70 protein-coding genes, 3 tRNA genes and 1 pseudogene are annotated in these 86,634 nt (G+C 65.0%); 52 read left to right on the top strand and 22 right to left on the bottom strand.

The features are described 5' to 3' along the window. Positions 1–88 precede the first annotated feature (88 nt). From surE to rlmD, 5 genes are all read left to right on the top strand, one after another. On the top strand, positions 89–826 hold the full coding sequence (gene surE, locus PO883_RS20685; RefSeq protein WP_289311416.1) for a 5'/3'-nucleotidase SurE: 738 nt from the start codon (positions 89–91) through the stop codon (positions 824–826). Further along, the gene (locus tag PO883_RS20680) at positions 823–1,731 is read left to right on the top strand and encodes a protein-L-isoaspartate(D-aspartate) O-methyltransferase (protein WP_289311415.1); all 909 of its coding nucleotides are present in this window, start codon (positions 823–825) and stop codon (positions 1,729–1,731) included. Before surE ends, PO883_RS20680 begins: the two co-directional genes overlap by 4 nt. A gap of 69 nt (positions 1,732–1,800) precedes the next feature. Beyond that, positions 1,801–2,751 carry a peptidoglycan DD-metalloendopeptidase family protein gene (locus PO883_RS20675; RefSeq protein WP_289311414.1) on the top strand — a complete coding sequence of 317 codons (951 nt, stop codon included), beginning with the start codon at positions 1,801–1,803 and terminating at the stop codon, positions 2,749–2,751. Between the two features lie 34 nt (positions 2,752–2,785). Next, on the top strand, positions 2,786–3,823 hold the full coding sequence (gene rpoS / locus PO883_RS20670) for an RNA polymerase sigma factor RpoS (protein ID WP_289311413.1): 1,038 nt from the start codon (positions 2,786–2,788) through the stop codon (positions 3,821–3,823). Between the two features lie 83 nt (positions 3,824–3,906). Beyond that, positions 3,907–5,247 carry a 23S rRNA (uracil(1939)-C(5))-methyltransferase RlmD gene (rlmD, locus tag PO883_RS20665; protein WP_289311412.1) on the top strand — a complete coding sequence of 447 codons (1,341 nt, stop codon included), beginning with the start codon at positions 3,907–3,909 and terminating at the stop codon, positions 5,245–5,247. A 60-nt stretch (positions 5,248–5,307) separates the two neighbouring features. On the opposite strand, the gene PO883_RS20660 is transcribed toward rlmD, so the two are convergent. Beyond that, positions 5,308–5,985, bottom strand: coding sequence for a Bax inhibitor-1/YccA family protein (locus PO883_RS20660; protein WP_289311411.1), 678 nt, complete (start codon positions 5,983–5,985; stop codon positions 5,308–5,310). A gap of 227 nt (positions 5,986–6,212) precedes the next feature. On the opposite strand from PO883_RS20660, the gene ndk reads away from it, so the two are divergent. From ndk to PO883_RS20575, 17 genes are all read left to right on the top strand, one after another. Then, a complete protein-coding gene (ndk, locus tag PO883_RS20655; protein ID WP_167089422.1) occupies positions 6,213–6,638 on the top strand; it encodes a nucleoside-diphosphate kinase in 426 nt (141 codons plus the stop codon). Positions 6,639–6,744: 106 nt separating this feature from the next. Continuing rightward, on the top strand, positions 6,745–7,914 hold the full coding sequence (gene rlmN / locus PO883_RS20650) for a 23S rRNA (adenine(2503)-C(2))-methyltransferase RlmN (RefSeq protein ID WP_167089420.1): 1,170 nt from the start codon (positions 6,745–6,747) through the stop codon (positions 7,912–7,914). Continuing rightward, entirely contained in the window at positions 7,911–8,771 is an 861-nt protein-coding gene (gene pilW, locus PO883_RS20645) for a type IV pilus biogenesis/stability protein PilW (protein WP_289311410.1), read from the top strand. Before rlmN ends, pilW begins: the two co-directional genes overlap by 4 nt. A gap of 13 nt (positions 8,772–8,784) precedes the next feature. Next, the gene (locus PO883_RS20640; RefSeq protein WP_289311409.1) at positions 8,785–9,828 is read left to right on the top strand and encodes a helix-turn-helix domain-containing protein; all 1,044 of its coding nucleotides are present in this window, start codon (positions 8,785–8,787) and stop codon (positions 9,826–9,828) included. A gap of 13 nt (positions 9,829–9,841) precedes the next feature. Further along, positions 9,842–11,182: a flavodoxin-dependent (E)-4-hydroxy-3-methylbut-2-enyl-diphosphate synthase gene (gene ispG / locus PO883_RS20635; protein WP_289311408.1), complete on the top strand. Its 1,341-nt coding sequence runs from the start codon at positions 9,842–9,844 to the stop codon at positions 11,180–11,182. Between the two features lie 20 nt (positions 11,183–11,202). Next, positions 11,203–12,558, top strand: coding sequence for a histidine--tRNA ligase (gene hisS, locus PO883_RS20630; protein WP_289311407.1), 1,356 nt, complete (start codon positions 11,203–11,205; stop codon positions 12,556–12,558). A 56-nt stretch (positions 12,559–12,614) separates the two neighbouring features. Further along, complete coding sequence (locus tag PO883_RS20625; protein ID WP_289311406.1) at positions 12,615–13,268, top strand: tetratricopeptide repeat protein; 654 nt, start codon at positions 12,615–12,617, stop codon at positions 13,266–13,268. A 50-nt stretch (positions 13,269–13,318) separates the two neighbouring features. Then, positions 13,319–14,473: an outer membrane protein assembly factor BamB gene (bamB, locus tag PO883_RS20620; protein ID WP_289311419.1), complete on the top strand. Its 1,155-nt coding sequence runs from the start codon at positions 13,319–13,321 to the stop codon at positions 14,471–14,473. A gap of 7 nt (positions 14,474–14,480) precedes the next feature. Further along, entirely contained in the window at positions 14,481–15,824 is a 1,344-nt protein-coding gene (gene der, locus PO883_RS20615) for a ribosome biogenesis GTPase Der (RefSeq protein WP_289311405.1), read from the top strand. 142 nt (positions 15,825–15,966) lie between these two features. Further along, a complete protein-coding gene (hfq, locus tag PO883_RS20610) occupies positions 15,967–16,203 on the top strand; it encodes an RNA chaperone Hfq (RefSeq protein WP_026354376.1) in 237 nt (78 codons plus the stop codon). Between the two features lie 48 nt (positions 16,204–16,251). Beyond that, positions 16,252–17,496, top strand: a complete 1,245-nt coding sequence (gene hflX / locus PO883_RS20605; RefSeq protein ID WP_289311404.1) for a GTPase HflX — start codon at positions 16,252–16,254, stop codon at positions 17,494–17,496. Between the two features lies 1 nt (position 17,497). After that, positions 17,498–18,745, top strand: a complete 1,248-nt coding sequence (hflK, locus tag PO883_RS20600) for an FtsH protease activity modulator HflK (RefSeq protein WP_289311403.1) — start codon at positions 17,498–17,500, stop codon at positions 18,743–18,745. Continuing rightward, the gene (gene hflC / locus PO883_RS20595; RefSeq protein WP_289311402.1) at positions 18,745–19,641 is read left to right on the top strand and encodes a protease modulator HflC; all 897 of its coding nucleotides are present in this window, start codon (positions 18,745–18,747) and stop codon (positions 19,639–19,641) included. Before hflK ends, hflC begins: the two co-directional genes overlap by 1 nt. A 212-nt stretch (positions 19,642–19,853) precedes the next feature. Further along, complete coding sequence (locus PO883_RS20590; protein WP_289311401.1) at positions 19,854–21,014, top strand: ATP phosphoribosyltransferase regulatory subunit; 1,161 nt, start codon at positions 19,854–19,856, stop codon at positions 21,012–21,014. 5 nt (positions 21,015–21,019) lie between these two features. Beyond that, positions 21,020–22,333 carry an adenylosuccinate synthase gene (locus PO883_RS20585; RefSeq protein ID WP_167089400.1) on the top strand — a complete coding sequence of 438 codons (1,314 nt, stop codon included), beginning with the start codon at positions 21,020–21,022 and terminating at the stop codon, positions 22,331–22,333. 24 nt (positions 22,334–22,357) lie between these two features. Continuing rightward, positions 22,358–22,903: a phosphoribosyltransferase gene (locus tag PO883_RS20580; RefSeq protein WP_054263762.1), complete on the top strand. Its 546-nt coding sequence runs from the start codon at positions 22,358–22,360 to the stop codon at positions 22,901–22,903. A 238-nt stretch (positions 22,904–23,141) separates the two neighbouring features. Further along, positions 23,142–24,326 carry a hypothetical protein gene (locus tag PO883_RS20575; protein WP_289311400.1) on the top strand — a complete coding sequence of 395 codons (1,185 nt, stop codon included), beginning with the start codon at positions 23,142–23,144 and terminating at the stop codon, positions 24,324–24,326. A 112-nt stretch (positions 24,327–24,438) separates the two neighbouring features. Here the strand turns inward: PO883_RS20575 and PO883_RS20570 are convergent, their stop codons facing one another. After that, the gene (locus tag PO883_RS20570; protein WP_289311399.1) at positions 24,439–26,781 is read right to left on the bottom strand and encodes a hypothetical protein; all 2,343 of its coding nucleotides are present in this window, start codon (positions 26,779–26,781) and stop codon (positions 24,439–24,441) included. A 248-nt stretch (positions 26,782–27,029) separates the two neighbouring features. Between PO883_RS20570 and PO883_RS20565 the strand changes: the two genes are divergently transcribed. Continuing rightward, positions 27,030–27,629 carry a MarC family protein gene (locus PO883_RS20565; RefSeq protein WP_289311398.1) on the top strand — a complete coding sequence of 200 codons (600 nt, stop codon included), beginning with the start codon at positions 27,030–27,032 and terminating at the stop codon, positions 27,627–27,629. Positions 27,630–27,727: 98 nt separating this feature from the next. Here the strand turns inward: PO883_RS20565 and uvrB are convergent, their stop codons facing one another. Beyond that, positions 27,728–29,815: an excinuclease ABC subunit UvrB gene (gene uvrB, locus PO883_RS20560; RefSeq protein ID WP_289311397.1), complete on the bottom strand. Its 2,088-nt coding sequence runs from the start codon at positions 29,813–29,815 to the stop codon at positions 27,728–27,730. Positions 29,816–29,922: 107 nt separating this feature from the next. Here uvrB and PO883_RS20555 point away from each other — a divergent pair, with 107 nt between their 5' ends. Together PO883_RS20555 and PO883_RS20550 are read left to right on the top strand one after the other, a co-directional pair. Then, positions 29,923–31,137, top strand: a complete 1,215-nt coding sequence (locus PO883_RS20555; RefSeq protein WP_289311396.1) for an amino acid aminotransferase — start codon at positions 29,923–29,925, stop codon at positions 31,135–31,137. Positions 31,138–31,252: 115 nt separating this feature from the next. Further along, positions 31,253–31,328 (top strand) — tRNA-Asn (locus PO883_RS20550). Positions 31,329–31,383: 55 nt separating this feature from the next. On the opposite strand, the gene PO883_RS20545 is transcribed toward PO883_RS20550, so the two are convergent. The 8 genes from PO883_RS20545 to PO883_RS20510 form a co-directional block, all read right to left on the bottom strand. Next, positions 31,384–33,075, bottom strand: a complete 1,692-nt coding sequence (locus PO883_RS20545) for a ShlB/FhaC/HecB family hemolysin secretion/activation protein (protein ID WP_289311395.1) — start codon at positions 33,073–33,075, stop codon at positions 31,384–31,386. A gap of 71 nt (positions 33,076–33,146) precedes the next feature. Then, positions 33,147–38,591 carry a YDG domain-containing protein gene (locus PO883_RS20540; RefSeq protein WP_289311394.1) on the bottom strand — a complete coding sequence of 1,815 codons (5,445 nt, stop codon included), beginning with the start codon at positions 38,589–38,591 and terminating at the stop codon, positions 33,147–33,149. 13 nt (positions 38,592–38,604) lie between these two features. Continuing rightward, positions 38,605–38,928 (bottom strand): hypothetical protein, encoded by a 324-nt coding sequence (locus tag PO883_RS20535; protein ID WP_289311393.1) that lies wholly within the window; start codon positions 38,926–38,928, stop codon positions 38,605–38,607. A gap of 99 nt (positions 38,929–39,027) precedes the next feature. Continuing rightward, positions 39,028–39,306 carry a CopG family ribbon-helix-helix protein gene (locus tag PO883_RS20530; protein ID WP_289311392.1) on the bottom strand — a complete coding sequence of 93 codons (279 nt, stop codon included), beginning with the start codon at positions 39,304–39,306 and terminating at the stop codon, positions 39,028–39,030. Between the two features lie 222 nt (positions 39,307–39,528). Then, positions 39,529–42,765 (bottom strand): hypothetical protein, encoded by a 3,237-nt coding sequence (locus PO883_RS20525; protein ID WP_289311391.1) that lies wholly within the window; start codon positions 42,763–42,765, stop codon positions 39,529–39,531. Further along, complete coding sequence (locus tag PO883_RS20520) at positions 42,755–49,876, bottom strand: cadherin-like beta sandwich domain-containing protein (RefSeq protein WP_289311390.1); 7,122 nt, start codon at positions 49,874–49,876, stop codon at positions 42,755–42,757. The genes PO883_RS20525 and PO883_RS20520 overlap by 11 nt, the downstream gene beginning before the upstream one ends. Positions 49,877–50,165: 289 nt before the next feature. Next, complete coding sequence (locus PO883_RS20515) at positions 50,166–51,797, bottom strand: aspartyl/asparaginyl beta-hydroxylase domain-containing protein (RefSeq protein ID WP_289311389.1); 1,632 nt, start codon at positions 51,795–51,797, stop codon at positions 50,166–50,168. Beyond that, positions 51,794–52,297: a GNAT family N-acetyltransferase gene (locus tag PO883_RS20510; protein ID WP_289311388.1), complete on the bottom strand. Its 504-nt coding sequence runs from the start codon at positions 52,295–52,297 to the stop codon at positions 51,794–51,796. Before PO883_RS20510 ends, PO883_RS20515 begins: the two co-directional genes overlap by 4 nt. 58 nt (positions 52,298–52,355) lie before the next feature. On the opposite strand from PO883_RS20510, the gene PO883_RS20505 reads away from it, so the two are divergent. Then, on the top strand, positions 52,356–52,670 hold the full coding sequence (locus tag PO883_RS20505; RefSeq protein WP_289311387.1) for a hypothetical protein: 315 nt from the start codon (positions 52,356–52,358) through the stop codon (positions 52,668–52,670). A gap of 17 nt (positions 52,671–52,687) precedes the next feature. Here PO883_RS20505 and PO883_RS20500 read toward each other — a convergent pair whose 3' ends face one another. Beyond that, positions 52,688–53,365, bottom strand: a complete 678-nt coding sequence (locus PO883_RS20500) for a phage tail protein (RefSeq protein WP_289311386.1) — start codon at positions 53,363–53,365, stop codon at positions 52,688–52,690. A 223-nt stretch (positions 53,366–53,588) separates the two neighbouring features. On the opposite strand from PO883_RS20500, the gene PO883_RS20495 reads away from it, so the two are divergent. The 6 genes from PO883_RS20495 to PO883_RS20470 all read left to right on the top strand — a co-directional run bounded on the left by PO883_RS20495 (position 53,589) and on the right by PO883_RS20470 (position 58,288). Continuing rightward, positions 53,589–53,664 (top strand) — tRNA-Asn (locus PO883_RS20495). A 189-nt stretch (positions 53,665–53,853) separates the two neighbouring features. Further along, the gene (locus tag PO883_RS20490; RefSeq protein ID WP_289311385.1) at positions 53,854–54,462 is read left to right on the top strand and encodes a hypothetical protein; all 609 of its coding nucleotides are present in this window, start codon (positions 53,854–53,856) and stop codon (positions 54,460–54,462) included. Between the two features lie 34 nt (positions 54,463–54,496). Further along, positions 54,497–54,572: transfer RNA gene (locus PO883_RS20485), tRNA-Asn, on the top strand. Between the two features lie 207 nt (positions 54,573–54,779). Next, positions 54,780–55,661 (top strand): hypothetical protein, encoded by an 882-nt coding sequence (locus PO883_RS20480; protein WP_289311384.1) that lies wholly within the window; start codon positions 54,780–54,782, stop codon positions 55,659–55,661. Between the two features lie 70 nt (positions 55,662–55,731). After that, complete coding sequence (locus PO883_RS20475) at positions 55,732–56,580, top strand: endonuclease/exonuclease/phosphatase family protein (RefSeq protein WP_289311383.1); 849 nt, start codon at positions 55,732–55,734, stop codon at positions 56,578–56,580. An 88-nt stretch (positions 56,581–56,668) separates the two neighbouring features. Beyond that, positions 56,669–58,288, top strand: a complete 1,620-nt coding sequence (locus PO883_RS20470) for a response regulator (RefSeq protein ID WP_289311382.1) — start codon at positions 56,669–56,671, stop codon at positions 58,286–58,288. Between the two features lie 226 nt (positions 58,289–58,514). Here PO883_RS20470 and PO883_RS20465 read toward each other — a convergent pair whose 3' ends face one another. Both PO883_RS20465 and PO883_RS20460 read right to left on the bottom strand, forming a co-directional pair. Continuing rightward, entirely contained in the window at positions 58,515–58,970 is a 456-nt protein-coding gene (locus PO883_RS20465) for a response regulator (protein ID WP_289311381.1), read from the bottom strand. Between the two features lie 12 nt (positions 58,971–58,982). Next, entirely contained in the window at positions 58,983–61,226 is a 2,244-nt protein-coding gene (locus PO883_RS20460) for an ATP-binding protein (RefSeq protein ID WP_289311380.1), read from the bottom strand. 267 nt (positions 61,227–61,493) lie between these two features. Here PO883_RS20460 and PO883_RS20455 point away from each other — a divergent pair. Continuing rightward, positions 61,494–62,399 (top strand): annotated as a pseudogene (locus PO883_RS20455) (cryptochrome/photolyase family protein); the annotation flags it as partial. Between the two features lie 36 nt (positions 62,400–62,435). Further along, positions 62,436–63,362: a pyridoxal-phosphate dependent enzyme gene (locus PO883_RS20450; RefSeq protein WP_289311379.1), complete on the top strand. Its 927-nt coding sequence runs from the start codon at positions 62,436–62,438 to the stop codon at positions 63,360–63,362. On the opposite strand, the gene PO883_RS20445 is transcribed toward PO883_RS20450, so the two are convergent. After that, complete coding sequence (locus tag PO883_RS20445; RefSeq protein WP_289311378.1) at positions 63,357–64,691, bottom strand: triacylglycerol lipase; 1,335 nt, start codon at positions 64,689–64,691, stop codon at positions 63,357–63,359. The genes PO883_RS20450 and PO883_RS20445 overlap by 6 nt on opposite strands. A gap of 99 nt (positions 64,692–64,790) precedes the next feature. Beyond that, entirely contained in the window at positions 64,791–65,945 is a 1,155-nt protein-coding gene (locus PO883_RS20440) for a CocE/NonD family hydrolase (RefSeq protein WP_289311377.1), read from the bottom strand. A gap of 403 nt (positions 65,946–66,348) precedes the next feature. Here PO883_RS20440 and PO883_RS20435 point away from each other — a divergent pair, with 403 nt between their 5' ends. Both PO883_RS20435 and PO883_RS20430 read left to right on the top strand, forming a co-directional pair. Continuing rightward, a complete protein-coding gene (locus PO883_RS20435) occupies positions 66,349–66,993 on the top strand; it encodes a tRNA-uridine aminocarboxypropyltransferase (RefSeq protein ID WP_289311376.1) in 645 nt (214 codons plus the stop codon). A gap of 105 nt (positions 66,994–67,098) precedes the next feature. Then, on the top strand, positions 67,099–68,232 hold the full coding sequence (locus tag PO883_RS20430; RefSeq protein WP_289311418.1) for a PA0069 family radical SAM protein: 1,134 nt from the start codon (positions 67,099–67,101) through the stop codon (positions 68,230–68,232). A 42-nt stretch (positions 68,233–68,274) separates the two neighbouring features. Here the strand turns inward: PO883_RS20430 and PO883_RS20425 are convergent, their stop codons facing one another. Both PO883_RS20425 and PO883_RS20420 read right to left on the bottom strand, forming a co-directional pair. Further along, positions 68,275–68,841, bottom strand: coding sequence for a gamma-glutamylcyclotransferase (locus tag PO883_RS20425; RefSeq protein WP_289311417.1), 567 nt, complete (start codon positions 68,839–68,841; stop codon positions 68,275–68,277). 364 nt (positions 68,842–69,205) lie between these two features. Further along, a complete protein-coding gene (locus PO883_RS20420; protein ID WP_289311375.1) occupies positions 69,206–70,144 on the bottom strand; it encodes a LysR family transcriptional regulator in 939 nt (312 codons plus the stop codon). 88 nt (positions 70,145–70,232) lie between these two features. On the opposite strand from PO883_RS20420, the gene PO883_RS20415 reads away from it, so the two are divergent. From PO883_RS20415 to maiA, 3 genes are read left to right on the top strand one after another with little or no spacing between them, the layout of a single operon-like run. Beyond that, positions 70,233–70,775 (top strand): VOC family protein, encoded by a 543-nt coding sequence (locus PO883_RS20415; RefSeq protein ID WP_167085180.1) that lies wholly within the window; start codon positions 70,233–70,235, stop codon positions 70,773–70,775. A gap of 7 nt (positions 70,776–70,782) precedes the next feature. Beyond that, a complete protein-coding gene (locus PO883_RS20410) occupies positions 70,783–71,808 on the top strand; it encodes a fumarylacetoacetate hydrolase family protein (protein ID WP_289311374.1) in 1,026 nt (341 codons plus the stop codon). Beyond that, the gene (gene maiA / locus PO883_RS20405; protein WP_289311373.1) at positions 71,805–72,449 is read left to right on the top strand and encodes a maleylacetoacetate isomerase; all 645 of its coding nucleotides are present in this window, start codon (positions 71,805–71,807) and stop codon (positions 72,447–72,449) included. Before PO883_RS20410 ends, maiA begins: the two co-directional genes overlap by 4 nt. A gap of 80 nt (positions 72,450–72,529) precedes the next feature. Here maiA and PO883_RS20400 read toward each other — a convergent pair whose 3' ends face one another. Then, positions 72,530–72,751: a DUF2970 domain-containing protein gene (locus PO883_RS20400; RefSeq protein WP_289311372.1), complete on the bottom strand. Its 222-nt coding sequence runs from the start codon at positions 72,749–72,751 to the stop codon at positions 72,530–72,532. A gap of 216 nt (positions 72,752–72,967) precedes the next feature. Between PO883_RS20400 and PO883_RS20395 the strand changes: the two genes are divergently transcribed. Further along, the gene (locus PO883_RS20395; RefSeq protein ID WP_289311371.1) at positions 72,968–73,555 is read left to right on the top strand and encodes an NAD(P)H-dependent oxidoreductase; all 588 of its coding nucleotides are present in this window, start codon (positions 72,968–72,970) and stop codon (positions 73,553–73,555) included. Between the two features lie 154 nt (positions 73,556–73,709). On the opposite strand, the gene PO883_RS20390 is transcribed toward PO883_RS20395, so the two are convergent. Further along, complete coding sequence (locus PO883_RS20390) at positions 73,710–74,150, bottom strand: CBS domain-containing protein (RefSeq protein ID WP_289311370.1); 441 nt, start codon at positions 74,148–74,150, stop codon at positions 73,710–73,712. 170 nt (positions 74,151–74,320) lie between these two features. On the opposite strand from PO883_RS20390, the gene PO883_RS20385 reads away from it, so the two are divergent. The 12 genes from PO883_RS20385 (at position 74,321) to PO883_RS20330 (ending at position 83,886) form a co-directional block, all read left to right on the top strand. After that, entirely contained in the window at positions 74,321–75,097 is a 777-nt protein-coding gene (locus PO883_RS20385; RefSeq protein WP_289311369.1) for a uracil-DNA glycosylase, read from the top strand. Positions 75,098–75,566: 469 nt separating this feature from the next. Then, positions 75,567–76,049, top strand: a complete 483-nt coding sequence (gene iscR / locus PO883_RS20380; protein WP_166876672.1) for a Fe-S cluster assembly transcriptional regulator IscR — start codon at positions 75,567–75,569, stop codon at positions 76,047–76,049. Between the two features lie 19 nt (positions 76,050–76,068). Further along, complete coding sequence (locus PO883_RS20375; protein WP_289311368.1) at positions 76,069–77,325, top strand: IscS subfamily cysteine desulfurase; 1,257 nt, start codon at positions 76,069–76,071, stop codon at positions 77,323–77,325. A 27-nt stretch (positions 77,326–77,352) separates the two neighbouring features. Further along, the gene (gene iscU, locus PO883_RS20370; protein ID WP_099876445.1) at positions 77,353–77,742 is read left to right on the top strand and encodes a Fe-S cluster assembly scaffold IscU; all 390 of its coding nucleotides are present in this window, start codon (positions 77,353–77,355) and stop codon (positions 77,740–77,742) included. Positions 77,743–77,767: 25 nt separating this feature from the next. Next, complete coding sequence (gene iscA / locus PO883_RS20365) at positions 77,768–78,091, top strand: iron-sulfur cluster assembly protein IscA (protein ID WP_166876663.1); 324 nt, start codon at positions 77,768–77,770, stop codon at positions 78,089–78,091. A gap of 22 nt (positions 78,092–78,113) precedes the next feature. Continuing rightward, positions 78,114–78,629, top strand: coding sequence for a Fe-S protein assembly co-chaperone HscB (gene hscB / locus PO883_RS20360; protein ID WP_289311367.1), 516 nt, complete (start codon positions 78,114–78,116; stop codon positions 78,627–78,629). A 143-nt stretch (positions 78,630–78,772) separates the two neighbouring features. Further along, on the top strand, positions 78,773–80,662 hold the full coding sequence (hscA, locus tag PO883_RS20355) for a Fe-S protein assembly chaperone HscA (RefSeq protein ID WP_289311366.1): 1,890 nt from the start codon (positions 78,773–78,775) through the stop codon (positions 80,660–80,662). A gap of 23 nt (positions 80,663–80,685) precedes the next feature. Continuing rightward, entirely contained in the window at positions 80,686–81,027 is a 342-nt protein-coding gene (gene fdx, locus PO883_RS20350; RefSeq protein WP_054263701.1) for an ISC system 2Fe-2S type ferredoxin, read from the top strand. A 13-nt stretch (positions 81,028–81,040) separates the two neighbouring features. After that, entirely contained in the window at positions 81,041–81,235 is a 195-nt protein-coding gene (gene iscX / locus PO883_RS20345; RefSeq protein ID WP_289311365.1) for a Fe-S cluster assembly protein IscX, read from the top strand. Beyond that, positions 81,222–82,118, top strand: a complete 897-nt coding sequence (locus PO883_RS20340) for an SAM-dependent methyltransferase (protein ID WP_289311364.1) — start codon at positions 81,222–81,224, stop codon at positions 82,116–82,118. The genes iscX and PO883_RS20340 overlap by 14 nt, the downstream gene beginning before the upstream one ends. After that, a complete protein-coding gene (ltaE, locus tag PO883_RS20335; protein ID WP_289311363.1) occupies positions 82,115–83,155 on the top strand; it encodes a low-specificity L-threonine aldolase in 1,041 nt (346 codons plus the stop codon). Before PO883_RS20340 ends, ltaE begins: the two co-directional genes overlap by 4 nt. Further along, entirely contained in the window at positions 83,152–83,886 is a 735-nt protein-coding gene (locus PO883_RS20330) for an rRNA pseudouridine synthase (protein ID WP_289311362.1), read from the top strand. Before ltaE ends, PO883_RS20330 begins: the two co-directional genes overlap by 4 nt. A gap of 16 nt (positions 83,887–83,902) precedes the next feature. Here the strand turns inward: PO883_RS20330 and PO883_RS20325 are convergent, their stop codons facing one another. Continuing rightward, a complete protein-coding gene (locus tag PO883_RS20325; protein WP_289311361.1) occupies positions 83,903–84,934 on the bottom strand; it encodes a hypothetical protein in 1,032 nt (343 codons plus the stop codon). Next, complete coding sequence (locus PO883_RS20320) at positions 84,874–86,493, bottom strand: RING finger family 4 domain-containing protein (protein ID WP_289311360.1); 1,620 nt, start codon at positions 86,491–86,493, stop codon at positions 84,874–84,876. Before PO883_RS20320 ends, PO883_RS20325 begins: the two co-directional genes overlap by 61 nt. Between the last annotated feature and the right edge of the window lie 141 nt (positions 86,494–86,634).

Genomic DNA, 86,634 nt, shown 5'->3' with positions numbered 1-86,634 from the left:
CGCGTCGCATAGCGCGTCGCGTAGCGCGCCGCATAATTTGTTGGGCGCGGGCCAGCGTGGCGCTCATTGCATCGGGTAAAATCGGTGCATGAGAATTCTTATCAGCAATGACGACGGCTACCTCGCTCCCGGCATCCAGGCCCTGGCCGAGGCGCTCGCCCAGGTGGCCGAGATCGTCGTCGTGGCGCCCGACAGCAACCGCTCGGGCGCCTCCAATTCGCTGTCGCTGGACCGCCCGCTGTCAGTGCAACAGGCGGCCAACGGCTTTTACTTCGTCAACGGTACCCCGACCGACTGCGTCCACATCGCCCTGACCGGCATGCTCGACTACCGCCCCGACCTGGTGGTGTCCGGCATCAACAATGGCCAGAACATGGGCGACGACACCCTGTATTCCGGCACGGTGGCGGCCGCGACCGAGGGTTATCTGTTCGGCATACCGGCGATCGCCTTTTCCCAGGTGGCGCACGGCTGGGAGCATATCGATGGCGCCGCCCGCCTGGCGCGCGACATCGTGCTGCGCCGCTTCGACGCGCTGCCATCGCCGTACTTGCTCAACGTGAACATTCCGAACCTGCCCTACGCAGCCCTGGGCACGGTGCGCGCGACCCGGCTGGGGCGGCGTCACCAGGCCGAGCCGGTGATCCGCGGGCGCGACCCGCGCGGGCGCGAAATTTTCTGGATCGGCCCGCCGGGCGCCACGCGTGATGCCGGCGAGGGCACCGATTTCCATGCCACCGCCCAGGGCGAGGTCTCGATCACCCCGCTCCAGGTCGACCTGACCCATCGCGACCAGCTGGCGCTGCTGTCGGGCGCACTGGCATGAGCGACAAGCCGGACAAACGCAGCACTTTCCCCTTGCCGCTATCGTCGGTGACGGGCAATGCGCGCAAGAGTCCGGCGTTTGCACCCGCCAGGGTTGCTACGCCGCAAGTGGCGACGCCCCAGACCGCAACCCGGAATGCCGCCGGCAACGGCGTGCAGCCGAACGGCGCGCAGGCCTATGTGCCGCGGGTGGCGGCTTCGCCCTCGAAGTCGCACAGCGACGCCTTGCTGCGGGCCCAGCCGCTGCCGCTGGTGGCGCCACGGCCCGACATGGGCGTGTCGGATGCGATCCGGCGCGCCATGGTGGCGCGCGTGGCGCGCCAGGGCGTCAAGGATACGGTGGTGCTGGGCGCGCTGGAAACCGTGCAGCGCCACCGCTTCATCGAGCCGGCCCTGTCGGCCCAGGCGTATATCGATGCCTCCTTGCCGATCGGCCACAACCAGACCATTTCGCGTCCCTACATCGTGGCGCGCATGCTCGAAGTGCTGCGCAACGGCGCTTCCCTGAACCGGGTGCTGGAGATCGGCACCGGCTGCGGCTACCAGGCGGCGGTGCTCTCGTGCATCGCCAAAGAGGTGTATTCGGTCGAGCGGATTCGTCAATTGCACGAGCTGGCCAAGACCAATCTGCGCCACCTGCGCATCGTGAATCTGCGCTTGCACTACGGAGATGGTATGCTAGGCTTGCCCCAAGCCGCCCCATTCGACGGTATCATCCTGGCTGCGGCCGGTCTGGAAGTGCCGCAGGCACTGCTGGAGCAGCTCAACGTGGGCGGCCGCCTGGTCGCCCCGGTGGGTGCGCAGGTCCAGCACCTGCAATTGATCACCCGCACCGGCAAGGCCGAATGGATGAGCGAAACCCTGGAAGGCTGCCACTTCGTGCCCTTGCGCCCGGGCACCGTTTAAGCGTTCGCCCGGCCTGCGCCCCATGGTGCGCGCCTTAGCTTAAAAGAATACGACACACATAACATGAGAATGAAATACACAAGCCATCTTCCCCTGCTGTTCCTCACTCTCGGCCTGCTCAGCGCCTGTACCACCGCTCCCCGCCGCGCCGCGCCGGTTGTCGACCGCCTGCCGGCCGCCGACAACCGGGTGCCGCGCACGGTCGATGAATCCAAGGATGAACGTGGCATGTACACGGTCAAAAAGGGCGATACCCTGATCCGTATCGCGCTCGACCACGGCCAGAATTACCGCGACCTGGTGGTCTGGAACAACCTGGCCAATCCGAACGATATCAAGGTTGACCAGGTGCTGCGCGTGATTGCACCGGACAACGTCGTGATCAGCAAGATCGACATGCCGCCGCCGTCGGAACCGAAAAAGCCGACACCGCCGCCGGCGCCGGACGTGGTCAGGAAGAGCTCGCCGCGCGCCGACAAGCGTCCGTACAGCGATGCCGCGCTGGCCGAACTGCAAAAAGGCGAGGGCGGCACCAGCAAGCCGGAGCCGAAGCCGGCCGACAAGCCCGAGCGCGAAGCGCATCCGCCGGCCGTGGCGGTGGCGCCGCCGCCGGTGGTCGCGCCCGGCACCACCGTGAGCGCCACCGACGACGATAAACTGAGCTGGATGTGGCCGTCGGACGGCAAGATCGTCGCCACCTTTGACGAAGGCAAGAACAAGGGCATCGATATCGCCGGCAAGGCTGGCCAGCAAGTGATGGCGGCCGGCGCCGGAAAAGTCATGTATGCGGGCAGTGGCATCCGCGGTTATGGTAATCTGGTGATTGTGAAGCACAGCAACAGCCTGCTGTCCGCCTATGCCCATAACCGCAGCATCGTGGTCAAGGAAGGGCAGAGTGTCAACAAGGGCCAGATCATTGCCGAAATGGGCGATTCGGACGCCGATACGGTCAAGCTGCACTTCGAGATCCGCCAGCAGGGCAAGCCGGTCGATCCTTCGCGCTTCCTGCCTAACCGCTGAGAACGTTTTACTGAGAACGGCCCGTGGACCCTTCATGACGCATTCGAGCTACCAGCAAGGCGACGATCCGGGTCCGGATGAATTTTCGGACGACCCGGCCGACGTCGACCCCGACATCGACCCGGATGCGCCATCCGGCCCCGATGGCGAGGTCGACGCCGATGCCGATCCGGTGCCGGTGGCCGGGGCCGTGCTCGAAAGCGTCGATGAACTGAAAAAAGTGTTGGCGGCCGAGCTTTCGACCGATACCACCCAGCACTACCTGAACCAGATCGGCACGCGTCCCCTGCTGACCGCGCCCCAGGAAGTGCATTTCGCCACCCTGGCCAAGGCCGGCGACTTTTCCGCGCGCCAGACCATGATCGAGCACAATCTGCGGCTGGTGGTGTCGATCGCCAAGCATTACATCAACCGCGGCGTGGTGCTGCTCGACATGATCGAGGAAGGCAATATCGGCCTGATGCGCGCCATCGACAAGTTCGAGCCGGAGCGCGGCTTCCGCTTTTCCACCTATGCCACCTGGTGGATCCGCCAGAGCATCGAGCGCGCCATCATGAACCAGGCACGCACGGTGCGCCTGCCGGTGCACATGGTGCGCGAGCTGAACCAGATCCTGCGCGCCAAGTACCACCTCGAAGCCCAGCACCGCAACGGCAAGGATGCCAGCGCCGAAGACATCGCCCACCTGGTCGGGCGTCCGGTCGAGGAAGTGCAGGATATCCTGGCCCTGTCCGAACACGCTACTTCGCTCGACGCCCCGCTCGACAACGATCCGCAGTCGAGCCTGATGGACATGCTGCCCGGCGACGCCGAGGATAGCCCCGACGCCCGCGCCGAACACCACGAAATGACGGTGCTGGTGCGCGACTGGCTCACGCGCTTGCCGGACAAGCAGCGCATCGTGATCATGCGCCGTTTCGGCCTGGACAACGACGATCCGGCCACCCTGGAAACCCTGGCCGAAGAGATGGGCGTCACGCGCGAGCGGGTGCGCCAGATCCAGCAGGAAGCCTTGATCAAACTGAAACGGGCGATGGCCGCCCGTGGCGTGGTACGCGATTCCTTGCTATGATGCGCGCGGGCTGACACGGCTGCGCGCCTCCTCCTTTTCCCCTTAATCCTCTTTCCGCACACGCCACGCGCGTGTTTTTCGCCATGCAAGACACCATTCTCGACATCAAATCCCTGGACATGGACGCCCGCGGCGTCGGCCACCTCGCCAACGAGGACGGTTCGCCGGGCAAGGTCATCTTCGTCGAGGGCGCCTTGCCGGGCGAAAAAGTCAGCTTTCATACCTTCAAGAAGAAGAAAAACTGGGAAGCGGCGCGCATGACGGTGCTGCACAAGCCCTCGTCGATGCGGGTCGACCCGAAATGCCCGCATTTCGACAATTGCGGCGGCTGCTCGATGCAGCACCTGGAGCCGTCGGCCCAGGTGGCGATGAAGCAGCGCGTGCTGGAAGATAATCTGTGGCATATCGGCAAGGTCAAGCCGGAAAACGTGATGCGCCCGATGTATGGCCCGACCTGGGGCTACCGCTACCGCGCGCGCCTGTCGGTGCGCCATGTTGCCAAAAAAGATACGGTGCTGGTGGGCTTCCACGAAAAGCGCTCGGCCTTCGTGGCCGACATGAGCGACTGCAAGATCCTGCCGCCGCACGTGGCCGCCATGCTGCTGCCGCTGCGCGCGCTGGTGGGCGCCCTGTCGATCTTCGACCAGATGCCGCAGATCGAAATCGCGGTTGGCGAGGAAACCACGGCCATGGTGCTGCGCATCATGGCGCCCCTGACGGGTGCCGATCAAATCTTGCTCAAAAGCTTCGCCGACCAGTGGCAGATCCAGTGGTGGCTGCAAACCAAGGGCCCGGAAACGGCCGCGCCCTTCTATCCGCTCGACAAGGAACTGTATTACACCCTGCCCGAGTTCGGCGTGAAGATGCCGTTCAAGCCGGTCGACTTTACCCAGGTCAACCACCATATCAACCGGGTGCTGGTCGGCAAGGCGCTCAATTTGCTGGACGTGCAGCCGAGCGACCGCGTGGCCGACCTGTTCTGTGGCCTGGGCAACTTCACTTTGCCGCTGGCCACGCAGGGCAGGGAAGTGGTCGGGATCGAAGGCAGCACCGCCCTGACCGAGCGCGCCCTGTCGAATGCGCGCGCGAATGGCTTGTCGGAGAAAACCAGCTTTTCGACGCGCAACCTGTTCGAGGTGACGGCGGAAGACCTGGTCGAGCTCGGCAAATTCGACCGCATGCTGATCGATCCGCCGCGCGATGGCGCCATGGCGCTGGCGCAAGCCCTGGCCGCCCTGCGTTTGAGTCATCCGGAGATGTTGCCAAAACGCATAGTGTATGTGTCGTGCAGCCCGTCCACCCTGGCGCGCGATGCCGCCATCCTGACCCATGAAGCGGGCTACCAGTTGAAAAAGGCGGGCGTGGTGAATATGTTCCCGCACACCTCGCACGTGGAATCGATGGCCGTGTTCGACCTGGCCTGATTCTCGCAGGCATGAAAAAAGCCGACCCGCGGGTCGGCTTTTTTCATGGGGAGGAAACGCTTAGTCGCGTTCGCCGCCCATGCCCAGCAGCGACAGCAGGTGCTGGAAGATGATGTACACGTCCAGGTACAGGCTCAGGGTGGCGCTGATGTAGTTGGTTTCGCCGCCGTTGACGATGCGCTGCACGTCATACAGGATGTAGGCCGAGAAAATCGCGATCGCGATCACCGAGATCGCCAGCCACAGGGCAGGCATCTGGAAGAAGTAGTTGGCCAGCGTTGCCACGATCAGTACCATGACGCCGGCGAACAGCCACTTGCCCATCACCGAGAAATCGCGCTTGCTCACGGTGGCGATGCTGGCCAGTACCGCGAAGATGCTGGCGGTGCCGCCGAAGGCCAGCATGATCAGGGTGCCGCCGTTGGAAAAGCCCAGGGTGCGCGTGAGCAGCGGCGTGAGCCAGATACCCATGAAGAAGGTAAAGCCCAGCAGGACGACGACGCCCATGGCCGTTTCCTTGGTTTTTTCGATGGCCCAGATGAAGCCGTAGGACAAGGCCAGGAACAGGACAAATCCCATGATGCCGCGTGGTACCGGCAGATGGAACATCACGCCCAGGGCGGCGCCGAGTACCGTCGGGATCATCGACAGGGCCAGTAGCCAGTAAGTATTGCGCAGTACGCGATGACGTACTTCCTGGCTTCCCGCCAGGGTGTAGTCTTGCAAGCTGATGGACATAGTGCCTCCGGTTGATAAAAAAGTAATGCTCACTAAAAGAATAGCACGGCGGGAGAAAAGCGCGCAAAATCGCGCTTGCGCCCGCGTGTATTTGCTGGCGCCACTCTAACACTTCTGCGGGCGGCCGTGCAATATCCCTCAAAAAGGGGTGTTGTATGGTAAAATCGAAGGTTGATTGGGTCTCATCACCTGACATTAAACCTTTCTTTTTATTGGAGTTTTTACAAATGGCAATCGAACGCACCCTGTCGATCATCAAACCAGACGCAGTTGCAAAAAACGTCATCGGTCAAATCTACAGCCGCTTTGAAGGCGCTGGCCTGAAAGTGGTTGCTGCCCGCATGATGCATCTGTCGCGCGCTGAAGCAGAAGGCTTCTACGCCGTGCACGCCGCACGTCCATTCTTCAAGGACCTGGTCGAATTCATGATCTCGGGTCCTGTCATGGTGCAAGCGCTCGAAGGCGAAAACGCCATCGCGACCCACCGTGACCTGATGGGCGCAACCGATCCGAAGAAAGCAGAAAAAGGCACGATCCGCGCCGATTTCGCCGATTCGATCGATGCCAACGCGGTTCACGGCTCCGACGCCGCTGAAACCGCTGCTGTGGAAATCGCTTACTACTTCCCAGCACTGAACGTGTACTCCCGTTAATCAGTCTCTTGGCTGCTTGACAATGTATGACGCCACCTGCCCGGCACCCCGGGCAGGTGGCATGTTTTCCCGACTGAACCCAGTCCTGACTGAATAAAGAATGCTTATGACGACTCTCACCAACCTGCTGGACTTCGATCCCGCGCAACTCGTCGCTTACTGCGCCGACTTGGGTGAGAAGCCGTTCCGTGCCAAACAGCTGCAGCGCTGGATACACCAGTTCGGCGCCAGCGAGTTCGACACCATGACCGACCTGGCCAAGTCGCTGCGCGACAAGCTGGCCACGCGCGCCGAAATCCGCGCGCCGGCCACGATCAGCGACCACACCTCGCTTGATGGCACGCGCAAGTGGCTGGTCGACGTAGGCAATGGCAACGCGGTCGAAACCGTGTTCATCCCGGAAGAAAACCGCGGCACCCTGTGCATTTCCACCCAGGCCGGCTGCGCCGTCAATTGCCGTTTCTGTTCCACCGGTAAGCAGGGCTTCAACCGCAACCTGACCGTGGCCGAAATCATCGGCCAGCTGTGGATGGCCGAATTCGAGCTGCGCCGCACCAAGGGCATTGAACCCGGTCCCAAGGGCGAGCGCCAGATCACCAACGTGGTCATGATGGGCATGGGCGAGCCCCTGCTCAATTTCGAGCCGACCGTGACCGCCCTCAAGCTCATGCTCGACGATAACGCCTACGGCCTGTCGCGCCGCCGCGTGACCCTGTCGACCTCGGGCGTGGTGCCGATGATGGACAAGCTGTCGCAGGAAGTGCCGGTGGCGCTGGCCGTCTCCCTGCACGCGTCAAACGATGCGCTGCGCGATGGCTTGATTCCGCTGAACAAAAAATACCCGCTGCGCGAGCTGATGGCGGCTTGCCGCCGCTACCTCGAATTCGCCCCGCGCGACTTCATCACCTTCGAATACTGCATGCTCGACGGCGTCAACGACAGCGACGAGCACGCGCGCGAGCTGGTGGCGCTGGTGCTGGACCCGGTGCTCGGCGTGTCGTGCAAATTTAACCTGATTCCGTTCAATCCTTTCCCTGAGTCCGGCTTGTTGCGCTCGAAGAATCCGCGCATCAAGGCCTTCGCCCAGGTACTGATGGATGCCGGCATCGTGACCACGATTCGAAAAACGCGCGGCGACGATATCGATGCCGCCTGCGGCCAGCTGGCCGGCGAAGTGCAAGACCGTACCCGCGTACAGGAGCGCATGGAAAAAATGGCTGAATACCAGAAGAAGTTCGGCGCCGATTTCGGGCGCATCGTGGAGATTCCTTCTTGAGCGCGCGCCTGTCGCGGCCATCGTCCCGTCCTTGGCGCCCGCTGCTGGCGCTGTGCGCCGCCGGCCTGGCGCTGTCGGCTTGCGTGAGCACCAGCAGCACCCGCAACGACACTGCCAATGCCATCGGCCTGCAGGGCAGCAAGACGGAGCTGAAAACCAGCTCCGACCAGACCAACAAGGACAAGCGTGCGTCGATTCGCATGCAGCTGGCCATCGGTTACTACCAGGAAGGCAATTACACGGTTGCCCTGGACGAGATCAAGCAAGCCATCGCCATCGATCCCGAGATCGCCGACGCCTACAGCGTGCGCGCCCTGATCTACACCAGCATGGGCGAGATGGTGCTGGCGGAAGAGAATTACCAGCGCGCGATGCGGCTGGCGCCGCTCAATCCCGACCTGAACAACAATTATGGTTCCTTCCTGTGCCAGACCGAGCGCTACCCGGCGGCGATGGCCCAGTTCGAGGTTGCCCTGAAAAATCCGCGCTACCAGTCGCCGGTCAAGGCCATGGTCAATGCCGGTGGATGCGCCATCAAGCATAAAAGTTTCGACGCGGCCGAGCGCTACCTGCTCGACGCCATGCGTTTCGAGCCCGACCTGATGCCGGTCAATGCCGGTTTGGCGCGGGTCTACTACGAGCGGCGCGACTACGTGCGCGCCGGTAATTATATCAACCGCGTGAAAGCGGTCGCGAAACCGGAAGTCTTGCCCGCCGATGTGCTGTGGCTGGCGATCCGCGTCGAACGCAAGCTGGGCAACAAGGATTCGGAGACGAGCCTGGTGACCCAGTTGCGCCGGCGCCATCCCGGCTCGACCGAATTCGCAGCCTTCCAGCGCGGTGCATTTGATGAGTGAGACAGGATCGACGATGAGTTCAGAGTGGGCAGAACAACCGGCAGCGGGCACGAACGCGGGGGCAAACGCCGCGGGTAACCACGGTTTGCCGGGCAAGACCCTGGCCGCCCAGCGTGAAGCGATGGGCTGGACGGTGGAACAGGTCGCCGACCAGCTGAAAATGGCCGTGCGCCAGGTCACCGCGCTGGAAGCGGGCGACTACGCCAATTTGCCGGGACCGGCCGTGGTGCGCGGTTTCGTGCGCGCCTACGCCAAGGTCGTCAAGCTCGACGCGGCGCCGCTGGTGGCCATGATTTCGCTGGAATCCCCCGAACTGGCCGAGTCCGGCAACGGCCGGACCGTGCGGCGCGACAAGCCCGCCACCTTTTCCGAAGTCCGTTTTCCGACCAATGGCAAGCGCTCGCGCCTGCCGCTGGGCCTGATCGGCGCGGCCGTGCTGGTGGTGGCCGCCGCTGCCGGCGCCTGGCATTTCGGGCTGGTGCCGTCGGCGCTGCTCTCTGGCAGCGCGTCGGCTACCGCGCCGGCTACCGCGCCGGCTACCGCGTCGGCTACCGCCCCGGCCGGCGCGCCGGCTACCGCGTCGGCTACCGCGTCGGCTACCGCCTCCGGTTCGCAAGCGAGCGTCACGGTACTGCCGGCGCCGGTCGTTGCCGACAAGCCGCTTGTGGCACCGCTGGAAACGACCCTGGTCAAGCCGGACGAGCGCAAACCGGTCATCGCAGCGGCACCGCCGCTGGTGTCGGTACTGCCCCCGCCGACCGCGTCGGTTGCCACCGCTGCCGCTCGCGCCCCAGCGCTTGCCACGCCGGCCGCGCCGCCCGGATCGAATACCCTGGTGCTGAACGTGCGCGCCGATTCCTGGGTCGAAGTGCGGCGTGCCAAGGGTGCGCCTTTGCTGTCGCGCCTGCTCAAGGCCGGCACCGTCGAAACGGTCGAAGTGGGCGAGCCGGTCACCCTGATCGTCGGCAAGCCCGATGGCGTGAGCGCCACCCTGCGCGGCGATACGGTGGCCTTGCCGTCGAATAACGGCCGCGTTTCCAGAGTCAACCTCAAGTAATAGGTCTTTGTTCATGTCTTCTTCGAATCTGGCGATCCCCTCCGGGCCCCTCGTGCGGCGCAGCAGCCGGCGCGTGCTGGTGTCGCATGGCGAACGCAAAATCTGGGTCGGCGGCGACGCGCCCGTGGTGGTGCAGTCGATGACCAACACCGATACGGCCGACGTGATCGGCACCGCGATCCAGGTCAAGGAACTGGCCCGCGCCGGCTCCGAAATGGTACGCATCACGGTCGACAAGCCGGAGGCCGCGGCCGCCGTGCCGCTGATCCGCGAACAGCTCGACAAGATGGAAATCGACGTCCCGCTGGTGGGCGACTTCCATTACAACGGCCATACCTTGCTGCGCGACTTCCCCGAGTGCGCGCGCGCGCTGTCGAAGTACCGCATCAATCCGGGCAATGTGGGGCAGGGCGCCAAGCGCGACAGCCAGTTCGCCCAGATGATCGAAACGGCCATCATGTACAACAAGCCGGTGCGCATCGGCGTGAACTGGGGCAGCCTGGACCAGTCGCTGCTGGCGCGCATCATGGATGAAAACGCCCAGCGCGCCGAGCCCTGGAGCGCGCAGGCGGTGATGTACGAGGCGCTGATCACCTCGGCCATCGACAACGCCCTGCGCGCCGAGGAAATCGGCCTCGGACGCGACCAGATCATCCTCTCGTGCAAGGTCTCGGGCGTGCAGGATTTGATCGCGGTGTACCGCGAACTGGCGCGCCGCTGCGACTATCCGCTGCACCTGGGCCTGACCGAAGCGGGCATGGGCAGCAAGGGCATCGTTGCCTCGACCGCCGCGCTGTCGGTGCTGCTGCAGGAAGGCATCGGCGACACGATCCGCATTTCGCTTACGCCGGAACCGGGCGGCGACCGCACGCGCGAAGTCATCGTGGCGCAAGAAATCCTGCAAACCATGGGTTTACGCAAGTTCGCGCCGATGGTGATCGCCTGCCCGGGTTGCGGGCGCACCACCTCGACCACCTTCCAGGAATTGGCCGACAACATCCAGACTTACCTGCGCGAGCAGATGCCGGAATGGAAAAAGGCGTATCCGGGCGTGGAAGGCATGAATGTGGCCGTGATGGGTTGCATCGTCAACGGTCCGGGCGAATCGAAGCACGCCAACATCGGCATCAGCCTGCCGGGCACCGGCGAATCGCCGGCCGCGCCGGTGTTCGTCGATGGCAAGAAAACTGTCACCCTGCGCGGCGACAAGATCGTTGAAGAATTCCAGGCGATTGTCCTGAATTACGTACAAACCACTTACGGTAAGCAACTTACAAATGGCGGAGGCGGGGTTGCAAGCGGCATGCCGCTTGCCGCCGCAGCGGTCCCCGGCTTGCAAGCCGGGACGCCTTAACATACAAAGAGTTTTAAAATATGTCAGATAACAAAAAAGAAAAAGCAACGAAGATCACTGCCGTCAAGGGCATGAACGATATCCTGCCGGCCGACGCGCCGCTGTGGGAGCTGTTTGAAAACACGGTGCATTCGGTCCTGAAAAGCTACGGCTACCAAAAGATCGTCACCCCGATCGTCGAAGATACGGCGCTGTTCAAGCGCGCCATCGGCGCGGTGACCGATATCGTCGAAAAAGAAATGTACTCGTTCAAGGATTCGATGAACGACGATGAGCTGACCCTGCGCCCCGAAGGCACGGCCGGCGTGGTGCGCGCCGTCATCGAACACAACCTGGTGTACGACGGCCCGCGCCGCGTCTGGTACTCGGGACCGATGTTCCGCCACGAGCGTCCGCAGCGCGGCCGCTATCGCCAGTTCTTCCAGGTGGGCGCCGAAGCGGTCGGCTTTGCCGGTCCGGATATCGACGCCGAGCTGATCATGCTGTGCCGCCGCCTGTGGGACGACCTGGGCCTGGAAGACATCCGCCTCGAAATCAATTCGATCGGCGACGCCGCCGAGCGCCAGCGCCACCGCGCCGACCTGATCACCTATTTCGAAGCCAACGCCGACCTGCTCGACGACGAAGCCAAGCGCCGCCTGCACGCCAATCCGCTGCGCATCCTCGACACCAAGAACCCTGCCATGCAAGAGCTGGTGAACAAGGCGCCCAAGCTGCTCGACTACCTGGAAGGCGAATCGGTGCTGCACTTCGAAGGCTTGAAACGCATCCTGGACCACAATAATATCCAGTACACCGTCAACCCGCGCCTGGTGCGCGGGCTCGATTACTACAACCGCAGCGTGTTCGAGTGGGTCACCGACAAGCTCGGCTCGCAAGGCACTGTGTGTGCGGGCGGCCGCTACGATCCGCTGATCGAAAGCTTCGGCGGCAAGCCGACCCCGGCGGTCGGTTTCGCCATGGGCATCGAGCGCCTGGTGGAGCTGATGAAAGAGGCGGGAGAACCGAACGATCCGTCCGAATGCGATGTCTATATGGTGCACCAGGGCGAGCAAGCGCGCATGCAAGCCTTCGTGCTGGCCGAGCGCATCCGTGATGCCGGCCTGGATGTTGTGTTACATTGCGCCGCTGCGAGCGGTCCCGGCAGCTTCAAGAGCCAGATGAAAAAAGCCGATGGCAGCGGCGCGGCTTTTGCCGTGATCCTGGGCGACGATGAAATCGCCAGGCGCACGGCGGCGGTCAAGTCGATGCGCGGCGCCGAGGGCGAGCAGCAGGCCAGCGTGCCGTTCGACGACGTGGTCGACTACCTGGTCAACCAGATCGTGGGCGCCCACGAGCACGACCACGATCACGAGCACGTGCACTACCATCACTAGGCGCAAGGCGGCACCCCGATTCCGATTAATCAGTAGTTAACTACGTTGAGAATGACATGGCATACGATCTCGAAGAACAAGAACAACTGGCCGCAATGCAGGCCTTCTGGAGCAAGTACGGCACCATGCTGATGGTGTTGCTGATCGTCGCCGCCGGTTCCTACTCCGGCTATACCTGGTGGAAGCGCCAGGAGCGCGTCAACGCGGCGGAAGCCTCTGGCCTGTACACGCAGATGCAAACCGCGGTCGCCGCCAAGGACAACACCAAGGTGCAGCGCATCGCCGGCGACGTGCGCACCAAGTACGCCAAGAGCGCCTACGCCTCCATGACGGCGCTGATGGCCGCCAAGAGCGCGTTCGACGCCAGCGACCTGAAAGCGGCCAAGGTCCATCTGCAATGGGTGATCGACAACGGCAACGACGAGTACAAGTCGATCGCCAAGCTGCGCCTGTCCGGCGTGCTGCTCGACGAGAAAGCCTACGATGAAGGCCTGAAACTGCTGGCCACCAGCTTCCTGCCGCAGTTCACTGGCGCCGTGGCCGACCGCAAGGGCGACATCCTGGTCGCGCAGAACAAGATCGCCGAAGCGCGCAGCGCCTACCTGGCCGCGCTGGCCACGATGGACGAGCAGCATCCGGGCCGCGCCGTGGTCATGCTCAAGCTCGAAGCCATCGGTGGCAGCGTGCCCGAGACCAAAGCGGCCGCCTGAGCGGTCGCCAGGTCCGCATCAACAAGTTACCCAGAACAAGGTCCATGACTATGCGTATTACCCAGAAACTTATCGGTGTGAGTGTGCTGGCCCTGATGGCCGGCTGCTCCACCCTGAGTTCGCTTAATCCTTTCGCCTCCAAATCCAAGGGCAACGAGCCCGCGCCGCTGGTCGAGCTCAAGGGCTCGATGGCGGTGCGCACCGCCTGGAAGCTCGATATCGGCAAGGCCCAGGATTACGTCTTCACGCCGGCGCTGGTCAACCAGTCGCTGGTTGTGGCCGGCGCCGATGGCGCCATCGCGCGGGTCGACGCGGCCAGCGGCAAGCAGCTGTGGCGCATCAAGGCCGACACCGGCCTGACCGCCGGCGTCGGCACCGATGGCAGCATGCTGGTCTTTGGCGGCGCCAAGGGTGGCGTGCTGGCCTACGATCTCGAAGGCAAGCTGCTGTGGAAGGCCCAGGCCTCCAGCGAAGTGCTGTCCAGTCCGGTCGTGGGCGATGGCGTGGTGGTGGTGCGCTCGGTCGACAACCGCATCGTCGGCCTCGACGCCAAGACGGGCGAGAAAAAATGGACCGTGCAGCGCGTTTCGCCGCCACTGACCTTGCGCAATGCGCCGGGCATGGTGGTGATCGGCAAAGACGTCGTCATCGCCCAGCCGGGCGGTAAACTCTTGTCGCTGAACCTGGCCACCGGCGCGGCGCGCTGGGAAGTGGCGGTCGGCGAAGCGCGCGGTGCGACCGAACTCGAACGCGTCACCGATATCGGCGGCACCCCGGTCGTGATCGACCAGGAAGTGTGCGCCGCGTCCTACCAGGGCCGCGTGGGCTGCTTCGACATCGCCACCGGCGCCGCGCGCTGGACCAAGGAGCTGTCGTCGGATGTCGGCGTGGCGGTCGACCAGCGCTTCGTGTTCGCCGCCGACGACAAGGGCGCCGTCTCGGCCTTTAACCGCGAAGGCGGCGTGAGCGCCTGGAAAAACGACAAATTAAGTTATCGCCGCCTGTCCACCCCCGTGTCGTATTCGCGCACGGTGGCGGTCGGCGATTACCAGGGTTTCATCCACTTCCTGTCACGGGAAGATGGTTCCTTTCTGGCGCGCGCCGCCACCGACGGGAGCGCCATCACGGCGCCCCCGATGGTGGCCGGTTCGAACCTGATCTTTCAAACACAATCTGGGACAGTGACCGCTATCGCGGTCGAATAAAAACACCATGAAGCCGGTAATCGCATTAGTTGGTCGCCCCAACGTCGGGAAATCGACACTCTTCAATCGCCTCACCCGCTCGCGCGACGCGCTCGTGGCCGACTTGCCTGGCCTGACGCGCGATCGTCACTACGGCGAAGGCCGGGTCGGTGAACGCCCCTTCCTCGTCATCGACACGGGCGGCTTCGAGCCGGTCGCCAAGGAAGGCATCATGTTCCAGATGGCCCTGCAAACCAAGCAGGCCGTCGCCGAAGCGGACGTGGTCGTGTTCATCGTCGATGGCCGCCAGGGCTTGACGCCGCACGACAAGACCATCACCGACTTCCTGCGCAAGTCGGGCCGCAAGGTGATGTTGGTCGTCAACAAAGGCGAGGGCATGAAGTACAGCTCCGTCGTGGCCGATTTCTACGAACTCGGCATGGGCGACCCGTACGTCATTTCGGCCGCCCACGGCGACGGCGTGACCGACCTGGTCGAGGAAGCCTTGAACGAAGCCTTCGCCCAGCGTCCGGACGACCAGGAAGAACTGGAACCGGCCGCGCGCGGCATCAAGATCGCCATCGTCGGCCGTCCGAACGTGGGCAAGTCGACCCTGGTCAACACCCTGATCGGCGAAGAGCGCGTGATCGCCTTCGACATGCCGGGCACCACGCGCGACTCGATCGAAGTGCCGTTCGAGCGCGAAGGCAAGAATTACACCCTGATCGACACGGCCGGTATCCGCCGCCGCGGCAAGGTATTCGAAGCGATCGAGAAGTTTTCGGTCGTCAAAACCCTGCAGTCGATTTCGGAAGCCCACGTCGTGATCCTGCTGCTCGACGCCCAGCAAGATATTTCGGAACAGGACGCGCACATCGCCGGCTTCATCCTGGAATCGGGCCGCGCGCTGGTGGTGGCCGTCAACAAGTGGGATGGCCTGCGCACCGACGAGCGCGACGAAATCAAGATCGACATCGACCGCAAGCTCGATTTCCTCTCGTTCGCCAAGACCCACTTCATTTCGGCCCTGAAGTCGCAAGGCATCGCGCCGATGATGAAGTCGGTCGACGCGGCCTATGCCGCCGCCACCGCCGACCTGTCCACGCCGCGCCTGACGCGCGCGCTGATCGAAGCGGTCGAGAAGCAGGAACCGCGCCGCAAGGGCTCGATCCGTCCCAAAATGCGCTATGCGCACCAGGGCGGGCAAAATCCACCGATCATCGTCATTCACGGCAACTCGCTCGACGCCATTGGCGAGCCGTACAAGCGCTATCTCGAGAAGCATTTCCGCGACACCTTCAATCTGGTAGGTACGCCGCTGCGGATCGAGCTGCGCGTGGGTAAAAACCCGTTTGCGCGCACGTCCAAGTAGGCGCGGACGTCCGACAGACAATTGCAAAACAGGTTACAGTAACCCAGGGACATCATTCGCCTCACAACAATGATGGTCCCGGCACTTGAAAAACCAGCGAGTCGCCTCCAATTCTTTACTACAACAACATCACGGAGCTGTTATGAGCAACAAAGGGCAACTGTTACAAGACCCATTCCTCAATGCCTTGCGCAAAGAGCACGTTCCCGTCTCGATCTACCTGGTCAACGGGATCAAACTTCAGGGCCACATCGAGTCCTTCGACCAGTACGTGGTCTTGCTGCGTAACACGGTGACCCAGATGGTCTACAAGCATGCGATCTCCACCGTTGTTCCGGCACGCGCGGTTAATCTCAATCTTGATTCCGAAGCTGAGTAAGGCCATGGGCGTCGCCACCCCGGGTCGCCTGGCCCTGCAGGGAGGCCTATGCGCGCAGCACTAGTCGGCATCGATTTCGGCGCTGGCGACTTCAACGCGAGCGTGGAAGAGCTGTCCTTGCTCGCCCGTTCGGCAGGCGCCGACCCGATCACCACCATCACCGCCAAGCGTTCCAGTCCGGACGCTGCCTACTTTGTCGGCAGCGGCAAGGCCGACGAAATCGGCCTGGCCTGCGTGGACCAGAACATCGAGATCGTGATTTTCAATCACGCCTTGTCTCCGGCCCAGCAGCGCAATCTGGAAAAACGCCTGAATATCCGCGTCCTCGACCGCACCAGCCTGATCCTCGACATCTTCGCGCAGCGCGCCAAGAGTCACGAGGGCAAGCTGCAGGTCGAACTGGCGCAGCTGCAGCATCTGGCCACGCGCCTGATCCGCGGCTGGACTCACCTCGAACGGCAAAAGGGCGGTATCGGCCTGCGCGGTCCGGGTGAAACCCAGCTCGAGACCGACCGCCGCCTGATCGGCGAGCGCGTCAAGGCCTTGCGCGCGCGTCTGGCCAAGCTGCGCAAGCAGCATGAAACCCAGCGCCGTTCGCGCGGGCGCAGCCATACCTTTTCGGTCTCGCTGGTCGGCTACACCAATGCCGGCAAGTCGACCCTGTTCAACGCGCTCACCAAGGCCGGCGTGTACGTCGCCAACCAGTTGTTCGCCACGCTCGACACGACCTCGCGCCGCGTCTACCTGGGCGAAGAAGTGGGCAACGTGGTCATGTCCGACACGGTCGGTTTCGTGCGCGAACTGCCGCACCAGCTGGTGGCGGCATTCCGCGCCACCCTGGAAGAAACCATCCACGCCGACTTGCTGCTGCACGTCGTCGACGGTGCCAGCCCGGTGCGCATGGAACAGATCGAACAGGTCAACCTGGTGCTCAAGGAAATCGGCGCCGATCATATTCCGCAAATCCTGGTGTGGAACAAGATCGATGCCGCCGGCCTCGAGCCAGCGGTCGAGCGCGATGAAGCGGGCAATATTTCGCGCGTATTCATCAGCGCCCACACCGGCGCCGGCCTCGACATGCTGCGCGAAGCCGTGGTCGAAGCGGCCAGGGCCGCGCCAGCGCGCAGCCATCTTTTTGAAGAGCAGGACGATGCCGAACCGGATGACGCGCCCGATGGCGACGACGCAGACCATGCGTCCGGCCACGATGCTGACGACGCAGACGATGCGGACGATGCACGGGACGCGCAACCGGCCGAAATTCCAACCTCCACCATTGTCGGACCTCGATAGCATGCTTGCTTCATTACTCAAACGCGTCGGCATCCGGCCGCCGCCCACTGTCCTGCTGCAGGACAGCAAACGTCCCGGCGAGGGCCCGCCCGATCTCGACCAGATGTGGCGCGACTTCAACCAGCGCCTGAACCGCCTGTTCGGTCCCAAGGGACCGGGCGGCGGCGACACGGGCGGTGGCCCCTACCGTCCCGACATGAAGGGCGCCAGCGCCACGGTCGGCGCGGCGGCGGCGGTGGTCGCCTTTATCTGGCTTGCCAGCGGCGTGTTCAGCGTGCTGGAAGGCCAGGTCGGGATCGTTTCGACCTTCGGCAAATACGCGCGCACCACCGGCCCTGGCTTGAACTGGCGCATGCCGTATCCGTTCCAGACCCACGAAAAAGTCAACGTCTCGAACCTGCGCACCGTCGAAATCGGTACCAGCGGTACCGCGCGCGCCAAGAATCCGCAAGAAGCGCTGATGCTCACCGATGACGAAAACATCATCGAGATCCAGTTCGCGGTGCAGTACACGCTCAAGGATCCGAAGGCCTGGCTGTTCAACAACTACGATACCGACGACACCGTGCGCATGGTCGCCGAAACGGCGATGCGCGAAATCGTCGGCAAGAGCAAGATGGACTTCGTGCTGTACGAGGGCCGCGAAAAGGTGGCCATCGATACCCAGCTGCTGATGCAGAAGATCGTCGACCGCTATGCCCTGGGCGCGCAGATCAACAACGTCACCATGCAGGTGGTGCAGCCGCCGGAGCAGGTGCAGGGCGCTTTTGATGATGCCGTCAAGGCCGGCCAGGACCGCGAACGGGCCAAGAACGAAGGCCAGGCGTATGCCAACGACGTGGTGCCGCGCGCGCGCGGTAACGCGTTCCGCCTGATGCAGGAAGCCGAAGCCTACCGCTCGATGGTCACCGAAAACGCCACCGGTAACGCGGCCCGCTTCACGCAAGTGATGACCGAGTACCAGAAGGCGCCGGCCGTCACGCGCGACCGCATGTACCTCGACACCATGCAGCAGATTTTCACCAGTGCCAGCAAGGTCATGGTGGACGCCAAGTCCGGCAGCAACCTGCTGTACCTGCCGCTCGACAAACTGATTGCGCAGACTGCCGCCAACGACGCCGCCATCGGCGCCAAGTCCGGGCCGGTGCAAGCCGCGCCGCTGCCGGCCGAGGTGCTGCAGCCGCTCGAACAGGTGCGCCAGCGCGACAACCGCAGCCGCGAATCCTCACGTGATCGGGAGATCCGCTAATGAACCGTTTAGTATCCATTCTGGTCGCCGGCTTCCTCGCGCTGATGCTGCTGTCCTCGACCGTGTTCGTGGTCGACCAGCGCACCTTTGCCGTGGTGTTCGCGTTCGGCGAAATCAAGGAAGTGATCAGCGAGCCTGGTTTGCACTTCAAGCTGCCGCCGCCGCTGCAAAACGTGATCTACCTCGACAAGCGCGTGCTCACGCTCGATACGCCCAATGCCGACCGCTTCATCACGTCGGAGAAGAAAAACATCCTGGTCGATACCTTCGTCAAATGGCGCATCATCGATCCGCGCCTGTACTACATCAGTTTCAGCGGCAGCGAGAAAAGCGCGCGCGGCCGCATGGACCAGATCGTCAAGGCGGCCCTGAACGATGAAATCACCAAGCGCACGGTGCGCGATGTGATTTCCGGTCAGCGCGGCAGCGTGATGGAAGCGATCCATCGCAAGGTCGAAGCCGAGGCCAAGCAGATCGGCGTGCAGATCGTCGACGTGCGCCTGAAGCGCGTGGACTATGTGGAGCAGATCAATGCGTCGGTGTACGACCGCATGAAGGCTGAGCGCCTGCGCGTGGCCAACGAATTGCGTTCGACCGGTTCGGCCGAATCGGAAAAGATCCGTGCCGATGCCGACCGCCAGCGCACCGTGATGCTGGCCGAAGCGTTCCGCGACGCCGAGAAGATCAAGGGTGACGGCGACGCCAAGGCATCGCAGATTTACGCCGAAGCGTTTGGCAAGAATCCGGAGTTCTACAAGTTCTATCGCTCGCTGGAAGCCTACCGCGCAACCTTCAAGAGCCATGGCGACGTGATGGTGCTCGATTCGAATTCGGAGTTCTTCAAGTATTTCCGTAGTCCGGGCGGGGCTGCGGCACCTGCCGCCGCCAAGAAGTAAGCACCGGCGGTCGGATCAAAAATGGGCGGGTCTGCGTTGCAGGCCCGCCCATTTGCTTTTGAGCGGAGGCCAAGCGTAACCAGCCCACAACTCCCTCCCGCACATTTGTTGGCTCCCTTAAACCATTTTCCTGTAAAATCGCTGATTCGGCGCTACATTTAGCACGACCGTGCGCGCCATATTGTCCGATTTTTAACTATCTCCCGTTGCCCATGCCGAACTGGCTCCTGCCTGAAAATATCGCCGACGTCCTGCCGTCCGAAGCGCGCAAGACCGAAGAGCTGCGCCGCCTGATGCTCGATAACTTCCGTTCCTACGGTTACGAGCTGGTCATGCCGCCGCTGCTCGAATACGTCGAGTCGCTGCTGGCCGGCGCCGGCCAGGACACTGAACTGCGCAGCTTCAAGCTGGTCGACCCGATGTCGGGCCGCATGCTCGGCCTGCGCGCCGACATGACCACCCAGGTCGCGCGCATCGATGCCCACCTGCTCAACCGCGATTCGGTCACCCGCCTGTGCTACGCCGGCAGCGTGCTGCATACCCGCCCGAGCGGCTTGCACGCCACCCGCGAACCGCTGCAGATCGGCGCCGAAATCTATGGCCACGCCGGCCTGGAAGCGGATGCCGAAGTGCAGGAACTGGCGCTCGCCTCGCTGGCCCTGGCCGGTTTCGGCTTTGATCAGGTGCGCCTCGACCTGTCGCACGCCGGCTTGCTGCGCGCGCTGCTGGCCGACGACGCCGCCGCCAAAAAAGATGAAGCGGCCCTGTACACGCTGCTGCGCGCCAAGGATACCCCCGGCCTGGACGCGATCAGCGCAGCGTACGCGCCGGCCACCCGCGCCGCGCTGCTGGCCTTGCCCGGCCTGTACGGCGACATCGACGTGCTGGCGCGTGCGCGCGAGCTCTTGCCGGCGCTGCCCGGCATCACGCGCGCGCTGGCCGAACTGGCCGCGCTGGCCGGATCGGCCCTGGGCCGCGCCGACGTGGCGATCGACCTGGCCGACCTGCGCGGCTACCAATACGAAAGCGGCGCGATGTTCGCGCTGTACGTGCCCGGCCTGCCGAATGCGGTGGTGCGCGGCGGACGTTACGACCATGTGGGCGAAGCATTCGGCCGGGCCCGTCCCGCGACCGGCTTTTCGCTCGATTTGCGCGAACTGGCGCGGCTCTTGCCGACCGCCGAGCGCAAACATTCGATCCGGGCTCCGTGGGGCAATGCCCCCGAGCTGCGTGAAAAAATCGCTCAACTGCGCAAAGCAGGCGAGGTTGTGATCCAGAGTTTGCCGGGTCACGACAATGAGCAGGACGAGTTCGAGTGCGATCGCGTACTCGTCCTCGAAAACAGTAACTGGATTCTCAAAAACTTAGGCTAAGTGTGATGTCAAAGAAAAACGTGGCAAAGAATGTCGTTGTCATCGGCACCCAGTGGGGCGATGAAGGCAAGGGCAAGATCGTCGATTGGCTGACCGATAACGCGCAGGGCGTGGTTCGCTTCCAGGGTGGCCATAATGCCGGCCATACCCTGGTCATCAAAGGTCAGAAGACCGCCTTGCAGCTGATCCCGTCGGGCATCATGCGCGAAGGCGTGGCCTGCTATATCGGCAATGGCGTGGTGGTGTCGGTTCCCGACGTCATGCGCGAAATCGACAAGCTCCAGGCGATCGGCGTGGAAGTGGTGTCGCGCCTGAAGATTTCCGAGGCGTGTCCCGCGATCCTGCCGTACCACGTCGCCATCGACGTGGCCCGTGAAGTGGCGCGCGGCGTCAACAAGATCGGCACCACCGGCAAGGGCATCGGCCCGGCCTACGAAGATAAAGTGGCACGCCGCGCGATCCGTATCGCCGACATGCTCAACGAAGAGCGCTTCGCCGAAAAACTGCGCGAAAACCTCGACTACCATAACTTCGTGCTGACCAATTACCTGAAAGCCGACGCGGTCGACTTCCAGAAGACCTTCGACGATGCGATGGCCCTGGTGCCACGCCTCAAACCAATGGTCGGCGACGTGTCGTCGCAGCTGTACGCGGCGCACAAGGCCGGCGGCAACCTGCTGTTCGAAGGCGCCCAGGGCTCGCTGCTCGACGTCGACCACGGCACCTATCCGTACGTGACCTCGTCGAACTGCGTGGCCGGCAATGCCGCCGCCGGCGCCGGCGTCGGTCCCAACATGCTGCACTACATCCTGGGCATCACCAAGGCCTACACCACGCGCGTCGGCTCCGGCCCGTTCCCGTCGGAGTTGCCGACGGATGCAGGCGTGGGCCACCACCTGTCGTCGGTGGGCCATGAATTCGGTACCGTCACCGGCCGTGCGCGCCGCTGCGGCTGGTTCGATGCCGCGCTGCTGCGCCGCTCGGTCCAGATCAATGGCGTGTCGGGCATGTGCCTGACCAAGCTCGACGTGCTCGACGGCCTGGAAACGCTCAAGCTGTGCACCGGCTACAAGGTCGATGGCCGCGATGTCGACATCTTCCCGGTTGGCGCGGAAGACGCGGCGCGCTGCGTACCTGTGTATGAAGAGATGCCGGGCTGGAAAGAAAGCACCGTCGGCGCCAAGTCGCTGGCCGAGCTGCCTGCCACCGCGCGCGCCTACATCAAGCGCATCGAAGAACTGGTCGGCGTGCCGGTCGATATGGTGTCCACCGGTCCCGACCGCGTTGAAACCATCGTCCTGCGCCATCCGTTCGAATAATCAGAATAAGAGTAAGGAATCATCATGACCACCCCTCCATCGACCGACAACGACCTCTGGGTGTCCTGGGACGAGTACAACCGCCTGATCGAGCGCCTGGCGCTCAAGGTCTACGAATCGGGCTGGAAATTCGACCAGGTATTGTGCCTGGCGCGCGGCGGCGTACGTCCGGGCGACGTGTTCTCGCGCATTTTCGATGTGCCGCTGGCGATCCTGTCGACCAGCTCGTACCGCGAAGAAGCGGGCACGGTGCGCGGCGACCTCGATATCGCCAAGTACATGACGATGACCAAGGGTCCGCTGGCCGGCAAGATCTTGCTGGTCGACGACCTGGCCGATTCGGGCGTCACGCTCGATAAGGTCACGCGTCACCTGAGCGAGAATTTCACCGGCGTGACCGAAGTCAAGTCGGCGGTGATCTGGGTCAAGGGCACGTCCTCGATCCGTCCGGATTACTTCCTGGAAGACTTGCCGCACAACCCGTGGATCCATCAGCCGTTCGAGGATTACGACGGCCTGCGTCCGCACCAATTGTCGGCATGGATGAAGAAGTTCGACAAGCCGGCATAAGACTGTTGCTGACGCTTGCCAACGGCGGGATGGATCACACGATCCTCCCGCCGTTTTTTCGTTGCGGCCACACTTTGTGCCGGAAATCTTGCGCCTGGTACTTTTAAGTGTCCGGATTGATCGCGCATTCGCGTGCGCGCATGATGGGAGACAAGCGCTAGCGACTTCCTGGTAGGCGGGCCGGCTGAACATCCCTACAGTGGAAGCCGATGCCCCCCTTCACACACAGGAGCCGACGATGACCACCATGACCGGAACGCTGGACCTTGGCCGGATCCCGGACGAACAGTTCGATCCGCATGTCCACTTGCGCGTTGCGGTCGTGTTCTACGACCAGGTGCTGGGGTCGGCTATCTTGAAGCCCGTCAGCCGTACGGTGCCCCTCGCGTTTTCCGTTCCATTCAGTCCGGCGCAGTTTGGCTTTCGGCGCTTGCCGGCGGCGCTGACCGTGGTGGTCGGCGCCGACGCCGCCGCGATCGATCTGCTCGGTACCGATACCCTGCGGCACGAGGTAGCGCTGGCGGGCTTGCTCAATGCGCCCATGGAGGCCTTGGCGATTCCGGTGGGCACGCTCAGGCCGGGCATTGCGCAGTACGGCCGCTGGCTGGTCGGCAGCGGATTTTTCCCGGTACCGGGTGGCGTGGCCTGCACCCCGCCTGACGAGGGCGCCCTGGACGCCGAGATCGCCGAACTCGGCAGCGAGGACGCCAGACGCAACGACTACACCATCGAAAGCGAAGACGACAACCCGGGCCGCCTGGTCGGAACGGCGCTGTCCGTTGACGAGGAACGCGCCCTCGACGTGATGGAGATCAGCACCGACGCCGCCGACGATCGCGGTGCCAGGGAGGTGCGGGTAGCGGGTAGTTGCAGCAGCCGGCCCTGGCATGTCGCGCCTTCCCTGCTGCGCTTGCGTGCCGAGATCAACCTGCGCTGGCCGGATCGGGACAAGCGCTCCGACGGCACCATCGGCGACCAGAGTCACTGCGAGCGCCCCAGCGACCACAATCCCAACGAGCGCAGCTCGGTCAATGCGGTCGATATCGACAAGGACGGTATCGCGCCGATGGAGGTGGTGCGCGCGGCACTGCTGCATCCCTCCACCAATTACGTCATTTTCAACAAGACCATCTGGTCGCGCCAATATGGCTTCCGTGCGCGCCAGTACACCGGCGCCAATCCTCACACGGCGCACGTGCACGTCAGCATCCTTCCGAGTGCGGCTGCCGAGCAAGACAGTCGTGGATGGCGCATCTGGCCGGTCGCGGCGCCCAAGGCCGTCACTGGCGCGGCGGCCTTGTCCGTGGATGGACTGCGCGCCGATGGCGCGCCGGCATTCGATGTCGGGCGGACCTATGAGGTGCTGCTGACGCTGGACGGCAAGCAGTTCGAGGTGGCGCTCACGGTGCTGCGCGCGCATTGAGGCGGCACCCGCGGGTGCGCCGTGGAAGAGGGCATGGACTGCCAGGCGCCGGGGCGTGCCCGGCGTCTGGCGCATCGTGTATCAGTCCGGGGCCGGTTGCCGGCCCCAAACATCAGCGCGGCACGATCGCGAATTGCGGCCGCTGGCTGTAGTCCGGCTTGATCGTCCGCTTCGCGAACACGTCCCACGCCGCGCGCGCATTCGGGATGCCGGTGCTGGCCGCCATCGCTACCGCCGGCTGCATATTGGCCGGGAAGCCTTCTTGCGAGCTTGCATAGCCCGTCATCTCACCTGCCAGCCATGGCGTGCGACCCGAGCGCTTGTCGATTTCGACCTGGGTGCGCCAGTTGGCCTGCAACTGGCTGCCGCACGGCTGGTCCACATACCGTTGGCCGGTGCTATTGACCAGGTCGGTGTTGTCCGCCGCGCGGAAAGTCGCCTGCCAGGCTTGGGCGAAGGTCGTGAAGTAGGGCGCCGTCTCGGTGGCGCGCACCGACAGGGCGTACACCGCACCATCCACCCAGCAATAGCCTGGCGCCGTCAGGCGGCCGACCGGGAAGCGGGCTTTCCAGTCGAGCAGGGTCTTGGACTTGGTGTAGCCGAGTTCGTACGCCTGGCCGATGCTGGAGGTGAAGAAATCATCCTGCCATGGCGACATGCCGGTCTTCGGGCCGCCCGGACCGGTGTAGGCTACCGCCGCAAAACCGCTGTTATCGATGAAGCCCAGCTGGTTGCTGTTGGCGGTCACGAAGGTGGCGGTGTACCAGTTCAGGTTATTGTCGATAATCTTGTTGAAGTACGCCTTCATTGGATGATCGTCCGGCGCGATGTAGGCCGCCTGCGTCAGCGAGCGCAAGGCCCACGCTTGTCCACGCACCTGGTGGCTCTTGACCAGGCCGGTGGCATGCTGGCGGTAGCCCGGGTTCTGGTTGATCAGGTTCCAGTTGGCCCAAAAGTTGAGCTCGTCCAGGTGATAGGTGTCGCCGGTGACCAGGTAAGGCAGGTAGGAGAACGATGGGTGGTGCGAGGTCTCCGGGGTGTATGGCGTCTTGCACTCGATGGCGGGAGTGCACTGCGGCATGTCTTCCCAGCGGTTGAGCGCCCGGTTGAAGCTGTCGCTACTGATGCGAATGTCGCGTATGAACGGGTAGTCGACGATGGACACCGGCTGGCCGGTGACGCGGTCGCGGTAGTGCATCGGCCAGCTACCGCTCAGGTCGCTCAAGCCCACGGTGACTTCCTTGGCGCGCTCATCCATGCTGAGCAGATACATCGCACCCCACGCATGGTTCAGGCCGATATCCGGGCGGCCACCCGTCGCAGGCATGTATTTGTCGACCATGGCCATGCCCATCGGGCCCGGCTTGGCCGCATCCCAGGTGGTTTTCATGGTGCTGAGCGCGGTCGGCGACATGGTCAGGCTCTGGTCGTAGTTCGGCACTGCCTTCGATGCGATCAGGTAGGCCGTGTTGTGCTTGATGTGGACCGACGGTTCGAGCTCGGGCCAGAACACCTTGCGCCAGCGCGCATGGTGATAGTGCTGCAGGGCCGCGATGTTGTAGATGCTTTTGCCGTTGATCAGCACTTCGGCGTTGTAGGTGAAGGTTTTCGGCGCTGGTTCATACGCCCAGTTGTTTTCGACGGTGACGTCGACCCGGACCTTGCCCCGCACCCCGTTGCCGCCAGTGTAAGAGCGGATCGCGAAGCGTGCGCTCAGGTGCGGATGGTTGACGCCGGCAGCGGACTTGAAGGGCGCCGACACCTGCCACTCGTTGACCATCGGGCCGGACAGCCAGGTCTGGTACGCGGTGCTTTGCAGCAATTGCGCCGCCGAAGCTGTGTACAGCTGGCCGGCCAGGGTCAGCTTGACGGTCGAGTCGAAGCCGCTGGCCAGCAAGGAGCCCGGCCCGGTGGCGGTGGCCGGCGCCGGCGCGGCGGCCGCGTTCAGGGCCAGCGTGCCGTTCTGGCCCGCAGCCATCTGCGGCAGGATCGCGGTGATGACCGCGTGGCGCACCGATCCGTCCGCGTGCCTGGCCTTGATGTTGACCTGCAAGGGCAGCTGGGCACCGGCATACACACCCACCAGGCCGCTTGCCGCAGGGAATGCGCCAGGCGCAAAGACTTGCCCGAACGTCAGCGGGACGTTGTATTGCTGGTAGATGGATTTGTTAATCAGCTGTAAAGTCGTCAGGGTGGTGCCGACCGGCGCCGGCAGCCCCAGCGGCGGGGCCGGGGTCAGCGGATTGCTCGGCTTGAGCGAGAGCAGGGCGCTGCTTTCCGCCTGCGTGCCAACGCCATCGGCGAGCGCGGCAGGCGGCGCGGAGACCGGTGCGGCCGGGGCCGACGCGGAAACTTGGTCCGGTGCGTTGCCACCGCCGCCGCAAGCGGCGAGCAGCACTGCACCAAGGCTGGCCAGGCCCAGTGAGGTACAAGCGCGGTAGTGAATAATTGACAAGGTGAATCTCCTTTAAATGTTTTATTGAAGGCAACATTATGCTGCTATGTTGTAATTGTCAACACGAAACAATGCGGAGGTGGTGGCGGGTAGGTGATGGCTGGAGGCAATGTTAGCGCGCACATTTCATGCGTTTCATGGGGAGCATGTTCAATATCATGGCGCTCGACATGGTGGTTTAATTGTCTGATTTTTGCCACGAATTCAGCACAATGGTACAGGTGCTGTGCGGCAAGTTATCATGTCGGATGACCCAAACTTTTATTCAAACCTTCATCCTGCTGATCCTGGTCACCGACCCGTTCGGCAACGTACCGCTGTTTGTCAGCGCCATGGCCAATGTGCCGGTCGAGCGGCGCTGGAAAGTCGTGGTGCGCGAGTGCCTGATCGCTTTCATGGTGCTGCTGCTGTTCATGTTCTTCGGGCGCCACCTGCTGGCCGCCATGCAGCTGTCCGAAATCTCGCTGCGCATCGGCGGCAGCGTGATCCTGTTCCTGATCGCCATGCGCATGGTCTTTCCCCAGCCGGGCGGCATGTTCGGCGATGCGGAAAAGGGCGGCGAGCCGTTCATCGTGCCGCTGGCCATTCCCGCGATTGCGGGGCCGTCGGCGCTGGCCACGGTGCTGCTGTTTTCGTCGGATACGACGGTCGAAGTCGTCGTTCACGTGGGCGCGCTGGTGGCGGTGGCGCTGGTGTGGCTGGCGGTTTTTCTCAGCGCCGAGCGCTTGCAGGAAAAGCTCGGCCCGCAAGTGATGACCGCTTTTGAACGTTTGATGGGCTTGATCCTGAGCGCGATGGCCGTCGAGATGTTCCTCGCTGGCATACGCGAGTTCATCAAGTCGCTGTGAGGCAGGGGGAGCGTCGCTGGCGTGAACGTGGCCAGCGACGCTGGTGGGGCGGCGCAAGGGGCGCTTGGCGTCGTCGCGCCGCCGCCCCGGTCCGCGATTTACTTGCCAAGGATTGACACCACATTGTCGGTGCCTGGTGCGCCAAATGCTTGCTGCTTGAGGACATGCAGCTGGTCGCGCACCTGCGCGGCCTTCTCGAATTCGAGATTTTTCGCGTGGTCGACCATCAGCTTTTCGAGACGCTTGATCTCCTTGCCGATCTGCTTTTCGCTCATCGATTCGACCTTGGCGGTTTCCTTGGCCGCGTCCAGGGTCTCGCGCGCCTGCTGCGGGCTGTAGACGCCGTCGATCAGCTCCTTGATCTGCTTCTTGATGCCGACCGCGGTGATGCCATGCTCGATGTTGTAGGCGATCTGCTTGGCGCGCCGGCGCTCGGTCTCGCCGATCGCCTTTGCCATCGAATCGGTGATGCGGTCGGCGTACAGGATCGCCACGCCGTTCAGGTTACGCGCCGCGCGCCCGATGGTTTGAATCAGGCTGCGCTCGGAGCGCAGGAAGCCTTCCTTGTCGGCGTCCAGGATCGCCACCAGCGACACTTCCGGCAAATCGAGGCCCTCGCGCAGCAGGTTGATCCCGACCAGCACATCGAAGGTGCCCAGGCGCAGGTCGCGCAAGATCTCGACCCGTTCCACGGTCTCGATATCGCTGTGCAGGTAGCGCACCTTGATGCCATGGTCGCTCAGGTACTCGGTCAGCTGCTCCGACATGCGCTTGGTGAGCGTGGTCACCAAGACCCGTTCATCCTTCTTCACGCGGTCCTGTATTTCGGACATCAGGTCGTCGACCTGCGACAGCGCCGGCTTGACGATCACCAGCGGGTCCACCAGCCCGGTCGGACGCACCACCTGTTCGACCACGTTGTCGGAATGCGTTTTCTCGTAGTCGGCCGGCGTGGCCGACACAAAAATCGTCTGGCGCAGCTTGCCCTCGAATTCCTCGAACTTGAGCGGGCGGTTGTCGAGCGCCGACGGCAGGCGGAAACCATAGTCGACCAGGTTGCTCTTGCGCGAACGGTCGCCGTTGAACATGGCGTTGAGCTGCCCGACCAGCACGTGCGACTCGTCGAGGAACATCAGCGCGTCTTTCGGCAGGTAGTCGACCAGGGTCGGCGGCGGATCGCCCGGCATCGCGCCCGACAGGTGGCGCGAATAGTTCTCGATGCCCTTGGTGAAGCCGATTTCTGCCATCATTTCCAGGTCGAAGCGGGTGCGCTGTTCGAGGCGCTGCTCTTCGATCAGCTTGTTCTCCTTGCGGAAGTAATCCAGCCGCTCGCGCAGTTCGAGCTTGATCGTTTCGATCGCGCGCAGCACCGTGGAGCGCGGCGTGACGTAATGCGAACCCGGATAGACGGTAAAGCGCGGGATCTTTTGGCGGATGCGCCCGGTGAGCGGGTCGAACAGTTGCAGCGATTCGATTTCGTCGTCGAACATCTCGACCCGGATCGCCAGTTCGGCATGCTCGGCGGGGAAGATGTCGATGGTGTCGCCGCGCACGCGGAAGGTGCCGCGCCCGAAGTCGATTTCGTTGCGCGTGTACTGCATCTGGATCAGGCGCGCGATGACGTCGCGCTGCGCCAGCTTGTCCTTGGCGCGCAGGGTCAGGATCATCTGGTGGTATTCGCTCGGGTTGCCGATACCGTAGATGGCCGACACGGTCGCCACGATGACCACGTCGCGCCGCTCCATCAGCGACTTGGTGCACGACAGGCGCATCTGCTCGATATGCTCGTTGATCGACGAGTCTTTTTCGATGAACAGGTCGCGCTGCGGCACGTAGGCTTCCGGCTGGTAGTAATCGTAGTAACTCACAAAATATTCGACCGCGTTTTGCGGGAAGAATTCGCGGAACTCCGAGTACAGCTGCGCGGCCAGGGTTTTGTTCGGAGCGAACACGATCGCCGGCCGGCCGGCGCGCGCGATCACATTGGCCATGGTGTAGGTTTTACCCGAGCCGGTCACGCCGAGCAGGGTCTGGAACGAGAGCCCGTCGTTGATGCCTTCGATCAGCCCTTCGATCGCGGTCGGCTGGTCGCCGGCCGGGGGGAACGGCTGGTGCAGCTTGAACGGGGAATCGGGGAAGGTGACGACAGTCGGCGACGGGTCGTGTGCAACGGATAATTCAGCCATACGATCAGACCTTTGTTAGAATGGTGTCCCGCTTGCGGCCCAGGAAACACCCAATCAGTATATGGGTCGCTGTCTATACAACCCAGCCGACACTCAAGTTTACCACGATGACTTCAACAGCTTCCGCCACCATCTTCAGCGCCATCGACATGGCCCCGCGCGACCCGATCCTGGGCATCACCGAGGCATTCAATGCGGACACCAATCCCGCCAAAATCAATTTGGGCGTGGGTGTCTATTATGACGACAATGGCAAAGTGCCGCTGCTGGCGTGCGTACGCAAAGCCGAGGAGCTGCTGATGGAGCAACTGGCGCCGCGCACCTACCTGCCGATCGAAGGCCTGGCCGCCTACGACGCCGCCGTGCAAGAGCTGGTATTTGGTGCCGGCAGCGCGATTATTCAAGAGAAGCGCGCGGTCACCGTGCAAGCCATCGGCGGCACCGGCGCGCTGAAAATCGGCGCCGACTTCCTGCAGCGCTTCGCGCCGGGATCAAGTGTGTATATCAGCGATCCAAGCTGGGAAAATCACCGCGCCCTGTTCGAGAGCGCCGGTTTCACCGTCAACACCTACCGCTACTACGATGCGGCCACGCGCGGCGTCGATGTCGACGGCATGCTGGCCGACCTGAAAGCGATGCCGAAGGGTGCCATCGTGCTGCTGCACGCCTGCTGCCACAACCCGACCGGCGCCGATATCACGCCCGCCCAGTGGGATGAGGTGATCGCGGCGATGAGCGCCGGCGGCCTGATTCCTTTCCTCGACATGGCTTACCAGGGCTTCGGCTCGGGCATCGCCGAAGACGGCGCCGTGGTCGGCAAGTTTGCCGCCGCCGGCGGACCGCTCTTGATCTCGAATTCGTTCTCGAAGTCGTTCTCGCTGTACGGCGAGCGCGTGGGCGCCCTGAGTGTGGTCGGCGCCAGCGCCGAAGAAGCGGCGCGCCTGCTCTCGCAGCTCAAGCGCGTGGTACGCACCAACTACTCGAACCCGCCGGTCCACGGCGGCAAGGTGGTCGCCACCGCGCTGACCACGCCGGAACTGCGCCAGCTGTGGGAAGAAGAACTGGCCGGCATGCGCGTGCGCATCAAGGAAATGCGCAACACCTTCGTGCAGAAGCTCAAGGAAAAAGCCCCGGCGCACGATTTCGAATTCGTGCGCGAGCAGGTCGGCATGTTTTCGTACTCGGGCCTGAGCAAGCAGCAGGTCGAGCGCCTGCGCCTTGAGCATTCGATCTACGCCGTCGACACCGGCCGCATCTGCGTGGCGGCCCTGAATTCGAAAAATATCGACCGGGTGATTGACGCCATCGCCAAAGTCCTTTAAGATCTTGCTTCTTCGAATTGAACGAAAGATTGGTTCGAAGAAGAGCATGGTGCTGCAGCGATTACTGCCAACAACTTGATGGTCTGATCATTACAGCATATAATGTTTCTTTTATTCCCTGATAGCTCAGTTGGTAGAGCGACGGACTGTTAATCCGCAGGTCCCTGGTTCGAGTCCAGGTCGGGGAGCCAGAATTGAGAAAAAAGCCACGCGTTTGCGTGGCTTTTTTCGTTGGTGCCGCGTTTGTCACATCACCCAGCCCGCCTGGAACAGCAGCCGCGTGCGCGACACCGGTTCGCTCAGGGCGGCGGCGCCGCTGATGCGGTGCGCCAATTGCAGCTTGAGCAGCAGGCCGCCGCGCAGCGTGCTCAGGCCCAGGCCGACGTCGCCCAGGCTGCGCGTGGCATCGATCCCGGCCGCCGCGTTGACCGACTTGGCCCAGCCGTAATCGGCGAACACGCTGGCGCTCACTTGCGCCGGCAGGGCGCGCGCCAGTTCGGCGCGCAGCAGCACCGCATGGTCGCCGCTCAGTTCGCCCGTCGGATAGGCCGCCACCGCGCTGCCGCCCGCCACGCTCATGCGTTCAACCCCGTCCAGTTTCTGATTGCCCAGCGCGGCCTGGGCCTTGATGCCGGTACTGAGCGTGAAATGGGCCGGCAGCGCGCTGGTGCGCAGCGCCGCCAGATTCAGTTTGGCGTAACTGCCCTGGGTCGCGTCGCCGGCGGCGTCGAGTGCCTCGGCCAGCGCATCCTTGAAGTCGAGCTTGCCGATGGTCAGGCTGGCGCTGCATTGGCTTTGCCCGTTTACGCCGAGCAGCATCCCTTCGCCGCGGCGCGCCACGCTGGCCGTCAGGCTGGCCAGGCGCTTGCCGACCGCGGTGCCGACCGAGCCGATCTCGTCCTTCAAATCCTTGTAGGCCAGGCTCAGGCCGGCATCGATGCTGTCCTTGCGGGTGCGCTTGAGCGGCTTGTTCAGGCTGAGCTCGGCGCCGCTGGCGGTGCCGGTGGCGTCCAGCGCCTGGTAAACGTCGCCCAGCTCGTAGGTGGTGCGGCTGACCGCCAGTTCGGCGCGGGTGCCGTCGTTGGCGACCAGCATCGAGTAGCCGAGCTGGCCGTTGAGCAAGCCGCCGTGGCGGGTGGCCATGCCGCTGGCGGCCAGGCGGTCGCCGCGACCGCTCGGCGAGCGCCACTCGGCGCTGAAGCTCAGGCGCTGCTTGCCGGTGTAGACCGAGCCGTGGTTGTCCAGCAGGACGTAGCCGGCCACGGCCGGCGTGGCGTCGGTGGCGATCGCGAAATCGGAGGTGCCGACCTGTTCGCCCGGCATCACATCGGCCTGGACCACGCGTGCGCCGGGGGTGTCGTTGATGATCAGCATGGCGCGTTCGAGGGTGTCGAGGGAAACGATGTCGCGTCCCTTGATGTCGTCCAGCAAGCCCTGGACCACGGCGTCGTTGACGCGCGAGCGGTTGTTGAGGATGAAGCGGCCGTAGTTGCCTTCGACCACGCGGATGGTCAGGGTGCCGCCGCTCAGTTCCTGCGCGGGAATGTAGGCGCGCGCCACGAAGTAGCCATGGCTGCGGTAGTGGCGGGTGATGCGGGTGGCCAGTTCGTCGAGCTGGGCCAGGGTCAGGGTCTTGCCCTGCTCCGGCAGCAGCAGGGCCAGCAGGGTGGCGCTGCCGATCACGCGGTTGCCTTCCAGCGCGAACTGGCGCACCACAATGGCGGGGCCGCCCCCCGGCAAGGCTTGCAGGGCGGCCGGTGCGGCGCCGCCGGGGACGGGCAGGGGTGGGGCTGGCCGCGCCAGCGGTGGCGGCAGCGGCTGCGCCTGGCGCACGGCGTCGCCGATGGTCGGCGGCTGCTGGGCCTGTGCGTGGACGGCGGCGGCGCCGAGGAGCAGGCCGAGGGCCAGCGAGAGGGTGGACGGTGGCAGTGTATTCAAGGAAAAAAATCCTTCGCGGTGACGGTGGGGCGCGCTGGCGCGCACGCGGGTGGGGGCGGGCCGGCAGCGCATCAGGGCGCTTTCGCGACGAACAGCAGCTGGTCCACGCCGGGCGGCAGGCGTACCCCGCCGTCGACGATCTCGGCCAGGCCGTTGCGGCTGACCGGCACCCGTACCTGGCCGGCCTTGCCGCTGCCACTGCCGCTGCGCAGCAGGCGGCGCGCCTGCTCCAGGGTCAGGGTGTCGCTGGCTTCGCCTTCTTCCGGGCTGGACTGGACGACCAGGGGCACCCCGTTGCCGAAGCGTACGCCCAGCCGGGGCAGGCTGGCGCCGGCGTCGGCCAGCAGCGGCGCGCTGCGGGCGCTGTCGAGGGCGCGCAGGAAATTGGATTGCGCCAGCACGCTGGCCCGGTCCGGCACCGTCACGCGCTGAGCATCGGCAATATTGTCGATCTGGCTGATCTGGACCGTGCCGCCGGTGCTGGCGCCGGCCAGAGTGTAGTTGCCGTTCGACAGGGTCAGGCCATCCAGGCCGGTGATGGTGGTGCGCCCGACGATGCCCGACAAGCCGGCGCTGCCGCCCAGGGCCACGCTGTCGCCGGCCAGCACGCCATCCAGGCGCAGCAGGTCGGCGCTGGCGCGCGCGCCGCCGTCGAACAGACGGCGCGTGCCGTCCGGCGCGACGATGGCGAGCGGGCGCGCGCTGACGGCCACGCTGCCGCGCGGCGCGCTGCCGGCCAGGGTGTAGTTGCTGTTGCTGAGGGTCAGGCCGGCCAGGCTGGCCACCGCCTGGGTGCCGGCATCCTTGCCGGCCAGCTGGGCGCTGCCGCCCAGGCCGGCCGTGTCGCCGGCCAGCACGCCTTGCAGTTGCAGCAGGTTCGGCGCCAGCACGCTGCTGCCGTCGTAGACGCGGCTGGCACCAGCGACCGGGCTCACCTCCAGGGTGCGCGCGGTGATGCCGACCGTGCCGCCCGGAACGCCGGCCAGCACGTAGTTGGGATTGTCGAGCGCCAGTCCGGCCAGCCCGGCCACGGCGTGCTGGCCGACATCCTTGCCGGCCAGGCTGAGCTGGCCGCGCAGGCTGACCTGCTCGCCTTCCAGCGCGCCGTCCAGGCGCAACAGGGCGGGGTCGAGCGCGCTGCTGCCGTCGTAGACGCGGCTGGCGTTGGCGGCCAGTTCCAGGCTGAGCGGACGGGGCGTGATCGCCACGCTGCCGCCGCTGGTCGACGCGACCCGGTAGTTGCCATTGTTGAGGGTCAGGCCGGACCAGTCGAGAATGGCCTGGTTGCCGGCATCCTTGCCGGCCAGGCGCGCGCTGCCGCCGAGGATGGCCGATTCGCCGGCCAGCAGGCCGTTCACCGTCATCAGGCTGGCGGGCGCGCTGGCGTTGCCGTCGTAGCGCTTGCTCGCTCCCGGCAGCGGCGCCACCTGTAGCGCCAGCGGGGTCACCCGCACGGTGCCGCTCGGGAGCGCGCCGCTCAGGATGTAGTTACTGTTTTTTACCGACAGATCGCCCAGCCCGGTGACGGCCTGGCTACCGGCGTCCTTGCCCGCCAGGATCGCCTTGCCGCTCAGGCTGAGCTGTTCGCCGGGCAGGGCGTTGCTCATCTGTAGCAGGCTGGCGTCGGCCACCAGGCTGCCGTCGTAGGGGCGGCTTGCCTGCGGGCGCACGCTCAGGGCCACCGGCAGGGCCGTCACGCGCACGCTGCCGGCCGGGATGGCGCCGTCGAGGCTGTAGTTCAGGTTGGCCAGGCTGAGCGTGCCCAGGCCGGTAATGGCGCGCTCGCCCGCATCCTTGCCCGCCAGCTGCGCGGCGCCGCTCAGGGCGGCGCTGTCGTCGCCTAGCACCCCGCTGAGCGCCAGCAGGCCCGGTCCGGCCGTGGCGGTACCGTCGTAGGGACGGGTGGCGCCTTCGATGGCATGCAGGCTGACCGGCCGCGGGGTGATCAGGACCGTGCCGGAGGGCGCGGCTCCCGTCAGCGCATAGTTGCTGTTACTTAGGGCCAGGCCGGAAAAACCGATCAGCGGCTGGCTGCCGGCATTGGCCGAGGCCAGCACGCCGCTGCCGCTCAGGGTCACGCTGTCGCCGCTCAGCACATTGCCGACCTGGAGCAGGCTGGCGTCCACGCTGGCGCTGCCATCGTAGGGCCGGGAACCGGCGCTGCTGATGCTCACCGGGCGCGGGCTGATGGTCGCCGCCAGGCTCAGCGCGGTTGGCGTAATAAACTGGTAATTGCTGAGCTGTCCAGCGTTCGGTCCGCTGCCGGTGCCGAGCACCAGCGTGGCCTGGACGGTCCGCGCGCCGGCGTTGGGGCTGTCGAAAACGCCGCTGGCGGAGAGCGCCAGGGTTTCGCCGTTGACCAGCCCGACCAGGGTGCCCGGATTGACGCTGGCCGCCGTCGTCTGGTCGTACACCTTGCCGGCAGCGCTGGCGCCGCTCACGCTGAGCATGGCCGGGATGACCGTCAGCGCACCCGGCGCGATGGTGATCTCGTAGTCGCTCAGCTTGCCGTAGCCGGCGCCCAGGGTCGGCACCAGCGTGTTGGCGTCGGTATAGCTGTAACTGCCGACCGCGCTGCTCGGGCCCACGGCCGCGCCCCAGTTCAGCGCGCCGATGCAGGCGAGGTTGTCGTCGCAGCCGCTCACGCTCCAGGCGCCCGCGCCCAGCGCCGGATTGGCCGCGCCATAGGTCTTGCTCAGGGCCGGGTCGGTCAGGGTGATCTGGATCGCATCGACATAGCCGAAGGTGCGCAGCACCGGATAGCCGTCGTTGAGCGTATCCTTGCGTCCCCATACCCCGCTGTGGAAGGTGAAGTCCCAGTTGCTGCCGGTGAAGGTGGCGCTGTCCTTCATTTGCGCGCTGGTGCGGCCGGTGCCGTCGCCGCTGGAGTTTTGCCCGCTGGTCTGGGTGTCCCAGAAACTGTTGGAGACGCCGCCGATGCTCACCCCCATCAGGCCGCCGACCCCGACCCCGCCGCTGGTGACCGCCCCGGTCGAGTAAGTCTTGTCGGCGGTACCCAGGTTGTTGCCGATCAGGCCGCCGACATAATTGCCGTTGCTGTTGACCGCGCCCCTGGCGTAGGCGTTGAGCACGTGGTTGCCGAAGTTCCTGCCGATCAGTCCGCCGACATTATCGCCGGTGGCGCTGGCCGACCCGGTGGCGTAGCTGGTATTGATCTCATTGTCCGGCGTGGGGACGCCGCCGCTTGCGCTGCTCAGGCCGATCAAGCCGCCGACCGTGCTGGTGCCGTCGACGGCGCCGCTGGCATGGCTGCGCGTGACCTTGCCGTTATTATTGTTGCCGACCAGCCCGCCCACATTGGTGGTGCCGGTCACGCTGCCGGTGGCGTAGCTGCCGCTGACCATGCCGCTATTGTTATTGCCGGCCAGGCCACCGACGTCGCCCTTGCCGATCACGGTGCCGCTGGCATGGCTGTCGATGATGCGCCCGTAATCGTTCTGCCCGACCAGGCCGCCGGTCCAGACGCCGCTGGAATTGGTGACGCTGTTGCTGGCGGAGCTGTTCGACAGGTTGATCTGGTAGGCCAGGTAGCCGGTCAGGCCGCCTACATTGTTGCCCGCCGAGGTCACGCTGCCGGACAGGTGCAGGTTGTTGTTCGTGCCATCGAAGATCGCCCCGATCAGGCCGCCGACATAGCCGCCCGGTCCGTTCACGGTGGCCGACGCGTAGCTGTTGTACACGCTGCCCATGTTCAACCCGATCAGCGCGCCCACGCCCTGGTTGGCGGTAATATTGGCATTGGCCAGCGCCAGATTGCGCACGGTGCCGTTGTTGGTGCCGAACAGGCCGACATAGCTGCCGGCCGGCTGGTTGATATGCAGGCCGCTGACGGTGTGGCCCAGGCCGTCGAAGGTGCCGGAGAACGCCAGCGGCCCGAAACCGGCGCCGCTGTTCCAGGCGCTGGTGGTACTGGCGTCGATCGGTGCGGCCAGGGCGTAGCGCCCGCTGCCGTTGCCGTTGATACCTTGCAGATCGACACTGGTGACGCTGCTGGGGGCGCCAAGTGCGTTGATCAGGGTGTAGCCGAGGTTGTTGATCGCCAGGATGCCGGTGCCGGCGCGGTCGATATCGATGCTGCCCTTGAACACGCCGGCGCCATCGATTCCTACCAGTACATTTTTGCTGGTATTGAAGGCGGGGGCGCCGGGATTGAAGTTGTAGCCGGTCTTCAGGTCCAGGGTCGAGCTGCCGCTCGCGCCGAGCACGGCATTGACATTGATGTTGCCGTGCGCTTCCAGGGTCAGCTTGTTGGCGTTCCAGGCCAGCGGCGCGTTGAGATGGATGTCGCCGGCGTCGGCGCCGGCGGCCTGGGTCTGGATCGTCACGTTGCCGGCTGCCAGCGCCGCCTCCAGGGTGGCGGCGCCCATTCCGCTCGCGCTCTGGCTGGCGGCGCCGGCGTCGACGGTAAAATCGGTGGGGTCGATCAGCCAGGTGCCGTTGCTGCCGCTGGCGGCGCGGGTGCCGACCGTGGTGCCGGCCGCGACGTTCAGGCGCGGGCCCGAGGTCTCGATGAAGCCGCCGTTGCCGCCCTCGGGCGCGCTGGCGTCCAGCCGGCCGCCGACCTCGACCGCGCCGCCCTCGCCGAGCAGGAAGATCTTCCCGTCGCGCTCGGCAATGGTGCGCGCGCGCACTTCGCCGCTGTTGTTGACCACGGTATTGAGCAAGCCTTCGGCGCTGTTGGCGGACAGGATCACCAGCCCGCCGTCGGCCCGGATGGCGCTGCCGTTGCTCACCAGCGCCGCCAGAGCGGCCTGGTCGACGACCACTCCGGCCAGCGCCTGTTCGCTGAACTTGAGGCTGATCTTGTCGCCGGCGGCCAGCGCCACCGTGCCCAGGCGGGCGCCGATCACGCCCTCGTTATGCACTTGCGCGCCGAGCAGGGCCACATAGCCGCCCTCGGCCGCGTTGATGGCGCCGGCATTGCGCACCACGCCGCCCTGGCCGCTGAAGCTGGTCCTGCCAGCCATGAAATCCGCATCGCTCAAGCCGAGCGTGCTGGCCACCAGGGCGCCGGTATCGACCCGCGCGCCCTTGCCGAACAGGACGCCGTTGGGATTGAGCAGGAACACCTGGCCGTTGGCCTTGAGCGCGCCGTCGATCACCGAACCTTCGTGGCCGGTGACCCGGTTCAGGGCCACGGAAGCGGCGTTGGGCTGCACGAAGGTGAGCGTTGCGTCCTTGCCGATGGAAAAATTGCGCCATTCGATGGCGGTCCTGGCGCTGGTCTGGGTGACCGTCATGGCCGCGCCATCCTGGCCAACCTGGGCCGTGCCGGCCGTCACCTGCGCGCCGGTGGGCAACTGGGCGGGGGCGGGCGGGGCCGCCGCCTGCACGCTGCCGCCCAGCAGTACGCCGCTCAATACGCTGGCCAGCAGGACGCCGCACCGGCCGCCGCACCGGCCGCCGGCGCGGCCGCCCCCGCCGTTGACTGTTTCCGCCGCGACCATGAAGCAGTTGCGGTGGCGATTCCATACAAGGCGATGGGTGCGGTTCATTGACTGCTCCGGTTCAGGTGGGGGCATGCTGGATGAGCACGGTCTTTGAACCCAGTATGCGGAACTTCCGTCGCCCTGCGCGCAGTTTCTTAACGAAAACGCGGTTGTTGTCTGTCTGGTACAACAGGCATGATTGTGATGTGATGTGATGTGATGTGATGCGATTCGATGCGAATACGCAGCTCGCTGCTGAGCTGATAAAAAATGGCGTTGATCGTTCGCCGCCATGTCTGATCGAACCGGTGTCGCGCACGCGGCTGCCGTTCCAGGCGGGCTGGGTGATGTGACAAGCGCAGGCCCAATGAAAAAAGCCACACAAACGCGTGGCTTTTTTCATTGGACTTCACCGGGCGCGCCGCCGGTTTATTCACGACCGCAAGGAATTCATGACGCCGGACCAGATCAGCGAGCGCCTTGCTGGTCCATTCCAGCTGCGTCAGGGAAGCATGGGCACTGGAAGCGGACTATCGGTATCGAGGCTGTCGGCCCAGTCCTCGATGGTTTGGTGAGCATGGACGCGTCCCGCATCCACGTCAGCCATCGCCTCGCGCGTCAGCCGGCTGCGCGCCTCTTCCTGATCGACCCAATCACTGAGCGCCTGCTTGATAACCCATCCCTGCGAACGCTCAAGGCGGGCGGCCAGCTCGTCCACCTTGTCCGCCAAGGATAGCGGAACGTGTGCAGTAAGCACGTTGGTTTCAGCTTGAGCCATCATGAGGTCCTTTCAATCCGAGTTTCTGCCGCTACTTGACTGCTCTCGAACTTGTTGCATTTTGGGAGTTGTAGTGATCATCAATCGTGTGCGCGATTATACCGCCGTTGAGAAAAGCAGCACGCGAGGATGCACAGCGCCTTGCTCCGTATGGCTGGCCGCGCCGGCAAAAAAATGGCGGCGAAAATTCGCCGCCATTGCCATGGGTTCGCGTTCGCGTTCGGCTTACATTCCGCCCGTCTTGAAGGTCTTCTCGTCGAACTTGAAGCGCAGCCGCAGGAAGGTGCCGTGCGCGGTGTAGTCGGCGCCGCTCAGCTCCTTGTCGGTAAAGCCGGACAGGTTATGCCCGACCGACAGATACAGATTGCGCGCCAGCTGATAGCCCACCTCGGCGCCATACGCATACTGGCGGCTCTTGCCCTGCGGGCTGTACAGCACCGACGCCAGCACGCCCACATCCCACTTCGGTGCCACGTCCAGCACCGCGCGCCCGCCGGCCAGCCAGGCGTTGTACTTCTGCTGCCCGGCGGGCAGGGTGCGGTCGGTATTGAGCTTGCCCGCCAGGCGCGAGGTCATCCACCAGGCGCGGCTCGGATGGTAGTCGACGTGGGTGGAAACGATATGCGCCCGGTAATCCTCGCCATCGAGGCGTGTGTGGTCACGTACCGTCTTGTACTCGTAGCGCGCCAGCGCATTGATGTCGTTGCGCTCGCGCGGACGCCAGGCGAATCCCAGCTGTGCGCGGTCCTGCAGCGTGTTGCCGAGCGGAGCGCCGAGGGCGTCGTCGCGGTTGCGCTGGTACAGCAGGTAATTGCGCGCCAGCACGGTCCAGTCGTCGCCCATCTTGCGCGCCACCGACAAGGTGCTGAGCCACTGGTCCTGGCCTTGCTCGCCCATCACGTCGGCGCGGTCGAACAGCTTGCGCAGCCCCAGCTTGGCCGAGGCGCTCCACAGTGGGTCGATGCGGTAGTCGATCGCGCCGGTGAGCGCCATCGCTTCCTGTTCGCTGCCGTTCAACACCTTCAGATATTCGATGCCGGTGCTGGCCGTTACGCCCGGACGCAGCTGCCAGGTATTGCGCACGCCCGACGCCAGTTGCGCGTTGCGTTCGTCGGCAAACCCCAGGTCGGCGCTGTCGCGCAGCCGGTATTCGCTAAACACCGTGCCACCCGCCATGTACGAGGTGTCGACCCCGGCCACCACGCTGGCGCTGCGCTCGGCCGGGTTAATCGAGTACGACGAGGCCAGCCCGGTCTGCGTTTCGGCGCGCGCATACAGGCGTCCGTGCGATTCGGTCGCATACTGCACACCGACGCCGAAGCGCTGCTGCTGTTCGCCGTCGATGCTGTGCTCGGCGTCGGCGCCGATGGTGAGCTTGTCGCTCGCCTTGAACTGCACGCCGATGCGCGCGGTGCTCGCCTCGACGCCGCGGTACGGCGCGCGGGTGGTGCTGCGGGTAGTCATCGGCAAGCCGGTCGTGGTATCGAGTCCGGCTGCTTCCTGGCTGCCGAAAAAGCCGCCGCCCGCATATTGCGGGCCGCCCGGCGGCGCCGTGTTGGGCGCGATCGAGGCGTTCGGCGCGAGCTGGCCGCTTTCCTCCACATGGCGCAGCGAGACGTCCACGCTGACCCGGTCGCTGAGCGCATACAGCACCCCGGCGCGCTGCCCTTCGCGCGAGGCGTCGCCGAAGCTGGTGCCGCTGTCGCTCTCGCTGCGCACCGCTTCCGCATAGACGCGGGTGCGCCCGTTCATGCGCCATTTGGCGCTGGCGCCGGCGTCGCGCTGTCCGGCCGCCAGGCCGGCGGCGGTATTGTTGAAGTGGCGCCCGGCCTGCTGCCACCAGGCGCGCGCGTCGACCTGCTCGCCCGTGTGGCGCAGTTCGATGCGCCCGGCGCTGCCGTCATGCTCGGCCATCTGTTCGCCGGCCTGGCGCGTCGGCGTGACCGATACCGTCTGGCCGACCGTGTAGGTGGTCGAACTGCTGCGCGCCACTTCGGCCACCAGCTCGGTGTGCGCGCCGAAGGCGACTTGCCCGGCCACGCTTTGCAGCTGGTAGGGCGCGTCGGGATTGCGGTCCTCGACAATCGCCGCGCCCAGCTTGACGCGCTCGCCCAGGGCGACGCTGGCGTCGGCCCCGGCCACCCAGAATTTGTCGCCGCCCTGGTCGACCTCGTAGGTGATGCGCACCGATTGCGGGTCGCCGTCCGGGGTGAGGGTGGCGATGGCCTGGTTGAACAGGATGCGCCCGCTGAACGGCTCGAAGCTGTAGTCCACGTAGCGCTGCAGCGGGATCACCTGCTTGACCAGGTTGGCCTGGTTCTTGTCGCGCACCAGCAGTTCGACCTTGTCCGAATTCTGGATCGCGCTGTTGCTGCGCACCGCGAACGGGCCGGAGGTGCCGTTGGCCTGGTACTCCTCGATCACCTGGCGCAGGCTGTCATGCACGGCGAAGGCATTGGCGCTGACATTGCCTTGCTCGTAGTGGCCGCGCAGGCCGGTGGCGCTGCGGTTGTACTGGCCCAGCTTGTGCAGCACGCTGTCGCCGCCGCCGGCGGTGCCGGCGAACTGGCCCAGGCCGGTGCCGGTCACGAAATCGCCGTACAGCAGGTAGCTCTTGTCCTGGTCCATGCGCAGGTACAGGCGCTCGCTGGAACGGGCGTCGAAGGCGCTCACCGAGTCGTCGCCATAGACCGGATAGAAGCGGTTCGGATCGAGGTCGCGCAGCAGGCGGCTGTTGGCGGCCTTGTCGGAGTCGTAGGCGGCCGTCAGCGCGCGCCCGCCGCCGATATCGCCCTTGGCGAAGAACGCCAGGCGCGCCGCCACGTCATCCTTGCCGCCGTTGAACTGGCGGCTCCAGTGGCGCAGCGACTGCTCGAAGCCATCGTTGAAGCGCTCCGGACCCGTGGACGAGCCCTGGCGCCGCCCGATCACGCCCTCGGCCACGCCGGCCGCGAACAGGGGACGGCGTTCGGTTACGAAGGTCAGCTGGCCCTTCGCTTGCAGCGCGCCGCTGGCCACCGACAGGGTGACGTCCTGGGCGTGCGGCGGGGCGATCAGGGTGAAGCGCGCCACCCCGTCGTCGACCTTGATGCGGGTGCCGCGCAGCAGGCGGTCGAGCGGGCGGCCCAGGCGCATGGCCGCGGCCACGCTCGGGTCGACGATGCGTCCGCCATCGCTGTCGGCGCTGATCCAGGTGCTGCCGCGCAGCGGCTGGCCGGCGGCGTCGAGCAGGCGCACCGTGACGTTGACGCGCGAGCGCCCGTCGCCGGGCAGCAGGTTGGCGTCGGTCTCGACCACGATGTCAACCAAGGCCGGGTCGCTGCGCAAGCTGACCTGGCCGGGTCCGGCCGGCCGGGCCAGCGTTTGCGCCTGCAGCGGATAGGCGGCGGCAATGGCCAGGGCGCCCATCAGCAGGCGGGTGCGCGCATGCGCGGGCAGGGGACGCAGGAGCTTAGTGCGCATGGTGTTCCCCTTGTTTCGTCGCATTGTTCACCTTGCTTTTTACCTTACTCGAGAATGTGATGCCGGGACTGCCGGCCGCTGGCGGCGCTAGCCCCGACGGTGGCGACCCCGGTCGCTTGATGCGCTCCAGGACGGGCGCCGCGCACGAGGTTTCGGCGAAGTCGGCGCGAATCAGCTCGCCGTTCCTGACGTCCAGCAGCAGGCTGTCGGGATCGCCCAGGTTGCGGTTGCTGGTTTCGCCCAGCACGCTGCCAGAGGGCAGGGTGAGCGGATCGACCTTGATCACGTGCGAGGTCGGCGACAGGCCGCAGTAGCTGTACTTGCCGTCGGCGTCGGTGGTGATATTGGTGCCGTCTTCCAGATACAGGCGCAGCGCCGGGATGCCCGCTTCGCCGGCGTCCTGGATGCCGTTGCGGTTGCAGTCGGCGAATACCTTGCCGGCCACGCAGGCGTCATTGGTGAACACGCCGCCGCTGACCTTGACCTTGAAGCTCGCTTCGTTCGAGGCGACGCTGCCGGCGCGTGCCGTCAGGGCCGCATCGAGGCAGCCGTCGGCGCTGTTGCAGGCATAGGCGCGGGCGCGGTTGACGCCATCGCCCTGCATGCTGCCCACGCCGACCCGCACGCGGTAGACCAGCACCAGTTCGCGCCCGCCGGCGGCGGCGCCCAGCTTGAAGCCGAGCAGCGCGCCGGCCGACTGCACCGGATCGGCGGCGCGTACGCCGTTGAGCGTGACGCTGCCAGGAATGAAGCGAAAGCCCGCCGGCAGCACGTCGCGCACGCTGGCCTGGCGGATCACCGAGCCGGCGCCCTGGCGCAGCACGATGGTGTAGCGCACCGTGTCGCCCAGTTCGGCCGTCTGGCGGTCGCCGCTCTTGCTCAGCGACAGGCCCGCCGCCACCGCTGCGTCGAGCGGGATGTGGTTGTTCAGGATCGGTGCCGAGACGCCGTTGCTGATCTGCAGCTTGAGGTAGTACTGGGTGCTGGCCGCGCCGCCCTGTACCAGGCCGCTACAGGCCGCCGCATCGTGGCGTGCCACGCTGGCGCCCGGTGCCGCGTCGCTGGACTGGACAAAGGCCGGATTCGGTGAGGCGCCCACGTCCAGGGTCCCGGCGCAGGCCGGCAACAGGGCCGACTCGGTGCTGTAGCCGGCCGGCGCCCTGGTCACCGTCAGGGTGTAGGTGCCGCTCGGGAAGCCGTTTTGCAGCAGATACTGGTAGGCGCCGTCGTTGCCGGTCAGCTGGCTCTGGGCAGCCGCGCCGCCCGCCAGGTGGGTGGCCGGGTCGAACCCGGCCGGACCGGAGACCGACACCGAGGCGCCGGCCAGCGGCTGGCGCGATAGCGCGTCATACACCACGCCGGCCGGGTCGAGCGCCAGGTTTTGCTGGGTGATCTCGTCGCTGGCCGAGAGGCGCAGGTTGCGGATCGAGCGGAACGCGCCGCTGCCGGCGTTGCCGCCCGAGTCGGCCGTGCCGCCCAGGGTGCTGCCGGCCTTGCTGAACTGCAGGGCGAAGCCGTCGCCGGTCGGCAAGCCGCGTTCCTCGTAGCCCGGACACACCAGGTTATTGAGCGTGTACTGGCCCTGCCCATTGCTGAGCACGCTGCAGATCGATTGGCCGTTCTGCGACAGGTTGACGTTCCAGCCATCGAGCAAGCCGGCACCGCTGTGGCCCGGGGTCGGTTTGCTGCTCAGCATGATGGTGCCGCTGACGATTGGCAGCTTGAGGCCGGCCACCCCGCGTTGGCGCAGGCCGAACAGGTAGCCGTCCAGCTTGCCCGAGGCGATGGCGGCGCCATCGATGCCGATGGCACTGATGCTGACCTGGTACGCCTGGGTGCCGAAGCTGCTGTCGTTGACCGTGCCGCCGGCCGCGCCCGCGTGTTCGCGTCCGTCCGCGTAGCGGGCGCCATCGAGGTCGCCCGGATTGCGGCTCAGTGCATAGCTGCCGGCGCTGATGCCGGGGAAGGCGAAGCTGCCGTCGGCGCCGCTGGTGGCCACCGCGCTGGCGCTGCCGGAGAGGGTGATGCGCACGCCGGCCAGCCCGGTTTCGCCATTGTCTTTCACGCCATTGTCATTGGCGTCGACATACACGAAGCCTTGCAGGGTGCCGATGTTCTGTTCGCCGAACAGGTAGCCGCTGCCCACGGCGCCGGGCGCGACCACGATATGGGCGATCCGGTTGCGCGCGGCGCTGTCGTCGAAGCCGCTGTTGTCGACCGTGCCGCCGAGGTTGCCGGCGGTTTCCTTGCCGTCGCGCTTGCCGGATGGCTGCACTTCGCTCAGGGTGTAGGTGCCGCCTTTCAGGGTCTCGAAGGCGAACCGGCCATCGGCGCCGCTGACGGTGCTCAGGTCGACCTTGACGCCATCGAGGTCGGTGCCGCCGAGCTTGACGGTGACCCCGGCCAGGCCGGACTCGTTGCCATCCTTGACGCCATCGTGGTTGCTATCGTTGTACACCAGGCCGGCCAGCGAGGCGCTCGGCGGCGCCGCCCGCGTGACCGTGATGGTGGTGCTGATCTTGCTGCCATCCTGGGCGGTGGTGACGATGGTGATGGTGTTGCTGCCCACCGCCAGGGCAAGCGGCGCCGAGGCGCTGGCGCTGGCCACGGCCACGCCGTTGATGCTGACGCTGGCGCTGGCATCGAGCACGGTCGGGGTGATGGTCAGCGATGCGCTGGCGTTCGGCACGGCCACCGTGTAGGCCCGGGTGGCGGCGCTGAAGGCGGGACTGAGCTCGCCGGCGGACAGCACCAGCTTGCTGAGCGTCGCGTCGGCCGAGGCCGCACGGGTCACGCTGACTGTGTAGGTTTTCACCGTGCCGTTCTGGGCGGTCACGCTGACTTGCACGGCATTGGCACCGACCGCCAGGGCGATCGGGGCCGAACTGGCGCCGCTGGCCACGGCCACGCCGTTGACGCCGATGCTGGCGTTGCTGTCGGCCGCAGTCGGGATCAGGGCGATGCTGGCGCTGGCATTCGGCACGGCCAGGCTGTAGCTGGTGATGCCCGGCGCGAAGGCCGGCGTGAACGTCAGGCCCGGCGCGGCCAGGGCCGCCAGGTCGGCATTGCCGGCACCGGCGCGGTTGACGGTGATGCTGTAGGTCTTGCTGCTCAAGCCATCCGGCGCGGTGACCACCACGCTGACGGCGTTGGCGCCGACCGCGAGGACGATCGGGGCCGAGGCGTTGCCGCTGGCCGTGGCCAGGCCGTTGACGGTGATGCTGCCGGCCGCCGCGCTTGGCGTGACGGTGACCGCCGTGACGGCGTTGCCGACGCTGGCGCCGTAGGCCAGGGTGGCCGGGCTGAAGGCGGGCGTGAGGACCGCGTTCGAGACGGCCAGGCCGCTCAATTCCGCCACCGGCGAGACGGCGCGCGTCAGGTTGACGGTGTAGGTGTTGGTGGTGACGCCATCTTGCGCGGTGACCACGATGGTGATGACGTTGTTGCCGACGTTCAGGGCCAGCGGCGCCGAGGCGCTGCCGCTGGCGGTGGCCACGCCATTGACCATGATGATGGCGGAGGTGGCGGTCGGCGTGACCGTCAGCGAGGTGGTGCTGTTGGGCACCGTGGCCGTGTAGCTGGTGGTGGCGCCGGAAAACACCGGGTTCAGGGTACCGGCGGAAATGGTCAGCGCCGCCAGGTCGGCGTTGGAGGAGGCATTGCGCGTGACGGTGATGAGGTAGCTGCGCGGCGAGCCATCCTGCGCCGTCACGACCACGGTGATCAGGTTGGCGCCGGTGTTCAGGGCAATCGCACCCGAGGCCGCGCCGCTGGTGACCGCGACGCCATTGACGGTGACGGCGGCACTGCTGTCGGCCACGGTCGGGGTGACCGTGATCGAGGCCGTGGCATTGGGCACGGTGGCGCTGTAGCTTTGCTGGGCCGGGCTGAAGACCGGGTTCAGGGTGCCGTTCGACAGCGCCAGCGCGGCCAGCTCGTTGTTGGTCGAGATCGCGCGCGTCACGGTGACGGTGTAGGTCTTGGTGCTGCTGTTTTGCGCCGTGACCACGACCGTGACGGTATTGCTGCCGGTGTTCATGGCAATCGGGGCGGACGCATTGCCGCTGGCCACCGCCACGCCGTTCACTGTGACCGTGGCGTTCGCTTCATTCACGGTCGGGGTGACCGTGATGCTGCTGGTCGCCGCCGCAATCGCCATCGTGTAGCTGGTGGTGGACGGCGCGAACGCCGGGCTCAGGCTGCCACCCGACAGGACCAGCGCCGACAGATTGGCGTCGCCGGAGCCGGCGCGCGTGACCGTGACGGTGTAGGTCTTGGTGCTGCTGCCATCCTGCGCCGTGACGATGGTGGTGATGGTATTGGCGCCGACCGCCAGGGCAATGGCGCCCGAGGCGTTGCCGCTGGTGGTGGCCACGCCGTTGACGGTGACGCTGGCGGTGGCATCCTGCACCGTCGGGGTGACCGTCAGCGAGCTGGTGGCGTTGGCGACGCTGGCCGTGTAGCCGGTGGTGGCGGAGGCGAAGGCCGGACTCAGGGTGCCGCTCGAGAGCGACAGCGCCGACAGGTCGGCATTGGTCGAGGGCAGGGCGCGCGTGATGGTCACGGTATAGCTCTTGGTCGCGCTGTTCTGGGCGGTGACGACCACCGTGACCGTGTTATTGCCCGGATTCATCGCAATGGCGCCCGAGGCGGCGCCGCTGGTCACCGCCACGCCATTGACGGTGACGCTGGCGGTGGCGTCGGCCACGGTGGGGGTGACGGTGATGCTGCTTACACCGGCACTGATCGAGGCGGCATAGCTGGTGGCGGCGGGATTGAAGGCTGGACTCAGGGTCCCGCTGGACAGGCTCAGCGCGGACAAATCGTTGTTGCTGGACGCGGCGCGGGTCACCGTCACCGTGTAGGTCTTGGTGGTGCTGCCATCCTGCGCCGTGACGATGGTGGTGATGGTGTTGGCGCCGACGGCCAGGGCGATGGCGCCCGAGGCGTTGCCGCTGGTGGTGGCCACGCCGTTGACCGTGACGCTGGCGTTGGCATCCTGCACTGTCGGGGTGAGCGTCAGCGAGGTGGTGGCGTTGCCGACGCTGGCCGTGTAGCTGGTGGTGGCGGACGCAAATGCCGGGCTCAGGGTGCCGCTCGAGAGTGACAGCGCGGACAGGTCGGCATTGGCCGAAGCGGCGCGGGTGGCGGTGATGGTGTAGCTGAGAGGCGTGCCGTTTTGCGCGGTGACGGTGACGGTGATGGTGTTGCTGCCAATGGCCAGGGCGATCGCGCCCGAGGCGTTGCCGCTGGTAGTGGCCACGCCGTTGACGGTGATACTGGCGGTGGCGTCGGCCACCGTCGGGGTGACGGTCAGCGAGGTGGTGGCGTTGCCGACGCTGGCCGTGTAGCTGGTGGTGCCGGAAGCGAACACCGGCGCCAGGGTGCCGCTCGACAGGCTCAGCGCGCTGAGCTGGTTGTCGCCGGACGCCGCCGCGCGCGTGACGGTGGTGGTGTAGGTCTTGGTGGAGCTATCCGCAGCGGTGACGATGGTGGTGATGGTGTTGGCGCCCACGTTCAGGGCGAGCGCGCCCGAGGCGCTGCCGCTGATCACCGTCACGCCATTGACGGTGATGGTGGCGCCGGCGTCGGACCTGGTCGGGGTCACGGTCATCGAGGTGGTGGTGAACGGCACGCCGGCGGTGTAGCTGGTGGTGCCGGCTGCAAAGACGGGAGTCAGGGTGCCGGTCGACAAGACCAGGTTGCTCAGGTTGGCGTCGCTGGACGGCGGCGCGGCGCGCGTGATGTTGATGGTATAGGTCGCGGTAGTGCTGCCGTCGAGCGCCGTGACGATGGTGGTGATGGCGTTGGCGCCCACGTTCAGGGCGATGCTGCCGGAAGCGGCACCGCTGGCGACGGTGGCACCGTTGACGGTGACGGTGGTGCCCGGGGTATCGACCGTGGGCGTGACGGTGGTGCTGGCGGTCGCATTGCCGACCGACATATTATAGGTGGTGGTGGTCGAGGCGAATACCGGCGACAGGGCCGCCGCCGTGGTGCTCAGCGCGGTCAGGCTGGCGTTGGCGGTCGGTTCGGTAAACACGAAGCTGTTGAAGCCCTCCTGGTACAGCTTGGCGCCGACCCCGCCGGTGCCGCCATTGCTGGTGATGCGCAATTCGTCGACGTTGGTAAATTGCGCCGGGGGCAAGATCGTGACCGGGTTGGTGCTGCCGCCCACGTTGAAGGTCCAGCCCGCCACGGTCAGCACGCCGTTGCGGTAACCGGTGAGGGTGTAGGTGGAGGCGATGGCTTGCGCATCCTGGATGCGGAAGCTCGACAGGCCGAAGGAGCGGTCCGACTGCGCTTTGACGATCAGGGAGCCGACCGCGCCGTATTGGCCGGCGTTGTAGAACAAAAACATGGAGCCGGTGCCGCCGGTCAGGTCGAGATTCCTGACCTGGCCGACGCCGGTATTGCCGGTGTCGGCGAAATAGAATTCGTAGACGACGTTGGGGATATTCGTCGATCCGGTACCGGCCTGGCCATCGACGATGGAGGCACTCGAGAACGCGGTATCGGCCTGGCCGAAGGGGATTTGCATGGTCCCGGCGACCGAGGGCAGCACGTGGCGGTAGCCGGGGAAGGCCAGCGCCGCGCTGCGCAGGGGCGCGGTACGGCTTTCCAGCAGCCAGTCGCCGCCCTGGGCGCGGTCGCCGGTCAGGTTGGTCGAGGCGGCCACGCGGGCGCCGGTGCGGCTGGCCAGCTCGCCGATGAAGGCCTGGCCGTCCTTGCCTTCGGCTACGTTACAGCCGTACAGCAGGATGTCGGCATCCGGGCGCAGGGCGGCCCGGATCCGGTCCAGGTCGGCGCTGCGTTCGTGTAACTGCAGGCGCCCGAGCTGCAGCGAACCGAGCTGCAATGCGGCCGGTCTGCCGTGGGAAACCAGGTGCAGGGCGCCGATGTCGCGCCGGCTGTCGAGCGCTTGGGCGATCTGGCGCAAGCCATCCTGGCGGCCGTCGAGCACGATGACGTCCATATCGGCGGCGGCCAGTTGGCGATAATCGGCGATATTATCTTCGACAAACAGGATTTGCCTGGCGCCGCCCGATGCCAGTGCGTCCGACGCCCAGGACGGCGCGGGAAACAGCAGGTTGGCGCATATGCATGCCATTAAAAACAGACGCCACCATGTGGGCGCAGCTAAGGATGTTGGCAGGGCATATTTGCTCATTTTTCCTCTTTCATTGGGAATCAAGCCAGAATGCGCGCGTTGCGGCATGGCCGCGGCATCGGCTGTTGACTTCTTATCGATCGTGGTACGGGGCTGACTGGCCCGTGATCCTGCGTCTTTGGGGAACCTGATGCGACGCGGGGGGACGTGGTGCTGCCCCTTGAATCAGGGGGGTGAAACGTTTTGTTAAAGATAATTATCCTGAGAAGTCGCAAATCCACCTAGCTATTTACATGGTTTTGTTGCCTAAATGGACATTTTTTACTGAAAAGCTACACTGCAGATTGGACGCCGTGCGCCGGCGATGCATTTCCAATATCTGATACAGGCGGGAAAGCTGGTCATCGGCCGCAGCGGCGCCGGCCGGGTCGCCGCCGAAGGGCGCGCCCGCATGTTTCGAATGGAAACCGGCACGTTGCCGCAGCTGTTCGCCCTGTTGCGCCGTGCAGGCGATGCCGAAGCGCGCCAGCAAGGTGTCCGCCACCAGCGCCGGCAGGTCGGCGTAGTTGAGCAATTCCAGGGCGCCGGCCTGCACGGCGGCGGCGGCGGCCTCGAAAAAGCCCGCCAACACCTGTGCTGCGTAGCCGTCCAGGTCGCCCGGCGCCAGGGAAGCTGGCGCCGGCGGCAGCAGGGCCGGGTGCAGCAGGCCGGGCACCATTTGCGGTCCGCGCTGGCGCCGGTGCGAGGCCAGCACGGCGCCCGGTTCGCGGTACAGGAACAGGCAGGGCGTGTCCGGAAAGGCGAGCCGGACCAGCGCCAGGCTGTGGATATGCCAGCAGTCGAGCTTGACGAAAAAATGCGCTTCGCCGGCAAAACGGTGCTGGCCCAGGGCCAGCACCACCTGGCGCAGCAGGGCCGCCGTGTCGTGCGCGGCGGCCGCTTCGTCATGGTGGCGGCGCAGCAGCGCATCGATGACGGGCGGTTCGGACATGACCACGCACTGCGGCAGCGCGGCCAGCAACTGGGTCAGCAAGGTCGAGCCGCAACGCGAGACGTGAAAGATGAAGGCGTCCGGCGCCAGCGTCGGGCCGACCGCGCCGAGCGCCGCCGCCGGCGTGTCGCAACGCTGGCGCTGCTGGGGAACTTGTCGGGCCAGCGTGTTGTCGAAGAAGGGATCGGTAAAACGCTGGCCGGCCGCGTGGCGCCAGGCCAGTTGCGGCGGGGTGCCGGCGATGGTGACGGGGAACCAGTGCCGCATCGGCATGCCGGCGTGCCAGGCGACGGCCTCGGCCCGCAGCAGCAGGCGTTCGCGCGCGCTCAAGGCATTGTTGCGGCTCAGCGATGGGGCCGCCCTGGGGATGAAGCCGGCCTCCTTGAACAGCTGCGCCAGCCAGTCGTTGCTGACGCAATCGATCATCAGATGCACGCGCGGCAGGGCGCTGGCGTTATGCACGGCATGGCGGCAGCTGGCGTCCAGGTACCAGGCGTGGCCGGCGCTGAAGTGCACGCTTTCGCCATCGATGGTAAACAAGACCTCGGGCGAGGTCTGGATCGGCACGTGCAGGCGGGTCAGGCCGTCCTGCAGGGCGGTGCCGGGGTCGCGGTGTTCCCGGATCATGGCGCCGGGGGCGAGCGCCATCAGCCGCACCGACAGCTTGTCGCAGGCGAAACTGTCGATGACCTGGCGCAGGCGGGGGCAGCGCTGCAGGATGGCGGTGTCGCGGTAGGGTTCGCCATCGACCGGCATGATGTGGCGCGCGTTGCCGCCGGCCGAGCGCAGGGGCACGCACGACCAGCCGTTGTCGTAGGCGCCGGTGTTGAAGTGGGCGATCCACGCGTCGGCGCCGATGGCGTCGAGTTCGGCCTGCATGCGTGCCGTGTCGAAGCGCAAGGGCAGGCGCAGGTGGGTGCTCGGCGTCATGGCGCCTCCGCCTGCCACTGCATGCGCTGCTGCAGCGCGTCGCTGGCGACGATGCAAAAGCCGAGCCGCGCATACAGGCGCGCGGCGGCCGCGTTGGCGTGGCTGACGCTCAGGCGTAGCGGCAAGCCCTGGCCCGCCGCCCAGGCTTGCAGTGCGCGCAGCACGGCGCTGCCGTGGCCGCGCGCGCGGGCGGCCGGCAGCAGCGCCAGGTCGACCAGGTGCACGCGCTCGCGGTCGGTGTCGGTCACCAGGCGTCCGAGCGGCTGGCCGCCGCATTCCACGATGGCATGCTCGGCCTGCGGGAAAGCATGGCGAAAGCCCTGGCTTTGCACGTGTTGCTGCATCGCGATGAGCTGGGCCACAAAGGCGGGTTCGGCCGCCATCAAGGCCAGGTCGTCGCGCGTGCCGGCGTACAGGGCCGACAGGAAAGCGTGGTCGGGTTCGCCGATGGCGCGCAGGGCAAGCGGGGCGGGCAGGGTCAACACGGGTTTCTCCGTCATCGATTCCATTTGTTTGGCTGGTTTGCTATGCTCACTACACCACTTTGGGGGATCTTGAATGACCGTCTCACTCGAACAACTGTCCGGCGCGCTCGACAGCGCTTTCATTGCCCACACCGCCGCCGGCGCCATCGCGCTGACCCTGGTCGAGGCTGCGGAATTGCCGCGGCGCGGCTTGCCCGCGCAATTTCGTACCCCCATGACCCTGATTTTCTCGGGGCCGCCCACGCCGGTGCTGTACGACGATCACTATGTGCTCGACCATCCGGTGCTCGGACGCCATCAGTGGTTCATGTCGCCCATTTCTTCGCTCGCTTCGCTGCCCGGCAATGGCGCGCCGAGCGGGCAGCGCTATCAGGTGGTGTTCGCCTGACAGCGGGTCCGCGCTGCTTAGTTCCGGCTAGGGAAAAGTCCTTCGACACAAATAATGTACTGCACGCCGACGAATGGCGGCACGGTGGGCACCTGTCCGCTGACGCTCACGGTCACCGGCGCTTGCAGGGCGGTGCCGGAACCGGTGTTGTTGACCGTGACCGTGCCGCCGCCCGCGCCGCCCGTGATCGAGGCCGCGTTCAGCGCCGCCGTGCCGCTGCCGGCGTCGGCGCGGTACATCAATGGCTGGTTGGCGCCGCCCGCCTTGCCGGTGGCCAGATAGCCGCCGGTCGCTGCCTGTGAGGCGGTGGCGACGTCAGTGCTGACGTTCAGGGTGGCTGCCGCGCCGCCAGTGGCGGCGAAGGTCGCGCCATGGGTGTGGGCCGGCAGGTTGGCCACGGTCAGGGTGACCGCCGCGACGCCCTGTCCATTGAGCACGGCGGTGAACGCCGGGCTGCCGGCCACGGTCCCCATGTCGGCATTGATGCGTCCGCTCGCGCCTTGGGCGGCGCCCACGGCAACGCGGCCGCGCAGGTCGGGCAGGGCGAAGGTGCTCTGGCCGTCGCCGCCGTAGGTGGTTCCGAGCAGGGAGAACAGGGCGCTGTTCTGGGCAATGCTGAGCAGCTGGCCGGCGCAGGTCATGAAGCCGCGCGGGGCGAAGGGGAATGCGACGGGTACGATAGTGCCTAAAAACATCTCCATCATTCTTCCTTTCAACGTGGTGAAACGATCGGTATGCGATGCATCGGGTATATCTCAAGTCGTGCAAGACTTGCAAAATGATAGTAAATCATATTTTGCCACTAAGACACAATTGCTCTCCGGTGCGGCCTTGGCGTTGCTCGCATCCATCGCTGGCAAGGTTCGTGCGTATCCAACTGGACAAGTGGAAAATGGCCCGATATAATGCGGCCTCTTTTCCCTGATAGCTCAGTTGGTAGAGCGACGGACTGTTAATCCGCAGGTCCCTGGTTCGAGTCCAGGTCGGGGAGCCAGAATTGCAAAAGGCCACGTTGAATAACGTGGCCTTTTTTGTAAGTTGTTTGGATTTATACTGTTTGTTACCTGCAAGCAACGCTTTCCAGACATCTTCCTTGCCTATTTGCAATCTCGGCAAGTATCATACTGCCTGGTAAATACGCAGCACTCCCGCGCGTTATCCGCTACTTACATCTAAAAACACCATGAAAAAAATTGCATTCGTGATCGCTCTGGCGATCGCCTCCCTGAGCTCGGCCCAGGCACAAAACGGTCCAGCACCAGGCAAACAACTGCGTTTCGTTGTCGGCATGGGCTTGACCGGTGGTGGCGACAAGCTCGCTACCGCTGAATACAAGCACGGCGGTTCGGTCGACGTGCGCGCCGGCGGCCTGATCGCCTTCCTGGGCGGCGTCGACTACCGCTTCAGCCAACAGTTTTCGATGCAGGGCACCGTGGGTTTCCACGTTGACCAGGCCAGCGCCAAGAACGGCGACGTGACCTTCAAGCGGTTCCCGATCGAACTGCTGGGCTACTTCCACCCGACCAGCAACATGCGTATCGGCGGCGGCGTGCGTTATGTGTCCAGCCCTAAGCTGAGCGGTAGCGGCTTCGGCTCCGGCATCGACAGGGATTTCGACAGCACCGTCGGCGCCATCGTCGAAGGCGAGTACTTCTTCGGCCCGAGCGTTGGCCTCAAAGTGCGTCTCGTGAAAGAAACCTACGATTATACGTACCGTGATCGCCGTTACGTCGAGCGCAGCGGCGAGACCAAAGGCGACCATATCGGCATTTTCGGTAATTTCTACTTCTAAAATTCGCCCGGGGCCTATATAATACGGCCTCTTTTCCCTGATAGCTCAGTTGGTAGAGCGACGGACTGTTAATCCGCAGGTCCCTGGTTCGAGTCCAGGTCGGGGAGCCAGAATTTGAAAGGGCCTGCAAGCAATTGCAGGCCCTTTTTTTCATGGTGTCGCGTTTTTGCACGGACGCCTCCCGTATTAGCCAGCCTCAAACCTTGCGCAAGTACGCCGCGCATCATCGGCCTTCAAGCGGATGCGGGAGCGGGAACATGGATGTGGCGCGCAATCTCCATAGCGGTGAGCTGGTCGAGGCGGAAGAATGATGGAACATGGACGTCGTCGATAAAGACGCCTATGTCTGCCGCGGCTGCGCCACCAAGGTATGGCCGGCATCGTACGACGCGGCGCTCAACAAGCGCCACCCGTATTTCGCGCTCGGCAAAGGCGAACACCACGCGCCGGGCTGCGATGTCGATGGCGACCACACGCTTGTCAGCCGTGGCCAACGCGAGCGGGTCGGCGCCAGCGATGGCTTTCCGATGCCCTTTCCCAGCAGGCTGAGCCTGAGCGACGGGCAAGCGCCTGGCCCCGCCGCCGCGGCTGCCGTCGCCGCATTCGGGTCGGCCACGCTGGCCGCCGTGCATGCCGCCGCGCGTGCCGCCGCCAAGCGCCAGTACCATGGCCACACCGTCAAGACCATCCGCCCGCTGTGCCGCACCTGCATCAACTTTCCCAACGACCGCGCGTTCCTGCCGCTCGAGATCCCCGGCGTCTGGGGCAGCACCTACGCCCAGCTGTTCTGGCTCATTCCCAACAAGAAGCCGGCCTTCTTCAAGAATCCGCGTCACCTGTTTTATGCGCCGCTGCGCTGGAAGGACCTGCCTGTCATCAGCGAGACGCACTGCGAGCTGACCCTGGGCGCCGGCCAATGGGACAGCGCCGCACGCGGTTACCTGAGCCTGTGCAGGCTGCGGGTCGACTGGTCCGGCTGGTCCGACCTGCGCCGCCGCACCTTGCAGCACGAAATCCATGCCGCGCGCACCGAAGCGCTGGAACTGGCCCGGCGCGACAGCGGTATGAAAGGCTGGATCTTTTTCGTCGGTACCCAGGACCGGCTCGACCCCGGCCTGTTCCACGTCGACGATGCGCGCTTCATTTGCTGCCTGGCGGCCCGCATGGCGTGGCCGGATCGCCAACTGGCGCCCGCCTGACTTGCATCATCCCCGCACGGCGCGAGCGGGCTAGCCTGAGCACTTGTTGACAGTGTGGAGGCGAACCGGCATGAACCTGATCACATGGAATATCCAGCGCGGCCGTACCCCGCGCGGCGACTGCGACATGGCGCATACCGCGGCAAGCCTGCGCGCCGTGGCCGATGCCGATGTTATTTGCTTGCAGGAAGTGTCGTCCGGCTATACCGACATGCCCGGCTGCGACGGTGCCAACCAGTTTGCGCTGCTGGCCCACCATTTTCCCGGCTATGTGCCGGTGGTCGGGCTGGCCTGCGACAGCGCGGGGGAGGGCGTCGCGCGCTGCCTGTTCGGCAATATGATCCTGTCGCGCTACCCGGTGCTGCAAGTGATCCGCCACGCCTTGCCGTGGCCGCCCGATCCGGGCGTGATGAGCATGCAGCGCATCGCGCTCGAAGCGACGCTCGCTACGCCGCTCGGCCCGCTGCGCGTCACCACCACCCATCTGGAATATTTTTCGCGCGCGCAGCGCAGCGCCCAGGTGCAGCGCCTGCGCGACGTGCAGCGCGAAGCGGCCGCGCACGCCGCCCATCCCCGTGCCGGCGCCGCCGCCGGACCGTTTGGCGCCATGCCGCGCGGCGGTGCCGCCCTGCTTGCGGGCGATGGCAATTTCCTGCCCGGCTCCTGGGAATACCATTGCCTGCAAGCACCGTTCGACGATGGCACGCCCGCTTATGCCGATGCCTGGCGCCTGCGTCATCCGGGCCAGGCGCACGCGCCCACCGTGTGCCTGCACGACCATCCCGGCCGTCCGGCCGATCCGTTCACCTGCGATTTCGTTTTCCTCAGCGCCGACCTGGCGCCGCGCCTGGCCGAGGTGCGCGTGGCGCCTGACGAGTTCGGCCCCGACCACCAGCCGCTGGCAATCCGCCTGGCATGAGCGTGGCGCGCACGGTTGATCTTCTGTTGCATTCGAAATAGCATGTCCTCATGTAAAATATAATGAAATTTATGTTATGGCAATACATATGCTCGACGACGAATCCACTCCCTGTTCGGTACTGCTGATTGATGATGAACCCTTCGCCGAGGACTTCATCGCGCATTGCCTGGAGGGTTGTTCCGACGTCGTCCTGCGCTATGCATCGCAGTCCGAACGTGTCGTCGAGCTGGCCATCGAAACCGATGCCAGCGTGGTGCTGGTCGATCTGCGCATGCCTGGCGCCGACGGTTTCGACGTGATCCGCCTGCTGCGCCAGCATCGCGACACCGAGCATGTGCCGGTCATTTTGCTGTCCTCCGAAGAAGACCCGGAGATCAAGGCCAGGGCCTTTGCCGCGGGCGCCAACGATTACCTGGTCAAGTGGCCCGACGGGCGCGAACTGGCGGCGCGCGTGCGCTATCACAGCGGCGCCTACATCGCGCGCAAGCAGCGCGACGAAGCGTTCGTGTCGCTGCGGCGCAGCCAGGAAGAGCTGGCCGCAAGCCAGTCGGCCCTGCACCAGGCCCAGAAAATGGAAGCGATCGGCCAGCTGACTGGCGGCGTGGCGCACGACTTCAATAATGTGTTGCAGATCATCGGCGGCAACCTGCAGTTGCTCAAGCTGCTAGGCGGCGTGAGCGACAGCGCGCGCACCCGCATCGATATCGCGCTGGCCGGGGTCGAACGCGGCGCCAAGCTGTCGGCCCATCTGCTGGCTTTCGCCCGGCGCCAGCCGCTGCAAGCGGTGGTGGTCAATCCCGGCGTGGTCTTGCGCGACATGGATGAAATGATGCGCCGCGTGCTCGGCCCGCGCGCCATCATCGTCACCGAGATCGAAGCGCAGCTGTGGAGCACCACGGTCGATCCGGGCCAGTTGAACAACGTGATCCTGAACCTGGCCATCAACGCGCGCGACGCCATGAGCGGCGGCGGCACCCTCACCATCCGCGCGGCCAATGTGCCGGTCGGCTCGCCCATGCTGTCGGAACTGGCCAGCGGCGACTACGTGATGGTGGAAGTGGCCGATACCGGCTGCGGCATGCCGCAAGCGGTGTTGCAGCGCGCCTTCGAACCCTTCTTCACCACCAAGCCGACCGGGCAGGGCGCGGGGCTGGGGCTGTCGATGGCGTATGGTTTCGTGAAGCAGTCGGGCGGCGAAATCGAGCTCAAGAGCGAACCGGGCGCCGGCACCAGCGTGAAGATTTTCCTGCAGCGCAGCGCCAGCGAACCGGAACATGCCGAGGACCACGTGCAGGCGCCCCTGTTCGGCGGCCCGGAAACGATCCTGGTGGTGGAAGATGAAGAGGATGTGCGCGCCAGCACCGTGGAACTGCTGTCCGCGCTCGGCTACCAGGTGTTCGAGGCCGAAGACGCGGCCCACGCGGTGGAACTGATCGACTCGGGCGCCCGGATCGACCTGGTGTTTTCGGATGTGATCATGCCGGGGAAACTGAGCAGCCTGGAATTGAGTGAAGTGGTGCGCACCAGGCTGCCGGCGGCGCAGCTGCTGTTTACGTCCGGCTACGCCGAGGGTGTGCTGGCGCATGAGGGCAAGCTCGATGCCAAGGTCAACCTGCTGCAAAAACCGTACAACGCCGATGTACTCAGCGCGCGCATCCGCCATTTGCTCAGGCGCCGCAAGCCGGCCGGCGCCACCTCGCACTGAACGCGGCTGGGTCATGTGACCTCGCCGCAAAATCGCTCACCGTCAATCCGTCAAACGTCGCATCCGCGCAGGCGGGTGCCCAAGTTCGCTGCGTAGCCGGCGGCTGAACAAAGAACTTGGACCCCCGCCTGCGCGGGGGCGACGGCTCCCCGATCGGCCTTCAACGCGTCGCCCCGTCGCCCTGCCGCCCGCCGCACCGTCGCCCGCCGCACGCGGGCCACGCTTCTTATTGCGGCTTGACGTAGCGGTGCGAACCCGGCGGCGGCTCGTTGAGCACCGCCCAGAAAATCCCCAAATCGGCAATCGCCCGCACGAATTCCTCGAAGTCGACCGGCTTGACCACATACGCATTGACCCCCAGCTCATAGCTGCGCAGCAGGTCCTGTTCTTCCTTCGATGACGTGAGCATTACCACCGGAATGCTTTTCAGGTGCGGCGTGCTGCGGATTTCCTTGAGCACTTCCAGGCCATCGATTTTCGGCAGCTTCAGGTCGAGCAGCACCACGGTCGGATTGCCGGCCTGGCGCGCCGCGTGCTCGCCGCGGCAGAAAAGGTAATCGAGCGCCTCGGCGCCGTCGCGGGCGATGATGACTTCATTGGCCAGCTGGCTCTTTTCGAGCGCGATCAGCGTCAGTTCCAGGTCGTGCGGATTATCTTCGACCAGAAGGATGGGCTTTAACATGTCTTGCGTACCTTAAATATGGAGTTCTTTGGGGATGCTGAAGTAAAACGTGGCGCCTTCGCCCGGCACCCCGGTGGCCCACACCCGCCCGCCGTGGCGCTCGATGATGCGGCGCACATTGGCCAGGCCGATGCCGGTGCCCTGGAAGTCTTCCATGCGGTGCAGACGCTGGAACACGCCGAACAGCTTGTGCACGTAATCCATGTTGAAACCGGCGCCATTGTCGGCGATCGAGAGCACCCATTCGGGGCCGTCGCCGCTGGCGCGGATGGTGATCACGGCGCGTTCTTTCCGGCTGGTGAACTTGAGCGCGTTCGACAGCAGGTTGTACAGTGCCAGCTGCACGAAGGTGGGGTCGGCGCGCATTGCCGGCAGCGGGCCGATGTCCCACTCGACCTGGCGCTGGCCGACGTCGAGCGAGAGCTTGTCGATGCAGGAGCGTACCAGCTCGCCCATCTGGACCAGGGTCGGACGCAGGGCGGCGCGCCCCATCTGCGAAAAACTGAGCAGGTCGTCGACCAGCTTGCCGGCCAGGCGCGCCGAATCCTTGATGTTGCGCAGGAAGCGCTGGCGCTTTTCCAGGTTGTCGCTGGCCGAGGGTTCGAGCAGCAGGTCGGAAAAGCCGACGATGTGGCGCAGCGGCGCGCGCAGGTCGTGCGAGACCGAATACGAAAACGCTTCGAGTTCCTTGTTGGCGCGGCCCAGTTCTTCGGCCAGTTGGGCCATCTGTTCGGCGCGTTCGAGCGCGATGCCCAGCAGCGCCGTGCGAAATTCGACGGCCAGTTCGATCTCGCCGCCATGCCATGGCGCGCTGGTGCCGGTGATGGTTTCGCTCCAGGTGGCAAAACTCGTGCGCGGCGAGAGCTGCGCCATGGGCGCGGCGCCGGCCTTGGCGTGCGGATTGCCGGCCCAGTCGACCGTGCGCACCACCTCGGGCCGGAACCATAGCAGGTAATGCTTGTGGATGCGCGAGACCGGCATGGCCAGCAGGCCCGCCGCGTTGCCGCTGAATGCCGCCGCCGGCGGGTAGTGCGCCGCCAGGTGGTCGGTGTGGAACACGTCGCCGTGGCAGTGCAGGTCGAGCCAGCCCACCAGCTCGCGGATCGCTGCGTCGCCGGGGGTGTCGCCGTAGGTCAGCAGGCGGTCGTCGAACAGGATGGCGGCGCCGCCGGCGCGCGCGAACTGCAGCAGGGCCGGAAACACGCTGGAGAGGTTATCGATGAAGTCGGAACTCTGGGTCAGCCCGGCCAGCATCGACACCATGACGCGGCGCACATCGAGGCGGAACTGCAGTTCGTTGGCGTCTTCGCGCGACTCGACGCACATGGCCAGGATCTGGCCCAGCTGCTCGCAGGCGGTGCGCTTGTCGAAAGCGAGCGCGCAGGGCGTCGTGTGGTGGCAGGAGACCAGTCCCCACAGCCGGCCCTTGACCATCAGCGAGACCGACATCGACGCCAGGGTGCCCATGTCGCGCATGTATTGCAGATGGATCGGCGAGACGCTGCGCAAGGCCGCGAACGAGAGGTCGTTGGCGGCCCCGCTGACGGGATTGAGCGGCGGGACCAGGCGCGCCGGCGTGTAGTTGGCATCCTGGATCAGGCGGATGCGGTTGAGCATGTACAGCTCGCGCGCCTGGCGCGGAATGTCGGAGGCCGGAAAGCGCTGCCCCAGGTAGGATGGATACGCCTCGTCGCGGCATTCGGCCATCACGTGGCCGTGGCCTTCCTCGTCGAAGCGGTACACCATGACCCGGCCGAAGCCGGTGACGCGGCGGATTTCCTGGGCCGCCAGTTCGCACATGGCTTGCGCCGTGGCGCTGTCGCTCACCTTGAGCAGGAAGTCGCCGACCTGGCGGTGCAGGTGGCGGAAGTCGGCCGCCGAGGCGCGTTGCACCGCCTCGAATTCGAGGATCAGCAAGCCGTCGTAGCAGTGCGCCAGCACGTCGAAATGGCGCGCCGGCCCGATTCCCAGGGTGCACAGGTAGAGCGGGCGCTGGCCGATCTCGGCGGCGTCGATTTCGGGCCGCAGCTGCAGGCTGGCCTGCTCGCCGATCACCTGTTCGAGCGGCTGGCCGATGGCGCGCGCGGCACCGGTTCCGATCATCGCTTCCAGGTTGTCGCTCGCTTGCAGTACCTCCAGCGCGGGCGAGAGCGCCAGCAGGAAGCCGTGCGGCTGGATGCTGCCGGGGGTGCGGATCGGTTCCTTGTCACAGCTCGACAAGTCCAGCGGGGAAGGTTCGGGATTGGCCTGGCTCATGGAAGTGTTCCTGGGCACGGGACGTGGCGCCACATTTCAAAAGTATAATTTTACTGCATACATTATGTCGTGCCACGCACGTTAGCTGTGCCGGCCCTGCGCCGGCGCCACGTGATAAACTGGCGGCCTCCGATTGGACTTGTGCGCCTCCTATGCCGCTATCGACGACGACGCTGCGCCTGATTCTTGGCGACCAGCTCAATGCGCCGCACGGCTGGTTTTCCGATGTGCGCGCCGAGGTCGTATACATGCTGATGGAAGTGCGCCAGCATCCAGGCGGCCGGGGTGGACAGCTTCGGCCGGCCCGACGCCGCACGCATCGTCTGGCCGCTGGACCGCGCCGAAGCGCTCACCCACCTCGACGCCTTTATCCAGCACGGCTTGCCGCACTTCGGCCACTACCAGGATGCGATGCACACGACGGCTGCGCGCCGGTTCCATTCGATGCTCTCGTTCGCCCTCAATACCAAGATGCTGCACCCGCGCGACGTGATCGCCGGGGCCGAGGACGCCTGGCGCGCCGGCCACGCGCCGCTGCACGCGGTGGAAGGCTTCATCCGCCAGATCCTCGGCTGGCGCGAATACGTGCGCGGCGTGTACTGGGGCAATATGCCCGGCTACGGCGCGCACAATGTGCTCGGCCACCATCCGCCGCTGCCCTCCTGGTTCTGGGATGGCAAGACCAGGATGCGCTGCCTGCGGCACGCCATCGGCCAGTCGCTCGACGATGCGCACGCCCACCATATCCAGCGCCTGATGATCATCGGGAACTTTTCCCTGCTGGCGGGACTCGAACCCTACCAGGTGCATCAGTGGTATCTTGGCGTGCATGTCGACGCCTTCGCGTGGGTGGAAATGCCGAACACGATCGGCATGAGCCAGTTCGCCGACGGCGGCTTGCTGGCGACCAAGCCGTATGTATCGAGCGCGGCCTGCATCGACCGCATGAACGACTACTGCAATGGCTGCCACTACGATAAAAAGGCGCGCCTGGGGGAGACGGCTTGTCCGTTCAATGCGCTGTACTGGGATTTCTTCGAGCGCAATGCGCAGCAGCTGTCGGACAAGCAGCGCCTCGGCATGGTGTACCGCAAGCTGTCCAGGATGGATGAGGCCGCGCGCGCCGCGTGCGGCGACCACGCGGCGTTGCGCGCGCGGCTAGAGGAACTTTGACTTCGGTGTTCAACTTTACGGGATCATGATCTTACGATGACATTACATATCGACACTCCACTGCTCGCGTCTTCGGCCATGGGCAACAAGCCGGACCAGACGGTCTGGCTCAAGATGGAAGCCTTGCAGCCGACCGGCTCGTTCAAGTTGCGCGGCATCGGCTACGCCTGCGAAGAGTACGCGCGGCGCGGGGCGAAACGCTTCATCTCTTCATCCGGCGGCAATGCGGGGCTGGCCGCCGCGTATGCGGGACGCCAGCTGGGCTTGCCGGTGGTGGTGGTGGCGCCGGAAACGACCAGCGAGCGCGCCCGCGAGCTGATGCGGCGCGAGCAGGCCGAGGTGATCGTCCACGGCGCGTCGTTTCACGAAGCCAACGCGCTGGCGCTGTCGATGGTGGGTGAGCACGATGCCTTCATCCACGCCTACGACGATCCCCTGCTGTGGACCGGGCACGCGACCATGATCGATGAAGTGGCGCATGCCGGCGTGATTCCCGACGCGGTGGTGCTGTCGGTCGGCGGGGGTGGGCTGATGTGCGGCGTGATCGAAGGGCTGCGCCGCAATGGCTGGGACAAGGTGCCGCTATTCGCCGTCGAAACCGATGGCACCGATTCGCTGGCGCAGTCGATCGAGGCCGACGAGCGCATCGAGCTTCCACGCATCGCCAGCATCGCCACCACGCTCGGCTCGCGCCAGGTGTCGCAGGCGGCGTTCGACTGGACCCGGGTGCACCCGATGAGCAGCATGGTGGTCACCGACCAGGCGGCGGTGGCGGCCTGCATCCGCTTCATGGACGACCACCGGGTGGTGGTGGAGCCGGCCTGCGGCGCCTCGCTGGCGGTGGCCTACGCCGGCCGCCCGGAATTGAGCGCATTCAAGAACGTGCTGGTGATCGTGTGCGGCGGCGTGACCGCGACCGTGGCCCAGCTGCAAGCCTGGTCGCGCACGCTCAGCCCCTCATAGTCCGTACAAGATGGCCGCGACCGCATCGTAGACCGGATACACGCGCGGCCCCGACCTGGGCCAGCCGATCATGTCGAAGTGGTCGTAGCCCTTGTAATTTTGCAGGAAGTTCCAGCTGCCGCGCACTGGCGTGCCATCGTAGTCGCGCACCGGATGCCCGGCTGGGGCACGCATGCTGACCGTGTTGACCACGCCATCGTTGGCGAACCAGGTGCGGTCGACCGGGACCCGGCCGGAGATGGCCAGCGAGTACGAGCCCATGCCGCGCCGGCCGGCCGACGGGATCACCCACTCGCCCGCATACGGCCGGGTCAGCGACGCCATGTCGGCGCGCGGATACTGGAAGGACGGGTTTTGGAGCGGGTACAGCAGGCGATCGGTGTTGTTGCAGCAGGCGCTGCCGGCCTCGGTCGCCTGGTTGCTCATCGAGAAGTAATACACCGAGGGCGAGGTCTTGGCCCATGCATTGAAGGTGCGCGCGCCGTCGGGCGTCATTTCGGCCTGGGCCGAGTCGAAGTTGCCCGGGTTCGAAAACGGCGCGGCCATCACGCGCTGCTGATAAGCCGCCGACGGCTCGACCGCGCTGCTGCGCAGGCCGAACTGTTCGAGTCCGAAGTCGTGCACCGGCTGCGCCACGTTGCCGATGCTGGCCATGGCCGCGATGCCGCCCGCCAGTTGCGTGAGCGCCGATCCCGAGTCGCCCATGGCGTCGCGCAGGCTGGTGCCATCGTTGGGCGAGGAAATGGTGGTGGCGCTGACGACCCAGCCGGTCTTGCCACCCTTGTACAGCTCGCCGCCGCCTTCGTCGCCGTGGGGCGAGCCGTGTTCGAGCAGTTCGATCAGGGCGCGGATGGTCTGGCCGCCCTGGCTGTGGCCGATCAGGTGGATCGGATGGCGCGCATCCCAGGCCGGGTACATCGCGGCCGGATAGCCTTGCGGATTGTTGGCCGGATCGGCGGCCCAGCATTTGCCTGCGGGCTGGCGCAGCGCGCCATAGGTCGCGAAGCTGGCCGTGTGGCTGCTGCCGTAGTCGACGCAGCCGCCCTTGATCTGGTAATACAGTTCGGCCGCGCGGTCCCAGTTCGAGCTGATCGCCCCGACCGACGCGGCCCATACCTGATGCTGGCCCTGGTGCGCGCGCATGTGACCGACGATGTCGTCGAATCCGCCCCAGTATTTGAATCCGGTGTTGGTGTACTGCTCCGGGCCGAAGCCGAGGAAGCCGTGCACCAGGACGATCGGATAGTTGTTTGCGGCTGAGGCCGCTTGAAAGGCGCAGGACAGGAAGAGGGCGGGGGCGAGGACTGCGCGGATGATACGTGGCGGCATGAAAGTCTCTCCAAAGAGAAAAAACGTCGCTCACATTGTATATGCATTTGGCGCGCGCACGCGCTTGTCGCATGCGGGCTGTGTTGCGCCACGGCCGCGTCAGAGACTGGCCGCGCCGGCCCCGCCGCTGCCGGCATTGGCGCCGCTGGAGGCCAGCTTTCCTTGCCACACCACGTAGTCGTCGACCGAGTACAACTGGCACGGCTGGCCGCTGGTGCGCGCGCAGGCAGCCAGTGCGCGCGTGTGCGGATCTTCCCCTTCCTCGGCCCAGCACCAGGCGCCGCTGGGCGAGACGGCAAAGGCGCGCGGGGTCATCTTGTGCAGATACTCGCGATAGGCGGCGCGTCCATTTTCGCTCAGGTAGGGCACGGCGGCGATATCGTCGACGCGGGCAAAATCGGTTTTCGGCACGCTCGGCGCATCGGCCACCGCGACCACTTCGCTGGTCGGCATGCCGATTTGCTGGAGGAAGCGTTCGGTCTCGCGCCACCAGATGCCGGCGCCGTCGCGGCTGGCGGCCATGCCGTGGGCGTCGCGCTTGAAGGCGCCGAATTCGACCAGGCGCGCCTTGCCGCCAGCCCGCTCGAAGGCCGCGTGCATGCGCGCCACCAGGTCCGGCCCGAACAGCGAATCGTTCACGCCATACATCCACAGGCTGGGAATCTTGTTGCTGGCACCGTAGGTGGCGAAGGCGTGCACCAGTTGCGCGCGCCAGTCGCAGCGGTCGGCGTCGTCGCGCAGGCCGCCGGCAAAATTGATCAGGCCGCGCACGCCGGGCACCTCGCGCGTGCCCAGGGCGATGGTGGCCAGTCCGCCGTAGGATTGGCCGGCGACCACGATGCGCTCGGGGTCGACCCAGCCCTGGCGGCGCGCGAAGTCGATGGTGTCCTGCACATCGCTGGCCTGGGCATAGCCGTTGGCGGTCATGTTGCAGCCATGGTCGGCGTAGTTGCCGGTGGAGCCCGCGAAGCCGCGCCGCATCGGCACCAGTACCGCATAGCCGCGCTTGACGAAGGCGGTCGCCATGTAGATGAAGCGCTCGCGCGTCTGCTTGCGCGGCTCGCCCGATTCCTTGCCGTGGTTGATGATCAGCAAGGGAAACGGGCCGGCGCCGTTGGGGCGGAACACGGTCGTCTGCAATTCCGACCGGCTGGACGGTCCGGCGGGAACGGCGATCACCTGCTCGTTGAGCCGGTAGTCGAGCGGCAATTCCTGCTCGATCGCCACCGACGGCAACAAGGTGAAGCCGGTCACGAGGGCGGTCAGGAACAGGCGCAGGGCGCGGGGAATCAGGGTAGCGATGGTGGGCTCCGATGGATTGGATTGCCTAAAGGAATGATTTGATTCTATGTAGGGTGATGTCGTTGGGCAATACCGGAATATCAACTCGACGCCTGTTGTGAGAAAAATAGTTGCCGATTGCACGCTTTGTTGCTTCGATGCTCGCGTTGCCGGAAGCAGGATGCTGGGAATATTTCTAGTTGGAAAAAGTGCCCTCGCGCTACCGGCTTGCCGGTGTTAACATGCGCAGGCCGTCATCCTTGCGCCTTGCGCCTTTCGCCATCATGAACAATTTCACCCCCGCAAGCGGCTTGCCGCCCGGTTTTGCCATTGTCCGGCTGTTTTTTGACGCGCTGCCGCGCCGGGTGGGAGTCCGATGACCGGGCCGGGCCAGCAGGGGCAGGCCAGTCCGGCGCGGCGCAGCATCTGTGCGCACTGTGCGCGGCCGGCCGTGGCCTGCATTTGCCGATGGATCAGTCCGGTGGCAAGTGCGGTGCGGCTGCTGATCCTGCAGCATCCCATGGAAGTGAGCAACGCCAAGGGCAGCGCGCGCCTGCTGCACCTGAGCGTGGCGGGCAGCACGCTGGTTGCGGGCGAAGTGTTCGATCCGGCGCAGCTCGGCGAGCTGCTGGCGCTCGATGGCCGGCGCGCCGTGCTGCTGTATCCGGACACGCCGGACGACAGGTCGCTGGGCATGCCGGCACCGCCGCCACTGCCGCCGGAACTGTTGCACGCGCCCGGGAAACTGTTGCTGGTGGTGCTGGACGGCACCTGGCGCAAGAGCCGCAAGATGCTTTATCTCAACCCTTTGCTGCATGCGCTGCCGCGCCTGCCGCTGAACGGCATGCCGCCGTCGCGCTACCGCATTCGCAAGGCGCATGCGCCGGACCAGCTATCGACCCTGGAGGCAACTTGCCATGCCTTGGGCGAGATCGAAGGCGATCATGACAAGTTCCTCCCGCTGAGCCGCGCTTTCGATGATTTGATCGATGCGTTTGTGCTGCATCAAGGCCGGCTTTGAACGCTGCTTGAACTGGCGGCGGCACCAACGTAGAATACTGTATGTTTATACAGTTAAATAGGTGCTGCGGTGACTGATCGCGACAAGGATGTTGAAGAAAACGTCATGCTCCCGCCGCGTCCGCTGGCTGCGCAGAAGGGGCGGGGAGCGGTGACCAATCTGCAAGGCCGCTACGAAGTCAACGCGCGTGAGCGGTTCGACGACGGCTGGGTGCATGAAGACGACGAAGACGAGGCGCCGGCGCCCTTCCGTACCCAGGTTACGGACGAATTCGCCAAAACCATCCTGAGCCGCAATACCTCGCCCGACATTCCCTTCAATGTGTCGCTCAATCCCTATCGCGGGTGCGAGCACGGCTGCATTTATTGTTTTGCGCGGCCATCGCACAGTTACCTGGGGCTGTCGCCGGGGCTGGACTTCGAGAGCCGCCTGTTCGCCAAGGTCAACGCGCCCGATTTGCTGCGCCGCGAGCTGGCCAGGCCATCCTACGTGCCCGAGCCGATTGCGCTGGGTGTGAATACCGACGCCTACCAGCCGTGCGAGCGTGGCCTGGGCATCACCCGGCGCGTGCTGGAGGTGCTGCACGATTGCGAGCATCCGGTGGCGCTGATCAGCAAGTCGTCGCTGATCGAGCGCGACGTCGACCTCATCGCGGCCATGGCGGCCAAGAACCAGGCGATTGCGGCGCTTACCATCACCACGCTCGACCCGGAAATCTCGCGCACGCTGGAACCGCGCGCGGCGGCACCGGCGCGGCGTCTGCGCACGATCAGGCGGCTGACGGAAGCGGGCATCCCGGTGCGGGTCAGCGTCGCGCCGGTGATTCCCTTCATCACCGAGCCCGAGCTCGAACGGGTGCTGGAAGCCGCGCGCGATGCCGGTGCCGTGAGCGCCCATTACGTGGTGCTGCGCTTGCCCTGGGAAGTCAATCCCCTGTTCCAGGAATGGCTGCAGGCACACTTTCCCGAGCGGGCGCAGCGGGTGATGAACCGGGTGCGCGAGCTGCGTGGCGGCAAGGACTACGACAGCGACTTCAGCAAGCGCATGCACGGGGAGGGCGTTTGGGCGGATTTGATACGCCAGCGTTTCGTCAAGGCAGTCGAGCGGCTGGGCATGAGCGCGACCAGCGGGCGCTTTGCGCAACTCGATGCCTCACGGTTCAAGCGGCCGCTGGTGGTGCCGACAGCGCCCGCCAAGCAATGCGGCAACGCGACGGGGCAGCTGGATTTGTTTGGATAGGAGGCGCTCGATAAGATGTTTTTCGCGGCTCGCTTGCCGTGCTTATTCACGCAGGTCAGTTAAATACCGCTCGATTTCAAACACGTGCGCGTCTTCCATGCCCAGTTCGCGCAGCGCGTGGGCAAGGTCGATCAGGTAATCGCGGTTGGCGCCGCTCGGGCCGTGCGAGTATGCGATTTGACGGGCAATATCACGCTCGCTCGCCTCGCCGAGGAAGGCGGCATTGTCTTCGGTCGCGATGTACACCAGCCCGAGTTCGCTGCCGCCGTCCTCGAAACGGATGTCGGTTGCCAGGCGCAGATAGCCGTTCTTTTCGCGGTGGTCCAGATGGGCAAACACTTCGGGGGTGATCAGGTAAGCCATGCCCGCAGTGACGGCGCCGGGCTGCGCAATCAGCGTGGCCACGCGGCCCGGGGCAGTCTCCGTGCCGCGGTGATCGTGTGAACCTTGCCAGAAGCGCCGGGTCCAATTGCTGATCGTCGCCGGTTTGCGCTCGATGTACGGAAAGTCCGCCTTGAAGATCAGCGAGCCATAGCCGAACAGCCACACGCGATGGTGGCCGTCGAATTGATCCATGCGCTGGTTGATGGCGATGGTGTTGTGTGACATGGGTAGTATCCGTTGGAAGCGAGCATCAATTATAGAGGCGGCGCGCCACCGGCGCAGCGCTGGCAAGGCGCGCTGTCCATGACGCTGCGTGAGCGCACCCGGCTGACGGCGGCTCGCGGCGCCCGTGGCCTGCTGCGTGTGTTGCGCCATCACGATCGACGGCGTCGTTTGTGCATCCATGACCGAAGGCGTCATTTGTGCGTGGGCGATCGATGGCGTCGTTTGTGCATCCACGACCGATGGCGTCGTCTGTACGTCGGTGATCGATGGCGCCTTGGCGCGTCCGCGGTCGACCGCGTAGTGCGACCGTCCGCAGCCGATCACATGGCGCTATGCGCGCAAGCTATGGCGCGATGTGATCGGCTCAAGACTGCGCAGGCCCCTGGTCTGCGGCGATGGGAATGTTCCAGTCATGCGACTCGACGAACTTGAACAGGAAGGTCATGAAGCTCTCCGCCGCCGGCGACAGCGAGCGCTTGTCGCGCGTGTACACGAAAAAGCGCCGCGTCAGTTCGGGCTCGTGCAACTGGCGCATGTGCAACTGGTGCAAGCGTACCAGCGGCTCGGCATACGGCAGGCAGACGGTCACGCCCAGTCCGGCGCTGACCATGGCCAGCGCGGTCGTCATGAACGTGACTTCATTGACCGGATTGAGCGGCACGTCGCGCAGCGAATGGTGCATGTCGCTCAGCAGGCGCTCGGTGAACTGCCCTTGCAGCGAGATGAACGGGTAGGCTGCCAGGTCCGACCATGTCACGCGCTCGCGCTGCTCGAGCGGGTGCTGCTGCGGAAACACGAGCACGAAGGGCATCTCGAACAGCACCACCGCCTCGATCTGCGCGGTAGGATCGCGTTCCGGTCCGATGCCGCAGTCGACCTCGCCGCTGAACACGCGCGCCGTCACGTTTTCGACCGCGCAATCGACCAGGCGCACCTGGATTTCCGGATACACCTTGCGGTAGGCGGCGATGACCTGCGGCAGCAAGGTGCACGACATCAACTGCGGGGCCGCGATCCGGACTACGCCTTTTTTCAGCCGTGTCTGGCTGGCGATGTCGAGCAGCGCGCCGTCGAGGTCGTCTATCATCTTGGAAAACAGGGGCGTCAGCTCGCGCCCGACCTCGGTCAGGGCGATCCGCCGCGTGCTGCGGTCGACCACGCGCACGCCCAGGGTCAGTTCGAGCTCCTTGATCAGCCCCGACAGCGCCGCCTGGGTCACGTGGAGATACTCGGCCGCCAGGGTAAAACTGCCGGTCTTGGCAAGCGCGACGAGGGCGCGCATCTGGCGCAGGGTGGGATTCATAGCTTAATCTGATAAGTCGCGTTGAAAATATTGTTTGAATGATAGTTCGTTTTGCACTCTAATAGGGGAATCAACAGGGGAGCACAGCATGAAAATTACCAGGATTCACCACGTAGCCTATCGCTGCAAGGATGCCAAAGAGACAGTCGAGTGGTACGTCAACTACCTCAATATGGACTTCGTGCTGGCCATCGCCGAAGACCAGGTGCCGTCGACCGGCGCGCCCGACCCGTACATGCACGTTTTCCTCGATGCCGGCATGGGCAATGTGCTGGCATTTTTCGAGTTGCCGAGCCAGGCGCCGATGGGCCGCGACGAGAATACCCCGGCCTGGGTGCAGCATCTGGCGCTGGAAGTCGGCTCCATGGACGAGCTGCTGGCCGCCAAGGCGCGCCTGGAAGCGGACGGTATCGAGGTCATCGGTCCGACCAACCACACCATCTTCAAGTCGATCTATTTCTTCGATCCAAACGGTCACCGCCTCGAACTTGCCGTCAACACGGCCACGCCAGAGATGAAACAGAAGCTCGACGCCGTCAAATGGGACATGCTCAACGAGTGGTCCGAGACGCGCAAGGCGCCGAAACACGCGGCCTGGATGCACGAGAACCCCCGAGCGGACCAACAATAAGGCACACATGAAACTTGCAACATTGAAATCAGGCGGGCGTGACGGCTCGCTGGTCGTGGTCAGCCGCGACCTGTCGCGTTACCAGAAGGTTCCCAAGATTGCCGCGACCTTGCAGTTCGCGCTAGACAACTGGGACGATGTGGTCGAACGCTTGCAGGCCGTCTACACCGCCCTGAACGAGAATGGCACCTGGGATGCGCAGCCCTTCGACGAAGAACTGTGTCATTCGCCGTTGCCGCGCGCGTATCAGTGGGCCGACGGTTCGGCCTATATCAACCACGTCGAACTGGTGCGAAAAGCACGCAACGCCGAGGTTCCCGCATCGTTCTACACCGATCCGCTGATGTATCAGGGCGGCTCGGATTCCTTCATCGGTCCGCGCGACCCGATCTACGCGCTGGCGGAAGAGTGGGGCATCGACCTCGAAGCGGAAGTGGCGGTCATCACCGGCGACGTGCCGATGGGCGCCAGTGTCGAGCGCAGCGCCGCGGCCGTGCGCCTGGTCATGCTGGTCAACGACGTTTCGCTGCGCAACCTGATTCCGAACGAGCTGCTCAAGGGCTTCGGTTTCTTCCAGTCGAAGGCGGCCAGCGCGTTTTCGCCGGTCTGCGTCACGCCCGACGAACTGGGTGACGCATGGCAGGATACCAAGCTGGGCCTGCCGCTGAACGTGCAGATCAACGCGCGGCCGTTCGGCAAGCCGAACGCGGGCGATGACATGACCTTCAACTTCGCGCAACTGGTCGCGCATGCGGCCAAAACGCGCGAACTGGCGGCGGGCACCATCATCGGTTCCGGCACGGTGTCGAACAAGCAGGGTAACTTGCACGGGTCGAGCATCGATAACGGCGGCGTCGGCTATTGCTGCCTGGCCGAAGTGCGCATGTACGAAACGATCGAGCATGGCGCGCCGACAACGTCTTTCCTGAAATTCGGCGACAGCGTGCGCATCGAGATGTTCGATGCCGCCGGGGCCAGCATCTTCGGCGCCATCGACCAGACCGTGGCTGTCTATGAGGAGCGCCGCCCATGAAGCTGTACACCTACTTCCGTAGTTCCGCCGCGTACCGGGTGCGCATCGCGCTCAACCTGAAAGGGGTGGGTTACGAATCGGTGCCCGTGCATTTGCTGCGCAATGGCGGCGAGCAGCTGGCGCCCGAGTATCTGGCGATCAACCCCAGCGCCCTGGTGCCCAGCCTGCAGGACAAGGGTGCCACGCTGACGCAGTCGATGGCCATCCTGGAATACCTGGAAGAGGTGCATCCACAGGTGGCCTTGCTGCCGCGCGACGCGCTCGGGCGGGCGCGGGTGCGCTCGCTGGCGCTGATGGTGGCCTGCGATACCCATCCGCTGACCAATCTGCGCGTGCTGCGCCATCTGGTGAATGAGGTCGGTTTGTCGGAAGAAGCCAAAACCGATTGGTATGTGCACTGGCTGCGCGAAGGAATGGCCGCCCTGGAAGCGCACCTGGCGCATTCGCGTGACACTGGCCGTTTTTGCCACGGCGACATGCCGACCATGGCGGATTGCTGCCTGGTGCCGCAGGTATTCAATGCGCGCCGCTTTCACGTGGACCTGGCGCCGTATCCAACCATTGCCCGCATCGACGCCGTGTGCGCCGCGCTGCCGGCTTTTGCCGAGGCGCATCCATCGCGCCAGCCCGACGCCGAATAAGCGCCTGCCCTGGGCCTGCTCCTTGATGGAGCGGGTCCTTAGCGGATCGCGAACGCCACCACGCCGAGCAGGGCAGGTCCTTAGCGGGTAGCGAACGCCACCACGCCGAGCAGGGTGGCGATCAGCAGCGCCACGCCGATCAGCCCGGCCATGATCACGTACACGGGATTGAGGGCCGTGACGTCGCGCTCGAAGTCGGATTTGCGGCGCAGGCCGACGAACGACCAGGCGATCGCCGCCAGGGTCGAAAAAAACGACCGTTCAGTGCCTTGAGTAAGATTCTTGTGATTCTTGTCAGACATGCTGTTCCTCTTTCGATCAGTCCGGCAGGGCGCAGGCCCTGATTCCCCTGAGCATAGCTGCCCTGGTTCGCACAAAACAGGAGCAGACCCATGCGCAATACCATATCAACATGGGGAACCAAGCCGGCGCTGGCCTGTCATATATACAGGTAAGCCATGTGCGCTCGCCGTGCTGAGGGGGGCGTATGACAATGCGATTCTGTCGGAAGGCATGCCATGCATAAGCGCATTCTGTTAATCCAGGGTCATCCCGATGCGGCGCAGGGGCATTTGTGTCACGCGCTCGCGGCTGCCTACGGCGCTGGGGCGGCCAAAGCGGGGCACGAGGTGCGGCAAACGCAGGTCGCCGCGCTCGACTTTCCTATCCTGCGCAGACAGGACGAGTGGGAGCATGGGCCCTTGCCGCCCGGCTTGCAGCAGGCGCAAGAAGATATCCGCTGGGCCCAGCACATGGTGTTTTTCTTCCCGCTCTGGCTGGGAGACATGCCGGCCCTGCTAAAAGGCTTTCTGGAGCAGGTGGCGCGGCCGGGTTTTGCCTTTCCGGGCGACTGCATGCATCCGCTGGCCAAGAAGGGCTTGTCCGGGCGCTCGGCGCGCGTGGTGGTCACGATGGGCATGCCGGCGCTGCTGTATCGCTGGTATTTCCGGGCCCACAGCGTCAAGTCGCTCAAGCGCAATATATTGGGGTTTGTTGGCGTGGCGCCGGTGCGCGATACCCTGATCGGCATGGTCGGCGATCCGGAACGGCAGGCGGTGGACAAATGGGTTGGCGCGCTCGAAGCGATGGGGCGCAGTGCGGCTTGATGTTCTGCAATGGTTTCGCAGCGGTGGGGAGGGCTGGCTTTGCTGCGGGGCCAGCCTGGCCGGCGTGGCCCCGCATGTTTGCCGGCGAGGCACATGGCCCTGCCTGTTTGCCGGCGAGGCACATGGCCCCGCCTGAGGTGATCGTCTGCTGTACTTAGTTCGCTTTTGCCGCACCATCGGTTGGCGACGAAATCTCTTGCAAGGCCTCGCCGACGCCGGTGGTTTGCTTGGTCGCCATGTCGCCCAGCGACACAATGCCGACCAGCGAGTGCGATTGCTGGTCAACAACCGGCACGCGGCGGATCTGCACGTCGCCCATCTGGGTCAGGACTTCATCGACCGACTGGGTCGCGAAGCAGGTGCGCACTTCGGTGCTCATCACGTCGCCGACGCGGTGGCTTTCCGGGGCCTTGCCGGCAGCGGTGGAGCGCACGGTGATGTCGCGGTCGGTGATCATGCCGACCAGCTTCTCGCCGTCAATGACAGGAACGGAGCCGATATTGAATTCTTTCATGATCTGCGCGGCGCGGTGAACGCTGTCTTCCGGCGAAACACGTTGCACGTCGCGGGTCATGACATTTTGAATGGTTTGCATATAAGTCTCCAAAGCTGAACAGGTTAGTTGTTGCTACGTCATCCCAATCGGGTTGGCAGCATCATGCACGGATTCCAAAAAAAGCGCCGCGTGGTTGAAATTGCATCATCCGGCGTGCTGGCGGCAAGCCCGGTCGGCTACAATCCTCCCTTTTTTACCGGCAGGTCCCGATGTCCGTCCAACCCATTCCTCCCGCCATTGTCGACGCCGTCTCGCGTGCCGACCCGTCCTGGCAGCCGATCCTGCGCCAGGGACTGGACGCGGTCATGCGCGCCGAGCCCCTCTACCTGCCGACCCTGGCCGCCGATAACTACCTGCCCACCGAACAGCGCCTGTTCGCCGCCTTTGCCTTGCCGCTCGACCAGGTGCGCTATGTGCTGGTGGGCGAGGGGCCGTATCCGCGCGCCGAGAGTGCCACCGGCGTCTGCTTCATGGATGGGGCTGTGGGCAAGCTGTGGTGCGAGAGCGGGCTGTCCAAGCCGGTCAACAAGGCGACCTCGCTGCGCAACTTCATGAAAATGCTGCTGGTGGCCGATGGGCAGTTGCAAGCCGGCGATACCGGCGGCACGGCCTTGGCGCCGGTAGCGGCCGCCGCGGCGAGCAATGGCAGCATCCAGACCCTGGCCGAGTTGCAGCACAACCTGACGCAGCAAGGGTTTCTGCTGCTCAACGCCTCGCTGGTGTTCCGTTCCCATGTGGCGCCCGTGATCGATGCGCGTGCCTGGCTGCCATTCCTGCAAACGGTGATGGCCGCGCTGGCTGCCCGGCAACAGGCTCCCACGCTGGTGCTGTGGGGGAAAATTGCGGAACAATTACAGAAATTGCCGGAAGCTAAGAGTTTGCCGCAGCTGAGCTCCGAGCATCCGTATAATTTGTCGTTTATCCAGCATGCTGGCATGCAAGCCCTGTTCGGGCCAATGCACTTGCTGCGCGCCGCTGGACTTTGACCGGCCGGGCTTGATCAAGCCCGCGAAAAATGGATGTCCGGCATGGTCAGGGTATGACTCGCGCCTGGTCTGTTGAGTATCTACAATGCCGGCTTGCCAGCGCCGCCCAGGATGATGAGCCGATGGCAACAGCCGCCGGAGCGCAGGCGCTCTCGAACATGGATGTGCGCCTGCGCATTGTCGGTCAGGGGGCGCATCATGCGGCAAGGGCCGGCAGCCCGACTATCTTGGCGGTACCGTTCCATGCATGCCGGATGAGCGGCTGCTGCCGCAGCCCGGTGCAATGCCGGGCTCGTGCCCTGAAGTCGGGCCTGGCAGCCCTGGGGGAAAACAGGGGCTCCCAAGACAAGATGCCCCGTATTTGATATACTTGACTAATTCGATCAACTAATACGGTCTTTGATGGCACGATGCATCGACCTTATTAATTGAATTGAGGCAATATTTTACCACTGTGACCGGGATTGTGATGCGTCTGACCACAAAAGGCCGTTTTGCTGTAACTGCGATGATCGATCTTGCCCTGCGACAGGGCAAGGGCCCTGTCACGCTGTCGGGCATCAGCCAGCGCCAGGCCATTTCGCTCTCGTACCTGGAGCAACTGTTCGGCAAGCTGCGCCGCCATGAAATCGTCGAGTCGATCCGCGGCCCCGGCGGCGGCTACAGTCTGGCGCGCCGCGCCGACAAGGTCACCGTGGCCGACATCATCATCGCCGTCGATGAACCGCTCGACGCGACCCAGTGCGGCGGCAAGGAAAATTGCCACGGCGCCGATGCGGCCACCGGTACCCGCTGCATGACGCATGAACTGTGGGCCACGCTGAACGAAAAGATGGTCGACTATCTCGATTCGGTCTCGCTGCAAGATCTGGTCGACCAGCAAAAGCAAAAGAATTCTGAACAAAACGTCGTGCACGTACACCGCCCGCACGCCGCCGTCGGACAAAATTGAAGCATATTGGAGTGATTTGATGAACGCGCCTTTGGACAAAAACCTCGAGCAGACTTTCGTGACTGCCCCGCATTTCCCGATCTACATGGATTACTCGGCGACGACGCCGATCGATCCGCGTGTGGCGGACAAAATGATTCCTTACCTGCGCGAGCAGTTCGGCAATCCGGCATCGCGCAGCCATATGTACGGCTGGACCGCCGAAGCGGCAGTCGAGGAAGCGCGCGTCCACGTGGCCGCCCTGGTCGGCGCCGATCCGCGCGAGATCATCTGGACTTCCGGCGCGACCGAAAGCAACAACCTCGCGCTCAAGGGCGCTGCCCAGTTCTACAAGACCCGCGGCAAGCACATCATCACCGTCAAGACCGAGCATAAAGCCGTGCTCGACACCGTGCGCGAACTCGAACGCGTCGGTTTCGACGCCACCTACCTCGAACCGCAAGATAACGGCCTGATCACGGTCGCCCAGCTCGAAGCGGCGATTCGCCCGGACACGATTCTGGTGTCGGTCATGCTGGTCAACAACGAAATCGGCGTGATCCAGCCGATCGAAGAATTGGCCGCGCTGTGCCGCTCGAAAGGCATCATTTTCCATTGCGACGCTGCGCAAGCGACCGGCAAGGTGCATATCGACCTGGCCAACAGCAAGGTCGACCTGATGACCTTCACCGCGCACAAGACCTACGGCCCGAAAGGCATCGGCGCCCTGTATGTGCGCCGCAAGCCGCGCGTGCGCCTCGAAGCGCAGATGCACGGCGGCGGTCACGAGCGCGGCTTGCGCTCGGGCACCCTGCCAACCCACCAGATCGTCGGCATGGGCGAGGCTTTCCGCATCGCCAAGGAAGAGATGGACAGCGAAATCACGCGCATCACCGCGCTGCGCGACCGTCTGGCCAAGGGCCTGCAAGAGATCGAGGAAGTCTATATCAATGGCGACATGGAACACCGCGTGCCGCACAACCTGAACGTGAGCTTCAACTACGTCGAAGGCGAGTCGCTGATCATGGCGATCAAGGATATCGCCGTGTCGTCCGGTTCGGCCTGTACTTCGGCCAGCCTGGAGCCATCGTATGTGCTGCGCGCCCTGGGCCGCAGCGATGAGCTGGCGCACAGCTCGATCCGCTTTACCATCGGCCGTTTTTCGACCGAAGCCGACATCGACTTCGCAGTGGACCTGCTCAAGTCGAAAGTCCACAAGCTGCGCGAACTGTCGCCGCTGTGGGACATGTTCAAAGAAGGCATCGACATCAGTTCGATCCAATGGGCAGCCCACTAACCGTATTGAATATTCAGGAGTTTTACCATGGCATACTCGGACAAAGTGTTGGACCACTACGAAAATCCACGTAACGTCGGCGCCTTCGACAAGGGCGACGAAACCATCGGCACCGGCATGGTCGGCGCGCCGGCCTGCGGCGACGTGATGAAGCTGCAGATCAAGGTTGGCGCCGATGGCCTGATCGAAGATGCGAAGTTCAAGACCTACGGCTGCGGCTCGGCGATTGCCTCGTCGTCGCTGGTGACCGAATGGGTCAAGGGCAAGACGCTGGACCAGGCGCTGTCGATCAAGAACACCCAGATCGCCGAAGAACTGGCACTGCCGCCGGTCAAGATTCACTGCTCGATCCTGGCGGAAGACGCGATCAAGGCGGCCGTGTTGGACTACAAGACCAAGCATCCGGCTGTCGCTTAACACGCAGTAACACGCGGAGGGAAACATGGCAATCACACTGACCGAAAAAGCAGCCAAGCACATCAACCGCTTCATCGAACGTCGCGGCAAGGGTGTCGGTTTGCGTTTTGGCGTGCGCACCACGGGCTGCTCGGGCCTGGCCTACAAGCTCGAATATGTCGATGAAGCGGCGGCCGAAGACAATGTCTTCGAGTCGCACGGCGTGAAGGTCTTTGTCGACCCGAAAAGCCTGCCGTACATCGATGGCACCGAGCTCGACTTCACGCGCGAGGGCTTGAACGAAGGCTTCCGCTTCAACAATCCGCACGTCAAGGACGAGTGCGGTTGCGGCGAAAGCTTCCGCATCTGACCTCGGTCGGATAGCCGCATCCATGCAGAATCACTTCGATCTCTTCAACCTGCCGCCCCGTTTCTCGCTCGACACGGGCGCCCTCGATGCCGCTTACCGCGACGTCCAGGGGCAGGTGCATCCCGACCGCTTCGTCAACGCCACCGATGCCGAAAAACGGGTCGCCATGCAATGGGCGACGCGCGCCAACGAAGCCTACCAGACCCTGAAAAACCCGCAGAAGCGCGCGCAGTATTTGTGCGAGCAGAATGGCGTCGACTTGCAGACCGAGTCCAACACGGCCATGCCGATGGCATTCCTGATGCAGCAGATGGCGTGGCGCGAAGCGCTCGGCGACGCGCGCGCGGCCAAGGATCTGGAGGCGCTGGAAGCGCTCGACGAGCAGGTCAGGCAGGAACGCACCTCGCGCCTGGTGCAGATCGGCGCGCAGCTTGATGCGGGCGATTACGAGCAAGCCGCGCAAGGGGTGAGGGCGCTGATGTTTTTGGAAAAATTCGGTGAAGAACTTAGCTTCGCCTTCGACGCGTTGGAGCAGTAGGCACGCTGCTGGACGCTTGCGCCATGCGTGTTGATGTTCTTCCCGTCCCGCGCGTACCCCGTCGTTCCCGCGCGTGCCACGTCATTCCCGCCCGCAGGAACGACGAAGTCATTCGCAGCATATAAAAAGAAATCGGTAATTACATGGCACTTTTGCAAATTTCAGAACCCGGCATGTCGACCGCGCCGCACCAGCATCGGCTGGCCATCGGCATCGACCTGGGCACCACCAATTCGCTGGTCGCCACCGTGCGCAGCGGCAGTCCCGAAGTGTTGAGCGACGAAGAGGGCCGGCCGCTGCTGCCGTCCATCGTGCGCTACCTGCCGAACGGCCACGCCAACATCGGCTACAAGGCCCAGGCCCACCAGACCACCGATCCGAAGAACACCATCGTCTCGGTCAAGCGCTTCATGGGACGCGGCCTGGCCGACATCGCCTACGCTGAAAACCTGCCCTACGATTTCCAGGACTCGCCCGGCATGGTGCAGCTGAAAACCGTGGCCGGCATCAAAAGCCCGGTTGAAATCTCGGCCCAGATCCTGGCCACGCTGCGCCAGCGCGCCGAAGACTCGCTCGGCGACGAGCTGGTCGGCGCCGTCATCACCGTGCCCGCCTACTTCGACGATGCCCAGCGCCAGGCCACCAAGGATGCGGCCCAGCTGGCCGGCCTGAACGTGTTGCGCCTCTTGAGCGAGCCGACTGCCGCGGCCATCGCCTACGGTCTCGATCACGGTTCCGAAGGCGTGTTCGCCGTCTACGACCTTGGCGGCGGCACCTTCGACATCTCCATCCTCAAATTGTCCAAGGGCGTGTTCGAGGTGCTGTCCACGGGCGGCGATTCCGCGCTCGGCGGCGACGACTTCGACCACCGCCTGTTCTGCTGGGTGTGCGAGCAGGCCAAGCTGGCCCCCTTGTCCGACGAAGACACCGCGATCCTGATGGTCAAGGCGCGCCAGGCCAAGGAACTGCTCTCGACCAACGCCGACACCACCATCGACGCCATGCTGAACTCGGGCGAGATCGTGCACGTGAAAATCAGCGCCGAAGTCTTTGCCGACATCACCAGGCACCTGGTCAACAAGACCATGACCGCGATCAAAAAAGCCATGCGCGACGCCTCGGTGTCGGTCGATGATGTCGACGGTGTGGTGATGGTCGGCGGCGCCACCCGCATGCCGCATGTGCGGCGCGCGGTCACCGAATTTTTCAAGACCATCCCGCACGCGAACATCGATCCGGACAAAGTGGTGGCGCTGGGCGCCGCCATCCAGGCCAATCTGCTGGCCGGTAACCGTGCCGCCGGCGACGACTGGCTGCTGCTCGACGTGATCCCGCTCTCGCTCGGTATCGAAACCATGGGCGGCCTGGTCGAAAAAATCATCCCGCGCAATTCGACCATTCCATGCGCCCGCGCGCAGGAATTCACCACCTTCAAGGATGGCCAGACCGCGCTGGCGGTGCACGTGCTGCAGGGCGAGCGCGAACTGGTATCGGACTGCCGTTCGCTGGCGCGCTTCGAGCTGCGCGGCATTCCGCCGATGGTGGCGGGCGCCGCCCGCATCCGCATCACCTACCAGGTCGACGCCGATGGCTTGCTGTCGGTGTCGGCGCGCGAAACGCGTTCCGGAGTCGAAGCGTCGATCACCGTCAAGCCATCCTACGGCCTGGCCGACGATGAAGTGGCGCGCATGCTGCAGGATTCCTACACCTCGGCCGACGTCGACATGGTGCGGCGCGCACTGCGCGAAGAACAGGTCGAGGCCGAGCGCATCCTGCTGGCCACGCAATCTGCGCTCGATGGCGACGCCCGCCTGCTCTCAAGCGAGGAACGCGCCGCGGTCGATGCGCTGATGGGCGGCGTACGCGCCGCGCTGGCGGCATCGAACGTGGAAGAAGGCGAGCCCGCACCGAAGCAGGCAGCATTGCACGCCGCCGTCGATGCGCTTGCCCACGGCACCGAAGAATTCGCGTCGCGCCGCATGGACCAGAGCGTGCGCTCGGCGCTGGCCGGCAAAACGCTCGACGAAATTTAAGAAACACTACCAGGACAATCACCGTGCCACAAATCGTATTCCTTCCCCATCCCGTGTTCTGCCCTGAAGGCGCCGTCATCGAGGCGCCCGCCGGCAAGTCGGTGTGCGACGTCATGCTCGAAAACGATATCGAAATCGAGCACGCCTGCGACCGCGTCTGCGCCTGCACCACCTGCCACGTGCTGGTGCGCGAAGGCTACGCCTCGCTCAACGAGCCGGAAGAAAAAGAAGAAGACCTGCTCGACCGCGCCTGGGGCCTTGAACCGGTCTCGCGCCTGTCGTGCCAGGCGATCGTGGGAACCGAAGACCTGGTGGTCGAGATTCCGAAGTACACGATCAATCATGCGGCCGAAAAGAACCATTGATCAGGAGAGCGCCATGAAATGGAGCGACATCACGGCCATCGCCGAGGCGCTGTTCGACAAACACCCCGAGGTCGAACCGGCCACGCTGCGTTTCGTCGACCTGCACAACTGGGTCATTGAACTCGACGGCTTCGACGACGACCGCACCCGCGGCGGCGAGAAGGTACTGGAAGCGATTCAGGCGGCGTGGATCGATGAAGCGCGCTGATACCACCGCCGACAAGGCCAAGCCGGCTGAAACGCTGGCGCCCGAAATCCGTCCGGGCCAGTCGATCGCGCTGCTGCAGGAGCTGCACATCCTCACGCGCGACGGCAAACTCAATCAGGACAGCCGCCGCAAACTCAAGCAGGTGTATCACCTGTACCAGTTCATCGAGCCGCTGCTCAAGGAAATCCAGCAGGACCACGCCGCCATTTCGCTGGTCGACCATGGCGCCGGCAAGTCTTACCTCGGCTTTATCCTGTACGACCTGTTCTTCAAGGGCCTGGACGACGGTTCGCGCATCTACGGCATCGAAACGCGCGAAGAACTGGTGCAAAAGTCGACCGCGCTGGCGCACAAGCTGGGCTTTCCCGGCATGTCGTTCCTGAACCTGTCGGTGGCCGAATCGACCCGCTCCGACAAGCTGCCGGACCAAATCGATATCGTCACCGCGCTCCACGCCTGCAACACCGCCACCGACGACGCCATCGATTTCGCGCTCAAGAAGCGCGCCAAGTTCATGGTGCTGGTGCCTTGCTGCCAGGCCGAAGTGGCCACGGTCCTCAAGAAGAACAAGGGCAAGGACCTGGGCAAGAGCGCGCTGACCGAAATCTGGCGCCACCCGCTGCACACGCGCGAATTCGGCAGCCAGGTCACCAACGTGCTGCGCTGCCTGCAGCTTGAAGCGCACGGCTACCAGGTCAACGTGACGGAGCTGGTGGGCTGGGAGCACTCGATGAAAAATGAACTGATCATCGCCAGCTACAAGAACCTGCCGCGCAAGCGTCCGACCGACCGCTTGCAGGAAGTGCTCGCCACGCTCGGCCTGGAAGAAATGGGCGAGCGTTTCTACACTCAACATTTAGCGGAAGCCGAATCGACGACATGAGCCACGACGCCCTCTCCTGGATTGACCTGCGCAGCGACACCGTCACCCAACCGGGCGAGGCGATGCGCGACGCCATGCACAGCGCGCCCGTGGGCGACGACGTGTACGGCGACGACCCCACTGTCAACCGCCTGCAGGACACGGCCGCCGAGATGTTCGGCTACGAGGCCGGCCTGTATGCGCCGTCGGGGACGCAGAGCAACCTGATTGCGCTGCTGCTGCACTGCGCGCGCGGCGACGAATATCTGGTCGGCCAGGAGGCGCACACCTATAAATACGAAGGCGGGGGCGCCGCGGTACTGGGCAGCATCCAGCCGCAGCCGATCACCAACCAGCCCGATGGCAGCATCGCACTGGCCGACATCGAGGCCTACATCAAGCCGGACGACATGCACTTCGCCCGCACCCGCGTGCTGGCGCTGGAAAACACCATCGGCGGGCGCGTGCTCGGCGCCGACTACATGGCGGCCGCCACCACGCTTGCGCATGCGCGCGGCCTGGTCACGCACCTCGACGGCGCGCGTATCTGCAACGCCGCCGTCAAGCAGGGCATCAGCCTGCGCGCCGCCTGCGCCGGTTTCGACAGCGTCTCGGTGTGCCTGTCCAAGGGCCTGGGCGCGCCGGTCGGCTCGGTCCTGTTGGGGAACAAGGCCTTCATCGAACAGGGAAAGCGCTGGCGCAAGATGCTCGGCGGCGGCATGCGCCAGGCCGGCATGATCGCGGCGGCGGGCTTGTACGCGCTCGAACACAATGTGCAGCGCCTGGCGGAGGACCACAGCAACGCGGCCAAGCTGTCGCGCGGACTGGCGCAGATCGCCCAGCTCAAGGTCGCCACGCCGCAGACCAATATTTTCTACATCGAGGTGCCCCCTGGCGCCTGCGACGCCCTGCGCGCCACGCTCGCGCGCGAGCATATCCGCGCCACGGTGGGCCAGCACACGCGCCTGGTCACCCATCTCAACATCAACGCGGCCGACGTCGAACGTGTCGTCGCCGTATTCACCGCATTTTTTAAAGACTGGCACCAAGCTTCATGAACGATTCCACCATCCGCCTCGCCAAGCGCGTCTCCGAAATGATGCCGTGCTCGCGCGCGGAAGCCGACAAGTACATCGCGGGAGGATGGATCAGCGTTGACGGCGTCGTCGTCGAGGAAGCCGGCGCCCGCGTGGCCGACGAGCAGGACGTCGTCATCCATCCCGAGGCCACACTGGTCGAACTGACGCCCGTCACCATCCTGTTCCACAAGCCGGCCGGCTACAGCGCCGGTGCGGACGCCGATGCCGAACCGGCCCTGAACCTGCTCACGCAAGAGAACCTGCTGCTGGCGGAACATGGCAAGCAGCGCTTTCTCAAGCGCCACCTGGCCAATCTGACGTTGACATCGCCGTTAGAGGCCAAGGCCAGCGGCCTGGTAGTGTTCACCCAGGACTTCCGCGTGGCGCGCAAGCTGGTCGACGAAGGCGCGCGCGTCGAGCAGGAGTTCGTGGTGGAAGTCAAAGGCACGATCCGCGAAGGCGGCCTGGCGCTGCTCAATCACGGCCTGACCTTCAACGGCAAGGAAATCGCGCCGATGAAGGTGAGCTGGCAGAACGAAACGCGGCTGCGCTTTGCGCTCAAGGGCGTCAAGCCCGGCCAGCTGATGCACATGTGCCGCCTGGTGGGCCTGAGCATCGTCAGCATCAAGCGCCTGCGCATCGGCCGCGTGCCGATGGCCAGCCTGCCGCCAGGGCAGTGGCGCTATCTGCACGACTACGAGCGCTTCTGACCCGGCGCCGCCAGGGTTACGAAATCAGGTCGCTGGCGGCGATGGTCGCCGCGCTCACGCCGGGCCGCAGCGCATACACGATGCTGTTCTCCGGCAGCGCGATATCGGCGTCGAGCAAGGCCGCGAACAGCGGCGCTTCGTGCATGACGGGCGCATTGTCGACATCCTGCGGATTCCACCTGCGCAGACGGGCCAGGAAGCTGGCGTTATCTTCGCCCTCGTGGCGCGACAGTGCTCGCAGCGTGCCATCACCTCGCAAGATCACCCGTTGCGCCCGCGCCGCCCCATGCAGCAAGGCCAGATGGTACATCGACATGCGGATGCTGCTGGCGAAGTAGGCAATCATGGCCGGGCAAACGGCACTGATCGTCGCAGTCGACGTTTCCACGTTATTGAATTCAAATCCGCCCGGTGCGTACAGGTCCAGCCAGTGCAGCTGGTTTTCCTGAAGGTCGAACACCATCGGCAGGAATACGCCGTTGGTTCCGGCCAGGTCGAAGCGCAGCGCCACCGTGCGCGGATCGAAGTGGGCGCCTTGCACGTCGTCGCGGAACATCAGGCCGGCGAACGCATGTTCCAGGTCTTCGAAAGGCATCCCCGAGTAATTGTTCAGCACCGCGACCGCATAGCGCACGCCGTTCTGGCGCGCCAGGTCGCAGTCCAGGTCGATGAATTCGCTGGCGCCGTCGGGGAAGGGCGCGTCCGTCAGGTCGCCCGCACTGGTGGCGATGATGCTGCCATCGCTTCCCTTGCACGTCAGCTGATAGTAGGAGCAGACTCCCCGGAAGTGCCACTGTTCGTCGTAGAACGCGACCGAGAGATCCAGGTCGCTGCGCCCGCCGTTCTCCGGCTGGCACCAGTGCAGGAACAGGCGCGCCTTTTTGCCCGGCGGGACCGGCAGCACCGAGCCGCGCGGCAGCTGGATGGCCGAGCGGCTTGCGGTGCGTTCGTTGAACGGCAGCATGATGTCGGCCAGCGCGGCATCGATCAAGCACTCGCCCACGGGCGGCTTGCTTGAAAAGCGCGCCAGCAGCTCGCGCTCGACCAAGGCCACTGCCTGGTCCACCGTCTGCCGCGGCAGGGGGGGCGCTGGTCGGGCGCCATGAATCCGGTCGCCACGGACCCTTTGGGCCAGTAGATGCGCGTCTCTCCCGCGTGCAGGCGGGTTGGCAGCAGGGCGAGCAAGGTCAGCAGTACCGGGGTGGCAAACTGCGGCGCGCAGCTTGTAAACGCCGCCAGCACCGCGCTGCTGGCGGCGCTGTCGCCGTCTGCCACGCGCAGGGCGTGGTCGAAGCGGCGTGCCAGTTCTCCCGGCCGCTGGCGCAGCAGCGCGACCATGGCGACGGCATCCTTGCGCATGACGGCCTTTTCCAGCCCCGCGTAAAAGGTCTCGAACTGCGGTCCCGGGGTGCCGTCCGGGCCCTTCTTGCGCACCACGCCGAACGCAAACGCCACCTTCGGATAGCGCTTGTGATATTCGTGCGGATGCAGGAATTCGCCCAGCCAGACCCAGTACGCGCGGTGGCGCAGCATGTCTTCGGTCAGCGAGTCGGGATGAAAACTCTCCAGCAGGGCGAGCAGCGCACGGCGCAGCGGGCGCCCCAGTTTGGCCATCTTGAAGCGCTTGATGGTCACGGGAAGCGGCAGGCTCGCTTGCTTGTTCCAGTACGATCCCGGCGTGAACAAGGTCTTGAATCGCGCCATGCCACGCGCCTTCGCGATCGGCACCTGGCGATACACGACTTGTCCTTGCAGCGACGGGTCGGCGCCGGAGTAGACGGCGACGAGGCGAATGACGTCGGTCGCGGTGCCGATATGCGCAGCGGCGGCGGCCAGCACGGCGGCCGGCTCGCAGTGCTTGAGCAGGGTGCCGAACAGCAGCGCGATATTTTCGCGCACCGGGATCTGTTCGGGAATCCAGGCCAGCAGGCGCAGGCGGTACTCGCCAGCGAGCGTCTTGAAGTCGTCCGTGTCGACCGGCGACATGGCTTGCTTGCGCGCGCACAGGGCGCGTACCAGCACCTGCGCCGCGTCGTCCATGCTGGCGCCGAGGTCGAACAGCTTGAGCGGCGCGTGTGCCGCCGCCTTTTGCTTATACCCCGGGTCGGGCAGGAAGAACGGCGAGTCGCGGTCGGCGTGGCGCTTGCAGATCGGGCAGGCGCTGTAATTGCTGCCGTCGAAGCAGACATCGCACACGACGTGCCGGCACGGCTTGAGCACATGGGTGGTGCCAGTGCGGGCGCAGTGCAGGCAGGGCTGGTCGGGTGCCTGCATGAAGTGGGTCAAAACCCGGTCCATCCACAGCGCCTCGGTGTTGGACGGGATATTGTTGGGGAAGCGCCGGAACAGCGGCGTGTGCTGGCGATTGCCGCCGAGCTGCGCCGCCAGTGTCTCCCAGATGTGCTCTTGCATGGCGCTCAGTAAAGCAGAGTCGAGCGTTTGCAGGCGCGCGCGCAGGCGCTGCGATAGCGCGTAGCCGAGCTTGGCCAGGTCGATATCGAACAGCTGCATGCAGGCGTCGGGCTGCTGGGCGGTCCCGTCCGGGGCGAATACAGCGGCATGGCGGCGCAGCAGCAGCGCCCGGGTTTCTTTAAAATCGACAGACATAGTGGGTCCCCAAAGCAAAAAAACGGATGCAGGCATGCGCCATGATCCGTTTTTGAAAGGTGAGAAGGGAATCGGCCAGACTGAATCAGGGGTAGAAGGAAGCCCGACCTGAGCCTTCTCAAGCAAATGCTAACCGATTAT

Source organism: Massilia sp. DJPM01, assembly GCF_030348125.1.
In the GTDB taxonomy this organism is placed as follows: Bacteria; Pseudomonadota; Gammaproteobacteria; order Burkholderiales; family Burkholderiaceae_D; genus Telluria_A; species Telluria_A frigida.
The sequence above is the reverse complement of the archived record's forward strand: the minus strand, read 5'-3'. Positions and strand labels throughout refer to the sequence as shown.

What these genes read in the sequence shown, in the direction of transcription:
- surE (WP_289311416.1), top strand. Translation starts at nt 89, where the DNA reads ATGAGAATTCTTATCAGCAATGACGACGGCTACCTCGCTCCCGGCATC.
- PO883_RS20680 (WP_289311415.1), top strand. Translation starts at nt 823, where the DNA reads ATGAGCGACAAGCCGGACAAACGCAGCACTTTCCCCTTGCCGCTATCG.
- PO883_RS20675 (WP_289311414.1), top strand. Translation starts at nt 1,801, where the DNA reads ATGAAATACACAAGCCATCTTCCCCTGCTGTTCCTCACTCTCGGCCTG.
- rpoS (WP_289311413.1), top strand. Translation starts at nt 2,786, where the DNA reads ATGACGCATTCGAGCTACCAGCAAGGCGACGATCCGGGTCCGGATGAA.
- rlmD (WP_289311412.1), top strand. Translation starts at nt 3,907, where the DNA reads ATGCAAGACACCATTCTCGACATCAAATCCCTGGACATGGACGCCCGC.
- PO883_RS20660 (WP_289311411.1), bottom strand. Translation starts at nt 5,985, where the DNA reads ATGTCCATCAGCTTGCAAGACTACACCCTGGCGGGAAGCCAGGAAGTA.
- ndk (WP_167089422.1), top strand. Translation starts at nt 6,213, where the DNA reads ATGGCAATCGAACGCACCCTGTCGATCATCAAACCAGACGCAGTTGCA.
- rlmN (WP_167089420.1), top strand. Translation starts at nt 6,745, where the DNA reads ATGACGACTCTCACCAACCTGCTGGACTTCGATCCCGCGCAACTCGTC.
- PO883_RS20640 (WP_289311409.1), top strand. Translation starts at nt 8,785, where the DNA reads ATGAGTTCAGAGTGGGCAGAACAACCGGCAGCGGGCACGAACGCGGGG.
- ispG (WP_289311408.1), top strand. Translation starts at nt 9,842, where the DNA reads ATGTCTTCTTCGAATCTGGCGATCCCCTCCGGGCCCCTCGTGCGGCGC.
- hisS (WP_289311407.1), top strand. Translation starts at nt 11,203, where the DNA reads ATGTCAGATAACAAAAAAGAAAAAGCAACGAAGATCACTGCCGTCAAG.
- PO883_RS20625 (WP_289311406.1), top strand. Translation starts at nt 12,615, where the DNA reads ATGGCATACGATCTCGAAGAACAAGAACAACTGGCCGCAATGCAGGCC.
- bamB (WP_289311419.1), top strand. Translation starts at nt 13,319, where the DNA reads ATGCGTATTACCCAGAAACTTATCGGTGTGAGTGTGCTGGCCCTGATG.
- der (WP_289311405.1), top strand. Translation starts at nt 14,481, where the DNA reads ATGAAGCCGGTAATCGCATTAGTTGGTCGCCCCAACGTCGGGAAATCG.
- hfq (WP_026354376.1), top strand. Translation starts at nt 15,967, where the DNA reads ATGAGCAACAAAGGGCAACTGTTACAAGACCCATTCCTCAATGCCTTG.
- hflX (WP_289311404.1), top strand. Translation starts at nt 16,252, where the DNA reads ATGCGCGCAGCACTAGTCGGCATCGATTTCGGCGCTGGCGACTTCAAC.
- hflK (WP_289311403.1), top strand. Translation starts at nt 17,498, where the DNA reads ATGCTTGCTTCATTACTCAAACGCGTCGGCATCCGGCCGCCGCCCACT.
- hflC (WP_289311402.1), top strand. Translation starts at nt 18,745, where the DNA reads ATGAACCGTTTAGTATCCATTCTGGTCGCCGGCTTCCTCGCGCTGATG.
- PO883_RS20590 (WP_289311401.1), top strand. Translation starts at nt 19,854, where the DNA reads ATGCCGAACTGGCTCCTGCCTGAAAATATCGCCGACGTCCTGCCGTCC.
- PO883_RS20585 (WP_167089400.1), top strand. Translation starts at nt 21,020, where the DNA reads ATGTCAAAGAAAAACGTGGCAAAGAATGTCGTTGTCATCGGCACCCAG.
- PO883_RS20580 (WP_054263762.1), top strand. Translation starts at nt 22,358, where the DNA reads ATGACCACCCCTCCATCGACCGACAACGACCTCTGGGTGTCCTGGGAC.
- PO883_RS20575 (WP_289311400.1), top strand. Translation starts at nt 23,142, where the DNA reads ATGACCACCATGACCGGAACGCTGGACCTTGGCCGGATCCCGGACGAA.
- PO883_RS20565 (WP_289311398.1), top strand. Translation starts at nt 27,030, where the DNA reads ATGACCCAAACTTTTATTCAAACCTTCATCCTGCTGATCCTGGTCACC.
- uvrB (WP_289311397.1), bottom strand. Translation starts at nt 29,815, where the DNA reads ATGGCTGAATTATCCGTTGCACACGACCCGTCGCCGACTGTCGTCACC.
- PO883_RS20555 (WP_289311396.1), top strand. Translation starts at nt 29,923, where the DNA reads ATGACTTCAACAGCTTCCGCCACCATCTTCAGCGCCATCGACATGGCC.
- PO883_RS20540 (WP_289311394.1), bottom strand. Translation starts at nt 38,591, where the DNA reads ATGAACCGCACCCATCGCCTTGTATGGAATCGCCACCGCAACTGCTTC.
- PO883_RS20535 (WP_289311393.1), bottom strand. Translation starts at nt 38,928, where the DNA reads ATGAAAAAAGCCACGCGTTTGTGTGGCTTTTTTCATTGGGCCTGCGCT.
- PO883_RS20530 (WP_289311392.1), bottom strand. Translation starts at nt 39,306, where the DNA reads ATGATGGCTCAAGCTGAAACCAACGTGCTTACTGCACACGTTCCGCTA.
- PO883_RS20525 (WP_289311391.1), bottom strand. Translation starts at nt 42,765, where the DNA reads ATGCGCACTAAGCTCCTGCGTCCCCTGCCCGCGCATGCGCGCACCCGC.
- PO883_RS20520 (WP_289311390.1), bottom strand. Translation starts at nt 49,876, where the DNA reads ATGGCATGCATATGCGCCAACCTGCTGTTTCCCGCGCCGTCCTGGGCG.
- PO883_RS20515 (WP_289311389.1), bottom strand. Translation starts at nt 51,797, where the DNA reads ATGACGCCGAGCACCCACCTGCGCCTGCCCTTGCGCTTCGACACGGCA.
- PO883_RS20510 (WP_289311388.1), bottom strand. Translation starts at nt 52,297, where the DNA reads ATGACGGAGAAACCCGTGTTGACCCTGCCCGCCCCGCTTGCCCTGCGC.
- PO883_RS20505 (WP_289311387.1), top strand. Translation starts at nt 52,356, where the DNA reads ATGACCGTCTCACTCGAACAACTGTCCGGCGCGCTCGACAGCGCTTTC.
- PO883_RS20500 (WP_289311386.1), bottom strand. Translation starts at nt 53,365, where the DNA reads ATGTTTTTAGGCACTATCGTACCCGTCGCATTCCCCTTCGCCCCGCGC.
- PO883_RS20490 (WP_289311385.1), top strand. Translation starts at nt 53,854, where the DNA reads ATGAAAAAAATTGCATTCGTGATCGCTCTGGCGATCGCCTCCCTGAGC.
- PO883_RS20480 (WP_289311384.1), top strand. Translation starts at nt 54,780, where the DNA reads ATGGACGTCGTCGATAAAGACGCCTATGTCTGCCGCGGCTGCGCCACC.
- PO883_RS20475 (WP_289311383.1), top strand. Translation starts at nt 55,732, where the DNA reads ATGAACCTGATCACATGGAATATCCAGCGCGGCCGTACCCCGCGCGGC.
- PO883_RS20470 (WP_289311382.1), top strand. Translation starts at nt 56,669, where the DNA reads ATGCTCGACGACGAATCCACTCCCTGTTCGGTACTGCTGATTGATGAT.
- PO883_RS20465 (WP_289311381.1), bottom strand. Translation starts at nt 58,970, where the DNA reads ATGTTAAAGCCCATCCTTCTGGTCGAAGATAATCCGCACGACCTGGAA.
- PO883_RS20460 (WP_289311380.1), bottom strand. Translation starts at nt 61,226, where the DNA reads ATGAGCCAGGCCAATCCCGAACCTTCCCCGCTGGACTTGTCGAGCTGT.
- PO883_RS20450 (WP_289311379.1), top strand. Translation starts at nt 62,436, where the DNA reads ATGACATTACATATCGACACTCCACTGCTCGCGTCTTCGGCCATGGGC.
- PO883_RS20445 (WP_289311378.1), bottom strand. Translation starts at nt 64,691, where the DNA reads ATGCCGCCACGTATCATCCGCGCAGTCCTCGCCCCCGCCCTCTTCCTG.
- PO883_RS20435 (WP_289311376.1), top strand. Translation starts at nt 66,349, where the DNA reads ATGACCGGGCCGGGCCAGCAGGGGCAGGCCAGTCCGGCGCGGCGCAGC.
- PO883_RS20430 (WP_289311418.1), top strand. Translation starts at nt 67,099, where the DNA reads ATGCTCCCGCCGCGTCCGCTGGCTGCGCAGAAGGGGCGGGGAGCGGTG.
- PO883_RS20425 (WP_289311417.1), bottom strand. Translation starts at nt 68,841, where the DNA reads ATGTCACACAACACCATCGCCATCAACCAGCGCATGGATCAATTCGAC.
- PO883_RS20420 (WP_289311375.1), bottom strand. Translation starts at nt 70,144, where the DNA reads ATGAATCCCACCCTGCGCCAGATGCGCGCCCTCGTCGCGCTTGCCAAG.
- PO883_RS20415 (WP_167085180.1), top strand. Translation starts at nt 70,233, where the DNA reads ATGAAAATTACCAGGATTCACCACGTAGCCTATCGCTGCAAGGATGCC.
- PO883_RS20410 (WP_289311374.1), top strand. Translation starts at nt 70,783, where the DNA reads ATGAAACTTGCAACATTGAAATCAGGCGGGCGTGACGGCTCGCTGGTC.
- maiA (WP_289311373.1), top strand. Translation starts at nt 71,805, where the DNA reads ATGAAGCTGTACACCTACTTCCGTAGTTCCGCCGCGTACCGGGTGCGC.
- PO883_RS20400 (WP_289311372.1), bottom strand. Translation starts at nt 72,751, where the DNA reads ATGTCTGACAAGAATCACAAGAATCTTACTCAAGGCACTGAACGGTCG.
- PO883_RS20395 (WP_289311371.1), top strand. Translation starts at nt 72,968, where the DNA reads ATGCATAAGCGCATTCTGTTAATCCAGGGTCATCCCGATGCGGCGCAG.
- PO883_RS20390 (WP_289311370.1), bottom strand. Translation starts at nt 74,150, where the DNA reads ATGCAAACCATTCAAAATGTCATGACCCGCGACGTGCAACGTGTTTCG.
- PO883_RS20385 (WP_289311369.1), top strand. Translation starts at nt 74,321, where the DNA reads ATGTCCGTCCAACCCATTCCTCCCGCCATTGTCGACGCCGTCTCGCGT.
- iscR (WP_166876672.1), top strand. Translation starts at nt 75,567, where the DNA reads ATGCGTCTGACCACAAAAGGCCGTTTTGCTGTAACTGCGATGATCGAT.
- PO883_RS20375 (WP_289311368.1), top strand. Translation starts at nt 76,069, where the DNA reads ATGAACGCGCCTTTGGACAAAAACCTCGAGCAGACTTTCGTGACTGCC.
- iscU (WP_099876445.1), top strand. Translation starts at nt 77,353, where the DNA reads ATGGCATACTCGGACAAAGTGTTGGACCACTACGAAAATCCACGTAAC.
- iscA (WP_166876663.1), top strand. Translation starts at nt 77,768, where the DNA reads ATGGCAATCACACTGACCGAAAAAGCAGCCAAGCACATCAACCGCTTC.
- hscB (WP_289311367.1), top strand. Translation starts at nt 78,114, where the DNA reads ATGCAGAATCACTTCGATCTCTTCAACCTGCCGCCCCGTTTCTCGCTC.
- hscA (WP_289311366.1), top strand. Translation starts at nt 78,773, where the DNA reads ATGGCACTTTTGCAAATTTCAGAACCCGGCATGTCGACCGCGCCGCAC.
- iscX (WP_289311365.1), top strand. Translation starts at nt 81,041, where the DNA reads ATGAAATGGAGCGACATCACGGCCATCGCCGAGGCGCTGTTCGACAAA.
- PO883_RS20340 (WP_289311364.1), top strand. Translation starts at nt 81,222, where the DNA reads ATGAAGCGCGCTGATACCACCGCCGACAAGGCCAAGCCGGCTGAAACG.
- ltaE (WP_289311363.1), top strand. Translation starts at nt 82,115, where the DNA reads ATGAGCCACGACGCCCTCTCCTGGATTGACCTGCGCAGCGACACCGTC.
- PO883_RS20330 (WP_289311362.1), top strand. Translation starts at nt 83,152, where the DNA reads ATGAACGATTCCACCATCCGCCTCGCCAAGCGCGTCTCCGAAATGATG.
- PO883_RS20320 (WP_289311360.1), bottom strand. Translation starts at nt 86,493, where the DNA reads ATGTCTGTCGATTTTAAAGAAACCCGGGCGCTGCTGCTGCGCCGCCAT.